Annotated in this window: 79 protein-coding genes and 3 tRNA genes (1 of these 82 cut by a window edge); 37 read left to right on the forward strand and 45 right to left on the reverse strand. The window is 54.6% G+C overall.

What is annotated here, in order from left to right; translation table 11 throughout:
* On the reverse strand, positions 1-1,172 hold the 5' portion of the coding sequence (gene argS, locus FHW16_RS21960) for an arginine--tRNA ligase (RefSeq protein WP_182551424.1). The gene continues 586 nt to the left of window position 1, outside the view; only the first 1,172 of its 1,758 coding nucleotides appear in the window; it begins with the start codon at positions 1,170-1,172; the stop codon falls past the left edge of the window.
* A 63-nt stretch (positions 1,173-1,235) separates the two neighbouring features.
* Positions 1,236-2,444, reverse strand: coding sequence for a deoxyguanosinetriphosphate triphosphohydrolase (locus FHW16_RS21965; protein ID WP_182551425.1), 1,209 nt, complete (start codon positions 2,442-2,444; stop codon positions 1,236-1,238).
* Between the two features lie 171 nt (positions 2,445-2,615).
* Between FHW16_RS21965 and erpA the strand changes: the two genes are divergently transcribed.
* A complete protein-coding gene (erpA, locus tag FHW16_RS21970) occupies positions 2,616-2,939 on the forward strand; it encodes an iron-sulfur cluster insertion protein ErpA (RefSeq protein ID WP_182551502.1) in 324 nt (107 codons plus the stop codon).
* Between the two features lie 235 nt (positions 2,940-3,174).
* Entirely contained in the window at positions 3,175-3,954 is a 780-nt protein-coding gene (xth, locus tag FHW16_RS21975) for an exodeoxyribonuclease III (protein WP_182551426.1), read from the forward strand.
* A gap of 40 nt (positions 3,955-3,994) precedes the next feature.
* Here xth and FHW16_RS21980 read toward each other — a convergent pair whose 3' ends face one another.
* The 4 genes from FHW16_RS21980 to FHW16_RS21995 all read right to left on the reverse strand — a co-directional run bounded on the left by FHW16_RS21980 (position 3,995) and on the right by FHW16_RS21995 (position 9,839).
* A complete protein-coding gene (locus tag FHW16_RS21980; protein ID WP_182551427.1) occupies positions 3,995-4,789 on the reverse strand; it encodes a tetratricopeptide repeat protein in 795 nt (264 codons plus the stop codon).
* Positions 4,776-5,168, reverse strand: coding sequence for a hypothetical protein (locus FHW16_RS21985; RefSeq protein ID WP_182551428.1), 393 nt, complete (start codon positions 5,166-5,168; stop codon positions 4,776-4,778). The genes FHW16_RS21980 and FHW16_RS21985 overlap by 14 nt, the downstream gene beginning before the upstream one ends.
* 233 nt (positions 5,169-5,401) lie before the next feature.
* Positions 5,402-6,655 (reverse strand): OmpP1/FadL family transporter, encoded by a 1,254-nt coding sequence (locus FHW16_RS21990; protein ID WP_182551429.1) that lies wholly within the window; start codon positions 6,653-6,655, stop codon positions 5,402-5,404.
* 397 nt (positions 6,656-7,052) lie between these two features.
* Positions 7,053-9,839 (reverse strand): valine--tRNA ligase, encoded by a 2,787-nt coding sequence (locus FHW16_RS21995; protein WP_182551430.1) that lies wholly within the window; start codon positions 9,837-9,839, stop codon positions 7,053-7,055.
* Between the two features lie 168 nt (positions 9,840-10,007).
* On the opposite strand from FHW16_RS21995, the gene FHW16_RS22000 reads away from it, so the two are divergent.
* Positions 10,008-10,349: a hypothetical protein gene (locus tag FHW16_RS22000; protein WP_182551431.1), complete on the forward strand. Its 342-nt coding sequence runs from the start codon at positions 10,008-10,010 to the stop codon at positions 10,347-10,349.
* Between the two features lie 16 nt (positions 10,350-10,365).
* On the opposite strand, the gene FHW16_RS22005 is transcribed toward FHW16_RS22000, so the two are convergent.
* From FHW16_RS22005 to FHW16_RS22015, 3 genes are all read right to left on the reverse strand, one after another.
* Positions 10,366-11,193 carry a PopZ family protein gene (locus FHW16_RS22005; protein WP_182551432.1) on the reverse strand — a complete coding sequence of 276 codons (828 nt, stop codon included), beginning with the start codon at positions 11,191-11,193 and terminating at the stop codon, positions 10,366-10,368.
* Between the two features lie 221 nt (positions 11,194-11,414).
* Positions 11,415-12,809 carry a TolC family outer membrane protein gene (locus FHW16_RS22010; protein ID WP_182551433.1) on the reverse strand — a complete coding sequence of 465 codons (1,395 nt, stop codon included), beginning with the start codon at positions 12,807-12,809 and terminating at the stop codon, positions 11,415-11,417.
* A gap of 147 nt (positions 12,810-12,956) precedes the next feature.
* Positions 12,957-13,631 (reverse strand): protein-L-isoaspartate O-methyltransferase family protein, encoded by a 675-nt coding sequence (locus FHW16_RS22015; protein WP_182551434.1) that lies wholly within the window; start codon positions 13,629-13,631, stop codon positions 12,957-12,959.
* A gap of 588 nt (positions 13,632-14,219) precedes the next feature.
* Here FHW16_RS22015 and FHW16_RS22020 point away from each other — a divergent pair.
* From FHW16_RS22020 to FHW16_RS22030, 3 genes are all read left to right on the forward strand, one after another.
* The gene (locus tag FHW16_RS22020; protein WP_182551435.1) at positions 14,220-14,771 is read left to right on the forward strand and encodes a GGDEF domain-containing protein; all 552 of its coding nucleotides are present in this window, start codon (positions 14,220-14,222) and stop codon (positions 14,769-14,771) included.
* 93 nt (positions 14,772-14,864) lie between these two features.
* On the forward strand, positions 14,865-15,302 hold the full coding sequence (locus tag FHW16_RS22025; protein ID WP_182551436.1) for a tetratricopeptide repeat protein: 438 nt from the start codon (positions 14,865-14,867) through the stop codon (positions 15,300-15,302).
* 214 nt (positions 15,303-15,516) lie between these two features.
* Positions 15,517-15,684: a hypothetical protein gene (locus FHW16_RS22030; RefSeq protein ID WP_182551437.1), complete on the forward strand. Its 168-nt coding sequence runs from the start codon at positions 15,517-15,519 to the stop codon at positions 15,682-15,684.
* A 156-nt stretch (positions 15,685-15,840) separates the two neighbouring features.
* Here the strand turns inward: FHW16_RS22030 and FHW16_RS22035 are convergent.
* Together FHW16_RS22035 and FHW16_RS22040 are read right to left on the reverse strand one after the other, a co-directional pair.
* Positions 15,841-15,914, reverse strand: a tRNA-Cys gene (locus FHW16_RS22035).
* Positions 15,915-16,088: 174 nt separating this feature from the next.
* Positions 16,089-16,649: a GNAT family N-acetyltransferase gene (locus FHW16_RS22040; protein WP_281410136.1), complete on the reverse strand. Its 561-nt coding sequence runs from the start codon at positions 16,647-16,649 to the stop codon at positions 16,089-16,091.
* Positions 16,650-16,959: 310 nt separating this feature from the next.
* Here FHW16_RS22040 and FHW16_RS22045 point away from each other — a divergent pair, with 310 nt between their 5' ends.
* A complete protein-coding gene (locus FHW16_RS22045; RefSeq protein ID WP_182551438.1) occupies positions 16,960-17,856 on the forward strand; it encodes a LysR substrate-binding domain-containing protein in 897 nt (298 codons plus the stop codon).
* A 79-nt stretch (positions 17,857-17,935) separates the two neighbouring features.
* Here FHW16_RS22045 and FHW16_RS22050 read toward each other — a convergent pair whose 3' ends face one another.
* On the reverse strand, positions 17,936-18,184 hold the full coding sequence (locus FHW16_RS22050) for a hypothetical protein (protein ID WP_182551504.1): 249 nt from the start codon (positions 18,182-18,184) through the stop codon (positions 17,936-17,938).
* A gap of 246 nt (positions 18,185-18,430) precedes the next feature.
* Here FHW16_RS22050 and FHW16_RS22055 point away from each other — a divergent pair.
* A tRNA-Asn gene (locus FHW16_RS22055) sits at positions 18,431-18,505 on the forward strand.
* Between the two features lie 169 nt (positions 18,506-18,674).
* Positions 18,675-19,292 (forward strand): LysE family transporter, encoded by a 618-nt coding sequence (locus tag FHW16_RS22060; protein ID WP_182551439.1) that lies wholly within the window; start codon positions 18,675-18,677, stop codon positions 19,290-19,292.
* A 267-nt stretch (positions 19,293-19,559) separates the two neighbouring features.
* Here FHW16_RS22060 and FHW16_RS29215 read toward each other — a convergent pair whose 3' ends face one another.
* Positions 19,560-19,964, reverse strand: coding sequence for a DUF982 domain-containing protein (locus tag FHW16_RS29215; protein ID WP_182551440.1), 405 nt, complete (start codon positions 19,962-19,964; stop codon positions 19,560-19,562).
* A 33-nt stretch (positions 19,965-19,997) separates the two neighbouring features.
* Entirely contained in the window at positions 19,998-20,198 is a 201-nt protein-coding gene (locus FHW16_RS22070) for a hypothetical protein (protein ID WP_182551441.1), read from the reverse strand.
* A 114-nt stretch (positions 20,199-20,312) separates the two neighbouring features.
* On the opposite strand from FHW16_RS22070, the gene FHW16_RS22075 reads away from it, so the two are divergent.
* Positions 20,313-21,197, forward strand: a complete 885-nt coding sequence (locus FHW16_RS22075; RefSeq protein ID WP_182551442.1) for a LysR substrate-binding domain-containing protein — start codon at positions 20,313-20,315, stop codon at positions 21,195-21,197.
* 13 nt (positions 21,198-21,210) lie between these two features.
* On the opposite strand, the gene FHW16_RS22080 is transcribed toward FHW16_RS22075, so the two are convergent.
* Positions 21,211-21,867, reverse strand: a complete 657-nt coding sequence (locus tag FHW16_RS22080) for a TetR/AcrR family transcriptional regulator (RefSeq protein ID WP_182551505.1) — start codon at positions 21,865-21,867, stop codon at positions 21,211-21,213.
* Between the two features lie 187 nt (positions 21,868-22,054).
* Between FHW16_RS22080 and FHW16_RS22085 the strand changes: the two genes are divergently transcribed.
* The 5 genes from FHW16_RS22085 (at position 22,055) to FHW16_RS22105 (ending at position 24,382) form a co-directional block, all read left to right on the forward strand.
* A complete protein-coding gene (locus tag FHW16_RS22085) occupies positions 22,055-22,900 on the forward strand; it encodes an alpha/beta fold hydrolase (protein ID WP_182551443.1) in 846 nt (281 codons plus the stop codon).
* Positions 22,901-22,938: 38 nt separating this feature from the next.
* The gene (locus FHW16_RS22090; protein ID WP_182551444.1) at positions 22,939-23,301 is read left to right on the forward strand and encodes a VOC family protein; all 363 of its coding nucleotides are present in this window, start codon (positions 22,939-22,941) and stop codon (positions 23,299-23,301) included.
* Positions 23,302-23,427: 126 nt separating this feature from the next.
* Positions 23,428-23,706 carry a hypothetical protein gene (locus tag FHW16_RS22095; protein WP_182551445.1) on the forward strand — a complete coding sequence of 93 codons (279 nt, stop codon included), beginning with the start codon at positions 23,428-23,430 and terminating at the stop codon, positions 23,704-23,706.
* Positions 23,707-23,821: 115 nt separating this feature from the next.
* Positions 23,822-24,007: a hypothetical protein gene (locus tag FHW16_RS22100; protein ID WP_182551446.1), complete on the forward strand. Its 186-nt coding sequence runs from the start codon at positions 23,822-23,824 to the stop codon at positions 24,005-24,007.
* A 6-nt stretch (positions 24,008-24,013) separates the two neighbouring features.
* On the forward strand, positions 24,014-24,382 hold the full coding sequence (locus tag FHW16_RS22105) for a DUF6665 family protein (protein ID WP_348643921.1): 369 nt from the start codon (positions 24,014-24,016) through the stop codon (positions 24,380-24,382).
* Positions 24,383-24,417: 35 nt separating this feature from the next.
* On the opposite strand, the gene FHW16_RS22110 is transcribed toward FHW16_RS22105, so the two are convergent.
* Positions 24,418-24,666, reverse strand: a complete 249-nt coding sequence (locus tag FHW16_RS22110; protein ID WP_182551447.1) for a DUF2171 domain-containing protein — start codon at positions 24,664-24,666, stop codon at positions 24,418-24,420.
* 189 nt (positions 24,667-24,855) lie between these two features.
* Between FHW16_RS22110 and FHW16_RS22115 the strand changes: the two genes are divergently transcribed.
* Positions 24,856-26,346, forward strand: coding sequence for an NAD(P)H-hydrate dehydratase (locus FHW16_RS22115; RefSeq protein WP_182551448.1), 1,491 nt, complete (start codon positions 24,856-24,858; stop codon positions 26,344-26,346).
* Between the two features lies 1 nt (position 26,347).
* Here FHW16_RS22115 and FHW16_RS22120 read toward each other — a convergent pair whose 3' ends face one another.
* The 5 genes from FHW16_RS22120 to FHW16_RS22140 form a co-directional block, all read right to left on the reverse strand.
* Complete coding sequence (locus FHW16_RS22120) at positions 26,348-27,583, reverse strand: MFS transporter (RefSeq protein WP_348643922.1); 1,236 nt, start codon at positions 27,581-27,583, stop codon at positions 26,348-26,350.
* Between the two features lie 406 nt (positions 27,584-27,989).
* The gene (locus FHW16_RS22125) at positions 27,990-28,961 is read right to left on the reverse strand and encodes a Csu type fimbrial protein (RefSeq protein WP_246711891.1); all 972 of its coding nucleotides are present in this window, start codon (positions 28,959-28,961) and stop codon (positions 27,990-27,992) included.
* On the reverse strand, positions 28,958-31,270 hold the full coding sequence (locus FHW16_RS22130; protein WP_348643923.1) for a fimbria/pilus outer membrane usher protein: 2,313 nt from the start codon (positions 31,268-31,270) through the stop codon (positions 28,958-28,960). Before FHW16_RS22130 ends, FHW16_RS22125 begins: the two co-directional genes overlap by 4 nt.
* 85 nt (positions 31,271-31,355) lie before the next feature.
* Entirely contained in the window at positions 31,356-32,075 is a 720-nt protein-coding gene (locus FHW16_RS22135) for a fimbrial biogenesis chaperone (protein WP_182551450.1), read from the reverse strand.
* A gap of 24 nt (positions 32,076-32,099) precedes the next feature.
* Entirely contained in the window at positions 32,100-32,606 is a 507-nt protein-coding gene (locus FHW16_RS22140; protein ID WP_182551451.1) for a Csu type fimbrial protein, read from the reverse strand.
* Positions 32,607-33,257: 651 nt separating this feature from the next.
* On the opposite strand from FHW16_RS22140, the gene FHW16_RS22145 reads away from it, so the two are divergent.
* Together FHW16_RS22145 and FHW16_RS22150 are read left to right on the forward strand one after the other, a co-directional pair.
* A complete protein-coding gene (locus tag FHW16_RS22145; RefSeq protein WP_182551452.1) occupies positions 33,258-34,520 on the forward strand; it encodes an SAM-dependent methyltransferase in 1,263 nt (420 codons plus the stop codon).
* Positions 34,517-34,879, forward strand: a complete 363-nt coding sequence (locus tag FHW16_RS22150) for an MmcQ/YjbR family DNA-binding protein (protein ID WP_182551453.1) — start codon at positions 34,517-34,519, stop codon at positions 34,877-34,879. The genes FHW16_RS22145 and FHW16_RS22150 overlap by 4 nt, the downstream gene beginning before the upstream one ends.
* Here the strand turns inward: FHW16_RS22150 and FHW16_RS22155 are convergent.
* Complete coding sequence (locus FHW16_RS22155) at positions 34,869-36,845, reverse strand: bifunctional 2',3'-cyclic-nucleotide 2'-phosphodiesterase/3'-nucleotidase (protein ID WP_182551454.1); 1,977 nt, start codon at positions 36,843-36,845, stop codon at positions 34,869-34,871. The genes FHW16_RS22150 and FHW16_RS22155 overlap by 11 nt on opposite strands.
* A gap of 97 nt (positions 36,846-36,942) precedes the next feature.
* Complete coding sequence (locus FHW16_RS22160; RefSeq protein ID WP_182551455.1) at positions 36,943-37,431, reverse strand: Lrp/AsnC family transcriptional regulator; 489 nt, start codon at positions 37,429-37,431, stop codon at positions 36,943-36,945.
* A gap of 154 nt (positions 37,432-37,585) precedes the next feature.
* Between FHW16_RS22160 and ald the strand changes: the two genes are divergently transcribed.
* On the forward strand, positions 37,586-38,701 hold the full coding sequence (gene ald, locus FHW16_RS22165; RefSeq protein ID WP_182551456.1) for an alanine dehydrogenase: 1,116 nt from the start codon (positions 37,586-37,588) through the stop codon (positions 38,699-38,701).
* 55 nt (positions 38,702-38,756) lie between these two features.
* On the opposite strand, the gene FHW16_RS22170 is transcribed toward ald, so the two are convergent.
* Both FHW16_RS22170 and FHW16_RS22175 read right to left on the reverse strand, forming a co-directional pair.
* Positions 38,757-39,248, reverse strand: a complete 492-nt coding sequence (locus FHW16_RS22170; protein WP_182551457.1) for a DUF1203 domain-containing protein — start codon at positions 39,246-39,248, stop codon at positions 38,757-38,759.
* 76 nt (positions 39,249-39,324) lie between these two features.
* Positions 39,325-40,173 carry an SDR family NAD(P)-dependent oxidoreductase gene (locus FHW16_RS22175; RefSeq protein WP_182551458.1) on the reverse strand — a complete coding sequence of 283 codons (849 nt, stop codon included), beginning with the start codon at positions 40,171-40,173 and terminating at the stop codon, positions 39,325-39,327.
* A 150-nt stretch (positions 40,174-40,323) separates the two neighbouring features.
* Between FHW16_RS22175 and FHW16_RS22180 the strand changes: the two genes are divergently transcribed.
* Positions 40,324-41,217 (forward strand): AraC family transcriptional regulator, encoded by an 894-nt coding sequence (locus tag FHW16_RS22180; protein ID WP_182551459.1) that lies wholly within the window; start codon positions 40,324-40,326, stop codon positions 41,215-41,217.
* A 93-nt stretch (positions 41,218-41,310) separates the two neighbouring features.
* Here FHW16_RS22180 and FHW16_RS22185 read toward each other — a convergent pair whose 3' ends face one another.
* The 7 genes from FHW16_RS22185 to FHW16_RS22215 form a co-directional block, all read right to left on the reverse strand.
* The gene (locus FHW16_RS22185; RefSeq protein ID WP_182551460.1) at positions 41,311-41,847 is read right to left on the reverse strand and encodes a GNAT family N-acetyltransferase; all 537 of its coding nucleotides are present in this window, start codon (positions 41,845-41,847) and stop codon (positions 41,311-41,313) included.
* Complete coding sequence (gene sseA / locus FHW16_RS22190; RefSeq protein WP_182551461.1) at positions 41,844-42,701, reverse strand: 3-mercaptopyruvate sulfurtransferase; 858 nt, start codon at positions 42,699-42,701, stop codon at positions 41,844-41,846. Before sseA ends, FHW16_RS22185 begins: the two co-directional genes overlap by 4 nt.
* A gap of 2 nt (positions 42,702-42,703) precedes the next feature.
* Entirely contained in the window at positions 42,704-43,450 is a 747-nt protein-coding gene (locus FHW16_RS22195; RefSeq protein ID WP_182551462.1) for an alanyl-tRNA editing protein, read from the reverse strand.
* On the reverse strand, positions 43,450-44,484 hold the full coding sequence (locus tag FHW16_RS22200) for a cysteine synthase A (protein ID WP_182551463.1): 1,035 nt from the start codon (positions 44,482-44,484) through the stop codon (positions 43,450-43,452). The genes FHW16_RS22195 and FHW16_RS22200 overlap by 1 nt, the downstream gene beginning before the upstream one ends.
* 190 nt (positions 44,485-44,674) lie before the next feature.
* Positions 44,675-46,009: a DEAD/DEAH box helicase gene (locus FHW16_RS22205; protein WP_182551509.1), complete on the reverse strand. Its 1,335-nt coding sequence runs from the start codon at positions 46,007-46,009 to the stop codon at positions 44,675-44,677.
* Positions 46,010-46,342: 333 nt separating this feature from the next.
* Positions 46,343-47,539 (reverse strand): HPP family protein, encoded by a 1,197-nt coding sequence (locus FHW16_RS22210; RefSeq protein ID WP_432652071.1) that lies wholly within the window; start codon positions 47,537-47,539, stop codon positions 46,343-46,345.
* A gap of 119 nt (positions 47,540-47,658) precedes the next feature.
* On the reverse strand, positions 47,659-48,522 hold the full coding sequence (locus FHW16_RS22215) for a DMT family transporter (protein ID WP_182551465.1): 864 nt from the start codon (positions 48,520-48,522) through the stop codon (positions 47,659-47,661).
* Between the two features lie 145 nt (positions 48,523-48,667).
* On the opposite strand from FHW16_RS22215, the gene FHW16_RS22220 reads away from it, so the two are divergent.
* Positions 48,668-50,071: a PLP-dependent aminotransferase family protein gene (locus FHW16_RS22220; RefSeq protein ID WP_182551466.1), complete on the forward strand. Its 1,404-nt coding sequence runs from the start codon at positions 48,668-48,670 to the stop codon at positions 50,069-50,071.
* Here FHW16_RS22220 and FHW16_RS22225 read toward each other — a convergent pair.
* The 4 genes from FHW16_RS22225 to ade form a co-directional block, all read right to left on the reverse strand.
* Positions 50,060-50,596 (reverse strand): DUF1697 domain-containing protein, encoded by a 537-nt coding sequence (locus FHW16_RS22225; RefSeq protein ID WP_182551467.1) that lies wholly within the window; start codon positions 50,594-50,596, stop codon positions 50,060-50,062. The genes FHW16_RS22220 and FHW16_RS22225 overlap by 12 nt on opposite strands.
* Complete coding sequence (locus FHW16_RS22230; RefSeq protein ID WP_182551468.1) at positions 50,593-51,147, reverse strand: DUF1697 domain-containing protein; 555 nt, start codon at positions 51,145-51,147, stop codon at positions 50,593-50,595. Before FHW16_RS22230 ends, FHW16_RS22225 begins: the two co-directional genes overlap by 4 nt.
* A 108-nt stretch (positions 51,148-51,255) precedes the next feature.
* Entirely contained in the window at positions 51,256-52,515 is a 1,260-nt protein-coding gene (gene ilvA / locus FHW16_RS22235; RefSeq protein WP_182551469.1) for a threonine ammonia-lyase IlvA, read from the reverse strand.
* The gene (gene ade / locus FHW16_RS22240; RefSeq protein WP_182551470.1) at positions 52,512-54,326 is read right to left on the reverse strand and encodes an adenine deaminase; all 1,815 of its coding nucleotides are present in this window, start codon (positions 54,324-54,326) and stop codon (positions 52,512-52,514) included. The genes ilvA and ade overlap by 4 nt, the downstream gene beginning before the upstream one ends.
* Before the next feature lie 243 nt (positions 54,327-54,569).
* On the opposite strand from ade, the gene FHW16_RS22245 reads away from it, so the two are divergent.
* From FHW16_RS22245 to FHW16_RS22255, 3 genes are all read left to right on the forward strand, one after another.
* On the forward strand, positions 54,570-55,547 hold the full coding sequence (locus FHW16_RS22245; protein ID WP_182551471.1) for a tripartite tricarboxylate transporter substrate binding protein BugD: 978 nt from the start codon (positions 54,570-54,572) through the stop codon (positions 55,545-55,547).
* A 102-nt stretch (positions 55,548-55,649) separates the two neighbouring features.
* Positions 55,650-56,111 (forward strand): tripartite tricarboxylate transporter TctB family protein, encoded by a 462-nt coding sequence (locus FHW16_RS22250; RefSeq protein ID WP_182551472.1) that lies wholly within the window; start codon positions 55,650-55,652, stop codon positions 56,109-56,111.
* A 10-nt stretch (positions 56,112-56,121) separates the two neighbouring features.
* A complete protein-coding gene (locus tag FHW16_RS22255; protein WP_182551473.1) occupies positions 56,122-57,627 on the forward strand; it encodes a tripartite tricarboxylate transporter permease in 1,506 nt (501 codons plus the stop codon).
* An 18-nt stretch (positions 57,628-57,645) separates the two neighbouring features.
* Here FHW16_RS22255 and FHW16_RS22260 read toward each other — a convergent pair whose 3' ends face one another.
* Positions 57,646-59,115, reverse strand: a complete 1,470-nt coding sequence (locus FHW16_RS22260) for an ArnT family glycosyltransferase (RefSeq protein WP_182551474.1) — start codon at positions 59,113-59,115, stop codon at positions 57,646-57,648.
* 791 nt (positions 59,116-59,906) lie between these two features.
* On the opposite strand from FHW16_RS22260, the gene FHW16_RS22265 reads away from it, so the two are divergent.
* Positions 59,907-59,992: transfer RNA gene (locus tag FHW16_RS22265), tRNA-Leu, on the forward strand.
* Between the two features lie 54 nt (positions 59,993-60,046).
* On the opposite strand, the gene wrbA is transcribed toward FHW16_RS22265, so the two are convergent.
* Entirely contained in the window at positions 60,047-60,646 is a 600-nt protein-coding gene (gene wrbA / locus FHW16_RS22270) for an NAD(P)H:quinone oxidoreductase type IV (protein ID WP_182551475.1), read from the reverse strand.
* A gap of 175 nt (positions 60,647-60,821) precedes the next feature.
* Here wrbA and FHW16_RS22275 point away from each other — a divergent pair, with 175 nt between their 5' ends.
* The 3 genes from FHW16_RS22275 (at position 60,822) to gpt (ending at position 63,198) form a co-directional block, all read left to right on the forward strand.
* Positions 60,822-61,571, forward strand: a complete 750-nt coding sequence (locus tag FHW16_RS22275) for a competence/damage-inducible protein A (RefSeq protein WP_182551476.1) — start codon at positions 60,822-60,824, stop codon at positions 61,569-61,571.
* Positions 61,572-61,696: 125 nt separating this feature from the next.
* Positions 61,697-62,539, forward strand: coding sequence for a universal stress protein (locus FHW16_RS22280; RefSeq protein WP_182551477.1), 843 nt, complete (start codon positions 61,697-61,699; stop codon positions 62,537-62,539).
* A 161-nt stretch (positions 62,540-62,700) separates the two neighbouring features.
* Positions 62,701-63,198, forward strand: a complete 498-nt coding sequence (gene gpt, locus FHW16_RS22285) for a xanthine phosphoribosyltransferase (RefSeq protein WP_182551478.1) — start codon at positions 62,701-62,703, stop codon at positions 63,196-63,198.
* 3 nt (positions 63,199-63,201) lie between these two features.
* Here gpt and FHW16_RS22290 read toward each other — a convergent pair whose 3' ends face one another.
* A complete protein-coding gene (locus tag FHW16_RS22290; RefSeq protein ID WP_182551479.1) occupies positions 63,202-64,245 on the reverse strand; it encodes a magnesium and cobalt transport protein CorA in 1,044 nt (347 codons plus the stop codon).
* 293 nt (positions 64,246-64,538) lie between these two features.
* Here FHW16_RS22290 and FHW16_RS22295 point away from each other — a divergent pair, with 293 nt between their 5' ends.
* From FHW16_RS22295 to FHW16_RS29300, 7 genes are all read left to right on the forward strand, one after another.
* Positions 64,539-64,973 (forward strand): NUDIX domain-containing protein, encoded by a 435-nt coding sequence (locus FHW16_RS22295; RefSeq protein ID WP_182551510.1) that lies wholly within the window; start codon positions 64,539-64,541, stop codon positions 64,971-64,973.
* Positions 64,974-64,992: 19 nt separating this feature from the next.
* Entirely contained in the window at positions 64,993-65,589 is a 597-nt protein-coding gene (locus FHW16_RS22300; RefSeq protein WP_182551480.1) for a tetratricopeptide repeat protein, read from the forward strand.
* 599 nt (positions 65,590-66,188) lie between these two features.
* The gene (locus tag FHW16_RS22305) at positions 66,189-69,971 is read left to right on the forward strand and encodes a vitamin B12-dependent ribonucleotide reductase (RefSeq protein WP_182551481.1); all 3,783 of its coding nucleotides are present in this window, start codon (positions 66,189-66,191) and stop codon (positions 69,969-69,971) included.
* Positions 69,972-70,348: 377 nt separating this feature from the next.
* Positions 70,349-71,500, forward strand: coding sequence for a patatin-like phospholipase family protein (locus FHW16_RS22310; protein ID WP_182551482.1), 1,152 nt, complete (start codon positions 70,349-70,351; stop codon positions 71,498-71,500).
* A complete protein-coding gene (locus FHW16_RS22315) occupies positions 71,497-72,519 on the forward strand; it encodes a cyclic GMP-AMP synthase DncV-like nucleotidyltransferase (protein WP_182551483.1) in 1,023 nt (340 codons plus the stop codon). The genes FHW16_RS22310 and FHW16_RS22315 overlap by 4 nt, the downstream gene beginning before the upstream one ends.
* A 12-nt stretch (positions 72,520-72,531) precedes the next feature.
* On the forward strand, positions 72,532-74,217 hold the full coding sequence (locus FHW16_RS22320) for a ThiF family adenylyltransferase (RefSeq protein ID WP_246711893.1): 1,686 nt from the start codon (positions 72,532-72,534) through the stop codon (positions 74,215-74,217).
* 59 nt (positions 74,218-74,276) lie between these two features.
* Complete coding sequence (locus tag FHW16_RS29300) at positions 74,277-74,666, forward strand: Mov34/MPN/PAD-1 family protein (RefSeq protein ID WP_432652072.1); 390 nt, start codon at positions 74,277-74,279, stop codon at positions 74,664-74,666.
* A 17-nt stretch (positions 74,667-74,683) separates the two neighbouring features.
* Here FHW16_RS29300 and FHW16_RS28915 read toward each other — a convergent pair whose 3' ends face one another.
* Together FHW16_RS28915 and FHW16_RS22335 are read right to left on the reverse strand one after the other, a co-directional pair.
* A complete protein-coding gene (locus FHW16_RS28915) occupies positions 74,684-75,229 on the reverse strand; it encodes a helix-turn-helix domain-containing protein (protein ID WP_182551486.1) in 546 nt (181 codons plus the stop codon).
* A gap of 465 nt (positions 75,230-75,694) precedes the next feature.
* A complete protein-coding gene (locus tag FHW16_RS22335; RefSeq protein WP_182551487.1) occupies positions 75,695-76,747 on the reverse strand; it encodes a DUF2971 domain-containing protein in 1,053 nt (350 codons plus the stop codon).
* 446 nt (positions 76,748-77,193) lie between these two features.
* Between FHW16_RS22335 and FHW16_RS22340 the strand changes: the two genes are divergently transcribed.
* Entirely contained in the window at positions 77,194-77,622 is a 429-nt protein-coding gene (locus FHW16_RS22340) for a metallophosphoesterase (RefSeq protein ID WP_182551488.1), read from the forward strand.
* A gap of 384 nt (positions 77,623-78,006) precedes the next feature.
* Here FHW16_RS22340 and FHW16_RS22345 read toward each other — a convergent pair whose 3' ends face one another.
* Entirely contained in the window at positions 78,007-78,441 is a 435-nt protein-coding gene (locus FHW16_RS22345; RefSeq protein WP_182551489.1) for a YqaA family protein, read from the reverse strand.
* Between the two features lie 721 nt (positions 78,442-79,162).
* On the opposite strand from FHW16_RS22345, the gene FHW16_RS22350 reads away from it, so the two are divergent.
* A complete protein-coding gene (locus FHW16_RS22350) occupies positions 79,163-81,712 on the forward strand; it encodes an HD domain-containing protein (RefSeq protein WP_182551490.1) in 2,550 nt (849 codons plus the stop codon).
* 148 nt (positions 81,713-81,860) lie between these two features.
* Here FHW16_RS22350 and FHW16_RS22355 read toward each other — a convergent pair whose 3' ends face one another.
* Genes FHW16_RS22355 through FHW16_RS22365 form a run of 3 tightly spaced genes read right to left on the reverse strand, consistent with a single transcriptional unit; the run spans position 81,861 to position 84,110 of the window.
* Entirely contained in the window at positions 81,861-82,253 is a 393-nt protein-coding gene (locus FHW16_RS22355; RefSeq protein WP_182551491.1) for a hypothetical protein, read from the reverse strand.
* Positions 82,250-82,615, reverse strand: a complete 366-nt coding sequence (locus tag FHW16_RS22360) for a hypothetical protein (RefSeq protein ID WP_182551492.1) — start codon at positions 82,613-82,615, stop codon at positions 82,250-82,252. Before FHW16_RS22360 ends, FHW16_RS22355 begins: the two co-directional genes overlap by 4 nt.
* A 31-nt stretch (positions 82,616-82,646) precedes the next feature.
* Positions 82,647-84,110, reverse strand: coding sequence for an ATP-dependent nuclease (locus FHW16_RS22365; protein ID WP_182551493.1), 1,464 nt, complete (start codon positions 84,108-84,110; stop codon positions 82,647-82,649).
* Between the last annotated feature and the right edge of the window lie 198 nt (positions 84,111-84,308).

Below are 84,308 nucleotides of genomic sequence, written 5' to 3' on the forward strand. Positions count from 1 at the left end.
AGCTTGACGAGTTGGCATATGAGAACGGTCAACTTGGCCGTACCGCCGGAAACGGCGCGAGCCAGCGACTCAAGCCGCTTGACGTATCCTCCATGATCAGCACCCAGCACGTAGATCATTTCATCGAAATGCCTGTCGTACTTGTCCTTGAAATAGGCAACATCGGCAGCAAAGTAGGTGAACTGCCCATCGGACTTCACCAATGGCCGGTCGATATCGTCGCCGACATCCGTCGAACGGAACAGGGTTTGCTCGCGGTCTTCCCAATCCTCGGGCACCTGGCCCTTGGGTGGTGGCAGCTTGCCCTTGTAGACATGGCCCTTCAGGGTCAGATCGTTGATCGCTGACCTGATCTGCTTGGCATTATCAGCATGCAGCGTCCGCTCGGAGAAAAACACATCATGATGCACGTTGAGCGATGCAAGATCGTCCCGGATCATCGCCATCATTGCATCAATGGTCCGGTCTTTGATGATCGCCGTCGCTTCTTCTTCCGGCATCGCCAGAAGCTTTGTGCCGTAATCCGCGGCAAGTGCCTGCCCTACCGGAACGAGGTAGTCGCCCGGATAAAGCCCGGCCGGAATGTCGCCGATGTGTTCACCAAGCGCTTCGCGGTAACGCAGCATCACCGAATTGGCCAGGACATCGATCTGCGCGCCCGCATCGTTAATGTAATATTCCTTGGTAACGTCATAACCCGCAAAAGACAGAAGGTTGGCCAAAGCATCGCCCACCACAGCACCCCGGCAATGACCCACATGCATCGGACCGGTCGGATTGGCTGAAACAAACTCGACATTGACCCGGTGGCCATAGCCCAGCTTCGAGCGGCCATAGTCGAGACCGGCACCCAGCATACCTGCCAATTGCCTGTGCCAATAGGTATCCTTGAGACGCAGATTGATAAAACCCGGTCCAGCAACGTCAACGGAGCCAACATCCGGGTCATTTTTCAGCGCATCTCCGATTTTGACAGCCAGTTCACGCGGATTTTGGCCAACAGCTTTGGAAAGAACCATAGCCGCATTCGTCGCGATATCACCGTGGCTGGGATCGCGCGGAGGCTCTACACCAACGCGGGAAAGATCCACATCGGCGCCATCAATTGTTTTCAGTTCAAGCGCTTGCAGGGCTTTTTTAATCCGCGCGTCGAAATCGGCGAAGATGTTCATGACGTTATACTCGATCGGGTTTTTCAAATTGATGCGGTCATTCGACCACGATTGGCCCTTCGCTTAAGCCAATTCGGGCGTGTGGTCAAACAAGCGACGATGCTCGCGCACAGCATACGTATCGGTCATCCCGGCAAGAAAATCGGCAACAAGCCGCGCACGCGCGGCCAAATCGTCCTGTTTTTGCCCATCCCGCCAGCCTTCCGGCATCGTCTGCTCATCGGCCATATAGGCATCGAACAGATCTCTCACGATTTTGTCAGCGGATTTTCTGATACGGATGACGCTCTCGTGAAAATAGAGATTCTTGTAGAGAAATGACTTGAGCAGCTTTTCCTTCGCGCGCATGGCGTCGGAAAACCCGATCAGCATGCGACCAGCGTTGTGAATATCATCCACGGATAGCGGTTGAAGTGCGTCCAGATTCATCTGCGCCGTCGCGATAACATCCTCGACCATGATTGTGATCTGTCGCCTGACGATCTCGTGCGATGTGCGGACATCATCCAGAACAGGATACTTCTCTCTCACAGCGCGCAGGATGTCACCGGTCAGTGCCACATCCTCCAGTGCATCCAGCGACAGAAGCCCCGAGCGCAAGCCATCATCAATATCATGCGCGTTATAGGCAATATCATCCGCAATAGCTGCGCACTGTGCCTCAAGCGAAGCAAAGCGGCCGAGTTCGAGATCGTATTGGCTGTTATATTCCAAAATAGCCGCAGGTACAGGATGCTTCAGCCCCTGGCCATCCGGCCCCGTCAGCGGGCCGTTATGCTTCACCAGCCCCTCCAGTGTCTCCCACGTCAGGTTCAGCCCATCGAATTCTGCGTAACGCTTTTCAAGATTGGTCACGATACGCAATGACTGGGCATTGTGGTCAAAACCGCCAAAATCCTTCATACGTTCATTCAGGGCGTCCTCGCCCGTATGACCGAACGGCGTATGACCGAAATCGTGGACCAGAGCGATGGCTTCCGCCAGATCTTCATCCAGCCGCATGGAGCGGGCCAAGGCGCGGGCAATCTGGGCCACTTCAATCGTATGGGTCAGTCGGGTACGATAATGATCGCCCTCGTGCGCGATGAAGACCTGCGTCTTGTGTTTAAGACGCCGGAAGGCCGTGGAATGGATAATCCGGTCGCGGTCGCGCTGAAAAACCGTGCGCGTCGGACTCTCGCTTTCCGGAACAAGCCGTCCACGACTACGCTGCGGATCGCAGGCATAGGGTGCCCTCTCCCTGTATCCGAAGCCAATTCCCTGCATCGACATGATTGAATTGAGTGCCTTTCCACTTTGCAACCGCTCTGGTCGTTGACTTCGCGGTCGCCAATTCTTAGCTATGGTGTATGATGAATGGCAAGATGTGACATGACAATGTCAACTTGAGCCGGAGCGCGGCGAACTTGTTCGCATTTGGAGCGTGAAGAAATGAGTGATGCAATGAATGTTTCCGTATCCGATGCCGCTGCAAAGCGCATTTCGGCAATTCTGAAATCCGACCCGGACAAGACTGCGCTGCGCATTTCTGTCGAGGGTGGTGGCTGCTCGGGCTTTTCCTACAAGTATGATCTCGTTGATGCACAGGACGCCGACGATATCGTCATAGAGAAGCTGGGTGCAAAGGTTCTGATTGATTCAATATCACTTCCGTACATCGGCGGCTCCGAAATCGATTTTATCGACGATCTGATGGGGCAGTCCTTCCAGATCCGCAATCCCAACGCGACCTCGTCCTGCGGTTGCGGAACCAGTTTTTCCGTCTGACCTGCCGATTTAATGTTGTGCAAAAGCCGCCTCCCGGGCGGCTTTTTGTTTGCAGGCGAGTCTTCAGTGGATTTTGCCCATGGCATCACCTGTCAGGAACATGTGCAGCGTGGTTTTGATTGCCGCCTCACCGCTTGACCCGCTGCCTGAGGCGCGCGTATCGTTCCGCCCATGATCGGTAGAGATTGATATCGATTTTCGCGCAATCAAAAACTCAGCAAAGTCGTTGTTTCCCATGAAAATTGTTACCTGGAACATCAATGGTGTGAAAGCGCGGATCGAAGTCCTGACGGCGTGGTTGCAGGAGTCAAATCCGGACATCGTCTGCCTGCAGGAAATCAAATCTGTCGACGAGCTGTTCCCGCGGGCCGAGATAGAAGCACTGGGCTATCACATCGAAACCCACGGCCAGAAAGGCTTCAACGGTGTAGCCATTTTGTCGAAGAAGACGCCTGACGAGGTCACGCGCGGTCTGCCCGGCGAAGATACCGACGAACAGTCCCGTTTCATCGAAGCGGTATTCTCGACGGAAACAGGCGCTATCCGTGTTGTTTCGCTCTATCTGCCCAACGGCAATCCCATCGATACGGAGAAATTTCCTTACAAGTTGCGCTGGATGGAACGCCTGGAGCGTTGGGCAGAAAGCCGGCTCGCGCTGGAAGAACCGCTGGTGCTTGCCGGCGATTATAATGTCATTGCGGAGCCGAAGGATGCCAAGCACCCGGAAGCATGGGTGAATGATGCGCTTTTTCAGCCGGAAACACGCCAGGCTTTTCGTCGCCTTGAAAATCTCGGCTTTACGGATGCCGTGCGTTCCGTAACCGATGCGGCGGGAATCTATACCTTCTGGGATTATCAGGCTGGCGCATGGCAAAAGAACAATGGCATCCGCATCGATCACCTCATGCTCTCGCCGGAAGCGGCCAACAGACTTGAATCTGCGAGCATCGAGAAACATGTCCGCGCCTGGGAAAAACCCTCGGATCACGTGCCCGTTGCAATTTCCATAGTCTGATTAGGTGCCGCTTTACGCAGGCAGGATCGAGCCAGGCGCTTCAGAAATCGCCTGTTTTGATGATGTCTTCGGCAAGGACAATCGCCGTACGCCGGTCCGCCTCATCAGCAATGGAAAATGCCTGTTCCTGAATATCGCCGATCCAGACACGATCCTGTTTGGACGCACGCTCAAAAGCGGCTGTCATCATGGCCAAGCCACGCACCGTCTTGCCAGCCTGAAACAGGAGGTTGCCGAGCATGGCTTGTGCCCCTGCATGGCCTTTCTGGGCCGAAAGACGGAACCACCGCGCCGCCTGATTTGGATTGGGTTGACCGCCCTCGCCCTTCATCAGCATCTTGCCGAGTTCAAACTGGGCATCGGAGTCACCGAAATTCGATGCAGCCTGCAGATAAAGGTCGCGCGCAGCACCCGGATTGGAGCGGATAGGAGAATTCGGAATGCCGCGCTTTACATATCCGGCGAGCGCAACAAGGGCATCGGCGACGTAGCTTTCATTTTCAGTGCCCTGCTCAGCACCTTCATGCACCACCTGCTCGAACATCTTGTAGGCTTCGTAGTCATCTTCCTTGACGCCATCACCTTCCGCATACATGCGGCCGAGTTTCCAGTTTGCGCCCTGATGCCCCTTTTCCGCAGCAAACCGCAATGCTTTGACCGCTTCATCCTTGTGGCCGTTCTTGTAAGCAGAAAAACCAAACTTGAAGAGATCGAACGGACTCGAATCCTGGTTCATCTCATTGCTTGTATCGAAAGCATGACAAGGCAGGGTCATGGCGCTCAATGCAAGGCCAATCCCGAACATCGGGGCTGCGAAGCGATCAATGATGAACATGACAGTGCACTTCCCTTGCCCGGAACGCATGCGTCGCGGCATTACCGCGCTCAACACAAATCGTCTGGACCTGATTTACGGCACCGCTCGCTGCTGCGCGGCTTGCCATCCAATTTTTACCGGTCAACGCCTTTTGCGCCGCCAGTCTCGTTGTTGAGAAATATCGCACGGCATTCCAGCATTCATTTGACCGCATTCCGGCAATAGTACGGCCGGATTTCGATGAATCTGGTGTACCTGAAAGTGTGGAATCGCACAGGGAGCGCGTCAGTTCCGACATCGCGTAACGGCCATCTCGATAAGCCAGTAAGATCGGTGTTGCGTCCATCATTGCCCCGTGCGGGATATCGGCACCATTGCACGACATCTCTTCAACCATTTACCGGTCGCCGCCCTATCGAGGTGCTCCGGGTTTGTGGCGCAAAATGGGCAAAATTGCCCCTTACCTCCGCCCCGCAAATCATCGCTTAGAAGTGTTGCTGAATCGTCACAAAACGTAATGGAGAAATTCTTACTTTCGCAGAACCAGCATTGCACTGCACAACAAAGCGCGGTCAAAATACTAAAAAGCCCGGTACGAATACCGGGCTTTTCTGTTCAAAGTTGTATGGATCAGAACTTCAACTTGCCTGAAAGAGAGACGGCAGTGACGAGATCGTCGCCGAAGTCATAGGTGGCATCCGTTCCGCATTTCTTCGCTGCATTCGGGCAGGCCGTCGGTCCGTAAGAACCCGATGTCAGCATGCCGATTGCACCACCAAGACGAATTTCAACATTCTTGTTGGGCGAATATGCAACACCACCGGACAGCAGGTATGTATCTGTCTGGGTTGTCAGGCCGGTCGACGTGCCACGATCCCAGCTAACCTGCAGCTGACCGCTCCACTGATCATTGAACTTGTGACCAACGCCGCCTGTTACCGTCCAGCCGTCCTGGAACATCAGATCAAGCGAAGTGGCGCGTGCTGGAGAAGCCGGGCCGCAAGCAATCTTGCCCTGTGTAGCCGTGGGGCAGAACGCGATCACGTTGAGAACGCTCCAATCGACCCACTTGACGGAGCCATAAGCCAGCCAGCCGGGAGCAAAACCGCTTTGCAGCTTGAATTCAACCGACTGCGGCATCGTCGCTGTGCCATAGACGTCGGTAATTCTGCCACCGATGCCGGGAGCCAAAGGCGACTGCGTAAGATCGAGTGTTCCTGTTACGGTGCCCAGATCAACTTCGGAGTTATAGATCAGGCTAGCGCGCAGCGCGATTTCAGGAATTTCGTAGGCAGCACCGATGCGCCAGCCAACACCATTGCCCTCAAGATCAAGACGACCTGTACCATCGAAACGGCCGGGGAAACCAGGATGAACCTGACGTTCTTTGAAACCGGACACTTCCTGATAGGAAACGCCGCCGATGATCCGGAAATCACCCTTTTCGCCAACATTGAACTTGTAGGAGCAGGTCAGGCCCCAATCTTCACTCTTGACCTTGGTTTCGATGTTCTGGTTGACGCCGGCCCAATTGTTGCCGGGCTTGGTATGAACGCCCCATGGCTGGCTGTAGGTGCCAAGGCAATCGAGATCAGGGGTGATGCCGACTTTGGCGCCAAACTTGTAAACGGAATAGTCCGGCGTTTCGCTTGCTGTCGACTTCTTGTTGTTGTTGTTGCCGTCGCGTGGATCGGTATCCTTGGCATTCTTGATCTTGCGATCGGGCATAACGTAGATCACGCCACCTTCGGTCGCAAAGCGCTCTTCACTGAAGAGAAGATCCCAGTTGTAGCCGCCGCGCTCAAGGCCACCCGCCTGAGCTGCAGTCGCAACACCCGTCAAAAGCAGCGCGCCGCCGATGATTGTGGAAATAGTCTTAGTCATTAAGTCCTCCCCGAGACCTGGAAACCCCTGAACACGCGATCACAGTTCAGCAAAATTGTTACCAATACGTAATAGGTAACAAAGCGCGAGAATCGTGCAACTTGTTTGCAGCGGGCATTTTCCGGAGCTTCGAGGCACGAAATTCCAAAATGGGGAACTTTCGCGTTTTTTCCCTCAAACTTTTCTGATTTTTACAGTGCACGAGCACTCGATGAGGCCAGAAACGGCCTATTTTCAGCCAAAAAGCGTCAATGTTGCTCAAATGCAACGGCGTCTAAAAATGACCGAATTGAGGCGGATAACTGTCGAAAGTAGGGTGCGCTCCCCATTCATTCAAGGGGAGCACACATTAAATCAATCAAATTGAGAATCAATTAGCCCAAAATGATTAGTTTGATCACCCGGCCTCGCTCACGCGGCGAATGGCGATTTCGATCTTTTCGATCGATGCCTGGAGTTCGACAAGGCGTTCGCGTTCCGCCTCGACAATCTCAGGTTTGGCATTGGCAACGAACTTCTCATTGCCGAGTTTCTTTTCAATCTTGCCAATGTCCTCGTTGATCTTCCCGGCTTCCTTGCCAAGACGAGCCACCTCAGCTTTCACGTCGATCAGGCTGCCCAGCGGCAGGCAGGCAGTTGCTTCGCCAATAACAAACTGCGCCGAACCCTTGGGCGCTTCGTCAGCCAGATCAATCGTTTCAACACGGGCACGCCATTTGATTGAGGCTTCATGGCGTACCAGCCGCTCCTTGGTCGCCTCGCTTGCGCCGACAACGACGAGTGGTGCGGTCGCGGAGGCCGGAACATTCATTTCCGCGCGGACGGAACGGATTCCGGTCACCAGATCAATCAGCCAATTGATATCTGCAGCGGCTTCCCCATCCAGGAAATCCGGCGCGGGCCAGCCTGCATGGCAAAGCAAAGTTTCACGCACCTGCCCCTCGCCGGCCGTGTGGGCCCAAAGCTCTTCGGTCATGAACGGCATGAATGGATGCAGCAGCTTGTAGATTTCATCCAGAACATAGGCAGCGCAGGCCTGGGCTTCCGCCTTGGCGTCCGCATCGTCGCCATTGAACACCGGCTTCAGCAATTCAATGTACCAATCGCAGAACTGGTTCCAGACGAAACGATAGGCAGCGCCGGCAGCTTCATTGAAGCGATAGTTCGTAATGCCGTCGGTAACGTCCCGCACTGCATTGGTGAGTTCTGTCAAAATCCAGCGGTTAACAGCCAGCTTGGTGTTTTCCGGACGGAACGATGCGTTGTGCGCAACACCGTTCATCTCGGCAAAGCGGGTAGAATTCCATAGCTTCGTACCAAAATTCCGGTACCCGGCAATGCGTGCTGGATCGAGCTTAACATCACGTCCCTGCGCCGCCATGATGGCGAGCGTGAAGCGCAGGGCATCTGCGCCATACTCGTCAATCAATTCGATCGGATCGATGACGTTGCCCAATGATTTTGACATCTTGGCGCCATTCTTGTCACGAACGAGCGCATGCAGATAAACGGTATGGAACGGCTCTTCATTCATGAAGTGCAGCCCCATCATCATCATCCGGGCGACCCAGAAGAAGATAATGTCAAAACCGGTGACCAGCACGTCGGTCTGATAATAAGTGGCGAGCTCCGGTGTCTTGTCCGGCCAGCCTAGCGTCGAGAATGGCCATAGCGCTGACGAGAACCACGTATCGAGCACATCCTCGTCGCGTGTGAGGATTTCGCCAGGTTTCAGATTCTCCAGCAGACCCTGAACATGAGCTTTCATCGGCCCCTCATGCGCCAGATAATGCTGAACCGCAGCGCTGAGTGCCTCCTCTTCGGTCTTCTCGACGAAAACCTGACCATCGGGACCATACCACGCCGGAATCTGATGTCCCCACCAAAGCTGGCGCGAAATCGTCCAGGGCTGGATATTCTCCATCCATTCGAAATAGGTCTTTTCCCAATTTTTCGGAACGATGTTTGTACGGCCCTCACGGACGCTGGCAATCGCCGGCTTTGCGAGTTCACCTGCATTTACGTACCACTGATCGGTGAGATAAGGCTCAATCGGTACGCCTCCGCGATCCCCGTGCGGAACCATATGCGTGTGATCGTCGATTTTTTCGAGATAACCGCCTTCTTCCATCATGCCGACGATCAGCTTACGGGCGGCAAAACGGTCCTTGCCATCCAGCGCGTGCACCAGTTGATCAAGATGACTCGATTTCTCCAAACCTTCGAAGAACTCATTGTTTTCCTTGAGATAGATCGAGGCATCCGTATTCAGAATATTGATCTGGCGCAGATTGTTGCGTTTGCCAACTTCCGCATCATTGAAATCATGCGCGGGTGTAATTTTTACTGCACCCGATCCGGCTTCGGGATCGGCGTAATTATCTGCAACAATAGGAATCAACCGGCCAACAAGAGGCAGAACAACATTGCTGTCGAGAACAGCATGATAGCGCTCGTCTTTGGGATTGACGGCAACACCCGTATCGCCAAGCATGGTTTCGGGGCGCGTTGTGGCAACAACGATATAAGTGTGCGGATTCTCCGGATCAAAAGCGATGTTTTCGAGTGGATATCGAAAATGCCAGAGATGACCTTTGACTTCACGCTGCTCGACTTCGATGTCGGAAATCGTTGTCAGCAGCTTTGGATCCCAATTAACGAGGCGCTTGTCCTTGTAGATCAGCCCCTCCTTGTAGAGGGTCACAAAAACCTCAAGAACCGCCCTGGAGAGCCCCTCGTCCATCGTGAAGCGTTCGCGTGACCAATCACAGGATGCGCCGAGGCGCTTGAGCTGCCCCGCGATGATGCCGCCAGACTCGGATTTCCATTCCCAGACGCGCTCGACGAACTTCTCGCGTCCCATGGCGCGGCGTCCCGGCTGCTGGCGCTCCATCAGCTGGCGCTCCACCACCATCTGCGTTGCAATGCCCGCATGGTCCATACCTGGCTGCCACAGCACGTTCTTGCCGCGCATGCGCTCGAAGCGCACAAGAATGTCCTGGATCGTATTGTTCAGCGCATGGCCCATGTGCAGCGAGCCGGTCACATTGGGCGGAGGAATGACGATAGCAAAAGGATCAGCGCCGGGCTTTGATCCGGCTCCAGCCTTGAATGCACCGGCTTCGTCCCAGCGTTCTGCGATCTTCGGCTCTATGGCCGCGGCGTCATAGGTCTTCTCAAGCATGCGAATAGTCCGTCATTTTTGCGGAAAAGGATTAGCTACGGTGTAAACCGAATGGCTCGGCATAAGTCAATGATGACTTGGCGAACGTCAACGGTGTGATCTTGACTTAAAAGATGGAGGAACTATCGAATAAGTGTCGCGCATTGCTGACTATTTTGGGGGAATGGCATGAAATTCCATAGGCTTATTGCAGCGGGCGCTGCTGCAACAATTTTGGCTGGATGCGGTGTATCCGAGGGAAGATACAAGGAAGTACAGGGGCAGTTGGCGAAACCGGAGAAACAAAAGATCGAGGTGGGCAACTGTACGATCATGTTCGGTAATCAGTCAGCAAAAATGCGCCAGAACATGGCCGTCCTAGCCGGAACCAGTGTCGCTGTCATGCCTACCGTCATTTGCAAGCGCATCATACAGGGTGTTGCAAGCGGAAAGCTTACTCGTGAAGATATCAATTCAGTGACGAACGGCGTCATGACCCCGAACGCGCTCAAAATCATTCAGGGACGATAAGTTTCGCAGCCTGATATCAGCGCTTGGCGCCGCGCGCCACGCGCTCGATTTCCTCACGCACGAGCCGTTCGACCAGATTTGGCAAATTGTTGTCGAGCCAGTCCTGCAACAGTGGCCGCATGATTTCCTGCGCGATCTCGTCAAAAGAGCGCCGTTGTTCATTCTGTACGGCGAAAGAAAGATCACCAAAGGCAGCACTGACCTGACGCTCGGTTGCCTCCGAGAGGATTGGCTCCAGCGCGCGCTCCAGATCCAGAGACACCTCTTCCCCGATGGAAGACTCGGACGCTTCATCAGCAGGCGCTGGCTGCTCCAACTGTGATGCAAGATCTTGCTGTTCTTCCGTCTTGAGCTGTTCCGGCTCAACCTCCGCTTCAGGCTGTGGCTCGGGCATGGTCACAGGTGGGTCGATAACGGCTTCCGGCGCTTCAAAGGTCTGAAAGTCCTGTACGTGATAGTCCACGGGCTCATGAATGACCGGGCCGGGTGCAGCGGGAGCCTCCAGAACCTCTGGCTCTGCGACCGGCGGCACTGCAGCTGGTTCGCGTTCGACCAGTTTTGACTGAAGCGGCGAGAATGGCCGCCCCAGCGGAGCCTCGTAGGATTGCGGAACCGGATGCGAAACAGCAATACCCTCACGCGGCGGTAATTCCGCCTCATCGTCGACCACATCATAAGAGTGTGGCTGCGCCTGGGCTGCTGCGGTCTGCGCCGGAACATCCGAATTGACTGGTGTCGGCACAACATCATCCCGCGTCGTATCACTCTCTTCAATGATGCGCCGGATCGAGGCGAGAATCTCTTCCATGGAAGGTTCACGCGCCACGCTGGATGATTGTGCCATGATACTCTCGCCTACTACATCTTGTTTCGCTGCCGAGCAACGAATCTGTATTCAGTGTAGAGACTTACATGGTCTTTGAGAATCCCTCGGGCGGGCAATACGCTCTAACCCACAGACTTTTCTGAGTGTGGGAATTCCGCCATCTGATCTGGAAACAGAAATGCCGCCGGGTTGTTTAACCGGCGGCATCCCGATATTCACAAACGAGCAGGCTTAAATGCCTAGCGACCGTCCGGGGTACGCAATCCGAACCACTTGTCCTTGACGGCTTCATAATGCTCTTCAGGCTTGTATTCTGCCACCTTCAAGCCAACGCGCTCCGGCGAAAGCCGTCCAACGGCCAAGAGAACAGCATAACTCGTCACAACGCTGTCGCGCTCTGCCTGCGCCAAGGCAATCTGGCCCGTCAGAACCTGCGCCTGCTGCTGCAACACGTCGAACGTTGTGCGCTGCCCGACTTTGCGTTCCTCGATCACGCCGTTCAACGCGAGCTGTGCAGCCGAGATCACGGTTTTCTGCGCAACGATGGACGCCTTGGCTGCCTCCAACTCCGACCAGGCTTTGGCAATCGCCTGACGCACGCTGTCCCGCGTTACGTCGACTTCGATCCGGCGCTGGGCTGCAGTTTCCTTGGCCTGACGCACAAGCGCTGGCGTACGGCCACCGCTGTAGATCGGAATGGTTAGCGTGATGCCTGCGGATGCAGTGGTATTGTCCGTTGTCGTGGATGACGTGGCGCCTGAAAAGAATTCATTGCGATTGACGCTCCCGCTCAAACCAACCTGCGGCAGCAGAGCACCTTCATTGGATTTTACGTTATAGCCAGCGGCATCGAGGGCATATTGAGTTGCCAAAATCGCCGGATGATCATTCGCTGCAACGGAAAAAGCCGAATCCATGGATCTGGGCAAATTCTTTGACGCAATGCTCGCCGACTTGAGGCCCGTTGGTGAAGCACCAACGATCTGGATATAGGTTGCTTCTGCCGTCTTGGCATCCGAACGAGCGACGTTCAACGTTGCAATAGCCGAGGCTTTCTCCGCGTCAGCCTGCGCAACGTCGGTACGGGTGCCTTCACCCACATCGAATCGAGCCTTGGCAGCACGAAGCTGCTCGTCGAGGAATTCAAGGTTCTTTTGGCGCAGAACAACGATCTGGCGCGCCAGATACACGTCCATATATGCCTGAGCCGCACTGAAAAGCAGGTTCTGCGTGTTGTTCCGCAGATTTTCGCGCGCTGCAAGAACCTGTGTCTTGGCCGAGGCTACATTGTTTTTGGTTTGAAATCCGTCAAACAATGTCTGATTGATCGAAATGCCAAAGGTACCCGTTGTAGCATTTGCAGTACTGCTGCCATCATTCCGGCGGGCCGTCGCGGTCAGATCCGCTGTCGCCGAAATTGTCGGGCGATAACCCGACTTTGCTACCGCAACACCCTCATCCGTAACACGCACACCGGCGCGATCAGCATTGAGCGTGGAATTGTTGCCATACGCCTTGGCCATAGCGCCAAGGATCGTTTCTGCCAGTGAAGGCGTAGAGGTCAAGACCGTCGCCGACAGCAGCGCCGCGGTGAGTACTCGCTTACCCGCTATGAACACCATAAACCCCTTCATTCTGTAAAACTTGGAAACCCCAGACCGAACCGATTGGTTCGACCACATGTCGTTCATTAGCTTTCAATTTACAAGATGACCACAGACACATTTCTCGATATGCGAACAAACTGGTCAACCGTTGCACTTTTGTCTCATGCGCGACAATCAAAACTCAAACTCAGCTACCCTCTCAAAACCGGGAAGTGGCTTCACGGCAGAGTTGAAAGCAGGACGACCAGATACAACCCCGTCATTCTTGACATAGATCATGGCCCGTCCGGAATTCCCTGCGCCTTCTACGGCAACAAGGCGTCCCCCATCCTTCAACTGGTCGAATAATGGACCAGGAACGTGATCAATGCCACCCTCAAACAGAATGACATCGTAAGGCGCTTCCGAAGCGTAGCCATTTTGCAGCGGAGTACTGACCACGACCACATTGTCGTAGCCCAGCTCCGCTAGTGTGGTTGTCGCCTGATCTGCAAGGCTTTGATCGCTTTCCAGTGCAATGACTGATCCGGCGATTCGCGAAAGCACGCCAGCCGAATAACCCGTTGCACATCCAATATCGAGCACGACATCATCAGGCTGGACATTGGCCAATTGCACAAGCTTGGCAAACGGCGAAGGCTGCATCAGATACCGTGCGCCCGATCCTGCTGTGGCAGCGGACACCAGAACATCATCATCGATATAGGCAAGCGGCACGCGGGCGGCCGGTACAAACTTTTCACGAGGAATATCAAGGAACGCCTGAAGCAAAGGTTTGTTGGTCACATCAGTTGTACGCAACTGATTGTCGACCATCTTGATGCGAAGATCTTCAAAGTTCAGCGTCATGGTCCACAAGCTTTCCTGGCAAGGCACTTGCAACGCAGAGCGCTTGCAAGCGCGTAACGGGCCTCCGCCGGTTGATTACGGCAGAAGCAATATTTAGGACAGGATGTGGCAAAAAATTAAGCCATCGTCAATCAATGTCTGCCGTTGAGAGGCAACAGGCGGGCCATTTGTGCTCGAATACCCGCTCTTTCTCGCGAGGCGTAATCTTTGTGCAACTCTCGACACGTTTTTCAGGGGGCGGAATGCCCGACCGATCGTCGCGCAAACGAATCTTTGACCACCTAAGCCGGCTGCCGGATTGAGATTCGGACCATTGGACCGCTCCATGTCATACTCTGCACCCACGCTTGGGGCGGGTAGTTGCTCGACTTACGGATAGCCTTACATCCGGAAGTATAACAAAAACAGGCGTCGAACTGATTGAAAATCCGTGGTAAAGTAAAACCAACTGAAGCTACTTTTGTTTACCTTGCCATTGTTTTCCGCTCACGCATGCACTCAATTCTGTGATTGAACTGACAACAAGCACCTGCCATTGTCACATGCAGGCACAAGGAATCGGTAAGCTGCGATAGGAATTAGGCGTAAATGATTGATTTCAAAGGACTAGGCGACTTCCCCGTCAGTCACGACGAACTCACTGGACTGGCCGATAGGGATGCGCTTGAAGAACATCTGGACAGTCTGTGCGCATCTTACGGCGAAAGTGACTTCGTTGATCGCATCGAATTCGCCATCCTATGTATCGATATTGATAGCTTTAAGACCATCAACGAACAGCACGGCCGCAGCGACGGCGATAACCTTCTGCGATCGGTCGCAGACCGGCTCCAGTCTTGTCTGCGCAAGAACGATGTCGTCTATCGTCTGGGTGGCGACGAGTTCGCAATCGTGCTCGTCCAGGTGACAGCTGAAGAGACCGCCCGTGTTGCCGACAGGATTATCGGGTCAATCTCGCAGCCCTACGATCTGGGCGGCGACGCACCGATCAGAATAACGGCGACCATTGGCGCCGCGCTCGCGCCACGCGATGGCCAGACCCCGGAAAGCCTGCTCTGGTGTGGTGATGCTGCGCTCTATATTGCAAAGAATGCCGGTAGAGGCGTGTATCGCCGTTACTCGGAACGCCGCTCCAGCTAGGCCGCAAGCTCATTCGTCCGATCGAAATGGCATGCGGATTGGATTCGGCCCTTTATCCCTCGTGCCGCCGCCACTCGTACGACAACGGTACAAATGACCGACACCATGAATCTGATAGAACGGCAGGCTTTTGAACAGGCGAATGAGGGCATTCGCCTGGGCGCCATTGGCGACCATACACTGGCGGTCAAGCATTGGGAAAAGGCCTCGCGCATAGCCGACGAGCATTTGCCGGGCGCAGATATCAATTTCTGGATCAAGAGCGGTTTTGGCGCCGCCCTCTTTGACGCGAAACGCTACGAAGAAAGCATCGCCATGTCGCAGATAGCCCGCGACTGGTGTCTTAGCCATAAACAACCACTGGCATCACTCTCCATTGCCCGCTCGTACCTCGCCCTTGGGCAAAACAACAACGCGACAGCTTACTTGCGCGAAATCCACAGCCTGATCGGTAACGATATATTCGCAGCGTTCAAAGATTCCGACGAGGTTAAAATACACTCGGCGCTCTCGGATGACGGTAAGAGTTGAGATAAATCCAGCAATACCAATATTTTAATCGATTTTACTGCACATTTTTGCATCCCTATATTACCGACACCGGCCAGTTGTTTTAAATTGAAATTAAAATCTCCATCGCCGCCGTCATTTTTGTAATAGACCGTCGCAATTGTTGATTTGAACTGCGGAACTCTTGCCTATTTTGATCGTTATCACGTCCGGCAGTTCAATTCGGAGTCACAGAATGACGATCAAGACCGTTCCACAGGAAGTCTACCAGCGCCATGAGCGTGAATGGCAGTTGCTGCGCGAAGCTTTGGCCAAGAATAAATCCGCCAGCGACGCTCAGCCGATTGTCAGCGTCACATCCGGTGCGACGACCGAAGCTGTTCCTGGCGCCTTCCCGCAATAATCCAGCAAGCATACAAACCCGCATAGTCTGCATCGTGGACTGTGCGGGTTTTATTTTGCCTGCGGTTCGGCTGTGTTTAACGGGGATCCGACGCGTGAAGATACGCTGAATGTTTATCCCGATGCGCAGCCGCTAAAGTATGTGGAGTGGGAGATTTGGAGGCCTCGCCCGGAATCGAACCGGGGTGCAAGGATTTGCAGTCCTCTGCGTAACCACTCCGCCACGAGGCCTCATTCACAGGAGACAACGCATAGGGCTTTGAATCTCCGGTGCCGTTCTCTAGGAGACCAGACCAACGCCGTCAAGTCATTCCCGACAAAATCCTTTCGCCACAGCAAACAGAATCGAGCGGTGGCTATGGTGGCATTTTCCGCCATCAATTATGCTTCCGATCATGGAGCCTCTCACCAATCCGGCGAAGCCAGATCACCTCGCCCCAGTGACTTCTGCATCAATACCGTGTCGACCCATTGGCCGAATTTGAAACCGACGGAACGCAATGTTCCGACAGTCTCAAAGCCGACCCGCTCATGTAACTTCAAAGATCCCATATTGCCGCTGTTGCCGATGATGGCGACCATCTGCCGCCAGTTGCCTGCCTCGCAGCGCTGAACAAGTTGCAGCAGCAATGACGACCCAATCCCCCGACCTGACAATCCATTGGCCACATAGACCGAATCTTCCACTGTAAAGCGATAGGCAGGACGAGGCCGGTAGACGGTCGCATAGCTGTAACCCATGATGCGCCCGTTCATGACAGCCACCAGATAGGGCAAACCAGCGGCGAGAACACTTGCCCTGCGCGCCAGCATTTCATCCAGTGACGGCACATCAGTTTCGAAGGACGCGATGCCATTAAGCACGTGATAGGCATAAATGGCCTGAACCGATATCATATCGCGATCTTCTGCATCGCGTATGTGCACGGCAGTGGAATCAGAATGCGAAGCCTCTGATTCAAACAGTTGATTATCCAAGAGTTTATCCTTTGGTTTTCCACGCAGAATATCGGCGGGCGTCAGGCCGATATCATCCAGTAAATCTGAATCTAGCCCGCGCAACGTCTCAAGCTGATGGATTCGCGATTGCGGTGCGGCTGTCAGATACCAATCCACCTGCTGCAACAATGTGCGGATCCTACATGTTCTAGCAGTCACCTACCGTCTCCTGCGCATGCTATTTGCCGCCAATCGGCAAGGAAGCCAGTGGTACTCTGATCCCATTCGCGATATAAAAAAAGCTTTGGAAGCCTATACGAATTATAAGGAAACCTTTGTGTCGTCCCTGAACCTTGATCAGCTTGCAACCTTCGTTGAGGTTATCGAACTCGGCAGCTTTTCGGCTGCCGCTGACCGGTTGAACATCAGCCAGCCGGCCGTGAGTCTGCAGGTTCGCCAACTGGAAAAACGGCTTGGCGTTCACCTGATCGAACGAATCGGCCGCAAAGCCACGCCGACTGCCGCAGGCACTGAACTTCTGGCCCATGCCGGACGTATCAACCGGGAAGTTTCCGGTGCTCTCGACGCCATGGCCAGATATACGACCGAAACGATCGGGCGCGTGCGGCTGGGCACCGGAGCGACGGCCTGCATCTATCTGCTTCCGCCACTCCTGCGCAGCCTGCGTCAGGGCTTTCCTTCGCTGGATATCACCGTCAGCACGGGTAACACGGCAGATATGGTCAAGGCGGTGGAAGACAATGTCCTCGATATTGCACTCGTGACCATGCCCGCATCGGGCAGGATGCTGGATATCAAATCAATCCTGCAGGATGAATTTGTTGCCGTTGCACCGGCTGGCGTCGTGATGCCGCCGCAAGTTACTGCTGCGGAACTGGCCAAAAACCCGCTGATTCTGTTCGAACCTTCAGGCAATACGCGCCGGATCATCGACCGGTGGTTTGAGCAAAGCGGCGTCGCCATGCAGCCGGTCATGTCACTGGGCAGCGTGGAGGCAATCAAGGAACTGGTACGGGCCGGACTAGGCTGGGCCATTCTGCCGGCGATGTCGGTACGGGAGCCGGAGCAAAGACGGTCCTTCACCGTACGCCCGCTCATCCCTAACCTGCACCGCGAACTGGCGCTTATTATACGACAGGACAAAACGGTGACCCGGGGCCTGCGCGCCTTGATCGCGGCAATCACCGAAACCGGCATACGCAGGCAGATATGAGAAAAGAGCCTCGCAGATGGGCCGGGCCGTGATCGAATCAAAAGTACGAATCGGAAGAAAGCAGCCTGCGTGATTCAAATCAGGCTTTGCTGTTGCTGGCGGAAGAGCGATTCCCCTTCCAGCGTCTTCCCAATTTCACTTCAAGCTGCCGGCGCTTGCGCCTTACAATCGCAGAATCATGCGACAGCACGACAAGGCCCAGCGGAATCATCCAGAAACCGAGAATCGGCAGAAAACCAAGCGTTCCGCCAACAACGAGCGCGCCGCCGAGTGTGCGACGCATTGCCACCGATTGCGGTATCGGCACATGGCGGCCAAAGATACGCATATGCCGGCGTTTTGGTGTGGCAGAATGCTCTTCAGCACCGCTAGATGTATGATTACCGGCGTTTTCGGGGCGTTCAGTCACTCAGCAACTCTTTCGTGTTTGGCGTTCGTCAGACCCCCGATGTAGGGATGCTGGACGGGCATTTCATCCTTTCCTGTGAACATTATATGAAAAAAAGCGAAATGGTCCTTTGCAAAAGCGAAACCCTTTTGCTATAGGCCACTTCGCTGATGACTGAGTAGCTCTTCCCCGGTAGCTCAGTGGTAGAGCAACCGGCTGTTAACCGGTTGGTCGCTGGTTCGAATCCGGCCCGGGGAGCCAGTCACCTCAAAGGCTTAGCAGCTCACGCTGCTGAGCCTTTTGCTTTTTGAGCCTTTCCCCTTGCCGCTGACGGTATTGCGATTGCTCCCTCGTCCATTGCACGGGCTCTTACGGCTGGTGCCCAGGAAGTGCTATATGATGAAAAACAGCACCATCTTTCGGAGATAATATGTTCCTGCTCACGGTTGCAACAATCTGGACCATTGCGGCGCTGACGCCGGGACCGAACTTCTTCATGGTGGTGCGCTGCACATTAACCGGATCACGCAAGATCGCCATCTCTGCGGTGGCCGGCACCATAACAGGCACCTTGTGCTGGGGTCTTGCCGGCTGGCTGGGCGTCGGCTCTCTGTTTATGGCCGCACCGATCGCCTATATGGGTTTGAAGATAGCCGGCGGCATATACCTCCTCTGGCTCGGCCTGCGGCTGCTCTGGCAAGTACGCCGGCCAATGGGTGACATGGCTATTCCCCAGAGCAAGGTCAAATTGACACCCATGGGCGCATGGCGCCTAGGACTTGCTACCAATCTTGCCAATCCCAAATCAGCACTGTTCGTCGCCAGTCTCTTCGCTGCGACCATGGCGCCAGGCACACCATGGACTCACGGCGCTGCTGCTGTGGTCGTCATGGTCGCCATATCAACCATCTGGTATGCGGGTCTTGTCGCGGCCCTCAGCCACCGCACGGTTGCGGACGCCTATCAAAGGGCACGGCGGGCGATCGATGCCTTTGCCGGTACAATCTTCATTGGCTTCGGCCTGAAACTGGCCTTATCGGATCGTTGACCGGAAGAGATGGCATCGAAGGCTGGACACCCTAAAAGCGGATTGTCCCCGACAACCACCAACGATGGACGAGTGCCGTCGCCGGCTCACTTTTCCAACACGAACTTTTGTACCATGGGATAATTGAAAGTTCCCGATCTCCATGTTAGCCATCACGCTTGGAGATGATTTGATGTCTGTTCTTGCAATTACGATTTTGTGCATCGTAGCCACGTGGGTGGCCTGTTTTCTTTTTCCGCATTTCGACTGAAACGCGGGAAAACCGGTCTAACGCACCCAGGTGGTATTCTCGACATAGATGTCGGCTTCCATCGTTGCCTGAACAAAGATCGAGCGGACCATGGCGGCCGAAGCATGACCTTCCATGGCCTCATTGCAAGCCATCCACGCGAGAAGGTAAATTCGTCCTCGCTCGCCCGGCCAGTCGCTCGATAAAAACTCGGCAGCTTCAGCCACCGAGCCAATGTTCCGCAGTTTGAACGAATGAAGCGACTCTACAGTCACGGGTTTGAACTGAGCGTTTTTCATGGCCTTGAAACGCAAGCCGTTAAAACTGGTTCCAATCTGCAAGGCATCAATCGCAAAATTTACGGGGAATCGCGCGTAATATGTGAATCCGCAACGCCATTGGTCCATCCCGATATCCCGGCTGAACCAAAGTGTTTCAATCACTTATGCTGTTTTGCACGCTGACAATACAACCGGTTAAAAAGACTGGCGGTAATCCAGCCAGCGCCGATCACTGTCCGGATGTGCCAGGCGGGAACGCATGCCGGGCGTTAGATTGATATCGCACAACAGATGCCCATTCAGATCAGCCAGACTCCCAACGGGCCCGTCACCCTGCTTTTCTGTCGCAGGAATCATCCACGACAGGTTCAGGCCCAAATATCGAACTTCGGTCATTTCAGACTCCTGAGTCATCAAGTTTATTTCTGTGTGGAGAGAAATAGTTCTTTATTTATAGGTTCACCAACGTAAAATGACGCATGAGTCATCAAGCCAATTAATGGGTACTGAATGTCTTCCCTGCCTTTACCAGCTGTCCGCGTTTTCGAAGCCGTTGCCCGGCTGCAGAATTTCACCAAGGCAGCGGAAGAGCTGAATATGACCCAGTCAGCGGTAAGCTATCAGGTCAAGTTGCTCGAGGAATTCGCCGGAGCGCCCCTGTTTCATCGGCTGGCCCGCGGTGTGGCGCTGACCGATAAAGGTGACCTTGTTGCGCCGGTGATCCGTCGCGCGCTGGCTGAACTCGGCGAGACCTTTCGTGCCCTGCGCGAGGAACAGAACTCAATTCTTGTGGTCTCGGTGATCCATACCTTCGCCAGCAACTGGCTGACACCGCGTATCGTCGACTTTCAAACGCGTTTTCCCGATATTTCCGTACGCTTCGATATCGCATCGCGGCTCGTGGATTTCTCCGCTGAAGGTATTGATTGCGGTGTGCGTATGGGCAAAGGAAGCTGGCCGGGTCTAAAGGCACACCGGCTGCTTTCCGGCGGTTTTACCCCCCTCGCCAGCCCGGCTTATCTCGAACGGTACGGCCGCCCGGAAAAACCGGTCGATCTACTTAACTATCATCTGATTACCCCGGATGATGATTGGTGGACGGTCTGGTTTCGCCAAGCCGGCGTAGAGGGACCGCTGGTCATGGCCAAACCGGGTGTGGGGATCGATACGCAGCAGATTATTGCCAACCTGGCGCTTTCGGGTGGCGGAGTGGCTCTCGTTTCCGAGGGTATTTTCAAAGATGAGATCGATTCCGGGCGGCTCATTCAATTGTTTGACGTCTGCGCCTCAACCGGATCGGATTACTATCTCGTTTATCCGGACGGCAAACAGCTCCAACCGAAACTGCGATTGTTCCGGGATTGGGTGCTGGAACAGGCAGGCCAGCCAATCTAAAGACCAAAACTGGTCAGGTCCTGCCATATGCAGCCATAAAGACTCGCACGCCTTGCGCCGCGTGAAGGCGTAACTCTTCCGGTTCCGGAATAGCTCCGTCGCCCAGCAGCATAACCTGATTGACCGGTTCCGCCATAATCAACCAGTTGAAATGGGACGCGGCAACCGACGGATCTTCAATCTCCAGCAAGCTTCTTTCGGCAAGAACTGTGAATGTTGCCGTGAGCATGGCCATGGCGCGTTTCGGGCCGCGCTCGTATAACACCTGGGCAAGTTCCGGAAAGCGGCTGACCTCCCCAATCACAAGACGACGCAACTGCATGAGCCGCGGCGTCAGAACCACCGTGAGCTGCTGGCATGCATAGTTTAAAAGGTAGGCGGCAAGATCATCGCTGTCCCGGAACTCGGGAATCTGATTGTGCACCCTATCCCCGGCAACGCTGACCATACTGGTCACAATCTCGACGAACAGCGCCTCCTTGCTTTCGAAATGTTTATAGACAGTCTGCTTTGAAACCGCCGACCGTGCAGCGATATCGTCCATATTGGTGCCAAGGTAACCGTTCTGGAGAAATACTTCGGTGGCGGCATCAAGGATCGCCCTGTGCTTGCGTTCTGAGCGGCTCAGCTCCGCAGTCCCCGATGGATGTAATGAATCTGTTTTCGTCATGAAACCAATTGCCCGCAATTCATTCACACTACCATGATTCCCGATCAGATCGAGTGCATGTCGTTGACATACAGTACTAGACAGTCTAGTTTGATTCAAAATTATCAACAGATACATCGGTTTGCTCAATTCACCAAGACTGTTGGCCGGATGCTCGCCAACGGCCTTATTCAACAGGAGTTACACCATGACGTTTCCGACAAAAACCGGCACATTGAAGGTGCCCGGCGCAAAGATTTACTATGAAGCGCGAGGCTCCGGACCTCTTCTGCTGTTGATATCAGGTGGCCCTACTGACGCGGGTGTCTTTACCGAGCTTTCGCATCATCTGGCCGATCGTTACACCGTGGTAGCTTACGATCCTCGCGGCAATTCACGCAGCGCCTTTGACGGTGAATCACAGACGCTGGAGCTTGATGTCCACGGAGATGATGCCGCCCGGTTGATCGAGGCGCTGGGTGATGGCCCGGCTTTTGTCATGGGCAACAGCGGCGGTGCACAAATTGGGCTTAATCTGGCGGCGCGGTATCCGGAAAAGGTCCGGACACTGGTGGCGCACGAACCGCCGTGCCTGATGTTGCTTCCTGACCCAAGCGAAGCGCTGGCCGGAAACAAGGAAATTCATGACACCTACCGGCGCGACGGAGTCGAGGCGGCAATGCAGAAGTTCATGGAAATGGCAGGCATGGACGAGCATGGAGAAGGAGGAGAAGAAGAACCGCAAGCGCCACCCCCACCCGAAGCCCTTGAGACATTCGGACGGATCAATGGAAATATGGAGTACTTTCTAGCCCATGGATTGATGCCGCTCTCGCTCTATCGGCCGGACGTCGAGGTGTTGCGTGCGGGCAAGCCCCGTGTGGTGGTGGGCGTCGGTGAAGAAACGGTTGGCGAAATTACCTATCGTACGGGAATAGAACTGGCCAACAAGCTTGGTACGGAACCCGTGCATTTCCCCGGCGATCACGGCGGCTATGGTGCCCACGCCGCAGCTTTCGCCAAAACATTGCATACCGCATTCACGCAAGCATGAACGCCCTTGGGCGATCAATGAAACCTGGAGAACCGATCATGCACGTACAGTTTGCGGAGTTACCCGTATTCAATCAGGATCGTGCCAAGAAATTCTACACCGAGCATTTCGGATGCAAGGTGATCGCCGATGTTCCCATGGGTCCGGACGGTTGGCGGTGGATCGAGCTTAAATTTCCCGGGGCTGAGACGACTCTGCATTTTCTCAAACGGCAGGATGATGCGCCATCCACCCAGCCCGTCATGGTGTTGGTGGATAACAACGTGGCGCGCATAACAGCGGCGTTGAAATCCGAGGATGTCGAAATCATCACCGAACCGCAGGCTGCCCCCTACGATCCGGGACGCACCGTCGCCGAGTTCAGGGATAGCGAAGGCAACCGCATGGTGCTCAGCACCTGAGGTCAGCGTGGGTTCGGGTTACCCCTCTTCATTACGGGTGCCGGACGATGCAGATCGTGCGGGTCCGCACTTGCTCCCGACTGCATACTCCGCGTAATCTTCTGGCTCTGAGGCGCGGGGAACGGCATGCGGGCAATGCTCGGGTATATATTGGTGGTTTTGGGCATTTGTCTCGTTGCGGCAGCCATGTGGATCTGGGTTGGTCACGACTACCTGCTCATCGACCCATTCTGGATCAGTTGGGCTATTTTCACATTCTTCAAACCCGCAAGCATCCCTCAGACATTCTATGACGTGCTTGTCGGCGTGACGGCATCCCTTGGGATCGCCTCTTACAGCCAGGGAAAATATTTCTTGCGGCCAAAGCAACCCACAACGGAACAGTCGAACCAGCAACCCCAGTAACCTGTCGAGCGCGCCTCTTCCTTATATTTTCTTGAGGTAATGCGAAGACAGCCAGAATAGCATTCTTATGTGGTGGAGAATAAAGTTAGCCGAAGAAAAACAAACGGTTCTGACCATGCATGACCTCACGCTTTTACTGGCGGCCATAGCGGTTATCCTGCTCGCCTTTCAGGCCAAGCCTCGCCGCAAGCCCAACATCACAAGCAACAGCCGCACACGCTTCAGCGAAGCGGACATTGCCGTCTTTGTCTTTGTGTTCGTATTGGTTGTGATCATCGCGATGATGGTCTGGGCGCGATAACCGGACTTGCAGGCGCAGGTCTCCTGTGCTCAGAATTCAGGTTCTGAAACCAGCCTGATGAATGCCATGTCCCTTCGGCCACCACAAAACCTTGGATCCAGCTTGAGCCAGAGCAGCGCGCCCAGCGCCTTGGACTATGAAATCATGGGTGAAATGGCCGCATCGCTTGGCCGCGCCGGAGAGAAGGTCGAAAAAACACTGGCGCAACTCGCCGAAGCCAATGCGCCAGATCGCGAAATGTTTCTGAAGGCTGCCGCGCGTGCGGTCCACGCGTACTTCATCCAGCGCGAACTGTGCGGCCTGAAAAATCATGACGCAGCAATACGCGATTTCAACATCCCACCCGCCGTTCTGGTTAAGCTCGGCGCGGTGTGAGCCAGATTGGCTACCGCAGGCAGCCTGCCATTATTCTATTTCCCGGAAGCTTCTTCCTCGAACATAACCGCCACATCGGCATTGGCTGACAACCGGACCTTGTTGCCTTCGACTTCGGCGACAAGTGACGTGGAAATGTAGTGATGATGCCCCTTGTGGGAGCCCTCACCGCTGTCTTTCTTCGTCAGCTTGATACGGGCGCCTTCCACGTGATCGACCGTACCGACATGAACACCGTCCGCGCCGATGACTTCCATATGTTCCTTGATGCGTGTTGCAGGCATGATTTTTCTCCAAAAAGTTGCAAACCAGAAACGCGCGAAGCCCGCTTTGGATGCATCGTCCGACAACAATTATCGGCAAGCGCCAACGGAGCAAAACCGGCAAGTTTACAATAGCGGCTTGTATCCGGGGTGATGCGCTCTTACGATTTCAGACAATGGGCGCAGCTCTTGAGAAAGCATTGTTTTGGAATGTCTTACGAAATTCTCACTCCTGAAGAAATGAGCGAAGCTGATCGACTGACCATAGTCGCGGGCCCGATGGACGGTTATGGCCTGATGCTGCGGGCCGGTTATGCGGTCGCGCGACATGCCCTCAATCATCACGCCGATGCACGCGCTTTTCACATCCTATGCGGTCCCGGCAACAATGGCGGCGATGGCTATGTCGTTGCCAGCCTTCTCACGGAGAGCGGCGTCAAAGTTCATCTATGGAGTGATGACAAGCCGAAAGCAGGATCCGACGCCGCCTTTGCCCGGCGCGATTGCCGTGTCAAGGCGGCGCCACTTTCCAGCTTTAAACCTGAAGCCGGCAGCGTCGTGATCGATGCCTTGTTCGGCGCCGGTCTCAACAAGCCTGTGACAGGCAAGGCTGCCGGTGCAATCGAGCGTAGCAATGCGGCGGCAGTTACACGCATCGCCATTGATGTTCCGTCCGGGCTCGACGGGACAACAGGCATTCCGCTCGGTGCGGTGTTCAAAGCCGACTGCACAATAACCTTCTTCCGTAAGAAGCCCACCCATTTGCTTTACCCTGGACGCAGCCTCTGCGGCGACGTTATCGTTGCCGATATCGGCCTTCAGGACGATGTGCTTGCCGCAATCCAGCCATTGTGTTTTGAGAACACCCCGCAGCTCTGGCGCGCCGAACTACCCTCGCCCGACGTCGACACGCACAAGTACAAACGCGGCCATGTAGCCGTATTCTCAGGCGGCGCGACATCCACCGGCGCAGCCCGGCTTGCCGCATTGGCTGCGGCACGCAGCGGCACAGGTGCCGTCACCCTGCTCTCTCCGGCGGAATCGCTTGCCGCCAATGCCGCACATCTGACATCCATTATGCTCAGCCGCTGTGAGACGGATCACGAACTGCGCACCTTTCTGGACAAGCGGAAGCCTTCGGCAATCGTGCTCGGCCCCGGTTTTGGAATCGGTGCGCGGGCACGGGCCATTGCGCTGGCACTGGTGAAAGAGCAATTGCATCTGGTTCTGGATGCCGATGCTATCACCTCGTTTCAAGACCATCGAGACGAACTGTTCGCTGCATCACACCGCACAACCAAGATCAGGCTGGTGCTGACACCGCATGAGGGCGAATTCAAACGGCTATTTCCTGATATCAGCGAAGACAACACGCCGTCCAAAGTGGAACGTGCCCGTGCAGCCGCGCGGCAGGCCAACGCGGTTGTCATCTACAAAGGCGCTGATACCGTCATTGCGTCGCCCGATGGCCGGGCAGCGATCAATGGCAATGGTACTCCGCTTCTGGCAACAGCGGGCTCCGGCGACGTTCTTTCCGGTATTACCGCGGGTTTGATGGCGCAGGGCATGCCTGCTTTTGAAGCAGCCTGCGCAGCCGTACATATCCATGCACAGGCGGCTCTCGACCTCGATTTTGGCCTGATTGCCGAAGATCTGCCCGCGGGAGTGGCGAAAGTGATCGCCCGGTTGCATCGTCCCTGACTTACGCCATTGCCGGAACAGCTTTCACCTCGCCGACGATTTTTTGCCGCCATCCCACGAACAACACCAGGGCAATGATAGCAATGCCGCCGTGTACATAATAGGCAAGGCTATAACCGCCACGCTGGACCAGCCAACCGGCGACGACATTGCTGAATGACGCGCCGATACCCTGTACAGTCATCACGGCTGCAAGTCCCACATTGAAGCGGCCACTCCCGGATAGCAAACGCTCGGCGGCGACAGGTGTAACAATGCCAAGAAATCCAGCGCCAAGACCATCCAGTATCTGAACCGGATAAACCGACCAGAAGTCTGCAACTGAACCAGCAACGGCGCCCCGTATCGGCAAGGCAATCAACGCAATGAAGAACACGAAGGCCAAGCCGAAACGCCTGATGAAAAAAGGCGCAACGGCGGCCGCGGCGATCATGGTGAGTTGCGACACACCTGTAATCAGAGCGGTTGTACGGAAGGGAGTGCCAAGCTCGATCGAAAACGCCTGTGCGACCAGGCGGCTCATCGGTGCATTGCCAAAATGAAACACGAGGAGAATGAAGGCAAGCAGGACAAGTCCGGGTGTCTCGATCAATACCGAATAGCCGGAAGGACCGGGCCGACCGTCATCCTTTGCGAGACCGCGTGCGACCTTGTGATTGATCTTGTCCGGATCAATCATCAGGGTTGCCACAACGGCACCAATGGCCGTCACAATCATCATCCCGATGATGCCGTACTGCCCCCATAAGACCGTCGTCACATAAACGCCAGCGAGCGAGGCAACGTTACCCGCATGATTCCAGAATTCGTTGCCCGACACCTGATCGGAGAATTTGGCTTCTCCGACCAAACCGAGTGTAAGCCCCATCAATGCCGGCCCTACGACAGCGCCCACGACCGCAGTCATTGCCTGTCCGCCGACGACCACGGAAACATCAGGTACATTCAGGGTTAGAAGCGCAGCGGCCGTAACCAGCAACACAGGAATGATGATCAGTGCCCGCTTGTAGGGAGTTCCATCAACCAGCGCTCCGAACAATGGCGTCGCGATCATACCGAGAATACCACCGCCCGTCGCAATGATGCCCAGCGACATAGACGTCCAGCCATGCGTGGCGAGATAAGCATCGAGAAAGGGGCCGAGTCCGTCCCTGGCATCGGCGAGGAAGAAATTGAGCGCAGCAAGGGCTATGAGCGAAGGGGTCAACCGATCGCCAAAACGGTCAGAATTTTGCACGCTGTTGTCTCCGCACGAGAGCAAAATGAAATCAGCAACACACAGGAATGGATCCAGAACCGGGTTGTTCCGGCGTTGATACGTTTATTGGTATCAGCCTGATCACATTCTCTTCCAACATTTTGAAATTACCCGTTTGAATTAACCCTGTCTTTACCTTGATGGGGCACTTTCAATTCAAGCGCGATTTGTACTGCGTACGCGCCTCCTTAATTTGTGAGCGTCATCATTCTGTCGTAATGTCAGGGTATTGGTTCTCACGTAGCGAACAGCTTGTTTCCATTTTTGACCACGGATGTACTGGCACTGGTGTTGAGGCAAGTTTAGGAAGGTCGGGTAGCTCCCGGCCTTTTGCTTTTTCTGGATAGGCTTTAATTTTTGCTCACTATTCCACGCGTTATTCGCCTCAATAGGTGACAGTTACGATGATTGTGTCGTTGTAGCTGCCAGGGGCTGGTGTTGTCTGCGGTGGGACACGTGCGTACACGGTGATCGGTTGCGATGCACCGCTGCCGGTGCCGGAAGCGGTGTTCGTCCCTATAGTGTTTCCCCAAGGCTGCGTCCGGTTGATATCCCTGTACAGTCCATAAGTGATCGCACCGCCCGCTCCGGTCATCTTGCGCGCTGTGGGACTCGTGCCCGTACCGCCCAGATTGAGGGAAACTGTATAGGGCACTGTCGGCGTGCATGTCACGTTGACCTGGCCGGTCTGATCAATATTTGCATTGAGCAGCCCTTTATTGCCGAAATCAATATTCTGAGCCGTGACAAGGCAATCGTTGGCCAGCGTAATCGTGGAGGTGAATGCCGCAGGCATAGCAGTCAAGGCGCCGTTGAGAACGGAACAGCCTGCTCCGTCATCGTAGCGATAATGGAATGTCGCATTCGCTCCGGCAAATGTGGACGTATAGGTCCCTGCCGGTGCAGTCTGCTGGTTGGCCAGAATCTGCCCGTAAAGCGGGATTGTGGTGGAGCCGCTTCCAAGCAATGGGCCGAGAATGGTTGTAAATTCCACAAGGAATCCGGGTGCACGTGCCGGATACGGCCAGTTGATCGATCCCCAGACGATGGAATGGGCCGAGTCCTGAAAAAGTTGATAATTCAGCGCATTTGCACCACTCAACATCTTCCGCGCAGCCGCCGTGGCTCCGCCACTGCCTTCGTTCAGATCAGGGCAGACCAGCACCTTGCGTCCGAGCCCCAGCAGACCTGAGCAATCTGCTTTCACCGTTGTCGAGCTGTTGATGACATTGCCTGGAATTGTGCTTCCCGAAAACACGATGCCGGGAACCGTAAACGTACAGGTCTGCGCCCAGGCAGCGGCTGGCAACAGCAGGACACCGATGAATAAGATAACCCGGAGCAACCGGTTCTTCATGAGCACACCACATCCCTGATCTTGACCTGCGTTCCCGGTTGGGGCCGGTACGTGAATTGCGCCTTGCAGCTGCCGCCATCCAGACGTTCGATGACGACAGTGTTCTGGGCGCGCAGCTTTTCGATGAAGGCCTCGCCGTCATAACCGACGACAAATTCGTCCGCCGTCCCATCCATATGTCCGCGCAAACCAGCTTCCAGTGGTTTGCCGCTGCCATCCACAAGCCCCACAATCGCCGAGGCGGATGTCTGATTGACATGAAAGTCCACAACCACACCACTCCGGTCGGCCGGGACGACGATATTACGGGTCGAGCCTATGCTCGCATCCACGGGAAGATTCTTCGGATCGATGGCCACAGTGTTCGGTTCATAGGAATTCAGATCAGGTACGAGGATCTTGCCGCTGCGGTTCGTTCTGCCAACGGGACGGTTTTCCGACAGAACTTCCACATCCGGCGCACCCACGTCGACCACGGCAAAGGCATCATTGATCCGGTTGGTGGCAAATACACCGCCCGCCGCGACAGCAAGCGCACCATCCATTTGCACGCTCGCACGGGTATTGCCGTCAAATTGCTCAACATCCCCCTGCACACGGGCATAGCGTCCGCGGTAACTTGCCGAGGCCAGCCGGTCCGGATTGTCGCCTTCGCGCGTGCGCAGACGCCAGCCATAACTGCCCTCCTCCAGCCGCTCGGACTTGGAGATGTCAACAACGCCGGATGCTCCGTTCGCCGTCTGCTCATAGCCGGTCGATACTGTGATGTTGTTGTCGAAAGGAATGGTGATCCCGGCAAAAACACCGAAACTGTCGCTGTTTTCCAGATCGGTAAAGGCGGTTGCATAGAACGAACTGTTCTTGAAGATCGACTGGTTATAGGACGCACCGACGATACGGTTCTTGTCACCATTGGCAGATTCAATCTGCGTGAACGACAGGTTGAGATTGGAGCGATCAAACGGACCGGGTGCTGACACCGTCACCTGTGCCAAGGAACGTGGAACGCGTGGACTGAAAATTGCCACGCCTGTCGGGTCAAAGACGGAAATGCGGCTTTCATCAGCGGAAACCGAAGCAACGTCGTCATAGTTGCCAAATGCCTGCTGCATGCGGGCAAAGACGGTGTAATTACGATAACTGAGCTCCACGGAGCCGTTGACAAGAAAGCCCGTGTCGCCGTCATGACTGCTACCGGCGACGGCCAGTGAGCTGACGCCAAAACCGCTGATCGGGAAAGCAACACCCACGCCACCGTTGAGCAGATCGACACCACCTTCGAAATGACCCTCCAGCGTCAACCAGTCTGTTACGCCATAGCGGGCAGTGGCGATGCCCATGGCATCGCTGGCATAGTCACTTGATTCGGTTCCGAAATCACGCCGGGGAAAGCCCACTTCGCCGGAGAAATCCAGCAGGCCTTTGCGCAGAAGCAGACTGGAAGAATAGAAAGGCAGCGTGGTTTTCGTTTCGCGGCCAAGCGTATCGCGCAGAACCACCTGTGCTTGCCCCGATCCGGTAAAAACAGGGAAATTTGTCACCTGAAACGGACCTGATGGTACGGTGCCACTGTAGGTTTTCACGTTCTGTGTGTAGACCTCAAGTGTCGACGGCACGGCGGCGGAGCCGGATATAACGGGTATGGGAATGGTGACGAGATCCGAGCGCAGATGAAAATTGCGCTGGACCTGCAAGCCGCCGAGGTAGACCGGGCGCGTCCACTGCAAGCCGCCGGAAATGAAATCACCCGCGCGGTAGGTGATCAGCCGTTCCGGGTCGGAATAGGTGTACGTTGTATTGAGACGCTTGAAGCCCTGAAAATCCGTATCGCTCGCGCTGGATGTAAATGACTGCGTGAGCGTACCGTAGGGGCTGAAAAACCGCGCATCGAAGCCTCCGGATATTCCCTGAAATGGCTTGGCATTGCCAGAGAAGAGATTATCGCTGCTGGCAAAGAGCGAATAATTCAGCACAGCACCGTAGCTTGACTGCGGCTTTGGACGATCCTCATCGGGCTTGGGGTTGATGTCGATCAGTTTTGCCGCGCGCGCACCATCGTTAGTGGTCACATAGAGGCGCTGGTTCTCTTCATCGATGCGGTACGCGACATCGGGCAGTCCGTCGAGCCGAATGGAACCATCCTTATCCTTGGCGCTCGACACCGGCTTCAGCCCGACTTCCTTCAATTCCTCAGAAGTTGCTGTCAGGCTGCCATCCGCCATTTGCCGGAAAGCCCCCGCCAGCCCAGTCGATTCGTCATTGATGAAGACCTCGAGATAGAGATCTTTAGGGATACCTGGCTGCGGCACGGTCTGCTCCGCGTTTTCAACATTAAGATCTTGAGCCCGTCCAGAGGTAAGAATGCACGGGCTTATGCAGAGTGCCACAACGAGACTAGCGGCCGCTGACCGCAACGCTGACATCAAGCGGTCCAGAATCGCTTTGAGCCTTCAAGGCAAGGGGGCCGCCGGAAACGGCTTTGCCACCACCCAGCGGCCATTGCATCGAAGCTCCGCCAAGGACGTAGCCGACCAACCCCTTCCGCGCACCGACTTCACGACCACCCTGCATCAACTGCACATCGGAAAGCCGCAGTCGCACGTCACCACTGTTGCGCGCTGCCAGGACAAGTCCATTTCCAGAGCGCTTGATTGTCCACGCCACCTTTGGCGCGGCTGCGTCGGCGCCCTTGAAGAACACCGGAACAGAATAACGCATCACCAGCGTGACAGTGCCGGCCTTGCGGCGTGACGGATCAGGTAATTCATCAACGAAGACGCGATAGCTTTCTTCACCAGCTACCGGCTTTTTGCTGACCCTTATCACCCGGACCAGATAATCCTTGTTCCCCGGTAACGCGGTTGACGGAGGGCTTACAACCACATCATTGGTGGGTTCAAGCTGTTCGACACCGTTGACCTGCGTCCAGCGAAATACACGTAACTGGACATTAATCGGCCGTTTCGCCTCGTTTGTCAGCGTCAGCACAGCGGCACTTCCCGGTGCAGTCAGATCAAGGCTGGTCGGTGCCACACGCAGCGAAGCCGCATCGGCCGCGCCACAAATCAGCATAAAGAGCCCCATCGCTCCAATGCCTTTGAGCATGGATCGCATCTCGTTCTCCCTTTAGTTTTATCGTCAGTAGTTAACGGTCACCGTTATCGTGTCGTTATATGTGCCTGTTGCAGGTGTGGTCTGCGGCGGTACACGCCCATAGACCGTATAAGGTTGCGCGGCACCGGTTCCCGTTCCCGCCACCGTATCTGTGGTCGGGGTATTGCCCCATACCGTGGTCCTGGTGGCTTCAGAATAGAGCGAGTAATTGATGGTCGCAGCGGCAGGGCCCGTCATTTTACGGACCGCGACCGTAGCACCCGATCCTGTCCCAATGTTCAACCCTATACTGTACGGCGTCGTGTTGGTGCATTGAACCGACAACGTGCTGGTAGAATCAACGTTCGCGGTAATGACGCCTGTGTTTGCAAAGGTCATGTCGCTCGCACTGACCACGACGCAGGACGATTCAATGGTGATGTGGACACCAAAACTACCCGTTGCCGTGGCGGCAAATGCCGGACTGGAGAAGCCAAGAACAGCGGCCAATCCCACGGCGGCGAAACTGCGTATCGAATATCCGGAACTCATTCATCCTCCTCAAGGTATGCATGCCGATGGCAACTACCTCTGATTCACTACAAATGACTCAGTAGTTCTTCGCTGCATAATACTTAAGTCTTATATCTTTAAAATAACTTATCGAACAGTCAAAAATCCTATGTAATTAAACTCGAACCTAATCACGATATGTAAATATTCGTGAATGCGCATTTACCAGGCAAATAAACGTGATTATTTTTGATATTTGAAAATTTTATTCACTAATATTTCAAGTGAATTTAAGAAATACATTTTATTCAACCATTGAATTAATTTCATTTGTTTTAATCCAAAATCATATGTTCAAATTTTACAATAAGACCTCATTTCATGTATTTTAATCTGAAATTATATCAATTCATAAAACAGGCTATTCAAATAAAGGGACTTAAAAACGAATGAACATCAATAATATTTGAAAACTTATTTCGATAATCTGTAAATGCACAAGTATTTCTGGATTCTGCGCATTGTATCTTCACCCGGCTCGCTATGATCCACTCCCCGCAATATCGCGTATCAGTATCAAGCGTTGTTTCGTCAGCTAATCCCCGATGTGGCTCAGCAATCGATGAATTGCTCTTGAACATTTGTTTTTTGACGGCAAAGATTGCGCAAGAAGCATGAAAGACCAAGCACATGGCACAGCAAGGAACAACAACCACACCGGACTCTTTGGGACAGCTCAAATGGCTGACACCAGAAAACGTCGGCGCTGCATTGAAGGGCTTGCCCTTGAAAGTTCAGGCGGCGCTTCGCGCTGCAACGCACCTTCCACGCGGCACACTGACCATCACCACACCCGACCGGCGGGTATTCAAAGTGGGGGGCAAGTCATCGGGCCCGGACGCCTCGCTCGTCCTGCACAACTGGAACCTGCCGCGGCGGGCCTTCGCGTCCGGGACAATCGGCGTTGCCGAATCATACATGGATGGTGATTGGGAAAGCCCTGACGTGACGACCTTTCTCGAGCTGTTCGTGGTGAATGAACAGATCGGCGAAAGCATCGCCGGCGGAGCAAGCTGGTTCGTCAACACAGTACACAGACTACGGCACTGGCTGAACGAGAACACGCGCAGTCGTTCCCGCAAGAATATCTCCGCCCACTACGATCTCGGCAATGCCTTCTATCGCGAGTGGCTCGACCCGACCATGACCTATTCGTCCGCACTCTTTGCGGAAGGCGCCAACGATCTGGAAAGTGCGCAGACCGCCAAGTACCGTGCTCTTGCCCGTAATATCGGTATTACGAAAGACAGCAAGGTGCTGGAGATCGGTTGCGGCTGGGGTGGTTTCGCCGAGTTTGTCGCGCGGGAAATCGGCGCTCATGTCACAGGTCTGACCATCAGCCGCGAACAGTTTGATTTCGCCACGGAACGGATGCGGAAGGCAGGTCTCTCAGAAAAAGTCGAAATCAAGTTCCAGGACTACCGCGACGAAACAGGCAAGTATGACCATATCGCCTCCATTGAAATGTTCGAGGCTGTGGGCGAAAAATACTGGCCGGTGTTTTTCGGCAAAGTGAAGGAATGCCTTGCCCCCGGTGGCAGCGCAGGCATGCAGATCATCACCATCAATGAGAACTCATTCGAGCGTTATCGCAAGCGCCCGGATTTCATTCAACGCTACGTGTTTCCAGGCGGCATGCTGCCAACGCCTGAGAGGCTGAAAAACCTTGGCAAGGATTTCGGGCTCGATCTCTATCGCGAGAGCATTTTTCCGCAGGATTATGCCCGCACCCTGGCCGAATGGCGCGGGCGCTTCTGGGGCTCGTGGGACAAGCTGAAACAGTTGGGTTTCGACATCAGGTTCAAGAAGCTCTGGGAATTCTACCTCTTTTACTGCGAAGCAGGCTTCCGGTCTGAATATATCGACGTGCGTCAGGTCTTTTACAGATCATGACGGCGGCATCGCTCAATGGGGCTTTCGAGCGTGTTTGGGCTCTTGCTGAGGCATTGAAACTGCCAGAGTTGAACCAGAGTACGACACACGGAACGCCATCGTTGAAACTCAAGGCGGCCTTCCTCGGCAGACTCAAGGATGCGGACATTTTTGCAATCCATTGTCCGCTTGAAGAGAAGCCGTTGCTGATGGAAAGCGCACCGGACATTTATTTCGAGACGGATCATTACAAGGGCTGGCCCTACATTCTGATCCGCCTCGCTTCGATTTCCGATGAAGAACTGTCACACCGCATCAGGCTAGCTTGGCTGGCAAAGGCGCCAGCCAAGCTGAAGAAACTGGTTGAGCCTAAAGAGTGATGCGATAACGCGCGAACCCATTTTCACCGTCACCGGCTTCCTCAATCTTCACCGCTTTCACGTCGCCAATGAAATTCTTGCCCTTCGGGCCCGTGTCGAACAGCACGGATGCGCCCTTCACTGGCGCAAACTTCCAGTTGTCGTCCGCGGATGGATTGATGGTTTTTTGATCAATGATGTAGCGCACAATGACATCGCGATTGGTATCGGGCGCGACGAAGATAACCTTGCTCTCGTTGATGCCGGGGAAATTGCCGCCTCCCCCTGCCCGGTAATTGTTCGTCACGACAACGAATTTCTGTTTCGGATCAATCGGTTTCCCGTCAAAGGTCAAGTTGACGATACGGTTGCTTTCCGCATGGACCACCTCCCCCTTGGATCCGTATTTTGCCGGTTGTGACAGATCGATTTCGTAGGAAACGCCATCGATCACGTCGAAATTGTAGGAAGGGAAACTGGTATCGATGAGCGGTTGGTCGGCTTTGCCTGGCTCGACCGTCTTGAAAATACCCGCGGACATTTCAAGCCATTCTTTTACATCCGTTCCGGTGATGGCAACAGCACGCACCGTGTTGGGATAGAGATAGAGATCAGAGACATTCTTGATTGCAATGTCTCCCGCAGGCACATCCGTATAATAGTCAGCACCACCACGGCCACCGGCCTTGAACGGCGCCGCAGCGGAAAGAACAGGCAAATCTTTCCACTGCGTGTCCTTGAGCATATCCTTGATGTACCAGGTCTGCGCATTGGACACGATCTGCACCGACGGATCGTCGGCAACCAGCGCGAAATAGGAATAGAGTGGTGCCGAGGTCTTGCCGACCGGGCGGCGGACATAGGCAAGCGTTGCCTCATGATCAGCCTTGGCGGCTTCCAGCACATCAGGACGGCTTTCGACCAGCGGCTTTACTGCCTTTTCAACGCGCTCATAGATCGGCCGCGCCTCCGTGGTGAAATCGGCAACCTTCCACGTGTCACCATCACGCTCAAGCAGCAGGTCAATCAGTCCCATATGCGAGCCCCAGAAACCGGCCATGACGGCTGGCTTGCCCTGCAGCGTCCCCTTTTTGACATCAACGCCCTCGATACCGGCAAAATCCTTCGGATCCGGGAAAACCAGATGCTGGTGACCTGTGATGACAGCATCGATCCCCTCGACCCCCGCCACGTAGAGCGAGGCATTCTCCATGCCGCTGCTCTGGCCCGCCGCGATACCGGAATGGGACAGCGCGACGATGATATCCGCGCCCTCCGCCTTCATTTTCGGCACCCAGCCTTTGGCAGCCTCAACGATATCGCGGGTGACAACCTTTCCCTTGAGATTCTGCGCGTCCCAAAGCGTGATCTGCGGTGGGACAAAGCCGATAAAACCAACCTTGACGGGTAATTTCTGCCCCGTTCCATCGGTAATTTCATATTGCTTGATCAGATACGGCTTCATGTAGAGGGGATCATCGGTCGGCGTCGCCGCCAGTTCACCCTTGACCAGATTGGCGCAGACATAGGGGTATCCGGCACCGGCCAAAACCTTGTCCATATAATCGAGGCCATAATTGAACTCGTGATTGCCGAGTGTTCCCACCTCGTAACCGATCGTGTTCATTGCCTTGATGATTGGATGGACATCACCGTCCTTCATGCCTTTCTCGTAGGCAATATAATCACCCATCGGATTGCCCTGCAGGAAGTCACCATTGTCCACGACAATCGAGTTGGTCGATTCGGCCCGGATCTTTGCGATGATCGATGCCGTGCGGGCCAGCCCCATCGTGTCGTTCGCCTTGTCGGCGTAATAGTCGTAAGGGTAGACATTCACGTGCAGATCGGTCGTGGCGACAATGCGCAGATGCGCCTGTGAGGCGGCAGCCATTGCGGAAAACGGGTGCAGAATTGCCACCGCCCCGGCAGCGGCCGTGCTTGCCAGAAATGAACGGCGGGTAAGAGCGGATGACGTTTCGTACATAGAGAAGGCTCCTGCATAGTTGGCTTCAGGCAACGGTGGTAATGGACCGGGGTCACCGAATTATGATGAGTTTGTCATGGCCTATCACGGTCAGCAATCAGCTTCCGGCAATTTCGATGAGCGCCGTTTCCACGCCAAGACCGGTACGGTCCGCCACTTCACGCAACGCAAAGGACGAGTTGATCTTGGTCACATGCGGCAGGGCGGAGAGCCAGAATTTATGGATGCGCTCGTAATCTTCCAGATCCTTGGCCGCGATGCGCAGGAGATAATCATACTCGCCCGACATGAGATAGCAGACCAGAACATTCGGGCAGCGCCGTACGGCGGTCTCGAATTCACGCAATTGTTTGTCCGCCTGCCCCGAAAGGGATATATTGACAATCACGGTGACAGGATGACCGAGCATCTTGTTGGAGAGACGCGCGTGATATCCCCGGATAACGCCTGACTTCTCCAGAATGTCCAGCCGGCGCGAACAGGCTGATTGCGAAAGCCCCACTTTTTCCGCCAGCGTCGCATTCGACATGCGGCCATCCTTTTGCAGGCAATCGAGGATAGCGATATCAATCCTGTCCAGTGACATTGTTCGATCTTCCTTCGAAGAATAGATAATTTTACGCAAGAATATTCGAAAAAATGCCTTTCGTCGATATTCCTTAGCAAGGACATGCGAAGCGATTCATGATGTCATATGCACCTCAAACGGGAACCTTGAAAACACTCTAGAGGAGGCAAAAATGCGCGTAGGCTGCCCAAAAGAAATCAAAAACCATGAATATCGCGTCGGTCTCACTCCGGGGGCCGTACGCGAATATATTGCCCACGGCCACACGGTCATTATCCAGTCCGGAGCTGGAACAGGAATAGGAGCCGATGACGGAGCCTATCAGGCGGCTGGCGCAAAAATCGTCAAGACTGCCGAAGAAGTCTTTCAGCAATCGGACATGATTGTGAAAGTGAAGGAGCCGCAGCCGTCCGAATGGGCGCAGCTGCGTGAAGGCCAGCTCCTCTATACTTATCTCCATCTTGCCCCAGATCCGGAACAGACCAAAGGCTTGCTCGCCTCCGGCGTTACGGCTATCGCCTACGAAACGGTGACGGACGACCGTGGCGGGCTGCCTCTGCTTGCACCGATGTCGGAAGTGGCCGGACGTCTCGCCATCCAGGCAGGCGCAACCGCACTGCAGAAGGCCAATGGCGGGCGCGGCGTGCTGCTTGGCGGTGTGCCAGGCGTTCTGCCAGGCAAGGTAACCATTATTGGCGGCGGCGTTGTCGGCATCAATGCAGCGCAGATGGCTGCCGGCCTTGGCGCCGACGTGACCATTCTGGATCGCTCGATTCCTCGCCTGCGCCAGCTTGACGACCTGTTCCATGGCCGTATCCATACCCGTTACTCGACGATTGAAGCACTCGACGAAGAAGTATTCTCCGCCGATATCGTCGTGGGCGCTGTGTTGATCCCCGGAGCAGCGGCGCCGAAGCTGGTCACGCGCGAAATGCTTTCGGGCATGAAAAAAGGTGCGGTCATCGTTGACGTCGCCATCGATCAGGGCGGTTGCTTCGAAACATCCCATGCCACGACACATTCGGAGCCGACCTATGAGGTCGACGGCGTTATCCATTACTGCGTTGCCAATATGCCCGGTGCGGTTCCGGTCACCTCCGCCCATGCCCTGAACAACGCCACGCTGCAGTACGGCCTGCAGCTCGCGGATCGGGGCGTGAAGGCACTGGTAGACAACCCGCACCTGCGCAATGGCCTCAATGTTCACAAGGGCCGCATCACCAATCAGGCCGTTGCCGAGGCACTCGGTCTGGAAATGGTGGAAGCCAAGGCTGTTCTTGCCGCCTGAGCCGATACCAACAAAGAAAAGCCCGGGTTTTGCCCGGGCTTTTTTGATGGAATGTTCAGATAACCCAATCGGGTTCGTGCAACTCGATGCGGCACTGGAAGCAGTTGTTCTTGGCCGAGCGCATATGCACGTAGGCAACATCGTCCCGCGCCAGAAGTTCTTCCGCCCGCACGGGAATGTTGCTGGTCGGGATCACACCGCCCGTACCGTAGACAATCCGGTCCTGACAGGAATAGCCCCGCAGGATATAGTCGGTCGTCTTGCGGAACATGTCGGGCATCTCTGATGTCTCGCTATAACGTTCACATTCTTCCACATGGAGAAAGATCGGTCCCGTTTCCGCATAGGGTTGCGGCGCGGGAAATGGCCGGTGCGACAGAATCAGATATTTGTCGCCAGCCTTCACGTTCTGCAGGCAATGGCGGCAGGGCGTGCCGTCACCGTCGGAAACATGAACTTCAGGCACCTGTCCATTGGCATCGGCACCGCCCGTCTGATAGTGCCGGGCGAGCGTCGTGGTCATTGCAATAAAACGTATCGTAGTCATGGGAGCCTCCTTCGCTGGTTCGAAGAAAACACCCGAACAATGATGCAAACCACCCGTTTCCTGCTGATCTCAGCAATCACCAGCTGCCATCTGGTCCGTCCGTGTTCAATGAAAGCTGGCGCCAAAGTTCCAGTTCGGCCTGCATGCTGGAAAACTTCGTTGCAGCCGCGTTGAATGCCATAGCGCCCGCTACAAACCGCAGTGGCGGCTTGGCTTCACTGGACAACACCACCATGGCATCGGCGAGCTTCGCAGGATCGCCAGGCTGCGAACCATTCCGGCTTTCAAAGGCCGCTCTCTGGCTGGTCCTCCGGTCATCATAATCCGCGATTGCATTGGCATCGCCGATGCGCAACGAATCGCCCGTGAGAAAGTCCGTACGGAAGGGACCCGGCTCCACGATCGTCACGAACAGGCCGAAAGATGCAATTTCAAGTGCCAGAGATTCCGAGAAGCCCTCGAGTGCAAATTTGCTTGCGCTGTAGAGCGAGCCAAACTCGCCGCCACGCAGCCCTGCGATAGAGGAAATGTTGAAGATATGGCCTTTGCGGGCGGCCCGCATCACCGGCAGGACAGCCCAGGTGACATTGAATACCCCGTGCACATTCGTCGCAAACTGCGTGTTGACCGTTTCAACAGTATTCTCTTCGAAAAATCCGAGCTGGCCGTACCCTGCATTGTTCACCAGCACATCAATCGTGCCAAAGCGCGATATCGCCGCCTGCACGGCCGCCTGCGCCTGATCAGCATTTGTGACATCCAGTTCGACCGCCAGCAACTGTTCACTGTCCGGTCCTAGAGCTTCGGTTACCGCGCTTTTCCTGCGGCCCGTTGCAACCACGCGGTCACCCGCCCGTATCGCAGCCTTTGCGATCTCAACACCCAAACCACGCGTGGCACCTGTAATAAACCATGTTCTCTGCATTTTGGTCTCCATAGATTGCATCCCATGGAACCATGCCGCAGCCAAAAACCGATAGATTGATGCACGCGTATTCTTGCACAATCCTCTCAAACCTGAGCGTATCAGGCGCTTGAAGCTTGCATCCCCCCGTGTGCCTTGCTTGAATGAAGCATGGAACAGCTCGCTGAAATCAGTACCCTCATCGCACGCCACACCGGTACTGACGGTCAAGCCATGCCGATTCCCGGCATTCGGTTACTCAGCTCCAGCGTCCCAACCGAACCCATCAACGGTTTTTATGAACCGGCCTTCGCCCTGGTTGCACAAGGCGCAAAACGGACGATGGTTGGCAACAGAATATTCGAATACGGTGCCGGCCAATATCTCGTCGTCTCGCTCGGCCTGCCCATCGCGGGCCATGTCACAACGGCCAGCCACGAGGAGCCCTATCTCGCCTTCCGGTTAAGCCTGAATCCGCCAGTGATAGCCTCACTCCTGCTGGAGGCATCCACCGCCAATCAGAGCACCAGCGACCCTTTGGGGCTCGCTGTCAGCCATGCCTCACCAGAAATAATTGATGCGGTCATTCGACTGTTGCGGCTGATTGATCGGCCGGAAGATCTTGCCATTCTGTGGCCGATGCTCGAGCGGGAAATTCTCTGGCGACTCCTCACCGGCGAACAGGGTAACAGCGTACGCCAGATCGGCCTTGCCGACAGCCGTCTTTCTCAGATCAATCGGGCCATCCGCTGGATACGGGCACACTATGCCGAGATTTTCCGCATCGATGATCTGGCAGACATTGCTGGTATGAGTGCCGCATCCTTTCACCGGCATTTCCGGGCAATTACAGCCATGAGCCCGCTGCAATATCAAAAACAAATTCGTCTGCAGCAGGCACGCGCCTGGCTCATCGCTGAATCACGCGATGTTGCTTCCGTCGGCTTCGCTGTCGGTTATGAAAGCCCGTCGCAATTCAGCCGGGAGTACCGGCGGCTGTTCGGCGTGCCACCCGGCAAGGATATCGTGCGGTTGCGATCGTCGCCACAGCCGGGCTTGGCATAAGGCGGTGAGCCCGCCGGCCTACTGTCTTACTCTGCCGCGGTGATATTGCTCAAAATGACGTGGGCATGAACAGCCCGCATCAAAATTACACCATTACAACCACGCCTCGATTTCCGCATCGGCAAAGCCCACCGGGCTGAAGCCCATGCGCTGATACATTTGCAGGGCTCGCGGACTGTCGAGCGTGTTGGTCTCGATGATGACCTTTTCCGGGCTGCTCATCCATGCTGTGGTAATGGCTTCACTCAGGAAGAATTTTGCAAGGCCCCGCCCCTGAAACTCCGGCACGAGGCCGAAGTACAGAATTTCAGCCACGCCCGGCTCCTGGTTGACCACGAGCTCGAAAAAGCCAGCGGGTGAGCCGTCCACGTAAAGCACATGGATGTCGACCGAATCCCGGTGAATGATGGCTGACAATGCCTCGTCGCTGAGGTTGCGGTGCACAAACCAATGGTGCGGTTTACCGACCTGCTCGTAGAGAAAGCGATAAAACGGCAGGGAAATCTGTTTCGCCGACATGATCGCGAGCTTGAAACTGGCAGGCGTCGGAACGGAGTAAACAGGCCTGTTGGTCATTTCCAGCAGCGTCACGCGGGTCTTCAGAATTTTGGGCTTGGCTGCCTCGGTCATTGCTCTGCTTCGCCGGTTGCAACAGGTGTATCCTTGTGCGCACCCCATTCGCTCCACGACCCGTCATAAAGAATGTTGTCCTTGTGTCCGAGAGATTCGAGAGCCAGCGTGATCACTGCGGCCGTGATGCCCGAACCGCAGCTGGTAACGACGGGACCGGACAGATCAACGCCCGCATCATCAAGTACCTGCCGCAGACCGGCGAGATTCTTCAAATAACCCTTGTCTGCCAATGCCGACGACGGCACATTGCGCGCGCCAGGCATATGTCCGGAACGAAGACCCTCGCGTGGTTCCGGGTCCTTTCCGACAAAACGGCCCGCCGCCCGCGCATCGGCAATCTGGCGTGATCCCGTATCGACGATCTTGCGCATATCAGCAAAGCTCGCCACCTTGTCCGCCTGAAAATCGACCACAAAGGCTGTCGGCGCAATCTTGGTTGCGTCACTGGTCACAGGTCGGCCATCTTTCTTCCAGTTGTCGAAACCGCCATCCAGCACAAACACGTTCTTCGCGCCCATAGTTCGGAACATCCACCAGACACGCGGCGATGTGTTCATGCCGGGACCATCATAGACGACAATCGTGTCATTGTTCGTGATGCCCATGCTGCTGACGGCGGCGGCGAAAGCTTCAGGCTTCGGCAGCGTGTGCGGCAGCGGTGAATCCGGATCGGACAGCTTTTCATGATCGAAGAACACGGCGCCCGGAATGTGGGCCGCCTTGTATTCGCCCTCCGCATCGCGATTGAGAAACGGGAAATACCACGAGGCGTCGAGAATACTCAGGCCCGGCTTGCCCAATCGTTCCTGCAACCACTCGGGGGAAACCACAAAAGCGCTTTTGTCGGCCATGGTTATTCTCCTTCCGGTAAGGCACCGAAGCGGATACGGAACCGCCGGTTTTCCTTGCCCTTCTTTTCTATTTTGCCAATGTGGATTGCACCGACCTCACCTGTCGTTGCCACGTGCGTTCCCCCGCAAGGCTGCGAGTCGATGGCACCATCCTTACCGATACAGACAAGGCGGATGCGCCCCGTCCCGGTCGGAGGGCGTACATTTTTTGACTTGATAAGGCTCGGATTGGCTGCAAGGTCGCCATCGGTTATCCAGCGCGTGAAAATCGGATGGTTGGCATTGACCAGTTCCATCAGCTTTTCCGTCACGCCTTCCTTGGTCACACCGGCATCCGGCAGGTCGAAATCGACGCGGCTGTCATCTTCGGAAACGGCAGCGCCAGTGATGGGAAACGGGCAGACAACGCTGAGCAGATGGCAGGCGGCGTGCATACGCATCAACTTGTAGCGGCGATCCCAATCGATGCGCAGAAGCACCTTCTCGCCGATGGCTGGCACGGGCTGTTCCGGCGCTGGCACATGGATGATTTCTTCCTTGCTTTCACCCGTTACCGTCGCCGCGATAGCAATCGTGCTGCCATCCGCCCGTACAAACACCCCGGTATCACCGGGTTGGCCGCCTGAGGTGGCGTAGAAAATCGTCTGGTCGGTGAGGATACCACCGCGCTCATTGAGCGCTATAACGGTTGCCTCAATTTCCTTCAGATAGGAATCGTCACGGAAGAGTATCGTTGTATCGTATGCCATCAGCTTCTATTCTCGTAAGGGACGGATATATCGATCTTTTTCTCCATCCACGCCGGGACGGGCAGATCCTTGGAACGCAGGAATTCGGGATTGAACATCTTTGACTGGTAGCGATTGCCGTAGTCGCAGAGGATCGTGACGATGGTATGGCCTGGACCGAGATCGCGCGCCAGCCGGATCGCGCCGGCAATGTTGATGCCGGACGAACCGCCAAGGCAAAGCCCCTCTTCCGTCACGAGATCAAACACCACATCCAGCGCTTCCGCATCGGGTATCTGATAGGAGAAGTCAGGGGTAAAACCTTCCAGATTGGCTGTCACGCGGCCCTGCCCGATACCCTCTGTAATCGAACTGCCGTCAGCCTTGAATTCGCCTGTCGTATAGTAGGAATAAAGTGCTGCCCCCAGCGGATCAGCAAGACCAATCTTGATATCATCATTGCGGGCCTTAAGCCCGGCTGCTGTTCCTGCAAGCGTTCCGCCGGAGCCAACGGCACAGATGAAGCCGTCCACTTTGCCATTTGTATCGCGCCAGATTTCCAGCGCTGTGGTTTCCACGTGCGCCAAGCGGTTGGCAACGTTATCAAACTGGTTGGCCCAGATTGCTCCGTTCGGCTCGGTCCTTGCCATCTGCTCGGCCAGACGTCCAGAGACTTTCACATAATTGTCGGGGTTCTTGTAGGGAACTGCCGGCACTTCAACCAATTCGGCACCGAGCAGACGCAGCGCATCCTTCTTTTCCTGGCTTTGAGTCTCAGGGATAACGATGACCGTACGATAGCCCAGGGTCTTGGCGACCATGGTCAGGCCAATACCGGTATTGCCCGCTGTTCCCTCGACGATGACGCCACCCGGACGCAACAGGCCGCGGTTTTCCGCATCACGGATGATATAGAGCGCCGCCCTGTCCTTGACCGACTGCCCCGGGTTCAGAAATTCGGCCTTGCCGTAAATATCGCATTCGGTCAAAGCCGATGCCTTGCTCAGGCGGATAAGCGGCGTGTTTCCGATAGCGTCGATCACTGAATTCAACATGGGCCAAGTCCTCATTCTGCTTGGCCTGAACCTATTTGCCCGCCGCACGCCATTCAAGCACCGAATGGCAGAAAGTCATGAAAATGCAGGTCTTTATTTCCGGGTAATCCCGCAAGACAGCGGATCGCAGCAAACAAAAAGGCCGCCGATACATCGTACCGGCGGCCTGATTGGTTACCCGTAACGGGGCTTACGCGGCCTTGGCGCCAAAGCTCTTGCGCTTGTTGCGGCGGAACGGACGCTTCTGCTCAGGCGAACCGCCATCATTGCTCCAGACCTTCTCGCCACGTGCTTCACGCGGCTTGCCGGCGCCCTGACCGCGATGCGGCTTCTTGGCCGGTGCGCCATTGCCACCTTCGCGGCGGGCTGGACGCTGGTCGTTGCTGGCAACGCGTGCCGGCAGGCTCGACAGATCAATCGGCGAATCGGCCATTGGCAGACGCATGCGCGTGACGCGCTCGACAGCCTTGAACTTTGAAGCTTCTTCAGCCGGATCGTACAGGGTGATCGCATTGCCCGAAGCGCCGTTACGGCCAGTACGGCCAATACGGTGCACGTAGCTTTCCGGTTCATCCGGCAGGTCGAAATTGATCACGTGACTGATGCCGACGACATCGATGCCGCGAGCGGCGATATCGGTTGCAACGAGAACGCGGACCGAACCGTCCTTGAAGCCGTTAAGCGCGCGCTGGCGGGCATTCTGTGACTTGTTGCCATGAATGGCAGCCACGTCATAACCGTCCTTTTCCAGAACGCGGGTAACTGCATCCGCGCCATGCTTGGTGCGGGTAAAGACGATAACCGAAGACAGCGTTGCGTCCTTCAGCATGGCCGAAAGAACCTGCTTCTTCTGCTTGGTCGGGATCATGTGCACGACCTGCTTGATTTCAGCAGCCGTGGTACCCTGCGGTGCCACTTCCACGCGGATGGGATTGCGCAGCAGGCTTTCAGCCAGCGTTGCAACTTCCTTTGGCATGGTTGCAGAGAACAGCGCGGTCTGACGATCGCGGTGCGTACCCTTGGCGATGCGCTTCACATCGTTGATGAAGCCCATGTCGAGCATACGGTCGGCTTCGTCGAGGACGAGCCAGCGTGTCTCGGACAGATCAATGCGGTTGTCGCGCACGAGATCGGTCAAGCGGCCGGGTGTGGCGATGAGAACATCAACGCCGCCCTGCATCTTGTTGATCTGTGCCACGCGCGATACGCCGCCGAGCACGAGCGCGGTCGAGATGTGTGCGCCCTTGGACAGCATGCGGACCGTTTCTTCGATCTGCACGGCCAATTCGCGGGTTGGAGCGAGAATCAGCGCACGGGCGGTCTTGCCCTTACGCTTGTCGCCGATGGTCAGGATCTTCTGCAGGATCGGCAGGCTGAAAGCCGCCGTCTTGCCGGAGCCCGTCTGGGCAATGCCAAGAATATCCTGGCCTGCGAGCTGTGCCGGGATCGCCTGTTCCTGGATCGGCTTGGGAGTAGCCATTCCAGCTGCCTCGACTGCTTTGAGCAGGATGGCATTCAGACCCATGGCAGCAAAGCCATTCTTTTCAATATTTTCCAATTCAATCTTCTTTCATTGGCCAAGCGTGACGGGAAATCACGGGCCATAAACACACCACAGGGCGCAACCTGCGTGTAACTTATTCGGGATGAACGACGAGACGCGGGGAACCAGAAGATTCCATGCGACTTGCGCAGCCGTGCCTGTGACAGTGTGCCAACAGGACTTAGACGCCACGAAGTCCGCAATCGGAAGACCGGAGTGTCCGGTCCAAGCGCCTGACTGGCATATGGGCTCTCCCGGACAAAAAAGCAAACGATTTTATTGTGCGGCGCAAAATAGCGCTTTCGATGAAACGATTCATCCGGCCAGATTCAACGGCTCCTCCGGTCGTCCCTCGGTCAGACTGCCACTATACAGCGCGGCAATGAGATCGGATTGCGTGACCATGCCCACAAGTTTCTCATTGTCATCAGCCACGGGCAAATGGTGCAGCCCCCTGTCCGCCATGGCTGGCACCAGATCCGTTACCAGTGTTTGCGGGCGGACAAACTGAACTTCACTGGTCATGATGTCGGCAACGGTGCGATGCTTCAGGCGATCCAGCTTGACAGCGCGCCGCAGGCGGCGCGCCAGACCTATACGCAGGTCACCATCACGATCCCAGTTGGCATTTTCCACGAAGTCGGTCTGGGTGACGATGCCGATGATGTTGCGGTGGGCATTCACGACAGGCAATGCCTTGATACGGTGCTTGACCAGCAACGCCCATGCAAGATGCAGCGGCGTATCAGCCTTCACGGTTGCGAGGTCGGTGGACATGATCTGTTCGCAGCGCACCTCGCCGAAGCGGCGGCGATAGGCCTGCATCTCTGTTTTGTGCAGGATGGCATCGAGATCATCCGGGCTGATGTTGAGCACTTCGTCATATTGACGAAGCACCATATCGAGATCCGCAGGGGTAAAACCGATCCGGCGTGTCGGCAACGCATCAGCTGTTTTGTGCACATTGGTAACAGGCACGGCCACGATATGCGGATAGCGGCGGCCTGTCAGATTGTTATAGACAAGCGCCGCCACAAGCAGCAGCAGCGAGTTGAGCCCGACCGGCCAGAGGACGAAACCGTAACCGAGATTGTGTACGACCGGGCCACCAAGCACAGCAGTCAAGGCGACGGCACCACTTGGCGGATGCAGCGAGCGGGTGAGCATCATGGCGAGAATAGCCAGCGAAACGCCAACAGCTGACGCGATGACAAGGTCCGGAATCCATAGGGCACATGTCACGCCAATGACCGCAGCAATCGTGTTGCCAACAATAATGGACCAGGGCTGGGCCAGCGGGCTGGAGGGAACGGCAAACAGCAGAACAGCTGACGCGCCCATCGGCGCAATCAGCAGCGGCACCGCCGTTGTCGCACCAAGCGCCGCCTCGCTGACGACACCGGTGATGAACACCGCCAGCAGCGCACCAAAACAGGCACGCAGGCGCTCCATGGTGCTGACCGGCGCCAGCGCGGGCAGGAATCGCTTCAGATTGGACAGGATTGCTTTCATCATGCGTTCTCGACGTTGCGCTGAAGCGCATACCGCTTGCCGCACAGACTGGCAAAGAATGAATTGCTCGGAATCAACGAATAACCAGAAAAATAATCCTGCCTTTCTGATGAGTCCAGCTATCTGGCGAACCGCTTGGCGCCTGCCACGCACAGAATTACAGCCACTGTCACCAGGATCATCGACCATCCTACGGTCTCGTGAAGAAGTGTTGCCGCGAGTACCAGTCCGAAGAATGGCTGCAGCAGCTGCAACTGCCCCACAGCGGCGATACCGCCCTGTGCCAGTCCGCGATACCAGAAGATAAAGCCGATCAGCATTGAAAACAGGGAGACATAGCCAAGGCCCAGCCATGCGCCCTGCCCGATCACGCCCCAGTCATGCGGCATGACGTAGAGAGTCAGCGGCAACATCAGCGGCAGCGACAGAACCAGCGCCCAGGAGATGACCTGCCAGCCGCCGAGTTTGCGTGAAAGCTGCGCACCTTCCGCATAACCAAGGCCGCAGACGATGATCGCGGCAAGCATCAGGAGATCACCGGCTGGCGAGGCAGCGATGCCCTGATAAACCGCGAAGCCGACAACACACAGGCTGCCCAGACAGGAAAAAATCCAGAACGCCGGACGCGGACGTTCACCGCCCCGCAAGACACCGAAGATCGCCGTCGACAATGGCAGCAGACCGATGAACACAATGGAATGCGCTGACGTGACATGACGCAGCGCCAGCGCCGTCAACAGGGGAAAGCCAACCACAACCCCCATTGCCACAATGAACAGTGACATCAGGTCCGTCTTCGCCGGGCGTTTTTCACGGAAAACCAGCAGCATCGCCAGTCCGAGGAGTGCAGCTATGCTGGCGCGGGCAACCGTCAGAAATACCGGATCAAAATCGCTAACGGCCACACGGGTGGCCGGAAGCGAACCGCTGAAAATCAGCATTCCGACAAATCCGTTGATCCAGCCGCTCGTCATCTTGTCCATTGTCGTACCTCGTTTGCCCAAAGCTCTTCGTCCAGACAGATTCTGTTCGGACAGATTGTCTTGGGTATCAGCCCGTGGTCATGGATTTTCCAGAGACGGTACAGTACAATACCGACAAACTGTCATGGGATAGTGAGCAGTACAGATGGATGAAAAGAGCGAGATTGCCGGACGCGACGCAACGCTTGTCGAACAGGTGATGCAGGCGATTCGCCAACGGATTGCCGGACGCACACTTGGCCCGGGTGCACGTCTGCCTTCGATCCGCAGCTTTGCCGCGACCATGCAGGTGTCCAAATCGACCATTGTGGAAGCCTACGACCGGCTGGCCGCGGACGGAACCATCCAGTCGCGCCGGGGTTCCGGCTTCTATGTGGCGGGTCATATTGCACCGTTGTCGCTGGCGGAAATCGGGCCGCGACTGGATCACGCCATCAACCCGCTGTGGGTATCACGTCTGTCACTGGAGGCTGATGACGATATGCCCAAGCCCGGATGCGGCTGGCTGCCGCCGTCCTGGATGCCGGAGCCGGGTGTACGCCGTGCCCTGCGGACACTCGCCCGCGCCGATGATGCGCTGCTGACCGACTATGCCCAGCCACTGGGACTGAAACCGCTGCGCCAGCTTCTGTCGCGCCGCATGGCTGAACATGGGATCGAGGCGGCTGCCGACCAGATCATGATCACCGAATCCGGCACGCAGGCGATTGATCTGCTGTGCCGCTTCCTGATCGAACCGGGTGATGCGGTCATTGTTGACGATCCCTGCTATTTCAATTTCCATGCATTGTTGCGTGCGCACCGGGTCAAGATCATCAGCGTGCCTTACACCCCGAATGGACCTGATCTCGATCGTTTTGCCGAAGCTTTGGCAGACCATCGCCCTCGCCTGTACATCACCAACTCCGCCCTCCACAATCCAACCGGTGCGGTGCTCTCGCCTGTTACGGCCCACCGCCTGCTCAAACTTGCGGAACAGTACGACCTCACCATCATCGAGGACGACATTTTCGCCGATTTCGAGCATGAACCAGCGCCTCGTCTTGCGGCGTTTGACGGGCTGGAGCGTGTTGTTCACATGGGCAGCTTTTCCAAATCCCTTTCAGCGTCCGTGCGCTGCGGTTTCCTCGCCGCCCGCCGCGACTGGATCGATGGTCTGGTTGATCTGCGCATAGCCACCTCATTTGGGGGTGGACGCCTGTCATCCGAACTCATTCTGCTCATGCTGATGGATGGAACGTACCGTAAGCATATGGATCATCTGCGCGCACGTCTCGCTCACGCGATGGGCGAAACCGCTACCAAACTCAAAACGCTTGGCGTGACACCCTGGATTGAACCGCGTGGCGGCATGTTTCTCTGGTGCAAGCTGCCTGAAGGTATCGATGCAGCAAAAGTCGCCCGGACAGGACTGCAGGAGAGAATCGTTTTTGCGCCTGGCAATGTGTTCAGCCAAACCCTGTCAGCAAACAATTATATGCGTTTCAACGTGGCTCAATGTGCAGACCCCCGCATTTTCCGGGTGCTGGAAACGGCATTAGATAGCTGAGAGCATACCCTGCAGGGTTGAGACAGTCCGCCAGTTGCGCGATGTCAGCGGCACTTTCAGCACCTTGTCCAGCGCTTCCGCCAGTTTCGAGGTGCCGAAGCCCTCTGGCGTATAGAGATAGAGCACCCGGTTACGCACTGTAAATTCTTCCGTATCGTTGGCCTTTTTGGCCAGCTCCATCAGCGCCATATCGGTCGGATCATCATCCATGATGACGGCGTGCAGGCTTTTCGGATCATCCAACGCCTGCGGATAGGCATTCCTGGCAATCATCTGGTCCCATTCGGCTGCCGTGCGGATCGTGACACGCGATGGAAAGCCGAACGTACGGGGAAACAGCTCCGTGATCGTTTCGGCAACACGGCGCGCCGTCTGATCGGATGTCAAAATCACATTGCCGCTTTGTACGTAAGTCCTGACATTTTCAAACCCGGCTACGCCCAGTATCGTGCGCAATGTTTCCATTTTGACGATCTTGTTGCCGCCCACATTGATGCCTCTGAAAAGCACGACATATTTGGTCATGGTGCTCCTTGGTCGACCTGCTCTGCCAGACGCGCGAGATTTATCACCGTGTTCCAATTGCGAGCCGTTGCTGCGACCTTCAGTGTCGACTCGATTTTGCTGAACAGTTTGGATTCGGAAGCGCCCTGAGGCGGGTAATAATAGAGCACCTTGCCTGCGACAGCGAACTGTTCCGGTCCGCTGTTCTTGCGCGCCAGTGCTTCGATTGCCGCATTGTCCGGGTTGCCATCGAGGATGTAAGCGTGGAGTTTGTTGCGTTCGGACGCTGATTCAGGGAATGGATTGTCTGCAATGACCTTTTTCCACGCCGCCTTGCTGACAATCATAATGGATTTAGAAAAAGAAAACTTTTCCAGACAGATAGCAGCGATTCTTGCAACGATCTGCTTTGGTGTTCTGTCTGAAACCAGAACCACATTGCCGGTATTGATATAAGTCACAACCTTCTCGAAACCGTCTGCCAGAAGCGCAGCCTTCAGCGGTTGTACCGGCAGAAGTGTTGCACCGCCGACGCCGCGAAACAGTATAATGTAGGTCGTTTTACGCCCCATGCCACCTTCTAAGCCTGACGCCGGGATTTTCCCCTCACGCCATGCCAACCCATTACCCCTGCGCTGATCTTTACATCTGGTGGTGGGAACTGCAACCGCTGGATGCGGCTAGATAATGAGCCCGGCGATTGTTTCGTTCTCGGTAATATCCTGATAGGCCCAGCCCGCTTCATCAAAGCGTTTGAACAACGCGTCGAAATTAGCCTTCTGCTTGGTCTCAATGCCGATCAGCACCGAACCGAAATTGCGTGCCGATTTCTTGAGATATTCAAAGCGCGCGACATCATCCTCCGGACCGAGCAGATCGAGGAATGAACGCAGAGCACCAGGACGCTGCGGGAAACGGAAAATAAAATACTTCTTCAGCCCTTCGTAGCGCAGTGAACGTTCCTTGAGTTCCGGCAGGCGTTCAAAATCAAAATTGCTGCCTGATATGACGAGAATAATACGCTTGCCCTTCAGGTCACTCTTCTTGAAGTCCTTGAGGGCGTCGATGGCAAGTGCACCGGCGGGCTCGACAACGATACCTTCGATGTTCAGCATCTCGATAATAGTCGAGCTCAGGCGGTTTTCCGGAATCAACATCACAGAATCCGCCGTGAACTCCTTGAGTAGTTTGAAGTTTTCGCGGCCGATCTCGGCAACGGCAGCACCATCGACAAAGTTATCGACCGTATCAAGTTTGACGCGTTTTCCCGCTTCCAGACTGCGCTTGAGACTGGGCGCACCGGCGGGCTCGACGAAGCGGAAACGCGTTTCCCAGCCAAGGTCGGTAAGATACCTCGTTACCCCGGCCGACAGACCACCACCACCCACCGGCAGGATGATCAGGTCGGGCTTGCGCTTGTCTGGAAGCTGCGCCGCGATCTCATGCGCAACGGTTGCCTGACCTGTGATGATATCAGCGTGGTCAAAGGGCGGCACCATGACGGCCCCCTTCTCGGCGGCAAAATCCTGCGCCGCTGCGTAGCACTGATCGAAAATGTCGCCGACGAGACGGATTTCGATGAACTCGCCGCCGAATGTCCGGGTCTTGTCGATCTTCTGCTGCGGGGTCGTCACCGGCATGAAAACCACACCATGCTTGCCGAAATGCCGGCAAATAAAGGCAAAGCCTTGCGCATGATTGCCTGCCGAAGCGCAGACGAAGGCTGCATCTTCAGTTTTGTGCTCGTTCAGATAGTGCGCAATGAAATTGAAGGCACCGCGAATCTTGTAGGAGCGAACCGGCGACAAATCTTCGCGTTTCAGCCAGATCTGCGCGCCATATTTCTGCGAAAGATAGTGATTGAGTTGCAGCGGCGTTTCCGGGAACAGCGCGCGCATCTTTTCTGTCGCACGGTCCACGGCCTTGATGAATGCAGTCATAGGAACAGGTCAACCTTCTCGAATGTTCTGACATCGATAATACCGACGTCGGAAATACGCAATTCAGGAATGACCACAAGCGCCAGCAGCGAATGCTGCATATAGGCATTGTTGAGGCTGCAACCCATGGCGCGCATGGCGTTGACAAGCTTGTCCGCCTTGGCTGCAACGACTTCTGCCCGCTGGTCGGACATGAGCCCGGCAATCGGCATTTCCACCAAGGCCAACTCGCGTCCCTTGGAGAACAGCACCACACCGCCGCCCACTTCGCCGAGACGGTTGGCAGCCTTGGCCATATCATCCTTGTTGGTGCCAACAACAATCATGTGGTGACTGTCGTGGGCAACGGTCGAAGCCATGGCGCAATCCAGCGTATAACCAAATCCGGAGACAAAGCCATTGACCACAGCTCCGGTACCGCGATGGCGCTCCACGAGCGCAATCTGGCAGACATCATTGCGCCGGTCCATCTGTACAATGCCGTCGGAGACGGACAGCTCGGCTTCCAGCGCCTTCGTCGGCGCCTGGTTCTCAATCACTCCAATGACGCGCGCAGTAACATGCTTGGTCGGTTTCGGCGCCTTAATGTCGAAATCTTTGGCATTGAGTTTCTTGCCAAGCTTGATCGTGTTTTTGGCAAACGCTGGGTAGTTATAAGCCGGAATTTCGGCGGCAAGCTTGCCCTTCTCCGCCAGAAGCACGCCACGGCCATAGACCCGGTCAATGGTCAGATTGGCAAGGTCTGATACAATGAGGAAGTCGGCAAGACGGCCGGGAGTGATCGATCCGATCTCGCGTTCCATGCGGAAATGCTGGGCGGTGTTGAGCGTTGCCATCTGAATCGCCGTCACCGGCTTCAATCCTTGCGCGATAGCATGCCGCACAACCCTGTCCATGTGCCCGTCATTAACCAGCGTGCCCGAATGACTGTCATCGGTGCACAGAATGAAGTTACGCGGATCGAGCCCCTGCTCCGTCACCGCTTTGATCTGGCTGGCGACATCATACCAGGCTGAGCCAAGCCGCAGCATGGCGCGCATGCCCTGACGCACGCGGGCAATCGCGTCTTCCATGCGTGTACCCTCGTGATCGTCTTCCGGCCCGCCTGCCACGTAACCATGAAAGGCACGGCCGAGTTCCGGCGAGGCAAAGTGGCCGCCGACGGTCTTGCCAGCCTTGACTGTTGCATCGATACCGCCGCGCATGGTGGGATCATTGTTGGCAACACCGGGAAAATTCATCACCTCGCCCAGACCGACGATATTTGGCCATGTCATGGCCTCAGCCACATCGGCGGGGCTGATCGAAGCCCCGGCATTTTCCAGTCCCGGAGCCGAGGGAACACAGCTCGGCATCTGCACATGCACATTGATCGGCATGGCAAGTGCCTCGTCATGCATAAGCCGCACGCCCTCAAGGCCAAGCACATTGGCAATTTCATGCGGATCGATGAACATGGACGTTGTTCCATGCGGGATAACGGCGCGCGTGAATTCGGTCACCGTGACCATGCCGCTTTCCACATGCATATGCGCATCGCAAAGACCCGGCACGAGGTAGCGGCCACCCGCATCGATCACCTTGGTCTTCGGTCCGATGCAATGTTCGGCACCGTGGCCCACAAAGGCAAATCGCCCGGCAACAATGGCGATATCGATACCGGCGATAATCTCGCCCGAATACACGCTGACAAGGCGGCCATTGCGCACGACAAGATCAGCGTGGCTGCGGCCCATGGCGACATCCACCAGCAACGGCGCTGATTCTGTCCATGCCTGCGGTTTGTTGCCGGGTTTCGCCTGTCTGCTCATCTCATCACCTCATTGACTGCTTTCTCAATGCATATACCAAAATGACGCTTTCGCGGCGCAATCATCAAAAAAAATCGTGATACCAATGAATTACTTGACATAGGCGCTCTGGTTAAGTCCGATAGCATCGGGTGCAAGGCGCCGCCACGAGACTGCCAATATCCACGGAGGAAAAAGGGTATGGCGGTATCACGGCGCAATATATTGAACTCATATAAACGCATTGCTCGGGGAGGAAACTTAATGCGCAAATTCTCGCTTACACTCGCGGCCACGGCTGCCGTTGCCCTGCTTTCAACCAGCGCCTACGCGGCTGGTTATCCGGAACGCAACATCACGATGGTCGTCCCGTTCTCGGCTGGCGGACCCACAGACACCGTGACACGTCTTGTAGCTGAATCCATGTCGAAAGATCTTGGCCAGCAGATTATCGTCGAGAATGTCGGCGGTGCAGGCGGTACGCTGGGTGCATCGCAGGTCGCCAAGGCGGAAGCCGATGGTTATACGCTGCTGTTGCATCACATTGGCATGGCGACCAGCGCCACGCTCTATCGCAAGCTGCCCTATGACACGCTCAATGCGTTTGAATATGTCGGGCTCGTCACTGACGTCCCGATGACCGTTGTCGCCAAGAAGGATTTCGAAGCGAAGGACCTCAAGGGTCTGGTTGAATATGTGAAAGCCAACGCCGACAAGGTCAGTCTCGCCAATGCCGGTATCGGCGCGGCGTCCCATCTCTGCGGCATGCTGTTCATGAGCGAAATCAAGACACCGCTCGTTACGGTTCCCTATAAGGGTACTGGGCCAGCCATGACCGATCTTTTGGGCGGGCAGGTCGACCTGATGTGCGATCAGACCACCAATACGACCAAGCAGATCAAGGGTGGCACCATCAAAGCCTATGCCGTCACCTCCGCCAAACGCCTGGCGGCGCTGCCTGATGTGCCGACAGTTGCCGAGGCCGGTCTGCCCGGCCTGCAGGTGGGTATCTGGCACGGCATCTACGCGCCGAAGGGCACGCCAAAAGAGGTCACGGAAAAACTGTCCGCGTCACTTCAGAAAGCCTTGAAGGATCCGAACATCATTGCCCGGTTTGCTGAACTTGGCACCGTGCCCGTCAGCGATGCGGAAGCAACCCCTGCAGGTCTGAAGACCAAACTTGAAAGCGAAGTCACACGCTGGAAGCCTGTGATCGAGGCGGCCGGACAATACGCCGACTGATCGTATCGTCGGTCTGATTTGCCAAAATCATCTCCCCCACACCGGGGAGATGAAACGGGGTATCAGATACAACAAGCCGAAAAAGGCATCTGTGGGGGTTCTATGAAATCGTTGAGTTTCAGTTCACGCGATCTGATTTGCGGACTTCTGTTCATCGCAGCAGGTCTGGTTTTCGCCATTCAGGCCTATGGCCTCGAGCTTGGCACGGCTTTCCGCATGGGGCCGGGCTATTTCCCGCTGGTTCTTGCGGGTATCCTGATCGTGCTTGGTATCATCGTCATCATTCAGGGAACCCAGCTCGAACATGAACCAATGGGACCAATTGCCTGGCGCGGTATACTGTTCATCCTGCCTGCACCGATAATCTTCGGCCTGACAGTGCGGGGGCTCGGCTTTGTCCCCTCGCTTTTCATAACTGCGCTTTGGGCGGCTTTTGCCAGCGTCAAAATGAAACCGGGCATGGCCCTCATTCTCGTCAGCGGTCTGACGCTGTTTTCCGTAATCGTCTTCAGCTACGCACTCGGACTGCCCTTCAGGCGGTTCGGTCCATGGCTCGGACAGTGAGGGCTGTATCATGGATCTTCTGAGCAATCTCGCCCTCGGTTTCGCCACGGCCGCCTCGCCCTGGAACCTGTTTTTCTGCTTTATTGGCGTCATCCTCGGCACATTGATTGGCGTTCTCCCCGGCATCGGAGCAACGGCAACCATCGCCATGCTGCTGCCTATCACCTTTCAGCTCGAGCCGGTCTCATCGCTGATCATGCTCGCCGGCATCTATTACGGCGCGCAGTATGGCGGATCGACCACGGCTATTCTTATCAACATGCCGGGTGAATCGTCGTCCGCCGTCACCGCCATTGACGGGTATCAGATGGCACGAAAGGGCCGTGCCGGTGCGGCTCTAGCAATAGCCGCCATCGGTTCGTTCTTTGCCGGAACGGTCTCGACCTTTCTCGTTGCGGTGTTTGCTCCGCCACTGACCGCCGTTGCCCTGAAGTTTGGCTCTGCTGAATATTTCTCGCTGATGATCGTCGGCCTCGTATCTTCCATCGCCCTCGCCCACGGCTCGGTGGTGAAGGCACTTGGGATGGTGGTGCTCGGGCTCCTGCTTGGTCTTGTCGGTACCGACATTTACACCGGTACACCGCGTTTCAATCTCGGCATTCTTGAGCTCTCCGACGGCCTCAACTTTGTAGCTGTCGCCGTCGGCGTGTTCGGTATTGCAGAAATCCTGCGCAATCTTGAAAACGAACACGACCGCGAGGTCATGATCAAGAAGGTGAGCAATCTCTGGCCAACGCGGCAGGACTGGAAGGAAATGACAGCGCCGATCCTGCGCGGCACAGCCATCGGTTCCGCTCTGGGGATCCTGCCCGGCGGCGGCGCGATTCTCGCCTCCTTCGCCTCCTACACGGTGGAGAAACGCATGTCGAAAACCCCGGAGGAGTTCGGCAAGGGAGCGATTGCAGGTGTTGCCGGTCCGGAATCTGCCAACAATGCCGGTGCACAGACATCTTTCATTCCGATGCTGACGCTCGGCATTCCCGCCAATCCGGTCATGGCATTGATGATCGGCGCCATGATCATTCAGGGCATCGTGCCTGGTCCCAATGTGGCAACGGAGCAGCCCGCCCTGTTCTGGGGCATCATCGCATCCATGTGGATCGGCAACCTGATGCTCATTCTCCTCAACCTGCCATTGATCGGCCTGTGGGTGAAGCTGCTGACCATTCCCTACTACATGCTGTTTCCCGCCATCATCGCGTTCTGCGCGATTGGCGTTTACAGCGTCAACTCCAACGTATTCGACCTCTTTGCCGTCGCCTTCTTCGGCCTGATCGGATATGTGCTGGCCAAACTGCGATGCGAACCGGCACCCTTGCTGCTCGGCTTCGTTCTCGGCCCCCTGCTTGAGGAGCATTTGCGCCGGGCCATGATCATGTCGCGCGGCGATCCATCGACCTTCGTGACACGGCCAATCAGCCTGACACTGCTGATCCTTGCTGCCGCGGTACTGGTGGTCGTGCTGCTGCCCAGCATTCGCAAAAAGCGCGACGAGGTTTTTGTCGAGGAAGTATAGACGCTCGATGCCGGCGCGTCAGCGCGCCGGTACGATCACATAACTCACTACCCTGCTTTGATCAGGATAGTACTTGTAGGTCAGCGTCACGGTCTTGATCGCAGTGGACGGGTTGGTGATGCCGGCGTTCTGCATGAGCTTCTCTACCACCGGATTGGGGCCCTCGCCGAACCAGACGAACAGGGCCGGAAAGCGGATACGCGCTGCGGCATTGGGCATTTCCCAATGGACTGGCGTGACGGAACCATCATAGAGACGCAAGTTCCCCGGCAATTGCGGCCCATCTGAAACCACACTCAGATAATTTCCGTCGGCACGCGTTACCGCAAAGAGTTTTGCATAATCCAGCTGCCCGATGGACGGAACGCCGCCGTCGCGGGCATGGAGAATATTGAATGCCAAAATCGGAATCACCGCCAAACCACAAAGCGCGCCGACCAAGGCAAAGCGTTTCAGCGGCAGATCAGACGCGATATAGCGCCCCAGTACAATCGACAGATAAAGCGGCGAAAGGAACAGAACCGGCTGCAGCCAGCGATCCTTGACCTCGGCGGCACCGCTGATCAGCACGCCGATGAACACACACACCAGCGCAAACATGATGATACGGGATACTAGGGTCTCGCCATCGGTCCAGCCTGTCTTCGGCGTGACCTGTTGGGCACGACTGCGCCACCAGGCGATCGCGAAGAACACCAGGGCCACACCGGAGAACAGAATACCGTTGAGGAACAATTTCCACTCGCCATGCAGGCGGCTAATGAGAAACTGCCCCCCTTCATTCAACTGAAACTTGTGCGATCGCGCCAGCAGATTATCCATATGGGACAGCGCCCAAAGTGCGGTTGGGCCAACCGCCGCCAGAAAGACAAGCAGCGTCAGAATGGATTTGGACGACAGGAGGACAGCACGGTAGGAAGGAATCGAAAAGCCAGCCAGGATCATGCCGATAAGAAAAAATCCCGCATTGAACTTTCCGAGAAGCCCCGCGGCAATTCCCAAACCCAACAGCGCTGCAGAAAGCCACGAGCGGGATTTCATGTGCCAGGCAAAGGCCAGAAACGCCCATGCGCAACCGGTCGTGGCACCCACGGAATGCGTCAGGGTCCGCTGGGATTCCCACGCAATCTGGGGCAGCAAGAATACGCCGACCATTCCCGCCGTCGCAACCGCCTTTGACATGCCGAGCAGGCGGGCACCACAATAAACACTGACGAAAAGGCTGGCCAGCATGCCGAACTTGACCAGAAAAACCGTGAACATACTGATGCCGAGAACATCCCCGGCTACACTGTTGATCCATGTATAGAGCGGAGGCTGCGAACCGCCATATCCCCATTGCAACGCACCGACATAGGCAAGCTGCTCGGCATCATCGACACCGGCGCCATTGGAAATGCTGGTCAGGAAGAACACCTGAAAGGCGAAATACAGGAGCACAAACACGAGTCCCGGATTTTCCGACGTAAACTGTTTGATACTGCTCAAAGGAGATTGGATCGGAATAGCTGGCATTGTCTCTGTACCGTTGGTTGAGCCGCTTCTATTCCAAGTAGCAGTTAAAATCTACCTGCCCGTGTATCAACGTGCATTGTGCAAACATCTGTGGCGCAAAGCCGCTGCACTTGAAAAGGGATCACCCCACGCAATCATAATTGAAAAGGGGACAGCGGCGTCCCTTTTCAAGCCCACGCAAGTGGCTAATGTCCCTAACTGTAGTTGCAATGTTCAGGGAGAAAGATTGAGCATAACGTCTACAATCATTGCGGTCGAAAGCCTGTGGGTGGCGAAACGGCAAAGCGCTGAGTGTTAAGTGCGCTTCCAAAGCATGATTGAACGGCGGCATCTGAACAGCAAATCTCACACGAATATTCAAGCCTCACCAAAACAAGAATAATTCCTGGGGTGGGGTGAAGGGGCGGGATCGGTCAGTATCCCGCCCTTTCCTTTTGCGCGGTCTTATGAAGGCAGTAGCGCCGGAAATTAATCCAATATTTCAACTAAATTTTTGAACACGCCATCCGTCTTTATAGTGCCGGTTGCTTCCGGCTTCGGAGCTTGGCTGCAGGACCATGGGCGTGGGACCGTGGCCAAGCTCCGTTTTCGGCCTTCGAAGACCGAGGCACATGTGCCACGCTGTTGTGATGGTTTGCTTCCCGCTTCACTATCGAGCATACAACGCCCCCTTTAGCGGCGAGGTAGAGCGGTCCGGGCAAATTGCCATTTTCGTGGAAACTGCAGTTGACGGAATCGTCCGAACCGTTGAAAAGCATAGGCGCGCGGACGTGGCGAAACTGGTAGACGCAAGGGACTTAAAATCCCTCGGCCATAGGTCATGCGGGTTCGACCCCCGCCGTCCGCACCAGACACGCAAAAAACCCGGCAATCGCTTGCCGGGTTTGTTTTTTCCACGCCTGAATCAGCCGTGCAGCTTGATCGTGATCTCGGCTACGCGCTTGCCCTGGAACTTGGCGCCTTCGAGTTCCTGTGCAGAAGGCTGGCGCGAGCCATCGCCATCGGCTGTCGTGGTCATTCCATAAGGCGCACCGCCGCGCACCACGTCGTTGCCCATCTGGGCCTGATACGCGTAGGACAACGGCACAATGATCATGCCGTGGTGCTGCATCTGCCACTGGGTGGAAACAAGCGCCAGTTCCTGACCACCATGCTGGGTGGCCGAAGACGCCATGACCGAACCAACCTTGTTGATCAACGCGCCCTTGGCCCAGAGACCACCGGTCTGGTCAAAGAAGTTCTTCATCTGCGCGGACATCGAACCAAAGCGCGAGGATACGCCGACAATGATCGCGTCGTAGGTCTCAAGCTCGTCGACCGTGGCAATTTCCGCCTTCTGATCGAGCTTGTAATGATAGGCCGTGGCCACCTCAAGCGGAACGAGTTCCGGCACGCGCCTGACGGTGACGTCAGCACCGGCTTCCTTTGCGCCCTCTGCAGCGGCATAGGCCATCTGCTCCATATGTCCCCAGCTCGAATAGTACAGCACCAATACCTTGGCCATGATCGTCTCCATCGTTGAATCCGGTTCGACGGGCAAAAGCCGCCGTGGCTCTTTAAGGTAAGCATTTCGCTGTTCATTAAAACAAACATTGTCGCGACAAACTGTTCACCATTTGAAATGGCTTGCGGCGGCTGTTTGCGCCGATTACGGTCGCCGCACCGATAGGAGAATCCACATGACGAATGAAATCGTGAGCGCCGCCATGCTCGCCATTGGCGACGAGTTGCTGTCCGGCCGGACCAAAGACAAGAACATCGGTCATCTCGCCGATATTCTGACAGCAGTCGGTATTGATCTGAAGGAAGTGCGGATCGTTCCCGATGAAGAAGACCGTATTGTCGACGCCCTGAACGCCCTGCGTGGTACCTACGATTACGTCTTTACCTCAGGCGGCATAGGCCCCACCCATGACGACATCACCGCCGACGCCATTTCAAAGGCGTTTGGCGTGCCGTGCGAGCATGATGCCAAGGCGATGAAACTGATGGGCGACAATTATGCTGCGCGCGGCATGGAGTTCACCGAAAGCCGCCAGCGTATGGCGCGCATGCCGCGCGGCTCTGTCCATATCGACAATCCCGTCTCGACCGCGCCGGGTTTCAACATCGGCAATGTCTATGTAATGGCCGGGGTTCCCTCGATTTTTCAGGCGATGCTCGACAATGTGATCCCGACGTTGAAGGTCGGCAAGCAACTGCTTTCCCGTTCAATCAATTGTCCTTTTGGCGAGGGTACGATTGCGATACCGTTGCGTGATATCCAGACTGCGCATCCTGATACGATCATCGGTTCATATCCAAAGTACGAAAACAACAAGTTTTCCACCGAACTTGTGGTTCGTGCCCGGGATGAGGACAAGCTTGTCGCGGCGGAACAGGCTGTACGCGCGATGGTGGAACAACTCTCGGTGGCACAGCAAATCTGAGGAACCATAGACCTTCAGCGAACGTTCTGTTCGCACCTGCGATAAAATCACACGCACCGGTCTTGCGTTCGCAGCGTATAATGCTCTGAATAGCAAGATCGACCTATCAACCGATGGAGGCCAATATGGCATTTCGTACGATCATCGCTTTTATCCGCAGCGAACGCGAGGCAGGCAGAGTAATGGGCGCCGCGAAGCTGATCGCCTCCTCAAGCGAACGCACGCACATTATCGGTCTCTATACGGTACCTTCTCCTATCGTTTATGCGGATCCGACGGGTTTTGCCGATACGACACTGTTTGAGGCACACGAGCAGCGCCATAAGGAAAATTCCGAGGCGATCGCCGCGTTGTTCAACCAGGAAATGGGCAAAGGCACCATTTCCCACGAGTTCCGTATTGTCCGCTCCGAAAGCAGCAGTCCATCGGCAGGTGTAACTCAAAGCGCCCTGCGCGCTGATATCATCATCGCGGGTCAACCTGATCCCGATGATCCGGACAGTGTGAATGATGTAACCGATCCGCTTGTCATGGAAAGCGGACGTCCCGTGCTGTTCGTTCCCTACAAGACCGAACTCCCGAAGAAAATCGGCCGCGTGCTCGTCGCCTTCAACGGCAAACGGGAGGCATCGCGCGCTGCCTTCGATTCCCTGCCCTTCCTGATCAAGGCAGAACGTACCGATGTCGTCTGGGTCGACCCAAAGAAAACCACTGATCCGAACATGGATATTCCCGGCACGCCGCTCTCGGATGCACTGCGCCGTCATGGCGTCAACGTGAATCCGTTCACGATTGAATCCAGTGGCGAAGCGACGGACAAGATCCTGCGACGCAAGATTGCCGATGACAAAGTGGATCTGATCGTCATGGGCGCCTACAGCCAGTCGCGACTGAAAGAGTGGGTATTCGGCGGCGTGACGAGTTCATTCATATCGGACATGCCCTGTCTGACCCTTATGTCACGCTGAGCGATTAAGCTCATACAGCCGTAAATCACATGTTTCTGCCCACTCGGAAGCGGCAGGCTGCGCAAGCAGCTTGCCACGGACAGGCATTTCCAGCTATTGCGAAATGCATTCCCTAGCGGATTAGCCTCCGCCTGTTTCGTGTTTACCTGATGGAGTGCGCCATGTCTCTTCCCGATAAAGCTTTTCCGGTTTCCTGGGACCAATTCCATCGGGATGCCCGTGCCTTGGCCTGGCGTGTTGCAGGCATGCAGCGCGAATGGCGCGCAATGGTTGCCATCACCCGTGGCGGCCTTGTACCAGCGGCCATCATCTGCCGCGAACTCGGCATCCGTATGATCGAGACGGTTTGCATCGCCTCCTACCATGATTATGAGGAACAGGGCGAGTTGAAGGTCCTGAAAGATGTCGATCCGCGCCTGCTCGAAAACGAAGGTGACGGTATTCTGGTTATCGACGACCTGACCGATACGGGTAAAACGGCAGCTGTCGTGCGTGCCATGATGCCGAAGGCGCATTTTGCAACTGTTTACGCCAAACCGAAAGGCCGCCCGCTCATCGATACTTTCGTAACGGAAGTCTCACAGGACACGTGGATTTACTTCCCATGGGACATGGGCCTGACCTATCAGGAACCGATCACCAAGGGTCATCGGGGTTAGCCCCTAGAGCCAACCGTTCTTGCGGAACCGCCAGTAGAGCACAAGGCACAGCACCGCGATAAAGCCCATGACCTCATAGTAACCCATGGGGTCGTCAAGCTCGGGCATATAGTGGAAGTTCATGCCGTAAATTCCCGCAATCGCCGTCGGGACAGCCAGAATGGCCGCCCAGGATGCCAGCCGCTTGGCGATGGCGGTTTCCTGGCTCTGGCCGACAAGCAAGCTTGCCTCGAAGGCAAAAGCCAGCACCTCGCGCAACCCGTCGATCTTTTCCTGCACGGTGCGCACGTGGTCGGTGACGTCCCGAAACAGCGGTTGCATTCCGGTTTGTATCTGCGGCAGATCTGTATTGCTCAGGCGTCCGCACACATCCACCAGCGGTCCGACAGCGTTGCGCAGCCGCAAAAGATCGCGGCGCAACATATAGAGCCGCTCGAGATCGGCACCGGTCATTGGCTTCGTAAGAACTCTATCCTCGATCGATTCAACCTCGTCGTGAATGGCTTCAAGCACCGGCATGTAGTTATCGACGATGAAATCGAGAATGGCATAGAGAATGAAGTCCTCGCCCTTGGACAGCGCATATGGCGATGTCTCCCAGTGCTTTCGCACCGCCGTGTAGGATGTTGAAGCGCCATGGCGGACGCTGACGATGTAACCTTTGCCCAGAAAAACATGCGTTTCACCAAAAGCAACCCGACCGTCTATCAATTGGGCCGTGCGGGCAACGACAAAGATCGCATCGCCATACTGTTCCAGTTTCGGGCGCTGATGCGCGTGTTCCGCGTCTTCAATGGCAAGACTATGCAGATTGAACTGTTTCTGAACCCGGTGCAGGAGTTCGCCATCGGGCTCCAGAAGTCCAATCCACACCACATGCCCTTCCTTGAGTGCCCAATCACCCGCATCGTCAATGGCGATATCGGCAACCCGCTGGCCGTTGGCATATACACAGGAAGCGATAACGCTCGCCCCCTCGTCATGCAGGCCTGCGGCATCGGAAAATGACGAAGCCCCGTCGTCATCGGCGGATCGCGAAAATACCATTGCGCCTCCCAGTGTGTCGTTGGGAGACAGATTACGCCCAGAGGCCGGTCCTTGCCAATCTTATCATTTGGTCGAATGGATTCCCCGCGATCTCTGTGCTTTTTTATGTTGTGATTTTTTTGCACTGCTGTTCAAAAAATCGACACAAGTCGCATATAAGCTAGGAACAGTAGTCATTGAGTGATTGCGGTTTCCGAGAATCGGTTCACAATCCTTGAAACAAAGCGCAAAAAAAGAGCGGAGCATTGAATTTAAATTACACCAACGAGATTGTGACTGAAAAGCGGATCGAAATGCCGGACGGCAGGATTCGCCAGGTTGCTGCGCTCGTTTACCGGGTCAAAAAGCACCAGACAGAGATACTTCTGATCACCAGTCGCGGCACTGGGCGATGGGTGTTGCCCAAGGGCTGGCCGCAGGTTGGTAAAACCTTTGCTCTTTCTGCCTATACCGAAGCTTACGAAGAAGCCGGTGCCCGCGGCGAGATCGCTCCTTTCTCCATTGGTGCCTATCGCTATGAAAAACACGATATGAGCGAAGGGGCATGCGGCGATTTCATCGTTGATGTCTTCCCAATGCATTTTTCCCATCAGGAAAAGAACTGGCCGGAACGCGGCGAACGTCGCCTTGAGTGGGTTAGCGTTGAAGAATGCGCCCGCCGGGTTGAAGAACCGGAACTAAAGGCCCTTATTGCGAGTTTTGATCCGGCGCTTGTCACCCTGCGCTGATTTCGACAGGACACGCTCTATGAACCGCCTCCCCCTTTCGCTCGCTTTTGTCGTGATGATTTCCTGTCCTGCCTTGGCGCTCGATAATGTGACGCTGCAGAAAATTGAGCATGGCTGCATCGACGAGACTGCATCCTCATCGCCGGAAGAGCGAATCAGCAACTGTACAAACTGGATCGACAACGCGCCTAACGATGCACGGGCCAAGGCCTATTATGACAGGGGCAACGCCTATCTCGATGCGCAGAAACTCGACCTTGCCGTTGCCGATTATTCCCATGCCATCAGCCTGAAACCCGACTTTAAAGAGGCCTATTACAGCCGCGGCTATACCAGGCATGATTTGGGCGACTACGATCACGCGATCGAAGATTACGATACGGTACTCAAGCTGGTGCCTGACGATGTTGATAGTCTGTATGGCAAGGCCTATGCCTATCAAAAGAAGGGCGATCTCGACGCGGCTATTGCTGGATATACATCTGTCATTCACCTGAAGCCGGATTATCCCACCGCCTATTACAACCGGGCCATCGCATACAATGCCAAGGGCGATACGGAAAATGCAACACGCGATGCGCTTGAATACGAGCGGCAGAAGAGCAAGACCCCATAATAAATAGCGTCGGGCTCCTTTTCGAACATCGTTCTGCAATGTCAGCCGGCTGTTGAAAAAACAGCAAAGTTCTCCCCGTTATCCACATATGTGACACACAAGATGTTGCGGTCACAAATATGTAAAAAACTAATTCTTGACGCTGACCCCCGAGTCACTTTTTATAGGGCAGTCGTTGCGTTTGTGGCGTGACCGGGGAGTAATGTGACCGGTCTTTTTTCCAGTTTATGCAGTGTTTTTCAGAGCTTGCGCCCTATGGCGCACGCTGTTGGTGACCTGCGTTTGCGAGACGGAATTGACCACCGTGCACAGAGGAATATTTGTTGGGTAAATGGTGTCTTAACACAATATTTAGTGTTTACAGGTAGATTGCACACCAGATAATGTGACACTCTCAATTGGGGCGAGTCACAAAACAGGCGTCAAAAAATGGGCCGCCACGCCCGAAACTGAAGCGGGATGCCGCATCGATGACGGGCCATGGCGACAGAACCGGATTCAGGCACTGAATTCGGATAGGGCGGGTTTGTGTTCTTGGTGCGCGGAACTCTTCACATAGCGCCTGATGAACACTATATATAGAGACAAGGACGAAACAGATGCGGATCGAACGGCGTTTTACCAAAGAGAATCAATCAGCCTATGCGGACATTGAGTTCCGTGTAGCGACGAGCGAGATCAAGAATCCTGACGGCTCTGTTGTATTCCGTCTGGAAAATATTGACGTGCCGGCCCAGTTCAGTCAGGTCGCCGCTGATATTCTCGCCCAGAAATATTTCCGCAAGGCGGGTGTACCGGCCAAGCTGAAGAAGGTTGAGGAAAACTCCATCCCTTCATGGCTATGGCGTTCGGTTGCCGATGAAGAAGCCTTGGCGGCACTGCCAGCTGATGAGCGTTATGGCTCGGAAATGGATGCGCGCCAGGTTTTTGATCGCCTCGCCGGCACCTGGACCTACTGGGGCTGGAAAGGCAAATATTTCGATTCGGAGGAAGACGCCCTCGCCTTCCGCGATGAACTTGCCTACATGCTTGCCACCCAGCGCGTCGCTCCCAATTCGCCGCAATGGTTCAATACCGGCCTGCATTGGGCCTATGGCATCGACGGCCCCGGTCAGGGCCACTACTATGTCGACCCGGACACCGGCAAGCTGACGAAGTCCAAGTCGTCCTATGAACATCCCCAGCCGCATGCCTGCTTCATCCAGTCCGTCGCTGACGATCTGGTCAATGAAGGCGGCATCATGGATTTGTGGGTGCGCGAAGCGCGCCTGTTCAAATACGGCTCCGGCACCGGCTCCAATTTCTCGTTCCTGCGCGGCGAAGGCGAAAAGCTTTCTGGCGGTGGACGCTCATCCGGGCTGATGTCCTTCCTGAAAATCGGTGACCGCGCAGCTGGCGCCATCAAGTCAGGCGGCACAACCCGTCGCGCCGCCAAGATGGTGGTGGTTGATGTCGACCACCCGGATATCGAAGAATATATCGACTGGAAGGTGAAGGAAGAGCAGAAGGTTGCCGCGCTCGTTACCGGTTCCAAGATCGTCAAGCAGCATCTGACGGCCATCATGAAGGCTTGCGTCAACTGCGAGGCTGACAATGGTGATTGCTACGAACCAGCCAAGAACCCGGCGCTGAAGCGCGAGATCAAGGCTGCGAAGAAGAATCAGGTTCCGGAAAACTATATCTATCGCGTTATCCAGTTTGCCAAGCAGGGCTACACGGATATCGACTTCAAGACTTACGATACCGATTGGGATTCAGAAGCCTATCTCACCGTTGCCGGCCAGAACTCCAATAACTCCGTCTCGCTCAAGGATGAATTCCTGCGCGCTGTGGAAAATGACGGCGACTGGAACCTGACCGCCCGCAAGGACGGCAAGGTCATGAAGACCCTGAAGGCACGCGATCTCTGGGAAAAAATCGGCTACGCCGCATGGGCTTCAGCTGATCCGGGCCTGCACTTCAACACCACGATGAACGACTGGCACACCTGCCCGGCAGCTGGCCCGATCCGCGCATCGAATCCGTGCTCGGAATATATGTTCCTTGACGATACGGCCTGTAATCTAGCTTCGATCAACCTGCTGACCTATCGCGCCAAGGACGGCAAGTTCGACATCACGGGTTACGAGCACACAGCACGCCTGTGGACCATCGTTCTCGAAATCTCTGTCATGATGGCACAGTTCCCGTCCAAGGAAATTGCCAAGCTTTCCTATGAATACCGCACGCTCGGTCTTGGCTACGCCAACATCGGCGGTCTGCTGATGACTTCGGGCATTCCCTATGACAGTGCTGAAGGTCGCGCCATCGGCGGTGCCCTGACCGCCATCATGACCGGCATTTCCTATGCTACCTCGGCTGAAATGGCCAAGGAGCTCGGTGCTTTCAACGGTTACGCGCCAAATGCCGCCAACATGCTGCGCGTCATCCGCAACCATCGGCGTGCGGCCCATGGCGAAAAGCAGGGCTACGAAGGCCTCGCCGTCAACCCGGTCGCGCTGATTGCCTCCGATTGCCCGGATCAGGACCTGATCACCCATGCCCGTTCGGCCTGGGACAAGGCACTGGAGCTCGGCGAAAAGCATGGCTATCGCAATGCACAGGCGACTGTCATCGCGCCGACAGGCACGATCGGCCTTGTCATGGACTGCGATACGACAGGCATCGAGCCAGATTTCGCTCTGGTCAAGTTCAAGAAACTCGCCGGTGGTGGTTACTTCAAGATCATCAACCGCGCTGTTCCGGAAGCTCTGCGTACGCTCGGTTATTCCGAAAGCCAGATCGCTGAAATCGAAGCATATGCCGTGGGCCACGGCAATCTCAACCAGGCACCCGCTGTCAATCCGGGCTCGCTGAAGGCCAAAGGCTTTACCGACGAGATCATCGCAACGCTGAATACAGCGCTGAAGTCAGCCTTTGACATCAAGTTCGCTGTGAACAAATGGACTGTGGGCGAAGATTTCGCCAAGAATGTCCTTGGTTTCACCGATGAGCAGCTCAATGATTTCTCCTTCGAAATGTTGCCGGCACTCGGCTTCTCCAAAAAGGAAATTGAAGCCGCCAACATCCACATCTGCGGTGCGATGACGCTGGAAGGTGCTCCCTTCCTCAAGGAAGAGCATTATCCGGTTTTCGATTGCGCCAATCCTTGCGGCAAGATCGGCAAGCGTTATCTCTCGGTCGACAGCCACATCCGCATGATGGCCGCTGCCCAGCCCTTCATTTCAGGTGCGATCTCCAAGACGATCAACATGGCCAATGAAGCAACGGTAGATGATTGCAAGGCCGCTTACATGCTGTCATGGAAGCTGGCACTGAAGGCCAATGCGCTTTATCGCGATGGTTCGAAGCTGTCGCAGCCGTTGAACTCCTCTGTCCTTGCCGATGTGGATGATGATGAAGACGATGCAATCGAGGCGCTGATCGAGGCTCCTGCCGCTGCCCGTGCTGTTCAGGTCACGGAAAAGATCGTCGAACGCATCATCGAGAAATACATCCACGACCGCGAAAAACTGCCGAACCGCCGCAAGGGTTACACCCAGAAGGCAGTCGTTGGCGGTCACAAGGTCTATCTGCGCACCGGCGAATTCGATGACGGCCGCCTCGGCGAGATCTTCATCGACATGCATAAGGAAGGTGCTGCTTTCCGTGCGATGATGAACAACTTTGCCATCGCCATCTCGCTTGGTCTGCAATATGGCGTGCCGCTGGAAGAATATGTGGAGGCGTTCACCTTCACCAAGTTCGAACCAGCCGGCATGGTTCAGGGCAACGACGCGATCAAGAACGCCACATCGATCCTCGACTATGTGTTCCGTGAACTGGCTGTCTCTTACCTCGACCGCCATGACCTCGCTCATGTGGATCAGTCCGACTTCTCCAACACCTCGCTGGGTCGCGGTATTTCCGAAGGCAAGACCGAGCCGGTTTCCAAGGGTTTGACCCGTGGTGCCGTGCTGAAAATGGTCAGCCCCGGCGCTCCTGATCCCAAGGGTTTTGGTGCAGGAACACCGAAGGCCGTCATGGCTTCGAATGTAACCGCACTTGCAACCCGCTCTTCCGTAGCTGTTGCAGCCAAGCCGGTTGTCGCCCAGGCGCAGGAAGAGGCCACCGGCTTCAAACGCGACTATGAGGAACGCGCCAAGGATCATGCCGAGGAAGATGCTCATGCGGCATCCGCCCTGTTTGATGATCTGAATGCAGAGTCCGCCGCGGAGGAAGCCAAGGCTGAAGCAAAGAAAGTCATGTCTGATCGCCGCATCAAGTCGATGATGCAGGGCTATACGGGCGACAGCTGCTCCGAATGTTCAAACTTCACCATGGTGCGGAATGGCACGTGCCTGAAGTGTGATACATGCGGAAGCACAAGTGGATGCAGCTAAGCATGCCGAGTTGGCATCCTAGTTGTCGGCAAACACATAGGTTGGCATGATTTAGCCAAAGGTTGCCTCAAAGCCAGGTTTCCCCCTTATTGGGGCAACCTGATCAGGTGGAGTAGGGTTAGTGATGGCCGCTGTGAGAACTGCCAAGCCGAACACACCCGCCAGACAAAATCAAAGTAGGCCCGACCGCTATTCAAGAATAAACATGGTTGAGAGATCGCTTGAGAACAAAAAGTGATCAAAGAACGCCGAGCGATAAAATGCTGCAAAAAATTTACGAGAGGATTCAAGTCGCCGATCTCCCAGTTAGCTGAGCACCATGCCCACTCAACTCGTTTGGCGAAAACCGCTCAGATACAAATCAGGAACCTATTGAAATGGCCGAATTTGATACCACTCTTGCCAGCGATAATAACGAGACGAAGAAAACACCGTATCGCGTTCTCTCCGTTGACGGTGGCGGAATGCGAGGCATTTACACAGCAGCGTTTTTAGAGCACCTCGTTGATCAATATCGCCAGATAAGGGGAGCGGAGAATCTCGATCTCGGGGCCGGATTCGATCTGATTACCGGAACCAGTACAGGCGCGATTATCGCTTGTGGTGCAGCGATCGGCCGTCCGATGGGCGATATGGTAAAACTCTACAGAGACTGGGGACCAAAGATTTTCCCAGAACGGATAGTCAAAACAAAGTCCAAGTTGATTGCCAGGGCGCTGAAAGGAGGAAGTGTCGTACGAGCAGGAGACGCAGCCCTTCGGAAGGCGCTTGAAGATGAACTTGGCGAAATAACTATGCTCGATGTTTATCAAAAGCGTGGCATCTCCCTATCTATTCCCGCGGTAGCTATGAGCACACACCGATCATATGTCTTTAAGAAAACACGCACGAGCGGAGTGCGCGACGATCATCACAAGCTAACCGACGCCTGTCTAGCGTCCAGCGCGGCTCCCATCTTCAGATCAATGGCACCAGTCAATAAGCCCGGTGGAAAACACGGACAGTACGAAGTTTTCGTAGATGGCGGTCTGTGGGCCAACAATCCAGTGATGGTCGGAATGCTCGACGCACTTATGAACGCATCCGACGATCAGCCAATCGAAATCTTCTCGTTGGGCACGTGCTCACGTCCGGAAGGAGAACAAATTGCCGCTACGGATGTACATCGATCGATGTTGCAGTGGAATCTCGGAGCTGAGGTGGCCTCGATCAGTATCACCGCCCAAGAGTTCGCATTCGACAACATGGCTCGCATGTTCGCGAACGTGCTAACCCGATGTGGGCGTACCGTCCATCACATTCGTTTCCCGAAGCAGGATATCCCTGCCGCCAAACTCAAGTATCTCGGCCTTGACGATACACGTCCCGAAGCAATGAGCGCACTTATCGGACAAGCATCTACCGATGCGGACATGGTCAAGAGCGCTTGCGATGACCCCAGCAACGCCCAAGGCCGCCTCATACACGCACTCATGATGTCACTGCCCATAATGCCAGAGACAGGCATTCCGAAGGATTTCTTCCAATGAGAGACTGCCATACCCTGATCACGAAATACCAGCGAACAGAAGTACGTCTTCCGGACGAGGATAGAATTGATATTTTCGATAAAGCGAAAACCAATCGTCAACGCCTTGTGGGAGGACTTGACGCCAAGGGCGATCCAAAGCCCATCGGACAAAGGACCCAAGGCTCCTATGCTATGCGCACCATGATCGTGGATTCTGCAGCAGACTATGACATCGATGACGGTGTGTATTTCAAGAGGGCCGATCTGGTTGGCCCGAACGGTGGCGACAAGACCTCTCGGGCGGCTAAAGAAATGGTCTGCGACGCCCTTCAGGACGGCCGCTTCAATAATCCTCCAGAGGTATTGAAGAACTGCGTTCGCGTCTACTACAACGAGGGATACCACGTCGACGTCCCCGTCTACCGACATATGGTTGAGAAGAACTTTTTTACTGGGGACGATTTAGATCACTACGAGCTTGCCGGGTCGGATTGGAAAAAATCCGACGCCTTGGCGGTAACGAAGTGGTTCCGTACATTCAATGCCGAAAATTGTAGCAATGCCTCGAAGAATGGGGACAAAGGCCAATTTGTGGAGGTCGTACGACTGTTAAAAGCATTTGCCAGGAGCAGGTCGAGCTGGAAGGGCCAAATTTCCAGCGGCTTTGTCATCTCGAAGCTTATCGCGGACCACTTCGCGGAAGTTGTGGATCGCGATGATACGTCACTTCGTAATGTCGCGCGTGCAATTAAGAACAAGCTGGTATGGAGCCAATCCGTCAAACATCCGTGCCTCGACGAGAACATCATTGAAGACGGAAATACGAAAGCCAATTTCCTCCGCAACAGGCTCGAAGAGAATCTAGTGTGTCTGGACGTCTTGGACGAATGGGACTGCGACCATGTGAAGGCGATGAAAGCTTGGGATAAATTTTTCAACACCGACTGGTTCTCCCAGCAGCCCGATCCTGACGGCGCGAAATCGCTCATGCAAAAGGTTGGCCCTGCAGTGAAACGGGGCGAGACCCGGTACGCTTGATGGTTTCGATATATGGAAACTAATGCGGAAGCAATCGAAGCCGTTGAAGCTTTGTTCGAGTCATACAGGCCCGAATACAAGGGATACCGAGCGTGCATTGACGACGAAGGCCGTCCTACAGGTGGGCATGCTTGGTTATTTACCATCAGGAGCGACGATCTGGCGATCACGACCGATCAGGCATTCCCCTATTCTCGACCGCAAGCTTACATAGTCGGATATGATGTCCGCCGAGGCCTACCACACGTTGAGTCAAGCGGCCGTCTTTGCCTAACCAAGATCGAGATGTCGAGCATTGGGATGGAGTCAGCTAGACAGGTATTGGCGGAAGCGTTGGAGCTGTTAGAAGCCCATGAAACGGGAGCCGAGGAGGAAGATCTTCGAGAAGATTTCACGACTTATTGGAACCAACGCGAATTTGGGGGCGGCCCCGCCTTAGCTCTCTTATACCAGGAGGGTGCTACTACCGGAGCTTGTGTATCTACCGTCGACGAGGTATTTGCGTTCGGAAACAAGCGCTCCATGATGCGCTGGTGGGAGAATCGTACAGGACACGGACCACGATTCTGCAATGCCGCCCACTTTATTAATCTGAGAAGCTTCCCTCATCCGTCTTCGTTCCCTACGGATGGACCTAGTTTAATTACCTTCCTCGATAAGTTTACCCATGACGGATCATCGCGCGTATTCGCCGCTCTATCGTCGTTTCCGCGTGCCTCGCTCTTCATTCTTGTGGGACAAACACCGTTGGGGCGCACTCAGTTCGCCGGTCTCCGACTGGTAAAACGAGAACCTCTCCGGAAAGACGGATTTCGTCACAAAAAACGCGTGAAACTAAACCTTGAAGGAAAGATTGCACGCCATCAGCTGATGGCATCTTACGGACTGCAGCGATTGCGGACCAGCCGTCTGGACAGCGCATCAACGAGAGCAACCATAGACATTGGGAAGCTAATCCATAAGAAGGTCATCCTGGTGGGATGTGGCGCTTTGGGTTCAGGAATCGCGCGCATGCTAGCGAAAGCAGGAATAGGTAAATTAACTCTCGTTGACGGGGAATTACTAGGTTGGGAAAATATAAGGCGACATGAACTCGGCGGAACCCGAATTCGACTTCCAAAGGCGGAGGCGATTGCCGAAACCATCAAGGCAGATCTTCCCGAACTTCAATTCGCCGTAGCCTATAACAATACTATACAGGATGTCGTACTGTCGGGTGCCAAACTTCTAGAGGGTGCAGATATGATTATAGCCTGTACCGGGTCGCTGCATGCTGACACATTTATTGATGAAATTTCGCGAGCAGGAGGCACTCGCATCCCGGTGGTGTTCGGATGGATGGAAGCATGGGGCGTTGCAGCCCATGGCGTGCTCCTAACCCGTGACAGCAGCTCAATTTTGGACGGCTTCGAGGATGGTAGTCCGCGCTTTCCGGCAGCACGGAATGAAAATCTACCGCCAAAGGAGTGCGGCAACACGGCGACACCATTCGGTGCAACAGAATTGGCCGCCGCTCAGGCGATGATAACAGAGCTTTGTCTTGAGGTGCTGCTTGATCCGGCTATTGCAGACACTTGGAGAACATGGTGGACATCTGACCGTAATCTAGAGCGCGTTGGAGGAAATTGGACGGACGAGTTTCAGGCTCTAAAGCCAGTGTCATGTCAATCTGGCGTGTTGGAGAGACGATGGCCATAGATCTTGACCGTGACACCGTAGTTGCCACGTTTCACCGAATAACCGTTCGGTTCTCGCCAATGGTCTTAGAGGTATTCGACTTACATCGCCAACGGAGATGGTGGAGCAAAGAGGCAGGCGGACAACTCTTCGCCAAGATCGATGGCGGAGTCTGGTTTGTGCAGTCGGCCACCGGTCCCAGATCAACGGACCGTAGAGGGCGATTCCATTTTTGGCCGGATCGCCGAAGCGAGCAGTTGGAGATTAACCAACATTTCGCTTCTGGATTTCATTATGTGGGAGATTGGCACACACATCCACAGGATATCCCTTCGCCATCAGCAAGCGACATACTCAGCATCGAGAGTGTCGTAAAGGAATCTACTTTGCACACCCCCGGTCTCTTGCTTTGTATCATCGGATTAGCCCCCTTTCCCGCAGGATTGTATACATCGTATCATGCCGGTTAGTCGCTGTGTTAGCGAGATCATCGAAAGGTACTAATATGCACCTCTTCACTCTGTTCAATGAGTACTTCTTCCTCTTGGGCTAGTCGTACCCGGTCAGGCATTTTATCAATCGTGCGTAAATAGCTCTGAGCGGCAGTGTCAGGAGAGCGCCTGCCGTGTTCCCAATTGCGGATGGCGTCAATGTCCAAACCGTACTGCAATGCGAATTGCTCTTGCGTCAACTGAAGGCGCTCGCGTAACTTCCGGACATCGATAACACGTTTGCTCATGACGGTTAAGACGACACCCGCCTCATCCAACTCGGCAGCCAAAATTGTTACGTCCTCAACTTTCTGTACGTTAAGAGTAACTTCTCCATTTTGCAGCAAGGTTTCCATGGCTCGTTTGGCTTGCAGCATCGTCATACCACGCTTTGCCAAGCTCAGTGCGGCAATAATTGTGTTGATGCTTCTCTGCCCCTCGGCTCTATGCAGGGTTAGGACGACGGGAGAACCGCTGGGGACGCGGTCTATGGCCTTGATTTGCCCCAGTTGTCCTAATCGCTCCTTCAATGATGATTTCATCGCAGTCTAACTTCTCCATTCCGATTTGCGCAAACCGACGCAAGTTTCCGGGGCCTATTTGATTAGCGCCAATCCCTATTCCATGGATATGAACACCGCGCAGAGTTACACTTCTTCTGTGAACCTCAGGTTCAGCCATCAGCCACAGGGTACCGTGCCGTGATACGATCTCAACTGTAACGACGGGATCATCAGTCATGTCATCGATCAGGGTAAATTCGACCGTGTCGATCATATTATACTATGCCATTGGCGTACATATATCAAGTCCTTTCGGGTCTTTCCGCATCGGTGCGACATGCAGCAGGGAACATATTAATGTATCAAGGTATCTGCGACAGCCTGCAACCTGCACAATATTGGTCTCAACGCTGTTGCGACGAAATAATTCGGGATCAGCGCAGCAACGTGATGAAGTCTCTGGGAAGCTCATATGTTTGAAAGATTCGATGTCACTGCTGGTCGTCAATAGCCGTCAATGCGCAGCGGAATGTTGGATAATGTAACTTTATTTTCTGCGTCACTTACTCCCGCCTCGATCAAAGCAGCAATCATGCGTTCTCGCGTGTGCACCGGATCGCCGAGCGGGCCCACTATCACGTTGTCAATCAGCTGAGGTATCTCGATTCCGGACAATCCTTGTCTAGGATAATCTTTCAGTGAAAGCTTGTTTATTGTCTGGGAAATCCCACCAATTGTGATGTTCGCGGGCTTGATTACAGACGAATGGAACTCAGTCGGCGTGTAAATCACGCGCCACTCTTGCTCCTCGACAAACGAAGGATGTTTTATGCATGTAACTGTCAATAACAGCATCATGTGCACAATTTTGATGAGGTCATGTGCTGGGATAAATCGAAGCTTTTCTGCACTCGCTTCGATTTTATCGGTGACCTCACTCATGTCGCGTATAAATTCATCCCAACCTCCGTACAAAACAGGTGCGGAGTAAGCTTTAAGAACGTCAGAAGTCGAACGAAACGGTTCCGGATTTAAGACCAAAGCAACGCCTGACTTCCGCCCATACGCACGCCACATCGATAAACGCCCATGTTCCCGTTCGTGAAGCGCATGCTTAGAAACGCAGGAAATGAAGGTATTATTTAATATGTCGTCGTACCTGGCGCGAAAATAGGGTACGACCGCCTCTCCGACGCCTTTGTGAATTTGATCCAAGGCGCGGAGCAATCTGGAGCCACCCTGCTCTGCTTTTCCATTTAATCCAAAAAGACGCTCAATAAGTGCAAAACCGTGATGAATTTCACTTGTATCGTTTACGTACTGCGTGCTTCGAAGCCATATTTCACGATTCTTCATGATCAGTTCGGCGACATCGGCTGATGTGTAGTGCACCAATTTGAATTGATTGGAAGGCTTAAAAAGATCATCCAACCCTCGCATAAGTCCAGGCATGAAAACTCGGCCAATCCGTTCCTGAACCTCTCTCTGTTGTCTTAGATAATCTTTTTCAGATGCCTCCCGCATCGCCTCAGACAGAGCACACCGATCGACTTTCATTCGTCCCCCAACCGTCCTTAGGAATCAAAAAATACTTGGTACTGTAATCATGTCTGCCGTCCACCCGTAGTCGAGATTATCGAGCACCGAGCAATGCTCGACATACAGCGACGAACTTCCATATGATTTGAACATAAGGCATCACCATTCCATATAATTCCATATAACTTGAACATAAGAGATGTTTTTTCAATATAATCTGCACATAAGATGCTCGCGCCCGAGAGTCTTCCTTCTCATATCGTGCTCGGCCCGAACGACAATTGAGCATGTCACTACTTCGCAACTCGATGCCGTTCCCTCTTGTAACCACGCGGGTTTTCTGTCTTTCACGCTGCTGGTTTTACTTACTTCGCGACCTTCCTCGCAGAATGCAGAAGCGCAATCCTATTTTTACGAAAATGGGTTACGTACTCGCTATCTGAATTATTCCTGCAGGAAATCCCATGACGACCAATACGGCAACCTACGCCATCGGAGACATCCACGGTCGCGCCGATCTCCTATATGGCCTGCTGCCAGCTATCGACATGGACGCAGCTGATAAAGACTGGAAGCCGCGCATAATCTTTCTCGGCGACATCATTGATCACGGTCCTCATAGCCGCAGCGCGATGGATCTCGTGTGCCGAACACTGAAGAATTCACCGGACTCCAGGCTCATTCTCGGTAACCATGATAACTATTTCATGGAATTCATGACAGCAGACACCATTGGTCAGGCACGATTTGATGGTTGGCTTCAAAGGATTGGAGGTTACAAAACCTTCTTTCGTACGGTTTGGAAGGATTCAAGTCCTTGGAGGACATGGCTGCGTACTGCCGTGAAGAATACGCTGAACATCTCGAAGTTCTCCATAATGCCGACAGGATGATCATTGACCGAAAGTTTGCGTTTGTGCACGCGGGGATTGATCCGGAGGTCCCGTTAGAGAAACAGAGTAACCACGACCTGATGTGGATAAGAGACAAATTCTTGGATTTTGACGGCCCTCTCCCACATATATTCGTCCACGGCCACACGGCTTCTGAGGAACCCGTTGTGAAATCAAACAAGATTGGGATCGACACAGGGGCTTACGCTTATGGAAAGCTGACATGCCTGGCGATTTCACCGGACCAGTCAGAGCTCGAGTTCATTACCGCTGAAATTACGAATGGGCAGATGTCAATCGAGAAGACTGGCTTGGTCAGATGGTTTAGCGATAACGTGTGAACCACTTGCGCACATCCGCTCCGATAAAAACGATCTGGTCGGGTTACCACCATGTCGTTAGAGCGAACACGGCCAGGTAACGGCCGATTTTGGCTATGGCGACAAGCGCTAGAAAGCTCCAGAATGGCTCTCGCAGAACACCTGCGACAACGGTCAGTGCGTCGCCGGCTATCGGCAGCCAGCTCAACAACAATGTCCATCGGCCATAGCGTCGGTACCACCTCTCCGCTCGGTCCAAGGCTTTTGGGCTCGCCGGGAACCACAAACGATCGCGGAAGCGTTCGACTCCTCGTCCGAGAAGCCAATTGACGACAGATCCGAGGATGTTGCCCGCGCTTGCTGTCGCCAGAAGTAGAGCGATGGAATAGGCATCGCTGATCAGCAGCCCGGCGAGAAGCGCCTCAGACTGCATCGGAAGGACCGTCGCAGCAACGAAAGCAACAAAGAAGAGCCCGCCATACGTTGCGATGTCACCCATACTGTTCAATCTTGCTACTCTCATCCCGCGAAACCAATGCTCTCCGGGAGGCTGCCTATAGCATGTTGTTAGGTGCGAAAAGACAAATGAGGATTACCTGTGCGGAAAGCTGACGTGTCGGGCGATGTCACCTCGAGCAGAGCTCGAATACATGAGCGCTGAAATTACGAATGTGCAGATTCGAGCTTAACTCTTCGCGCTGTATAACGCCCGGTATATCGGTCGCTCTCCTCGCTTGTTGCAGGAATGACCGATATACTGGGCGTCTTGCAACGCCGATATCTACGCAAAATCCGTTGTTGGCAGCGATGCACACCTATTAACAATCGAAGGTCAGCCAAGGACTCGCAAATGCGCTCCGTACAGTTCCCTGAGAAAAGGCACCCATAATCTTGTTTAGCGCGGGAGGCACGTTTTGTGTGAGAATTGAGGGAATGACTGGAGTCTCGGAGGTTCAGCGGAAAGGCTTTCTGCTCTAGCAGTGCTGCTCTCGCTGTGTATAGGCTAGCTTCAATAGTTGATCCAGCGGACGATTAGCAGCATTGCATTGGGGAACATCGTCGCCCTTGTTTTAACCTCTATGTATTCAGAAACGTGTGCTAGCACATTTCTGTGTTTAAAAGTAACCTCGCATAGGTTTAGCGGTTGTTGTCGAATAGTAAGATACTCCACCTTCTTCAGTCGTTTTTTTGTACAAAATCAGCAGCTTGGGTGAATTAAAATGTCTTTTGAACGAAGCCGTCTTTACTCTGAAGCCTTCCTTCAGGACAGTTCCGAGTTTGATTCAACGGAACAAAATTTTTTCATGCATCATCTTGCAAGCATGCGGGCCAGAGTAGAGCCGATAGCCGCTCGTATACTTCGCGATATGTCCGGGTATACGGTTCATGACATCACACATCTCGATGCGTTGTGGGAAATGGCGAGCTTGGTTGCAGGTGATAATCTAACTCTCAATCCACCGGAAGCTTTCGTTTTTGGCGGCGCGATCCTTTTGCATGATGCATCGATGACGCTAGCTGCTTATCCGGGTGGATTAGACGAGCTTAAACAGCTGAATGAATGGAAGGATATGGTCGCTTTAGGAACTTCCGGCGATAATGTTCCTGATGAAGCATATTTGATTACAAACGTTCTCCGCATGTTACATGCTAAGAATGCCGAAAAGTTAGCCACTCAGAGTTGGTCAAACGCTTCGACTGATCCTGAAGAATTTCTAATTCAGGATGGTGACTTGCGCCGCTACTATGGGGCAACTATCGGTCAAATAGCCCACAGCCATTGGTGGCCCATTTCGTCGGTAGCGACCAAACTGAATAGTTACCTTGGCCCCTTGCCGCCCCACACTCAATGCGGTGTTGATCGCCTCAAGATTGCAGGTTTGTTGCGAGTTGCTGACGCAATTCACTTAGATCGGCGGCGTGCCCCTACCTTTGTCCGAGCATTGGAGCAGCCTCGCGGCATCTCCAATCTGCACTGGGCATTTCAAAATAGGTTAAGCAGTCCTCGAGTGGACGGCGATGCTTTGCAATTCACCGCCGGTGAACATTGTCCGATAGAGGAATCAGAAAGTTGGTGGCTTTGTTTTGATGCACTGGCATTAGCTGACAGAGAAATTCGTGAGACGGGTTTGCTTTTGGTGGATGAGGGGCGGCCCAGTTTGAGAGTCACTAGAATCAAGGGTGTTCAAAACCCGCGTGAGCTCGCACTTGATATACCGGTGAAAGGTTGGAAGCCCATTAATTCACCCCTCCGGATTTCTGATGTTCCAAAGATCGTAAGTATTCTCGGCGGGTCAAGTCTCTACGGCGACGACTGGCGCGCTCCATTAAGAGAACTACTTCAAAACGCAGTCGATGCAATTCATGCTCGTCGAATAATGCAAAACAATGCGGTATGGGGAACCATCACTGTACAAATTGAGGAGCGAGCGGGAGAACCTTGGCTGATCGTGGAGGATGACGGCGTCGGTATGTCCGAACACGTCATGACGACGAATTTAGTGGACTTCGGAAACTCGTTGTGGCGGTCTGCAGCAATTAGCGAAGAGTATCCTGGATTAGCCGCACGAGGAATGAGTGCAATTGGAAAATTCGGGATCGGCTTTTTTTCGGTATTCATGATCGCCAGTGAAGTTGTCGTCACGTCGAGACGATTCGATGCCGCAGCCACCGATGCTTTGTCACTTCTGTTTAAAAATGGAGTTAATTCTCGGCCAATTTTGGCTCCAGCTACTCGGGATTCCGTACCACAGAATGGCGGAACACGAGTAGAATTGAAGTTGTTTTCTGACCCGCGTTTGATCAACACATTTAAGTTCACCATAGACGGGGGCAAGCCGACACGGCAGCGCGGATTACTGGAATATTCGTACAATATAGCCGAGCCGATCGCTACTGATCTTATCAGTTTAGTTCAGCAAATTGCTCCATGCTGCGATACTCGCATCATCGTGAAAGATGCGGAAATTCTTGAAACGGCCGTTGCACCTGGTGATTGGACTACGTGTGATCCGTTGGAACTCTCACGCAGGGTCATAACGTGGCCCAGCAGGCCTCTAGCTAGAAATTTAAAACAACTAATGCGGCCATTAATTAAGGCGGATGGTGAAACCATCGGGCGAGCAGTACTGTGGCCCTCCATGACTTATCAGAGTCAGACTGGTGCGCTGGTGTCAGGCGGATTCAAGGTCCAGATGGTTCCCCATATTGCTGGGGTGATACTTGGTGATGTTGAAGTTGCTGCGAGAAACTTGGGATCGCCAATAACTGATCCAGAAGCGTACAGGGTTTGGGCTACAGAACAAGCGAAGTTGGTCAGCAAGACCGATACTCCTTCCGAAACGCAGGCACTTATTGCCGAACTCGTATTAGAGTTTGGCGGAAATTGCGGAAACCTCCCGATTGCTCACACTCGTAAGTCTTGGCACAATAAGAAACAGTTGATTCACATGCTCCGATCAATGACGACTATTTCCGCACTAGTTGGGGAGCCGGTTCACGAGGATGACGATGAGGTGTCATTAAACTCTTTCGACGATCTAATACTTGCCCCGGAAATTGTTCTTATACCGACCATTTCGACGAGATTTACCTATGACCGCGAACGGGTTCGACCGTCTTACCTTTTGAGATACTTTGAGAGCGCTCTGAAAACGGCTTGGCCTTCTGGTTGGATTGACCTCGACATTGATGAAGTTATTGGAGACGTTAATGGCACCGAAATAATGCGCCCCATCACCGAGTACCGTCGTAACCCAGCACCAAATTAAAGCTGGGCCAGCGCGACACCGTACAAGGGAATGCCGTCAAAATGTTGACCTGTAGACTGTATTGCCCGGGTTTGGCCCGATATGTGGTGCATTATGTGGCCAAAAGTCCCGGCTGTTTTGACGTCTCGTCAAGGTTTTTTCTACTCCGTTAATTGTCGATCCTTGAGGTTCTGCTTCTGATCGCTTTTGCCGTCTCGGAGGCTAAATCTGGTTCCTTTCGTTTTAGGATCAAGAGGACAATAATCACGACAAGAGCGGCCCCGAATATAATGCAATTCGTTAAACTTCCAGTTCCGAACTCGGCAGTACCCAAACGCTTGAATGCTTCGACGGTGGGCGACGCCGCGCCAAGGCAGGCTCCAATAGCGGTCCACAAGAACTGACCCTTGATCGATTGGTCTGTCGACAACAAGAATGTTAACTCTTCATCGGAAATATCGTGCCGTTGAATATGATCCGGGCTGGAACGCAAAATGGATAGTGGCGTTTTCGAGATGGATTCGACAGTGACCATTACGCCTTCAGGGTCAGACTCATTCATGCTACCCTCGCCTCGACTATTGTAAAATTGACCGTTCGAGAAAGGTAACTTTCTCCGATCGTCTGTACAGCAAGAGTATAATTCCAACTCCAGGTGCCCACATGACCTTGTTTTTCACGCGTTAAGAGCGTGGAAAACGAGCCATACATAGTCGACCCAAGCGGGCTACCAAAGTCTCCTAAGTTCAAAACAATCGATTTTTTAATCTCGTCGTTAATTGCCACAGTAGGGTCAGATTCATCTAATGAAAACCTGAACTGAACCGTAACTTCATCGTCTATATCTACTGAAAAGCTGGTCTCTTTAGGTCGTAATACTACGACCCCAGTGCTAATAACCTTTCGACCCTGTATCGTAATCATCTCAATGTTTCCTCACTGACAAAGGCGCAGGTCAGGCTTCAGGTTCAGCTATTTTGAATGCAGCGTTTATCGCCTTAAACAGTTTTTCTGCCGGAATAATGGTGCCCTTTGGCAGGTCGGCAATATTCTTCCAGCTATCAAACACTTTAAGCATTTCAGCCAGCACCTTTTTCTTGTCGAGGCTCCTGCCATGCCGCTCCTTAAGGATAACCTCAACACGTTTGGATATTAGCGTCGAGCCGTCGACTGGCAGTTCTTCCGGCCGGATTGCTATTCCATATGCCCTATTTACGCATCCTAGAAAAAAGTCGTCAGGGAAAAGGTCCTCAATTGCAACATCCGTTTTTTTAACCCCTGAAGTCTCGGCCAACATCAATACGCGGAACTCATAACCTTCGGCCGCTGAAAGTTCCTTCAAGTTCATTTCGTTGATTTTCTGTCTAGCCACCTGACCAGACTCGTCAGTGTCTAACAGTACGCCAGCATCCCACCTTTGCCCGATGGCAAATGCCGCGTACATCGGTGCTTTCGTCGAAGTTGCCGCAGGCCAGAGATAAATTTGATCGGATAGACCAGTTTTCCCTCCTCTGCTCAAAATGCCCGAAAGTTTATTTAGTATCAGTGCGTCGGTGCCACCCTCCACAATAAGAACTTTTCGATTACCGAGCATGCCCGAAAGATCAGATGTTAGCCCTAAAGATGCTTCGATCACTGCCATGGGTGCTGCTTGTGAACTCACAACTCCATGATTTATGGCAACATGGTTGTTACGGCTTTCAACAATTCGTACGCGCTCGGGGTTTGCCTGATCGACCATCGATGCCAAATGCGTAGTATAAAGGATGGTATTTTTTGATGACAAATCTTCAAAGACCCGAAGAAGGTCCCGCTGCCCGCTGTAGTGTAGATGAACTCCAGGCTCTTCTAGAAGCAATATACAATTCTTGAAATCGCCACCGCTCGCATGAGTAAACTTCCATGCAAATGAAACATACCATCTAAAACCGGTTGATCTTCTGTAGAGCCGGACCGGGAATCCAACTACCTCATCTTCAGCGAAGATATTGAGTGTCGGCCCATCGACGTCAATGTCGAACTTCACTTTCTTCTGCGTCCAAAGACGTTGAAATTGCTTGGTCAAATAGGCTGACGCAGAACGCTTATCGAACTGGCGGATTGTCCGACCATCAGCGGTCGTTCCCTTCTCGACAAAATCGTCAACGTTAATCTGGGCAAGATCCAACACAATTAGAATGGTTTGATCTTCAACTGACAGCTCATGTCGATTCTCGCGGCCTACATTGTCCCACCTTTGTTTAAGCTGGTCCAACTCAACTTGGTTTCCTGAAAAACTATAATCTTGGATCAACACAAATTTTGGAACGTTGGCTTTAGCCCACTCAGAAAATTTCTCTCCATCCAATCCAAAGTCTTCATTTCCGGCAATGTAAAAGAAAGTACGAGATCCATAGTTTCTACCGGCAAGAATACTCAATTCATCAGGAAGAACGATCTCTTCTACTTTGTCATTCGCCGAACCTTCGTTATCGCCTTCCAGGACCTCTACTTTTGCATAGTCAAATAGGGACTGGATATCTGTATGCGACGTCCACGCCCCATAGATTTTTCGGTTGATCTACGGGCCGTCAAATGAGCTCACCGAAGAGTATCTGACGAGCTCATTGTGAGGCTC

The sequence above is a fragment of the Phyllobacterium myrsinacearum genome (assembly GCF_014138285.1).
Classification (GTDB): Bacteria; Pseudomonadota; Alphaproteobacteria; order Rhizobiales; family Rhizobiaceae; genus Phyllobacterium; species Phyllobacterium myrsinacearum_A.

What these genes read in the sequence shown, in the direction of transcription:
- FHW16_RS21965 (WP_182551425.1), bottom strand. Translation starts at nt 2,444, where the DNA reads ATGTCGATGCAGGGAATTGGCTTCGGATACAGGGAGAGGGCACCCTAT.
- erpA (WP_182551502.1), top strand. Translation starts at nt 2,616, where the DNA reads ATGAATGTTTCCGTATCCGATGCCGCTGCAAAGCGCATTTCGGCAATT.
- xth (WP_182551426.1), top strand. Translation starts at nt 3,175, where the DNA reads ATGAAAATTGTTACCTGGAACATCAATGGTGTGAAAGCGCGGATCGAA.
- FHW16_RS21980 (WP_182551427.1), bottom strand. Translation starts at nt 4,789, where the DNA reads ATGTTCATCATTGATCGCTTCGCAGCCCCGATGTTCGGGATTGGCCTT.
- FHW16_RS21985 (WP_182551428.1), bottom strand. Translation starts at nt 5,168, where the DNA reads ATGGTTGAAGAGATGTCGTGCAATGGTGCCGATATCCCGCACGGGGCA.
- FHW16_RS21990 (WP_182551429.1), bottom strand. Translation starts at nt 6,655, where the DNA reads ATGACTAAGACTATTTCCACAATCATCGGCGGCGCGCTGCTTTTGACG.
- FHW16_RS21995 (WP_182551430.1), bottom strand. Translation starts at nt 9,839, where the DNA reads ATGCTTGAGAAGACCTATGACGCCGCGGCCATAGAGCCGAAGATCGCA.
- FHW16_RS22000 (WP_182551431.1), top strand. Translation starts at nt 10,008, where the DNA reads ATGAAATTCCATAGGCTTATTGCAGCGGGCGCTGCTGCAACAATTTTG.
- FHW16_RS22005 (WP_182551432.1), bottom strand. Translation starts at nt 11,193, where the DNA reads ATGGCACAATCATCCAGCGTGGCGCGTGAACCTTCCATGGAAGAGATT.
- FHW16_RS22010 (WP_182551433.1), bottom strand. Translation starts at nt 12,809, where the DNA reads ATGAAGGGGTTTATGGTGTTCATAGCGGGTAAGCGAGTACTCACCGCG.
- FHW16_RS22015 (WP_182551434.1), bottom strand. Translation starts at nt 13,631, where the DNA reads ATGACGCTGAACTTTGAAGATCTTCGCATCAAGATGGTCGACAATCAG.
- FHW16_RS22020 (WP_182551435.1), top strand. Translation starts at nt 14,220, where the DNA reads ATGATTGATTTCAAAGGACTAGGCGACTTCCCCGTCAGTCACGACGAA.
- FHW16_RS22025 (WP_182551436.1), top strand. Translation starts at nt 14,865, where the DNA reads ATGACCGACACCATGAATCTGATAGAACGGCAGGCTTTTGAACAGGCG.
- FHW16_RS22030 (WP_182551437.1), top strand. Translation starts at nt 15,517, where the DNA reads ATGACGATCAAGACCGTTCCACAGGAAGTCTACCAGCGCCATGAGCGT.
- FHW16_RS22050 (WP_182551504.1), bottom strand. Translation starts at nt 18,184, where the DNA reads ATGCGTATCTTTGGCCGCCATGTGCCGATACCGCAATCGGTGGCAATG.
- FHW16_RS22060 (WP_182551439.1), top strand. Translation starts at nt 18,675, where the DNA reads ATGTTCCTGCTCACGGTTGCAACAATCTGGACCATTGCGGCGCTGACG.
- FHW16_RS22070 (WP_182551441.1), bottom strand. Translation starts at nt 20,198, where the DNA reads ATGACCGAAGTTCGATATTTGGGCCTGAACCTGTCGTGGATGATTCCT.
- FHW16_RS22075 (WP_182551442.1), top strand. Translation starts at nt 20,313, where the DNA reads ATGTCTTCCCTGCCTTTACCAGCTGTCCGCGTTTTCGAAGCCGTTGCC.
- FHW16_RS22080 (WP_182551505.1), bottom strand. Translation starts at nt 21,867, where the DNA reads ATGACGAAAACAGATTCATTACATCCATCGGGGACTGCGGAGCTGAGC.
- FHW16_RS22085 (WP_182551443.1), top strand. Translation starts at nt 22,055, where the DNA reads ATGACGTTTCCGACAAAAACCGGCACATTGAAGGTGCCCGGCGCAAAG.
- FHW16_RS22090 (WP_182551444.1), top strand. Translation starts at nt 22,939, where the DNA reads ATGCACGTACAGTTTGCGGAGTTACCCGTATTCAATCAGGATCGTGCC.
- FHW16_RS22095 (WP_182551445.1), top strand. Translation starts at nt 23,428, where the DNA reads ATGCGGGCAATGCTCGGGTATATATTGGTGGTTTTGGGCATTTGTCTC.
- FHW16_RS22100 (WP_182551446.1), top strand. Translation starts at nt 23,822, where the DNA reads ATGCATGACCTCACGCTTTTACTGGCGGCCATAGCGGTTATCCTGCTC.
- FHW16_RS22110 (WP_182551447.1), bottom strand. Translation starts at nt 24,666, where the DNA reads ATGCCTGCAACACGCATCAAGGAACATATGGAAGTCATCGGCGCGGAC.
- FHW16_RS22115 (WP_182551448.1), top strand. Translation starts at nt 24,856, where the DNA reads ATGTCTTACGAAATTCTCACTCCTGAAGAAATGAGCGAAGCTGATCGA.
- FHW16_RS22125 (WP_246711891.1), bottom strand. Translation starts at nt 28,961, where the DNA reads ATGAAGAACCGGTTGCTCCGGGTTATCTTATTCATCGGTGTCCTGCTG.
- FHW16_RS22135 (WP_182551450.1), bottom strand. Translation starts at nt 32,075, where the DNA reads ATGCGATCCATGCTCAAAGGCATTGGAGCGATGGGGCTCTTTATGCTG.
- FHW16_RS22140 (WP_182551451.1), bottom strand. Translation starts at nt 32,606, where the DNA reads ATGAGTTCCGGATATTCGATACGCAGTTTCGCCGCCGTGGGATTGGCC.
- FHW16_RS22145 (WP_182551452.1), top strand. Translation starts at nt 33,258, where the DNA reads ATGGCACAGCAAGGAACAACAACCACACCGGACTCTTTGGGACAGCTC.
- FHW16_RS22150 (WP_182551453.1), top strand. Translation starts at nt 34,517, where the DNA reads ATGACGGCGGCATCGCTCAATGGGGCTTTCGAGCGTGTTTGGGCTCTT.
- FHW16_RS22155 (WP_182551454.1), bottom strand. Translation starts at nt 36,845, where the DNA reads ATGTACGAAACGTCATCCGCTCTTACCCGCCGTTCATTTCTGGCAAGC.
- FHW16_RS22160 (WP_182551455.1), bottom strand. Translation starts at nt 37,431, where the DNA reads ATGTCACTGGACAGGATTGATATCGCTATCCTCGATTGCCTGCAAAAG.
- ald (WP_182551456.1), top strand. Translation starts at nt 37,586, where the DNA reads ATGCGCGTAGGCTGCCCAAAAGAAATCAAAAACCATGAATATCGCGTC.
- FHW16_RS22170 (WP_182551457.1), bottom strand. Translation starts at nt 39,248, where the DNA reads ATGACTACGATACGTTTTATTGCAATGACCACGACGCTCGCCCGGCAC.
- FHW16_RS22175 (WP_182551458.1), bottom strand. Translation starts at nt 40,173, where the DNA reads ATGCAGAGAACATGGTTTATTACAGGTGCCACGCGTGGTTTGGGTGTT.
- FHW16_RS22180 (WP_182551459.1), top strand. Translation starts at nt 40,324, where the DNA reads ATGGAACAGCTCGCTGAAATCAGTACCCTCATCGCACGCCACACCGGT.
- FHW16_RS22185 (WP_182551460.1), bottom strand. Translation starts at nt 41,847, where the DNA reads ATGACCGAGGCAGCCAAGCCCAAAATTCTGAAGACCCGCGTGACGCTG.
- sseA (WP_182551461.1), bottom strand. Translation starts at nt 42,701, where the DNA reads ATGGCCGACAAAAGCGCTTTTGTGGTTTCCCCCGAGTGGTTGCAGGAA.
- FHW16_RS22195 (WP_182551462.1), bottom strand. Translation starts at nt 43,450, where the DNA reads ATGGCATACGATACAACGATACTCTTCCGTGACGATTCCTATCTGAAG.
- FHW16_RS22200 (WP_182551463.1), bottom strand. Translation starts at nt 44,484, where the DNA reads ATGTTGAATTCAGTGATCGACGCTATCGGAAACACGCCGCTTATCCGC.
- FHW16_RS22205 (WP_182551509.1), bottom strand. Translation starts at nt 46,009, where the DNA reads ATGGGTCTGAATGCCATCCTGCTCAAAGCAGTCGAGGCAGCTGGAATG.
- FHW16_RS22210 (WP_432652071.1), bottom strand. Translation starts at nt 47,539, where the DNA reads ATGAAAGCAATCCTGTCCAATCTGAAGCGATTCCTGCCCGCGCTGGCG.
- FHW16_RS22215 (WP_182551465.1), bottom strand. Translation starts at nt 48,522, where the DNA reads ATGGACAAGATGACGAGCGGCTGGATCAACGGATTTGTCGGAATGCTG.
- FHW16_RS22220 (WP_182551466.1), top strand. Translation starts at nt 48,668, where the DNA reads ATGGATGAAAAGAGCGAGATTGCCGGACGCGACGCAACGCTTGTCGAA.
- FHW16_RS22225 (WP_182551467.1), bottom strand. Translation starts at nt 50,596, where the DNA reads ATGACCAAATATGTCGTGCTTTTCAGAGGCATCAATGTGGGCGGCAAC.
- FHW16_RS22230 (WP_182551468.1), bottom strand. Translation starts at nt 51,147, where the DNA reads ATGGGGCGTAAAACGACCTACATTATACTGTTTCGCGGCGTCGGCGGT.
- ilvA (WP_182551469.1), bottom strand. Translation starts at nt 52,515, where the DNA reads ATGACTGCATTCATCAAGGCCGTGGACCGTGCGACAGAAAAGATGCGC.
- ade (WP_182551470.1), bottom strand. Translation starts at nt 54,326, where the DNA reads ATGAGCAGACAGGCGAAACCCGGCAACAAACCGCAGGCATGGACAGAA.
- FHW16_RS22245 (WP_182551471.1), top strand. Translation starts at nt 54,570, where the DNA reads ATGCGCAAATTCTCGCTTACACTCGCGGCCACGGCTGCCGTTGCCCTG.
- FHW16_RS22250 (WP_182551472.1), top strand. Translation starts at nt 55,650, where the DNA reads ATGAAATCGTTGAGTTTCAGTTCACGCGATCTGATTTGCGGACTTCTG.
- FHW16_RS22255 (WP_182551473.1), top strand. Translation starts at nt 56,122, where the DNA reads ATGGATCTTCTGAGCAATCTCGCCCTCGGTTTCGCCACGGCCGCCTCG.
- wrbA (WP_182551475.1), bottom strand. Translation starts at nt 60,646, where the DNA reads ATGGCCAAGGTATTGGTGCTGTACTATTCGAGCTGGGGACATATGGAG.
- FHW16_RS22275 (WP_182551476.1), top strand. Translation starts at nt 60,822, where the DNA reads ATGACGAATGAAATCGTGAGCGCCGCCATGCTCGCCATTGGCGACGAG.
- FHW16_RS22280 (WP_182551477.1), top strand. Translation starts at nt 61,697, where the DNA reads ATGGCATTTCGTACGATCATCGCTTTTATCCGCAGCGAACGCGAGGCA.
- gpt (WP_182551478.1), top strand. Translation starts at nt 62,701, where the DNA reads ATGTCTCTTCCCGATAAAGCTTTTCCGGTTTCCTGGGACCAATTCCAT.
- FHW16_RS22290 (WP_182551479.1), bottom strand. Translation starts at nt 64,245, where the DNA reads ATGGTATTTTCGCGATCCGCCGATGACGACGGGGCTTCGTCATTTTCC.
- FHW16_RS22295 (WP_182551510.1), top strand. Translation starts at nt 64,539, where the DNA reads ATGCCGGACGGCAGGATTCGCCAGGTTGCTGCGCTCGTTTACCGGGTC.
- FHW16_RS22300 (WP_182551480.1), top strand. Translation starts at nt 64,993, where the DNA reads ATGAACCGCCTCCCCCTTTCGCTCGCTTTTGTCGTGATGATTTCCTGT.
- FHW16_RS22305 (WP_182551481.1), top strand. Translation starts at nt 66,189, where the DNA reads ATGCGGATCGAACGGCGTTTTACCAAAGAGAATCAATCAGCCTATGCG.
- FHW16_RS22310 (WP_182551482.1), top strand. Translation starts at nt 70,349, where the DNA reads ATGGCCGAATTTGATACCACTCTTGCCAGCGATAATAACGAGACGAAG.
- FHW16_RS22315 (WP_182551483.1), top strand. Translation starts at nt 71,497, where the DNA reads ATGAGAGACTGCCATACCCTGATCACGAAATACCAGCGAACAGAAGTA.
- FHW16_RS22320 (WP_246711893.1), top strand. Translation starts at nt 72,532, where the DNA reads ATGGAAACTAATGCGGAAGCAATCGAAGCCGTTGAAGCTTTGTTCGAG.
- FHW16_RS29300 (WP_432652072.1), top strand. Translation starts at nt 74,277, where the DNA reads ATGGTCTTAGAGGTATTCGACTTACATCGCCAACGGAGATGGTGGAGC.
- FHW16_RS28915 (WP_182551486.1), bottom strand. Translation starts at nt 75,229, where the DNA reads ATGAAATCATCATTGAAGGAGCGATTAGGACAACTGGGGCAAATCAAG.
- FHW16_RS22335 (WP_182551487.1), bottom strand. Translation starts at nt 76,747, where the DNA reads ATGAAAGTCGATCGGTGTGCTCTGTCTGAGGCGATGCGGGAGGCATCT.
- FHW16_RS22340 (WP_182551488.1), top strand. Translation starts at nt 77,194, where the DNA reads ATGACGACCAATACGGCAACCTACGCCATCGGAGACATCCACGGTCGC.
- FHW16_RS22345 (WP_182551489.1), bottom strand. Translation starts at nt 78,441, where the DNA reads ATGGGTGACATCGCAACGTATGGCGGGCTCTTCTTTGTTGCTTTCGTT.
- FHW16_RS22350 (WP_182551490.1), top strand. Translation starts at nt 79,163, where the DNA reads ATGTCTTTTGAACGAAGCCGTCTTTACTCTGAAGCCTTCCTTCAGGAC.
- FHW16_RS22355 (WP_182551491.1), bottom strand. Translation starts at nt 82,253, where the DNA reads ATGAATGAGTCTGACCCTGAAGGCGTAATGGTCACTGTCGAATCCATC.
- FHW16_RS22360 (WP_182551492.1), bottom strand. Translation starts at nt 82,615, where the DNA reads ATGATTACGATACAGGGTCGAAAGGTTATTAGCACTGGGGTCGTAGTA.